This window comes from Celeribacter litoreus (genome assembly GCF_020165855.1).
GTDB classification, from domain to species: Bacteria; Pseudomonadota; Alphaproteobacteria; order Rhodobacterales; family Rhodobacteraceae; genus Celeribacter; species Celeribacter litoreus.
In genome coordinates this window covers 227,165-313,906 of sequence record NZ_JAIUFY010000013.1, presented here as the reverse complement: position 1 = coordinate 313,906, position 86,742 = coordinate 227,165, and the positions used below count along the sequence as shown (strand labels likewise).

Annotated in this window: 83 protein-coding genes and 1 pseudogene (1 of these 84 running past the window's edge); 34 read left to right on the top strand and 50 right to left on the bottom strand. The window is 58.4% G+C overall.

What is annotated here, in order from left to right; translation table 11 throughout:
* Positions 1–641 precede the first annotated feature (641 nt).
* A complete protein-coding gene (locus LA304_RS13585; protein ID WP_224503702.1) occupies positions 642–1,700 on the top strand; it encodes an AbrB family transcriptional regulator in 1,059 nt (352 codons plus the stop codon).
* A 1-nt stretch (position 1,701) separates the two neighbouring features.
* On the opposite strand, the gene LA304_RS13580 is transcribed toward LA304_RS13585, so the two are convergent.
* Entirely contained in the window at positions 1,702–2,784 is a 1,083-nt protein-coding gene (locus LA304_RS13580) for a hypothetical protein (RefSeq protein WP_224503701.1), read from the bottom strand.
* A gap of 279 nt (positions 2,785–3,063) precedes the next feature.
* Between LA304_RS13580 and LA304_RS13575 the strand changes: the two genes are divergently transcribed.
* The 3 genes from LA304_RS13575 (at position 3,064) to LA304_RS13565 (ending at position 7,218) form a co-directional block, all read left to right on the top strand.
* Positions 3,064–4,068 (top strand): glycosyltransferase family 2 protein, encoded by a 1,005-nt coding sequence (locus tag LA304_RS13575; protein ID WP_224503700.1) that lies wholly within the window; start codon positions 3,064–3,066, stop codon positions 4,066–4,068.
* Positions 4,069–4,078: 10 nt separating this feature from the next.
* The gene (locus LA304_RS13570) at positions 4,079–6,307 is read left to right on the top strand and encodes a glycosyltransferase family 2 protein (RefSeq protein ID WP_224503699.1); all 2,229 of its coding nucleotides are present in this window, start codon (positions 4,079–4,081) and stop codon (positions 6,305–6,307) included.
* Between the two features lie 215 nt (positions 6,308–6,522).
* The gene (locus tag LA304_RS13565; RefSeq protein ID WP_224503698.1) at positions 6,523–7,218 is read left to right on the top strand and encodes a hypothetical protein; all 696 of its coding nucleotides are present in this window, start codon (positions 6,523–6,525) and stop codon (positions 7,216–7,218) included.
* A gap of 10 nt (positions 7,219–7,228) precedes the next feature.
* Here LA304_RS13565 and rpe read toward each other — a convergent pair whose 3' ends face one another.
* Positions 7,229–7,927 carry a ribulose-phosphate 3-epimerase gene (rpe, locus tag LA304_RS13560; protein ID WP_224503697.1) on the bottom strand — a complete coding sequence of 233 codons (699 nt, stop codon included), beginning with the start codon at positions 7,925–7,927 and terminating at the stop codon, positions 7,229–7,231.
* Positions 7,928–8,205: 278 nt separating this feature from the next.
* Between rpe and LA304_RS13555 the strand changes: the two genes are divergently transcribed.
* The 3 genes from LA304_RS13555 (at position 8,206) to LA304_RS13545 (ending at position 12,394) form a co-directional block, all read left to right on the top strand.
* Positions 8,206–8,952 carry a helix-turn-helix domain-containing protein gene (locus LA304_RS13555; RefSeq protein ID WP_396022192.1) on the top strand — a complete coding sequence of 249 codons (747 nt, stop codon included), beginning with the start codon at positions 8,206–8,208 and terminating at the stop codon, positions 8,950–8,952.
* 71 nt (positions 8,953–9,023) lie between these two features.
* Entirely contained in the window at positions 9,024–10,037 is a 1,014-nt protein-coding gene (gene deoC / locus LA304_RS13550; RefSeq protein ID WP_224503695.1) for a deoxyribose-phosphate aldolase, read from the top strand.
* A gap of 23 nt (positions 10,038–10,060) precedes the next feature.
* Positions 10,061–12,394: an aldehyde dehydrogenase family protein gene (locus tag LA304_RS13545; protein ID WP_224503694.1), complete on the top strand. Its 2,334-nt coding sequence runs from the start codon at positions 10,061–10,063 to the stop codon at positions 12,392–12,394.
* Positions 12,395–12,419: 25 nt separating this feature from the next.
* Here LA304_RS13545 and LA304_RS13540 read toward each other — a convergent pair whose 3' ends face one another.
* Genes LA304_RS13540 through LA304_RS13530 form a run of 3 tightly spaced genes read right to left on the bottom strand, consistent with a single transcriptional unit; the run spans position 12,420 to position 14,587 of the window.
* A complete protein-coding gene (locus tag LA304_RS13540) occupies positions 12,420–13,055 on the bottom strand; it encodes a DUF1523 family protein (protein ID WP_224503693.1) in 636 nt (211 codons plus the stop codon).
* Between the two features lie 10 nt (positions 13,056–13,065).
* Complete coding sequence (locus LA304_RS13535; protein ID WP_224503692.1) at positions 13,066–13,329, bottom strand: hypothetical protein; 264 nt, start codon at positions 13,327–13,329, stop codon at positions 13,066–13,068.
* A gap of 49 nt (positions 13,330–13,378) precedes the next feature.
* Positions 13,379–14,587, bottom strand: coding sequence for a PLP-dependent aminotransferase family protein (locus tag LA304_RS13530; protein ID WP_396022195.1), 1,209 nt, complete (start codon positions 14,585–14,587; stop codon positions 13,379–13,381).
* Positions 14,588–14,774: 187 nt separating this feature from the next.
* Between LA304_RS13530 and LA304_RS13525 the strand changes: the two genes are divergently transcribed.
* A complete protein-coding gene (locus LA304_RS13525) occupies positions 14,775–16,940 on the top strand; it encodes an esterase-like activity of phytase family protein (RefSeq protein ID WP_224503690.1) in 2,166 nt (721 codons plus the stop codon).
* 77 nt (positions 16,941–17,017) lie between these two features.
* On the opposite strand, the gene LA304_RS13520 is transcribed toward LA304_RS13525, so the two are convergent.
* The 5 genes from LA304_RS13520 to LA304_RS13500 form a co-directional block, all read right to left on the bottom strand.
* A complete protein-coding gene (locus tag LA304_RS13520) occupies positions 17,018–17,497 on the bottom strand; it encodes an Hsp20 family protein (RefSeq protein ID WP_224503689.1) in 480 nt (159 codons plus the stop codon).
* A gap of 130 nt (positions 17,498–17,627) precedes the next feature.
* Complete coding sequence (locus LA304_RS13515; protein WP_224503688.1) at positions 17,628–18,428, bottom strand: trypsin-like serine peptidase; 801 nt, start codon at positions 18,426–18,428, stop codon at positions 17,628–17,630.
* Between the two features lie 54 nt (positions 18,429–18,482).
* On the bottom strand, positions 18,483–19,775 hold the full coding sequence (glcF, locus tag LA304_RS13510) for a glycolate oxidase subunit GlcF (RefSeq protein WP_224503687.1): 1,293 nt from the start codon (positions 19,773–19,775) through the stop codon (positions 18,483–18,485).
* Entirely contained in the window at positions 19,775–20,914 is a 1,140-nt protein-coding gene (locus LA304_RS13505) for an FAD-binding protein (protein ID WP_224503686.1), read from the bottom strand. Before LA304_RS13505 ends, glcF begins: the two co-directional genes overlap by 1 nt.
* Positions 20,911–22,347 (bottom strand): FAD-linked oxidase C-terminal domain-containing protein, encoded by a 1,437-nt coding sequence (locus LA304_RS13500; RefSeq protein WP_224503685.1) that lies wholly within the window; start codon positions 22,345–22,347, stop codon positions 20,911–20,913. Before LA304_RS13500 ends, LA304_RS13505 begins: the two co-directional genes overlap by 4 nt.
* Positions 22,348–22,431: 84 nt before the next feature.
* Here LA304_RS13500 and LA304_RS13495 point away from each other — a divergent pair, with 84 nt between their 5' ends.
* A complete protein-coding gene (locus LA304_RS13495; RefSeq protein ID WP_224503684.1) occupies positions 22,432–23,130 on the top strand; it encodes a DUF599 domain-containing protein in 699 nt (232 codons plus the stop codon).
* A 4-nt stretch (positions 23,131–23,134) separates the two neighbouring features.
* On the opposite strand, the gene LA304_RS13490 is transcribed toward LA304_RS13495, so the two are convergent.
* The 4 genes from LA304_RS13490 to LA304_RS13475 are packed head-to-tail and all read right to left on the bottom strand — an operon-like array spanning position 23,135 to position 29,836.
* The gene (locus LA304_RS13490; RefSeq protein WP_224503683.1) at positions 23,135–25,201 is read right to left on the bottom strand and encodes a hypothetical protein; all 2,067 of its coding nucleotides are present in this window, start codon (positions 25,199–25,201) and stop codon (positions 23,135–23,137) included.
* A complete protein-coding gene (locus LA304_RS13485) occupies positions 25,198–27,954 on the bottom strand; it encodes a DUF4159 domain-containing protein (protein ID WP_224503682.1) in 2,757 nt (918 codons plus the stop codon). The genes LA304_RS13490 and LA304_RS13485 overlap by 4 nt, the downstream gene beginning before the upstream one ends.
* Positions 27,954–28,775, bottom strand: a complete 822-nt coding sequence (locus LA304_RS13480) for a DUF58 domain-containing protein (protein ID WP_224503709.1) — start codon at positions 28,773–28,775, stop codon at positions 27,954–27,956. The genes LA304_RS13485 and LA304_RS13480 overlap by 1 nt, the downstream gene beginning before the upstream one ends.
* Positions 28,776–28,831: 56 nt before the next feature.
* Positions 28,832–29,836, bottom strand: a complete 1,005-nt coding sequence (locus LA304_RS13475) for an AAA family ATPase (protein WP_224503681.1) — start codon at positions 29,834–29,836, stop codon at positions 28,832–28,834.
* Between the two features lie 90 nt (positions 29,837–29,926).
* Between LA304_RS13475 and LA304_RS13470 the strand changes: the two genes are divergently transcribed.
* Both LA304_RS13470 and LA304_RS13465 read left to right on the top strand, forming a co-directional pair.
* Positions 29,927–30,490 carry a DUF1285 domain-containing protein gene (locus tag LA304_RS13470; protein ID WP_224503680.1) on the top strand — a complete coding sequence of 188 codons (564 nt, stop codon included), beginning with the start codon at positions 29,927–29,929 and terminating at the stop codon, positions 30,488–30,490.
* 456 nt (positions 30,491–30,946) lie between these two features.
* Positions 30,947–31,282, top strand: a complete 336-nt coding sequence (locus tag LA304_RS13465) for a hypothetical protein (protein ID WP_224503678.1) — start codon at positions 30,947–30,949, stop codon at positions 31,280–31,282.
* A 108-nt stretch (positions 31,283–31,390) separates the two neighbouring features.
* Here LA304_RS13465 and LA304_RS13460 read toward each other — a convergent pair whose 3' ends face one another.
* On the bottom strand, positions 31,391–32,227 hold the full coding sequence (locus LA304_RS13460) for a cation diffusion facilitator family transporter (protein ID WP_224503679.1): 837 nt from the start codon (positions 32,225–32,227) through the stop codon (positions 31,391–31,393).
* A 428-nt stretch (positions 32,228–32,655) separates the two neighbouring features.
* On the opposite strand from LA304_RS13460, the gene LA304_RS13455 reads away from it, so the two are divergent.
* Positions 32,656–32,991, top strand: coding sequence for a hypothetical protein (locus LA304_RS13455; RefSeq protein ID WP_224503678.1), 336 nt, complete (start codon positions 32,656–32,658; stop codon positions 32,989–32,991).
* A gap of 112 nt (positions 32,992–33,103) precedes the next feature.
* On the opposite strand, the gene LA304_RS13450 is transcribed toward LA304_RS13455, so the two are convergent.
* Positions 33,104–33,922 carry a sulfotransferase family protein gene (locus LA304_RS13450; RefSeq protein WP_224503677.1) on the bottom strand — a complete coding sequence of 273 codons (819 nt, stop codon included), beginning with the start codon at positions 33,920–33,922 and terminating at the stop codon, positions 33,104–33,106.
* A gap of 134 nt (positions 33,923–34,056) precedes the next feature.
* Here LA304_RS13450 and LA304_RS13445 point away from each other — a divergent pair, with 134 nt between their 5' ends.
* Positions 34,057–35,634 carry a DUF5928 domain-containing protein gene (locus LA304_RS13445; RefSeq protein ID WP_224503676.1) on the top strand — a complete coding sequence of 526 codons (1,578 nt, stop codon included), beginning with the start codon at positions 34,057–34,059 and terminating at the stop codon, positions 35,632–35,634.
* A gap of 11 nt (positions 35,635–35,645) precedes the next feature.
* Positions 35,646–36,023, top strand: coding sequence for an HIT domain-containing protein (locus tag LA304_RS13440; protein ID WP_224503675.1), 378 nt, complete (start codon positions 35,646–35,648; stop codon positions 36,021–36,023).
* A 69-nt stretch (positions 36,024–36,092) separates the two neighbouring features.
* Here LA304_RS13440 and LA304_RS13435 read toward each other — a convergent pair whose 3' ends face one another.
* Positions 36,093–37,025, bottom strand: coding sequence for an ABC transporter ATP-binding protein (locus LA304_RS13435; protein WP_224503674.1), 933 nt, complete (start codon positions 37,023–37,025; stop codon positions 36,093–36,095).
* 206 nt (positions 37,026–37,231) lie between these two features.
* On the opposite strand from LA304_RS13435, the gene LA304_RS13430 reads away from it, so the two are divergent.
* Both LA304_RS13430 and polA read left to right on the top strand, forming a co-directional pair.
* Positions 37,232–37,414, top strand: coding sequence for a zinc-finger domain-containing protein (locus LA304_RS13430; RefSeq protein WP_224503673.1), 183 nt, complete (start codon positions 37,232–37,234; stop codon positions 37,412–37,414).
* 184 nt (positions 37,415–37,598) lie between these two features.
* A complete protein-coding gene (gene polA / locus LA304_RS13425; RefSeq protein ID WP_224503672.1) occupies positions 37,599–40,403 on the top strand; it encodes a DNA polymerase I in 2,805 nt (934 codons plus the stop codon).
* A gap of 75 nt (positions 40,404–40,478) precedes the next feature.
* Here the strand turns inward: polA and LA304_RS13420 are convergent, their stop codons facing one another.
* Both LA304_RS13420 and nth read right to left on the bottom strand, forming a co-directional pair.
* The gene (locus LA304_RS13420; RefSeq protein ID WP_224503671.1) at positions 40,479–41,465 is read right to left on the bottom strand and encodes an adenosine kinase; all 987 of its coding nucleotides are present in this window, start codon (positions 41,463–41,465) and stop codon (positions 40,479–40,481) included.
* Positions 41,458–42,105: an endonuclease III gene (nth, locus tag LA304_RS13415; protein WP_224503670.1), complete on the bottom strand. Its 648-nt coding sequence runs from the start codon at positions 42,103–42,105 to the stop codon at positions 41,458–41,460. Before nth ends, LA304_RS13420 begins: the two co-directional genes overlap by 8 nt.
* Before the next feature lie 157 nt (positions 42,106–42,262).
* On the opposite strand from nth, the gene LA304_RS13410 reads away from it, so the two are divergent.
* From LA304_RS13410 to LA304_RS13400, 3 genes are all read left to right on the top strand, one after another.
* A complete protein-coding gene (locus LA304_RS13410; protein WP_224503669.1) occupies positions 42,263–43,111 on the top strand; it encodes a methylated-DNA--[protein]-cysteine S-methyltransferase in 849 nt (282 codons plus the stop codon).
* A gap of 116 nt (positions 43,112–43,227) precedes the next feature.
* Positions 43,228–43,875, top strand: coding sequence for an OmpA family protein (locus LA304_RS13405; protein WP_224503668.1), 648 nt, complete (start codon positions 43,228–43,230; stop codon positions 43,873–43,875).
* A gap of 119 nt (positions 43,876–43,994) precedes the next feature.
* Positions 43,995–44,765, top strand: a complete 771-nt coding sequence (locus tag LA304_RS13400; RefSeq protein WP_224503667.1) for a FadR/GntR family transcriptional regulator — start codon at positions 43,995–43,997, stop codon at positions 44,763–44,765.
* 95 nt (positions 44,766–44,860) lie between these two features.
* Here the strand turns inward: LA304_RS13400 and LA304_RS13395 are convergent, their stop codons facing one another.
* The 5 genes from LA304_RS13395 to LA304_RS13375 all read right to left on the bottom strand — a co-directional run bounded on the left by LA304_RS13395 (position 44,861) and on the right by LA304_RS13375 (position 47,491).
* Positions 44,861–45,418, bottom strand: coding sequence for a F0F1 ATP synthase subunit B (locus LA304_RS13395; protein WP_224503666.1), 558 nt, complete (start codon positions 45,416–45,418; stop codon positions 44,861–44,863).
* A gap of 3 nt (positions 45,419–45,421) precedes the next feature.
* On the bottom strand, positions 45,422–45,958 hold the full coding sequence (locus LA304_RS13390; RefSeq protein ID WP_224503665.1) for a F0F1 ATP synthase subunit B': 537 nt from the start codon (positions 45,956–45,958) through the stop codon (positions 45,422–45,424).
* 111 nt (positions 45,959–46,069) lie between these two features.
* Positions 46,070–46,306 carry a F0F1 ATP synthase subunit C gene (locus LA304_RS13385; protein ID WP_066608699.1) on the bottom strand — a complete coding sequence of 79 codons (237 nt, stop codon included), beginning with the start codon at positions 46,304–46,306 and terminating at the stop codon, positions 46,070–46,072.
* A 61-nt stretch (positions 46,307–46,367) separates the two neighbouring features.
* Complete coding sequence (locus LA304_RS13380) at positions 46,368–47,123, bottom strand: F0F1 ATP synthase subunit A (RefSeq protein ID WP_224503664.1); 756 nt, start codon at positions 47,121–47,123, stop codon at positions 46,368–46,370.
* A 2-nt stretch (positions 47,124–47,125) separates the two neighbouring features.
* Entirely contained in the window at positions 47,126–47,491 is a 366-nt protein-coding gene (locus LA304_RS13375) for an AtpZ/AtpI family protein (RefSeq protein WP_224503663.1), read from the bottom strand.
* A gap of 230 nt (positions 47,492–47,721) precedes the next feature.
* Between LA304_RS13375 and LA304_RS13370 the strand changes: the two genes are divergently transcribed.
* Positions 47,722–48,078 carry an ArsR/SmtB family transcription factor gene (locus tag LA304_RS13370; RefSeq protein ID WP_224503662.1) on the top strand — a complete coding sequence of 119 codons (357 nt, stop codon included), beginning with the start codon at positions 47,722–47,724 and terminating at the stop codon, positions 48,076–48,078.
* 202 nt (positions 48,079–48,280) lie between these two features.
* On the opposite strand, the gene LA304_RS13365 is transcribed toward LA304_RS13370, so the two are convergent.
* The 4 genes from LA304_RS13365 to LA304_RS13350 all read right to left on the bottom strand — a co-directional run bounded on the left by LA304_RS13365 (position 48,281) and on the right by LA304_RS13350 (position 51,564).
* Complete coding sequence (locus tag LA304_RS13365) at positions 48,281–48,694, bottom strand: universal stress protein (RefSeq protein WP_224503661.1); 414 nt, start codon at positions 48,692–48,694, stop codon at positions 48,281–48,283.
* A gap of 83 nt (positions 48,695–48,777) precedes the next feature.
* A complete protein-coding gene (locus LA304_RS13360) occupies positions 48,778–49,677 on the bottom strand; it encodes a DMT family transporter (RefSeq protein ID WP_224503660.1) in 900 nt (299 codons plus the stop codon).
* Between the two features lie 103 nt (positions 49,678–49,780).
* On the bottom strand, positions 49,781–50,689 hold the full coding sequence (locus tag LA304_RS13355; RefSeq protein ID WP_224503659.1) for a LysR family transcriptional regulator: 909 nt from the start codon (positions 50,687–50,689) through the stop codon (positions 49,781–49,783).
* 68 nt (positions 50,690–50,757) lie between these two features.
* Positions 50,758–51,564: a putative nucleotide-diphospho-sugar transferase gene (locus tag LA304_RS13350; RefSeq protein WP_224503658.1), complete on the bottom strand. Its 807-nt coding sequence runs from the start codon at positions 51,562–51,564 to the stop codon at positions 50,758–50,760.
* Between the two features lie 301 nt (positions 51,565–51,865).
* Here LA304_RS13350 and ffh point away from each other — a divergent pair, with 301 nt between their 5' ends.
* The 11 genes from ffh (at position 51,866) to rpmE (ending at position 59,186) form a co-directional block, all read left to right on the top strand.
* A complete protein-coding gene (ffh, locus tag LA304_RS13345) occupies positions 51,866–53,377 on the top strand; it encodes a signal recognition particle protein (protein WP_224503657.1) in 1,512 nt (503 codons plus the stop codon).
* Entirely contained in the window at positions 53,378–53,929 is a 552-nt protein-coding gene (locus LA304_RS13340; protein WP_224503656.1) for a GNAT family N-acetyltransferase, read from the top strand.
* 88 nt (positions 53,930–54,017) lie between these two features.
* Entirely contained in the window at positions 54,018–54,317 is a 300-nt protein-coding gene (locus LA304_RS13335) for a chorismate mutase (protein WP_224503655.1), read from the top strand.
* A gap of 49 nt (positions 54,318–54,366) precedes the next feature.
* Positions 54,367–54,744, top strand: a complete 378-nt coding sequence (rpsP, locus tag LA304_RS13330) for a 30S ribosomal protein S16 (protein WP_224503654.1) — start codon at positions 54,367–54,369, stop codon at positions 54,742–54,744.
* 146 nt (positions 54,745–54,890) lie between these two features.
* Positions 54,891–55,538 carry a 5,6-dimethylbenzimidazole synthase gene (bluB, locus tag LA304_RS13325; RefSeq protein WP_224503653.1) on the top strand — a complete coding sequence of 216 codons (648 nt, stop codon included), beginning with the start codon at positions 54,891–54,893 and terminating at the stop codon, positions 55,536–55,538.
* Positions 55,539–55,574: 36 nt separating this feature from the next.
* On the top strand, positions 55,575–56,084 hold the full coding sequence (gene rimM / locus LA304_RS13320) for a ribosome maturation factor RimM (RefSeq protein ID WP_224503652.1): 510 nt from the start codon (positions 55,575–55,577) through the stop codon (positions 56,082–56,084).
* A complete protein-coding gene (locus LA304_RS13315; RefSeq protein WP_224503651.1) occupies positions 56,081–56,857 on the top strand; it encodes a hypothetical protein in 777 nt (258 codons plus the stop codon). The genes rimM and LA304_RS13315 overlap by 4 nt, the downstream gene beginning before the upstream one ends.
* 39 nt (positions 56,858–56,896) lie before the next feature.
* A complete protein-coding gene (gene trmD / locus LA304_RS13310; RefSeq protein ID WP_224503650.1) occupies positions 56,897–57,745 on the top strand; it encodes a tRNA (guanosine(37)-N1)-methyltransferase TrmD in 849 nt (282 codons plus the stop codon).
* Positions 57,746–57,816: 71 nt separating this feature from the next.
* Positions 57,817–58,308: a hypothetical protein gene (locus LA304_RS13305; protein WP_224503649.1), complete on the top strand. Its 492-nt coding sequence runs from the start codon at positions 57,817–57,819 to the stop codon at positions 58,306–58,308.
* A 264-nt stretch (positions 58,309–58,572) separates the two neighbouring features.
* Complete coding sequence (gene rplS / locus LA304_RS13300) at positions 58,573–58,947, top strand: 50S ribosomal protein L19 (protein ID WP_224503648.1); 375 nt, start codon at positions 58,573–58,575, stop codon at positions 58,945–58,947.
* Between the two features lie 17 nt (positions 58,948–58,964).
* Entirely contained in the window at positions 58,965–59,186 is a 222-nt protein-coding gene (gene rpmE, locus LA304_RS13295; RefSeq protein WP_224503647.1) for a 50S ribosomal protein L31, read from the top strand.
* Between the two features lie 64 nt (positions 59,187–59,250).
* Here the strand turns inward: rpmE and LA304_RS13290 are convergent, their stop codons facing one another.
* Positions 59,251–60,885 carry an OmpA family protein gene (locus tag LA304_RS13290; protein WP_224503646.1) on the bottom strand — a complete coding sequence of 545 codons (1,635 nt, stop codon included), beginning with the start codon at positions 60,883–60,885 and terminating at the stop codon, positions 59,251–59,253.
* A gap of 225 nt (positions 60,886–61,110) precedes the next feature.
* On the opposite strand from LA304_RS13290, the gene LA304_RS13285 reads away from it, so the two are divergent.
* Positions 61,111–61,923 (top strand): division plane positioning ATPase MipZ, encoded by an 813-nt coding sequence (locus tag LA304_RS13285; protein WP_318010696.1) that lies wholly within the window; start codon positions 61,111–61,113, stop codon positions 61,921–61,923.
* A gap of 17 nt (positions 61,924–61,940) precedes the next feature.
* Here LA304_RS13285 and LA304_RS13280 read toward each other — a convergent pair whose 3' ends face one another.
* The 12 genes and pseudogenes from LA304_RS13280 to LA304_RS13225 form a co-directional block, all read right to left on the bottom strand.
* Complete coding sequence (locus LA304_RS13280; RefSeq protein ID WP_224503645.1) at positions 61,941–62,156, bottom strand: hypothetical protein; 216 nt, start codon at positions 62,154–62,156, stop codon at positions 61,941–61,943.
* Positions 62,157–62,336: 180 nt separating this feature from the next.
* Positions 62,337–62,597: a hypothetical protein gene (locus LA304_RS13275; protein ID WP_224503644.1), complete on the bottom strand. Its 261-nt coding sequence runs from the start codon at positions 62,595–62,597 to the stop codon at positions 62,337–62,339.
* A 107-nt stretch (positions 62,598–62,704) separates the two neighbouring features.
* A complete protein-coding gene (locus LA304_RS13270) occupies positions 62,705–63,661 on the bottom strand; it encodes a glycosyl transferase family protein (protein ID WP_224503643.1) in 957 nt (318 codons plus the stop codon).
* Positions 63,658–66,291, bottom strand: a complete 2,634-nt coding sequence (locus LA304_RS13265) for a nitrate reductase (protein ID WP_224503642.1) — start codon at positions 66,289–66,291, stop codon at positions 63,658–63,660. Before LA304_RS13265 ends, LA304_RS13270 begins: the two co-directional genes overlap by 4 nt.
* Before the next feature lie 14 nt (positions 66,292–66,305).
* Positions 66,306–67,568 (bottom strand): annotated as a pseudogene (locus LA304_RS13260) (NAD(P)/FAD-dependent oxidoreductase); the annotation flags it as partial.
* Complete coding sequence (locus LA304_RS13255) at positions 67,568–67,987, bottom strand: globin family protein (RefSeq protein WP_224503641.1); 420 nt, start codon at positions 67,985–67,987, stop codon at positions 67,568–67,570. The gene LA304_RS13255 and the pseudogene LA304_RS13260, both read right to left, overlap by 1 nt.
* A gap of 5 nt (positions 67,988–67,992) precedes the next feature.
* Complete coding sequence (locus LA304_RS13250; protein ID WP_224503640.1) at positions 67,993–69,675, bottom strand: ABC transporter ATP-binding protein; 1,683 nt, start codon at positions 69,673–69,675, stop codon at positions 67,993–67,995.
* 5 nt (positions 69,676–69,680) lie between these two features.
* On the bottom strand, positions 69,681–70,763 hold the full coding sequence (locus tag LA304_RS13245; RefSeq protein WP_224503639.1) for an ABC transporter permease: 1,083 nt from the start codon (positions 70,761–70,763) through the stop codon (positions 69,681–69,683).
* 80 nt (positions 70,764–70,843) lie between these two features.
* On the bottom strand, positions 70,844–72,211 hold the full coding sequence (locus tag LA304_RS13240) for a CmpA/NrtA family ABC transporter substrate-binding protein (protein WP_224503638.1): 1,368 nt from the start codon (positions 72,209–72,211) through the stop codon (positions 70,844–70,846).
* A gap of 254 nt (positions 72,212–72,465) precedes the next feature.
* Positions 72,466–73,641 (bottom strand): CmpA/NrtA family ABC transporter substrate-binding protein, encoded by a 1,176-nt coding sequence (locus LA304_RS13235; protein WP_224503637.1) that lies wholly within the window; start codon positions 73,639–73,641, stop codon positions 72,466–72,468.
* On the bottom strand, positions 73,638–74,222 hold the full coding sequence (locus LA304_RS13230; RefSeq protein ID WP_224503636.1) for an ANTAR domain-containing response regulator: 585 nt from the start codon (positions 74,220–74,222) through the stop codon (positions 73,638–73,640). Before LA304_RS13230 ends, LA304_RS13235 begins: the two co-directional genes overlap by 4 nt.
* A 100-nt stretch (positions 74,223–74,322) precedes the next feature.
* Positions 74,323–74,832 carry a DUF2478 domain-containing protein gene (locus LA304_RS13225; RefSeq protein WP_224503635.1) on the bottom strand — a complete coding sequence of 170 codons (510 nt, stop codon included), beginning with the start codon at positions 74,830–74,832 and terminating at the stop codon, positions 74,323–74,325.
* Positions 74,833–74,914: 82 nt separating this feature from the next.
* On the opposite strand from LA304_RS13225, the gene mobA reads away from it, so the two are divergent.
* A complete protein-coding gene (mobA, locus tag LA304_RS13220; RefSeq protein ID WP_224503634.1) occupies positions 74,915–75,526 on the top strand; it encodes a molybdenum cofactor guanylyltransferase MobA in 612 nt (203 codons plus the stop codon).
* Here the strand turns inward: mobA and LA304_RS13215 are convergent.
* The 9 genes from LA304_RS13215 to LA304_RS13175 form a co-directional block, all read right to left on the bottom strand.
* On the bottom strand, positions 75,523–75,765 hold the full coding sequence (locus tag LA304_RS13215) for a sulfurtransferase TusA family protein (protein ID WP_224503633.1): 243 nt from the start codon (positions 75,763–75,765) through the stop codon (positions 75,523–75,525). The two genes, mobA and LA304_RS13215, sit on opposite strands and share 4 nt — an antisense overlap.
* Positions 75,766–75,809: 44 nt before the next feature.
* On the bottom strand, positions 75,810–76,733 hold the full coding sequence (locus LA304_RS13210) for an isopenicillin N synthase family dioxygenase (protein ID WP_224503632.1): 924 nt from the start codon (positions 76,731–76,733) through the stop codon (positions 75,810–75,812).
* Positions 76,734–76,992: 259 nt separating this feature from the next.
* A complete protein-coding gene (locus tag LA304_RS13205; protein ID WP_224503631.1) occupies positions 76,993–78,003 on the bottom strand; it encodes an ABC transporter ATP-binding protein in 1,011 nt (336 codons plus the stop codon).
* Between the two features lie 5 nt (positions 78,004–78,008).
* The gene (locus LA304_RS13200) at positions 78,009–79,286 is read right to left on the bottom strand and encodes an MGH1-like glycoside hydrolase domain-containing protein (protein ID WP_224503630.1); all 1,278 of its coding nucleotides are present in this window, start codon (positions 79,284–79,286) and stop codon (positions 78,009–78,011) included.
* Positions 79,283–80,494, bottom strand: a complete 1,212-nt coding sequence (locus LA304_RS13195) for a carbohydrate ABC transporter permease (protein ID WP_224503629.1) — start codon at positions 80,492–80,494, stop codon at positions 79,283–79,285. The genes LA304_RS13200 and LA304_RS13195 overlap by 4 nt, the downstream gene beginning before the upstream one ends.
* Positions 80,491–81,738: a carbohydrate ABC transporter permease gene (locus tag LA304_RS13190; RefSeq protein ID WP_224503628.1), complete on the bottom strand. Its 1,248-nt coding sequence runs from the start codon at positions 81,736–81,738 to the stop codon at positions 80,491–80,493. The genes LA304_RS13195 and LA304_RS13190 overlap by 4 nt, the downstream gene beginning before the upstream one ends.
* Before the next feature lie 75 nt (positions 81,739–81,813).
* Positions 81,814–83,163, bottom strand: coding sequence for an ABC transporter substrate-binding protein (locus LA304_RS13185; RefSeq protein ID WP_224503627.1), 1,350 nt, complete (start codon positions 83,161–83,163; stop codon positions 81,814–81,816).
* The gene (locus LA304_RS13180; protein ID WP_224503626.1) at positions 83,160–84,302 is read right to left on the bottom strand and encodes a LacI family DNA-binding transcriptional regulator; all 1,143 of its coding nucleotides are present in this window, start codon (positions 84,300–84,302) and stop codon (positions 83,160–83,162) included. The genes LA304_RS13185 and LA304_RS13180 overlap by 4 nt, the downstream gene beginning before the upstream one ends.
* Before the next feature lie 209 nt (positions 84,303–84,511).
* Positions 84,512–86,278, bottom strand: coding sequence for a PQQ-dependent methanol/ethanol family dehydrogenase (locus tag LA304_RS13175; protein WP_224503625.1), 1,767 nt, complete (start codon positions 86,276–86,278; stop codon positions 84,512–84,514).
* Positions 86,279–86,491: 213 nt separating this feature from the next.
* Between LA304_RS13175 and LA304_RS13170 the strand changes: the two genes are divergently transcribed.
* Positions 86,492–86,742, top strand: partial view of an ABC transporter substrate-binding protein gene (locus tag LA304_RS13170; RefSeq protein WP_224503624.1) — the start only. Its footprint extends 727 nt past the window's final position; the window shows 251 of its 978 coding nt (coding positions 1–251); its start codon is at positions 86,492–86,494; the stop codon falls past the right edge of the window.

The following is an 86,742-nucleotide window of genomic DNA, read 5'->3' as shown; positions in this document are numbered from 1 at the left end:
GCGTTGAAAATCGTCACCTCATACTGATCCGTAACCTCGAACAAATGCTCAAGCAAACGGCCAGGAGCCATCCCGTTACCAACAATAACTAGACGATCTTTGGTCATAGCGGCGCTTCCTCTTCGAATGTGGTTCGATCACAGCGAACACATTGTGTCTTTAGGTGAGAGTGCAGCGCCATTGCCGCGGACCTCTGATCCGAGAGGCCTAAATCTGTATCTCGTCGCGCCTTTGCGACAAGAGAGCCAAAAGCTCATTGGAGATATCGGTTAAGAATATGGAGGCAATAAATCAAGCGAGATATGCGCCACGTCTTGAAGAACGGACCTGCGAACACCCCAGGCGTATTTCGTCGCTCAAAAATTAATCGCTCTCAAGCCGGGCTGGAGCATTTTCCGGCAGTGCGCTTACGGGGCTGCGCCCCCGAGAAAACCGGATTTAACCCTCTTTGAGCAAGCGATCGAAGCCACATGAACCTTCAAAAATGGCTCGATTCGAGAGCGGTCGTCCCCCACTTTGCTCTGGAACCCGTGGCCTGCCCGCAATGCTTCTGTGCAGATTTCCACGTCGCCCTTGCCTTGCGACCAAGAAACGCGGAGATAAAGTGCCGTAACAACGCCTACTAAGTCCGGAAGCATTTTATGCCCCTCTCCATCGACGCATCTAAGCTCCTTCGACCTGGATTGACCCTCGTCGTCGGAACCATCGGAGGGACCACTGCATATCTAATGAAAATGCCGCTGCCTTGGATGCTCGGGCCGATGGTGTTTGTCTTCGCCGCGGTGATGTTCAAAGCGCCGCTCGAAAGCCCGGGCAAACTCCGCCCCTATGTGATCCCGGTCATCGGGGTGATGCTCGGATCGGGCTTTGACACGGACACTTTCGGACATTTGGCGCGTTGGGGCCTCTCGCTGGCAGGGCTTTCCCTCTATCTCGCCTGCGCGGCGGCGCTCGTCGTACCCTTCTATATCAAGATCGGGAAGCTCGATCCGATCACAGCGTTTTTCTCCGCCATGCCCGGTGGCCTCAGTGAGATGACCGTCATCGGCAGTGCAATGGGGGGAGATGAAAAACGGATCATCCTCGCACACGCGGGGCGCATTCTTATTTCCATCGCTTTGATTGCGTTCTGGTTTCGCATTGTCCTCGGCTATGAGGTGACGGGCACCTCTCCGACAGGCAACGGCGAAATTCTGACGCTCAAGGCGGCCGTGATCCTTCTCGGCTGCGCCGTCGCAGGCACCCTCATCGGGGAAAAACTGAAGTTACCGGCGCCCGGGCTATTGGGGCCACTCCTTCTATCCGCCGCCGTTCACATGACGGGACTGACCCATTCGCAGCCCCCTGCGCTCCTGATCATCGCCGCGCAAATCATCCTCGGGGCGACCATGGGATCGCGCTTTCGTGGCGCAGAGGGCAAATTGGTGGCACAAACCCTGCTCCTCACCTTCGGGGGCACCGTTATTACCTTGGCTCTGTCGCTGATCTTCGCGCTCGTCTTTCACGGACTCTTCGCGCAGTCGGTCGAGCAGGTGCTCCTCGCCTATGCTCCGGGGGGCCTGACAGAGATGTCGCTCGTTGCGCTCGCAATGAACGCAGAGGTCGCCTACATCTCGATCCACCACCTCGTGCGTATTGTGCTGATTATCGCGATTGCACCGACCGTTCTGACAAAAATCGCGTCGCGGATCGGCTACTGACTTAGCTGTCGGATTTTCCCGTTTCCGCGAGAAGTTCAGGCGCGAACAGGCTTTCGGAGTTGTCGCGGATGCGGTCACGACAAGCGCGCACGAGCCTCCGGTGCACATTATATTCCTTTGCGATCTGGCCAAAGTTCTTCGCTTCCTTGAGGCCTTCAATCCCGATTTTCGCGAGAAGTTTCGGGTCTCCGCGCAACTCACCAGTCTGCAGATCGTAGGTCGGCACCTCTGGGTCGACCTCCTCTTTCTGCGGCTTGTGTCGCGTCATGATCGGGGCCGAATAGGGATCAATTTCATGTTTACGCAATAGCCCCGCGAGGAAGCTCTTGGGGTGCGGCGCTCCGCCTTCCTTTTCCAACAGACGCATCCGCATCCGGCGGCCATAGAGGTGCACAGAACAGGTTTTATCGGTCACATAAGGCGACACGTCGAAATCGCGTTTGAGCATGAGGCGGCGGTCTTTGAAGGTGAACGGATAGAGCACCTCCTGCGGGAAGGCATATTTGTCTTCGCCCGTTTCATGCAGGAAATGCGTCACCGCATGCGGTCCCCAAACGCCCCACGGCTGCTCGGAGGCATGAACCGGCTCGCCGGCCTTTTTCTTTTCAGTGAGTTCGTTGGCGTAGTCCTCGCCGTAATACGACGGGATCGCGAATTCGTCGGAGGTGAAATCCAACAGCGCCTTAAGCGCATCACTGTCCTTCGGCAGACCGAGCACACCACCATTGATGTGTTTCTCACTCTCCCAGCCGTAATAATGGCCAGTGTCCGTCTCGAACGGGCGCATGCAATAGGCGTCGGTATCCGCCCAGATCGTATTCTCGCTTTTCTCAAGCATCTTGTAGCGGAACAGGTCGGAATGCAGCGCAGGAGAGCCGGTGCGTTCGTGTTGTAGGAAGTTGGTCTGCGGGAGGAACTCGTTCGCATCTCCCATCTCGATCCCCTCGGGCACGCGCTCCACAGGACCATAGTGATACAGAACGACTTTATGCCCAGCGTCGACAAACGACTTCAGGCATAGTTGTTCCAGAAAGCTCAACGGGCCTTCCATCCAGAGCGCGGCAATCACGGGCAACTTCGACATATTCACCTTCCAAAACAACGTGTCATGGCCGCCCCCTCTTAGCGCAGCCACGGGCAGCGACATAGTTGAAAAAGAAGTGCGTTCAGATTTTGCGAGTAAAGAGACGTTTTGATGACCACTCGGGCGCAGATCGGCCCCATGAAAGCCGACACTTGAGTGCTTCCTTGACTCGGCCTAGGGGACATGAGACCAAAAACGACAAGAAAATAAGGCGGTGGCATTCGCGTCGCTGTGTGTTCGAGCGACCGTAAGTGTCAAAACGGTAAAGGTAATCCCAGCGTGACGATACTCGCGATCACATGCATCCGAGACGAGGGGCCATGGCTTCTTGACTGGCTCGCGCATCATCGTGCCGCAGGTTTCACCGATTTTCTCATTGCCTCGCATGACTGCACCGACGGAACAGATGCGTTGTTGAGCGCGCTTGAGGAAAAGGGCGTAGTGACCCACCTGCCCTTCACTCCAGAGGGCGAAAAGTCCGTTCAGTGGCAAGCGATGAAAAAGCTCGGCAAACACGGGCTATATCAAAATGCCGACCTCGCCCTGTTTTTCGACGTCGACGAATATCTCGTTATCGAGGACGGCTCTTATGTGTCGGACCTCCTGCCAGAGGACGCCGCCGCGATGGCGCTGCGATGGCACCTGTTCGGGAACTCGGGGCTCGGCAACTGGGAAGATCGCCCTGTCATCGAACGGTTCCGCTATGCAGCCCCCGATGACATCGGCCTGCCGCTTGCGCATTTCTTCAAGACACTTCACCGGCCCTCTGCATTCAAGGGGTTGGGGGTGCACCGGCCCAAGGGCAAAGAAGCGCGGTGGGTGCAGGCCAACGGACGCCCGCTCCCCAAAGATTTCGCGGCACAACAGGCACGGATCAATCTTTTCGGCATCGACGGCGCAGATGAGCGGGCATGGCTCAATCACTACTCTGTGCGCTCCATCGACGAATTCCTGCTCAAAGCCGTCCGCGGCCTGCCCAACCACATGGATAAAAGGGTCGGTCACGGATATTGGTCAGAGCGCAATTTCAATGTTGTGGAAGACACCCGCATCGACGTGATGCTCGAAAGGGCCCGCGCGGCAAGGGCCGAGTTGTCTGAATTCGACTCGCTACACGAGGAGTGCGTCGCCGTGCATCGCAAGAGATTAACCGAACTCAAATCTCAACGCCGTATCGTCAACCTGATCTGGCATCTCACTCTTTTGGCTGGTTCGACCCCGCCCGGCCCGACCCAGCTCGCCGCCCATCTCAAACGCCTCAAAGCATTGCCGACAGACACCTGATTCATCCCGTATGGCCCATCTAATTCAGCATCATATTACGCTTCAGGCGCTCGGGGCATCGCGCCTCTTCGCCGCCGTCGAAGCCCCGGACGGACGCGCAGACCTCTTTTTCACGCGCCACTCCCGTGTGAGTCCCGCCGTTGCGGCACACCTACTCGATGCCGCAGAGCATCGAACGCTCGGCGAGGCGCCGTGGATCAGCGGGAAAGTCCGACCGGATGGCCTTTCGGCCTATTTCGAGGGCGAGAAGGTGGAGATCGCGCTTACCCCGCGACAGCCGGACATTTTCGCAAATCGCAACGTGGCACTCTCCACGCGGAATGGCGAGAGCGCGGAAACCGTTCTCGAGTGGCTCTCTTTTCATGTAAAGCACCAGGGGCTCACCGGCGCGCTGATCCTCAACCGCGCGAAACCATGGACGGACGAAGACTTCGTCGCACGTCTCGAGGCGGGCCTGTCCGAGTTCAGCGATCTGACCGTGATGCTGGTCGATTTCGACGCACCTCTGGGGGCGCCAGACATGCCTTCCGAACACCATCCCTACTGCACGCCCGGCGCGCCCGGCAAAGACAGGATGGACGTGCCTGATGCTGACCCTTGGTGCTCCCCTCTCTCCGAGGTCATTCTCTATGAGATGATGCATCGGCTGTTTCTGTCTGAGGCACGGGCGGTAGCAAACATCGAAGTTTACGACCTGATCCCCCTTCACCCCAAACTCGGGAGTATCTTCGACCTCGCTCAAACCGCTCGCGGCGGTGTCGTCCAGCTCCTTGGCCAGCAATGTTATCCGTGGCGCATCCGCGAAGAAGGCCGCCCACGGTTCGCGGATCACATCTGCGTTCAGTTCGACGAAAAGAACCGCCGCGGGAGATGGTGCGCCGCCCCCAAACTCCTCGCGGATCACGCCGTGTTTCGCCTCGTCCGGATCGGAGGTGCGGCACCACGGGTCCAGTACCCGTTCTATCGGTTCATGGGGCTGCGACACCTCGCGCCGTCTGTCTCGAAGCTGGTGCCCAAATCCTCCCTGATCGAGCACCAGCCGCTCATCGATTTGTCTGAGTCTGAGTGGGCCTACGACCCGATTCATATGCCTACTGAGACCGTCGCAAAGGCCCCTCGAGGAGACAACTCGGTCGCGATCGTCACCTGTATGAAGAACGAGGGCCCCTTCATCCTCGAGTGGCTCGCCTATCACCGCGCGATCGGGATCGAGGGGTTTCTCGTTTACACCAACGATTGCACCGACGGCACGGACACCTTCCTCGAATTGCTGCAGGCCAAAGGCTATGTTCAGCACCGTGACAACAAGTTTCACGACACCGGCCTCAAACCACAGCACCACGCCCTGAAACAGGCCGAGAAAGAACCAGTGATCACCGAGAGTGATTGGGCGATTTCGATGGACGTGGACGAGTTCATCAACATCAAGGTCGGTGACGGCACAATGAGGGCGCTGTTTGAGGCCGTGCCAGACGCAAACCTCATTTCCTGCACGTGGCGCCTCTTCGGGAACAACGATGTCCATGATTATCAGGACCGGCTTCTGATCGAGCAATTTGACCGCTGCGCCCCCGAATTCGCGAACAAGCCGCATCAGGCGTGGGGGTTTAAGACATTGTTCAAGAATGTCGGCCTCTTCAAAAAACTCGGCGTGCACCGCCCGAAGGGCCTCAAGCCGCAAATCTGGGATAAAATCCGGTGGTATAACGGCTCGGCCAAACCGATGCCTGAAACCGAATTCCGAAACGCATGGCGGTCGAATTCATCCACTTACGGCTACGACGTTGTGCAGCTTAATCACTACGCTGTTCGCTCATCCGAGAGTTTTCTGGTCAAGCGCGACCGCGGCCGCGTGAACCACGTGGATCGTGACCAAGGCCTCGCCTACTGGTTCCGGATGAACAACAACGCCGAAGAAGAACGCTCAATCCAGCGCATGCTGCCGAAGCTGCAGGAGGAATACGACAGGTTGCTCTCCGACCCCGAAATCCGCGCCATGCATGAGGCCTGCGTCGCAGCGCACCGCGCCAAGATCGAAGAACTCAAACAAGGTGATAACTACGCGAAATTCTTTGCGGAGCTTACCGGCCCGCGCATGGAGAAACTTTCCCGACTGCATCGGCACTTTGGCGCAAATGTCTTTCTCAGCGGCCCGGAATCTGTGCCGGACGACATTATCGCGCGCGATCCGGATGAAGACTTCTTCTTCACCGTCGAACGCGGGGAGATCGTCCATTGAGCGATGCCGAAAAGCGGTCTGGGAAAGAGATCACTCTCCACATCGGTCTTCATTTCACCACAAGTCGCTACATGCGACAGGTGATCGATTCCAACAGAGAGACCTTCGCGAGACTTGGCGTGCACACACCGACAGCGCGGCACACATGGATCGTCATGTCGAGAATGTTAAATTTTCTCGATGGTCTACCTCCGATATGGCCAGAAGAGGCGCGCATGCTCACTCGTGTCTTCGGCCGAAACCGGTCGCACAGGGCGCTCCTCGCAGACGATCGGCTGGCGTCGCCCCTGCGCTCTGCCTTCGACGGCTCTTTTCTGTATCCCTCAATAGGTGAACGCGTCAGACAATTCGCAGAACTGTTTTACTCGTCCAAACTCCAAATCAGCCTTTCCCTCCTCAACCCAGCAGCTTTTATTCATTATGCGCTGGTCACGAGTTCGACCTCCAAACACATTGAGAAGTTTCTCGGGCGCGTGCCACCCGAGGCGATCGGTTGGTATGATACGGTCATGTCGCTCAAGGCGGCAAATCCGGATGTGCCAATCGTTCTCTGGGCAGAGGAGGACGCTCCCTTTATTTGGCCTCGCGTCCTAAGAAAGCTAGCCTATCTCCCCGAGGGAACGCCACTCAACGGATATCACGCACCGCTCATCCCTCTTCTCGAAGACGAGGGACTCGCGCGTCTGCAGGACCACCTCAAAAACGCCCCGCCACCATCTGACGAAGCATTCGAAGAGGTCATCTCGGACTACCTCGAGAAATTTGGAATGGTGGAAAAACTGTCTCCGCGTTGCGAAATCCCGGGGTGGGACGATCGCATAATCGCGGATGTGACCGCCCGATATGAGGAAGACCTAGAACGTCTCGCGCAGGAGGATGGGATCGAAGTCATCGCCCCGACCCCGCTCTAATTTTTAGCGCTTAGAGCGCCTGTTCTGCTGCTGCGCGAATATTGCGAATGTTCTCGCCATAGGGCGCAGGGTTGGACACGGAGCCCCCCTTGAACACAGCAGAACCTGCGACGAGCGCATCTGCACCAGCCGCAGCCACGAGCGGCGCGGTGGTCGGATCGACACCGCCGTCAATTTCGAGGTGGATCGGGCGATCACCGATCATCTCGCGCAGCGTCTTCACTTTTTCGATCTGGGAGTGAATGAACTTCTGCCCGCCAAAGCCCGGGTTCACGGTCATCACGCAGATCAGATCGACCATATCCATCAGGTAAGCAATGCTCTCCGCCGGCGTCGCCGGATTGAGCGCCACACCAGCTTTCGCACCGGATGCGCGGATCGCCTGCATGGTGCGGTGAATGTGCGGGCCCGCCTCGACATGGGCCGTGATGTAATCCGCGCCCGCCTCGGCAAAGGCTTCGATATACGGATCAACCGGAGAGATCATGAGGTGAACGTCCATCACCGTCTTGATGTGCGGGCGGATGGCTTTGCACATTGCCGGACCAAAGGTGAGGTTCGGCACGAAATGCCCGTCCATGACGTCAACGTGGATCCAGTCCGCCCCCTGCGCCTCAACGGCTTCGATTTCCTGACCGAAATTTGCGAAATCGGCCGCAAGGATGGACGGTGCAATCTTGATGGAGCGATCGAAGGCGGGCGAAGTCATGGGTGCGATTCCTGTGTCTCATGGGCTCTGGCGCCTGCTCGTACCCATTTTTCGCCCGCCTGTCACCCTTTTCACACGCCTTCTGCTCGCGTTTGCAGCATTGGTTGCCCTAACGTAAAAAAAAGTTGATTCGCCCTAGGAATATTGTGAAATGGTTACGTAAAGAGTGTTAGTTTTTCGTTATGCAAACGACTGTATTGTGCCAAAAAGACATACTCCCGAAGGGAGACGACTTTCATTTTTCCCGGTCCGTACTCGCCCGGACGCGCGCGAAAGCATTGCACGATCAGGACTACTACGAAATCTTCTGGCTCCATAACGGACGTGCCCGTCTCGTGCTCGACGGAACTCGGCTAACGCTCTCAGAAGGCGATCTGATCTTTCTTTCCCCTGAGTTGCCGCATGCACTGCAAGGTCTCGGCGAAGAAAGCCACATCGTTAACATCATCATCCGGCGCAAACGAATCATAGAGCTTCTCGAGCGGCATCCGGAGATGGCGCATTTTTTCCCGGCTCAAAGCACTGCGCCTGTGCACTTCCACCGCGACATTCGTCAGATGTCCAGACTTTCGAGCATGGCCAAGGTGTTGGAAGCGGCCCCGCGCACAACGCTCCATCTTGAAGCCTTCCTTCTCCCGCTCATCGCCGAACTCACGCTCGAGACCCGCAGCCAGTTCGAAGCGATCCCAACATGGCTATCCGAGGCGCTCATTCAGGCCGAAGATCCGAACGTCTTCCGCTACGGCGCGGCGGGTCTTGTTGCCCAATGTGGCAAAGCACACGCACACGTCGCCCGCACGATGCAGGCCTGCCTTGGCCAAACGCCATCCGATTACATAAACGCGCTCCGGATGGACTATGCTGCGCGCAAACTGACGGGCACACCGGACAGTCTCACAGAGATTTCCAGCGAGATCGGCATTCAGAACATGAGCCATTTCCATCGCCTTTTCCGTTCCCGCTATGGAATGACGCCACGACAATACCGTGTGAAGCATCAAAAAGGCGTGGTTCAGCCCGTTTGACCAATTGGTCAACATTGCCAAATCCGCCCGTCCGTGCCAGCTTGCATGCCAAGTGAGAACGGAGCTTGCACATGAGCACACCCGATACGACTGCCGATACATCCCTTACACGGGAACAAACTGCGCATCTGCCGCAGATCCATGAGCCGCGCAATCCAGGCATGGAACTCGACCTCGACATCATCCGCGGGCAGCAGGTGAACACCTCTGCCGTCGAACGCCGCTGCGCGACGCTTCCGGGCCGCCGCTCGGTCAAAAAGGACTATCAGGCCGCGTGGCTTTTAAAGGCGATCACCATGATCGACCTGACGACGCTCGCGGGAGATGACACCGCCGGTCGCGTGAAACGCCTCTGCGCGAAGGCGGCACACCCAGTGCGCGCTGATCTGCTCGACGCCATGGGTATGGGGCCGATCACCACGGGTGCCGTTTGCGTCTATCACGACATGGTCGAGACAGCCGTTGAGGCGCTCGACGGCACGGGCATTCCGGTCGCTGCTGTTTCAACGGGGTTTCCGGCTGGCCTCTCACCCTTCCACCTCCGCGTGAAGGAAATCGAGGAAAGCGTCAAAGCGGGTGCGAAAGAGATCGACATCGTGATCTCGCGCCGCCACGTCCTCACAGGCGATTGGCAGGCGCTCTACGATGAAATGCGCGAGTTCCGCGAAACCTGTGGCGATGCGCATGTGAAGGCCATTCTGGCGACCGGCGAGCTCGGCTCGCTCCGCAACGTCGCCCGCGCCAGTCAGGTCTGCATGATGGCCGGTGCCGACTTCATCAAGACGTCCACTGGCAAGGAGAGCGTCAACGCCACCCTGCCCGTAAGCCTCGTGATGATCCGCGCCATTCGCGATTATTACGCCCGCACCGGATATCGCGTCGGATACAAACCGGCGGGTGGGATTTCAAAGGCCAAAGACGCCCTCGTCTATCTCAGCCTGATCAAGGAAGAACTCGGCAACCACTGGCTCTCGCCGCATCTCTTCCGGTTCGGGGCCTCGTCTCTGCTCGGCGACATCGAACGCCAATTGGAGCATCACGTAACCGGACAGTATTCCGCGAACTGGCGTCACGCCATCGGTTAAGCCCCGCGAGAAGGATCAAAAACATGACCGTAAAAGAGATTTTCGAGAGCATGGACTACGGCACCGCTCCAGAAAGCGCCGCGGAAGCGTTGAAATGGCTGGCAAGCCACGACGAGCAGTTCGGGCATTTCATCAACGGAAAGATGACCGCACCGGAGACGGTTTTCGCCGCCAAGAACCCCGCGACCGGCGACTTCCTCGCACATGTGTCTCAGGCGTCTCAGGCCGATGTGGATGCCGCCGTCGAGGCCGCGCGCAAGGCTCAGGCCAAATGGGCGAAACAGGGTGGAAAGGCGCGGGCGAAAGTGCTCTATGCCATCGCACGTCTCGTCCAGAAACACGCGCGCCTGTTCGCCGTTCTGGAAACCCTCGACAATGGCAAACCGATCCGCGAAAGCCGCGATATCGACGTGGCCCTCGTTGCCCGCCATTTCTACTACCACGCGGGCATGGCGCAGCTCATGGATGAGGAGCTGCCGGAGCGTGAGGCACTCGGCGTTTGCGGGCAGATCATCCCGTGGAACTTCCCGCTCTTGATGCTCGCATGGAAAGTCGCGCCTGCGATTGCGATGGGGAACACGGTCGTCCTGAAGCCTGCGGAATACACGTCGCTGACAGCCCTGCTGTTTGCTCAGATTTGTCAGGAAGCGGGCGTTCCGAAAGGTGTCGTCAACATTGTGACCGGCGACGGTTCGGTCGGCGCAATGATCGTCACCCATCCGGGCGTAGACAAGATCGCCTTCACCGGCTCCACCGCCGTTGGTCGCCGCATTCGCGAAGCGACGGCAGGGTCAGGCAAATCGCTCACGCTCGAACTCGGCGGGAAGTCCCCCTACATCGTGTTTGAGGACGCCGATATCGACAGCGCCATTGAGGGGCTCGTCGATGCGATTTTCTTCAATCAGGGACAGGTCTGCTGTGCGGGCTCCCGTCTCCTCGTTCAGGAGGGCATCGCGGAGGATTTCCACAAACGCCTGATTGATCGCATGTCGAAACTGCGCATCGGCAATCCGTTGGACAAATCCATCGACGTGGGTGCCATCGTCGATCCTGTCCAATTGGAGCGCATTGAAGGGCTGGTGTCCCGAGGCGGCGGCGAAGGCACGGTGCATCAGCCCGTAAAAGCGCCGGAGGGCTGTTTCTACCCGCCCACCCTGATCACTGACCTTTCGCCCTCTTCCATGCTCATGCAGGAGGAAATCTTCGGGCCCGTGCTCGCCTCCACGACCTTCCGCACGCCTGCCGAAGCCATTCAGGTGGCCAACAACACGCGCTACGGGCTGGCTGCTTCGGTCTGGACCGAGAACGTAAACCTCGCGCTCGACATCGCGCCGAAACTAGTCGCCGGTGTTGTTTGGGTCAACGGATCGAACATGTTCGACGCCGCCGCCGGATTTGGCGGTGTGCGCGAGAGCGGCTTTGGCCGCGAAGGCGGATGGGAAGGCCTCATGGCCTACACCAAACCCAAGGGCAAAGCGACGGCTGTGAAGTCCGCGAAGGCCCACGCGAAACCGGACGAGATCGAAGTTCTCGACCTCGACCGCACCGCAAAGCTCTACATCGGCGGTAAACAGGCGCGTCCGGATGGCGGCTATTCGCAGGCGATTTATTCGCCGCGCGGCAAGCTCCTTGGCCATAGCTCCATCGCGTCCCGCAAAGACATCCGGAATGCCGTCGAAGCGGCTCAGGCCGCCAAAGGATGGACAAAAGCCACGGCGCACAACCGCGCTCAGGTGCTCTACTTTATTGGAGAAAACCTCTCCGCCCGCGCGGACGAATTCGCGGCCCGCATTCGAGAACTGACCGGCACGACAGAAGCCAAGGCACAGGCCGAGGTCACGGACGCCATCGACACGCTCTTCACCTTCGCCGCGTGGTGCGACAAGCTCGACGGCGCCGCGAAACCGGTGCCGATGCGTGGGGTTGCGCTCGCCATGAATGAAGCCGTCGGTGTGATCGGCGCGTTCTGTGACGACCGTCCTCTCGGCGGTCTGATCGACGTCATCGCGCCCGCCATTGCCATGGGGAACCGTGTGATTGCAGTCGCGTCAGAAGCCTACCCGCTCGCGGCAACTGACTTCTATCAGGTGCTCGACACATCGGACGTGCCCGCCGGTGTCGTAAGTATCCTCACCGGCCCGCATTCGGAACTGGCGCCGACGATGGCCGGACACCTCGACGTGGAGGCCGTTTGGAGTTTCTCGGCCTCCGACATTTCCGAGGCAATCGAACGCGAGAGCGCAGGAAATCTCAAACGGACGTGGGTAAACAACGGGATGGCCCGGACCTATCCGGTGCGAGATTGGCTCGCGCAGGCGACCGAGGTCAAAACGATCTGGGTGCCATACGGGGAATAAGGAAAGGGGCCGCGAGGCCCCTTTTTCATTTCCGCTTGAACCAGCCCTTCAGCTTATCAATCGCGTTGTCTTTCTTCTCGTCCGCCGCCTCGAGCACGTCCTCAACATCCTCAACGAGCGGATCAATCGTGCGTTGGCGGAATTGCTGCCAGATGCGGTAGAGCGTCACGAGAAAGACGAACAATCCGACGAGGATAATGATATTCACCCACGGGAAGATTTTGACGTCCGGCCCTGCGACGGGCTTGATCCCAACCGCATTCGGGAACACGGACAGGAGTTCTGACCTCCAGCCGTAGTGCGTGACCGATACCCATTCCGGCGCCGCCTTCGTCGAGATTGCATCATTCGCTTCGGTATAGAGGTTCGCCGTGTCGAACTTGAAATACGGCGGCCAGCCCCAGCCCGTGTCCTCGTTACGATAGACAATGGATTTCCCGTTGGGACGAACGGCCTGAATGAACTGAACATCGCGGCTCTGCTGCGCCGCGGTCCCATTGCCCGCCTCCTGCCAGAACATCGTGGTCCAGCCGGAGATATCCTGCCGCTCTTCGTAAGTATTCACGATCCGCACGATGTCATGCTGTGGCAGGGTGTAATGGAAGAACCCGACAACAAAGAGCGTGAGCAGAGAAATCAGGGTCCATTTTACGTAGCGCATCAGAGCCGCCTCAAACAAAATTCGTCACATAGAAGATCACGAGAAACGCGATCAGCGGGAGAATATAGACCAGAAGCAAGAGTTTCGGCCGAAAGGAGTGCTCATACTCGGTGATCCCCTTCTCCACATAGGCATCCCGGTCACCGATGGAACCCTCCTCGGCCCATTCTTCTTCCAATCGCTCTCGGGTTACAGAACGCAAATAGACCTTCAGGAGGAAATAGAACGCCGTGAGCGCAACGAACCCAATGATCAGAAACCGCAGAAAGCCCATAGCATTCCCCAAAACGCGTTTGCAGGAAGCATAGCGGCAAAGGCGCGCCTTACAACGCGCCTTTGATGACCTCGCCGAGGCGGGCAATGCCCTCTTCGATCTTCGCGGCGGGAGACATAGAGAAGTTCAGACGCAGGGTGTTGGCATTGGAGCCGTCCGCGTAGAACGCCCCGCCCGGAACAAACGCGACCCGCGCTTCGAGTGCGGATTTGAGCAATTCCGCCCCGTCCATGCCTTTCGGCAGCGTCACCCAGACGAACATCCCGCCTTCCGGTTTGGTCCATGAGATGCCATCCGGCATATGCGCGTCGAGCGATTTGAGCATCGCCTGCAACCGTGCACCATACACCTCGCGCAGCGTTTCGACGTGAGAGTCGAACACGCTACGCGCCACTTCGGCGACCGCGATTTGGTTGATCGTCGCGGTCTGCAAATCGGCGGCTTGTTTCGTGAGAACGAGCTGGGAAATCACCGGCTTCGCCGCGACGGCCCAGCCGACACGAAGACCCGGTGCGAGCGTCTTAGAGAAGGACCCGAGATAGATCGTCCGGCAGGCGTCAATATCGCCCGTCTCCTGCATTTCAAGCGCGAGGATCGGCGGCACCGATTGGCCGGTGTAGCGCAGCGACTGATAGGCCGCGTCTTCGATGATAGCGCAGTCCATGGCCTTGGCGCGCGAAAGGATGCCGCGACGTTCTTCGACGGAGAGCGTGACGCCCGTCGGGTTGGCGAAGTCGGGCGAAAGGTAAGCGAACTTAACGCGACCACCCGCGGCCTCTGCATCCGCGACGATATCCTCGGGCGACCGGTTGTCCGCCGGATCGAGACGGTCATAGCGCGGCTCATAGGCATTGAACGCCCCGAGCGCCCCGAGATAGGTCGGCCAGCCGACAAGCGCCGTGTCGTCTTTGTCGATGAAAAGCTTGCCGAGATAATCGAGCGCCTGCTGCGATCCTGCGGTAATCAGGACGTTGTCCCGCGTGCAGCGCACGCCTAGCGTCGCCATGTGCTGAACGATCCAGTCGCGCAGCGGGGTATAGCCCTCGGAGGTGGAATATTGCAGAGCAACGGACGCGGCCTGTTCGCTCGTCGCCGTCACCATCGCATCCGCGAAGGCCTGTCGCGGGAAGTAGGCCGGATCAGGAATGCCGCCCGCAAAGGAAATGATGTCTGGCTGATCAAGCAGCTTGAGAAGCTCGCGAATTTCCGACGCTTTCATGCGCTCGGCACGATGGGCAAACAATTGGGGCAGACGCAGAGACTCGGTCATGATCATTTCCTTTTCCAGCGCTTTGATGTGCATCTTCACCGCCAATATGTCAACACAACTGACATAAATCGTGAACCCATTGCTCCACTTCACAAAATCGAAACAAAACTGTCACGCGGGCGAAACAACACATCGTCACACCCCCTCCTCGTATCCAACTTGCGAGAGACACTCCATGAAAAAGAACCTGCTGCTGGCAGCCTCCGCACTCGCACTGACTGCGACCGGCGCTTCTGCCGAGATGACCTTTAACCGCATCGCCTCCTTCGCAACCCCGCTCAACATGGTGGACGGCGAAGACACCATGCGCGAAACCTCCGCTGAGATCATCGCTGCCTCTGAGGACGGCATGACCCTCATCTACACCGACAGCCCGCTCGGCGTCGTTGGCCTCATCGACATCACCGATCCGAAGAACCCGAAGCCCCTCGGCAATATCGAGATGCCGGGTGAGCCGACTTCCGTTGCTGTCGTCGGCAACACGGCCTTCGTCGCGGTGAACACCTCTGAAGATTACGTCAACACCTCCGGTCAGATGGTTGAGATTAACCTCGACACCAAAGAGGTTGTTGAGAGCTGCGCTCTCGAAGGTCAGCCGGATTCCATCGCCCTGTCCAAAGACGGTGGTTTCCTCTCCATCGCCATCGAGAACGAGCGTGACGAAGACCTCGGCGACGGCCGCACCGGCCAAATGCCGGCAGGTTTCCTGACGATGATCCAGATCGCAAAAGGCAAAGCCGATTGCGCGACGACGAAGAACGTCGATCTGACCGGTCTCGCAGAAATCTCTCCTGAAGATCCGGAGCCGGAATTCGTGGACGTGAATAGCCTCGGCGAAACCGTCCTCACGATGCAGGAAAACAACCACCTCGTGATCATCTCCAAGGACGGCGAAATCCTGTCCCACTTCTCTGCAGGCGCAGTTGACCTGACCGAGATTGACACGATTGACGAACGCGGCGCTCTGATCTTCACCGACAGCCAGGAAGGCCGCAAGCGCGAGCCGGATGCTGTGAAATGGATCGACGACAACCACTTCGCCATCGCCAACGAAGGTGACATGGACGGCGGCTCCCGTGGCTGGACGATCTTCAACAAAGACGGCTCTGTCGTTTACGAGAGCGGTGCGTCTTTCGAACACGCCCTGATCCAGATCGGCCACTATCCGGACAAACGTTCCGACGCAAAAGGCGTTGAGCCGGAAAGCATCGAAACGGCCATCTTTGACGGCACGCCGTATGTCTTCGTCGGGTCCGAGCGCGGTTCGGCTGTTGGCGTTTACAACGTTTCCGACATGTCCGCACCGGTTCTCGAACAAGTCCTGCCGTCGGGCATCGGGCCGGAAGGCTACGTCACCATTCCGGAACGCAACCTCCTCATCTCTGCAAACGAAAAAGACCTGATCGAAGACGGCGGCGTTCGCGCGCACGTCATGATCTTCGAACGCGCCGAAGGCGAAGCAGTCTACCCGACCCTCACTTCCGAGGGTGCAGACGAACTCATCGGCTGGGGCGCAATCTCCGGCATGGTCGCAGATGAAAACGGCATGATCTATGCGGTCAACGATAGCTTCTACGGCTACCAGCCGACGATCTTCACCATCGACCCTTCGTCCAAACCGGCCCGCATCATCAGCGCGCTGCCTGTGACCCGCGCCAACGGCGACGCGGCTCAGAAACTCGACATGGAGGGCATCACGCTCGACGATAAAGGCGGGTTCTGGATCGCTTCCGAAGGGCGCACCGACCGCGTCATCCCGCACGCGATCTACAACGTGAACGCCAAAGGCGTGATCAAGAAAGAGATCGGCCTTCCGGCAGAACTCATGGCGGTCGAGAAGCGTTTTGGCTTCGAGGGCATCACCAAAGTCGGCGACACACTCTGGATGGCTGTTCAGCGCGAGTGGGGCGATGACGCGAAAAACACCGTCAAACTCGTGGCCTACAACCTCGAGACCGAAGAGTGGGGCGCTGTGTCCTACCCGAAAGCGGCTCCGAACACTGGCTGGGTTGGTCTCTCCGAGATCGTAGCACATGGTGACTGGTTCTACGTGATCGAGCGTGACAACCAGATCGGCGCAAACGCAGTGACCAAAAAGGTCTACCGCATCCCCGCGTCCGAAATGGTTCCGGCTCCGCTCGGCGGCGAGCTTCCGGTCGTGTCCAAAGAAGAAGTGCGTGACCTGATCCCGGATCTCGCCTCCTTCAACGGCTACATCGTGGACAAGGTCGAAGGTCTCGCAATCACCACCGACGGCGAAATGTTCATCTCCACCGACAACGACGGTGTGGACGACAGCTCCGGCGAGACGTTCTTCTGGTCGGCTGGCTCTGTCGAGTAAGCCTCGCATCACTTGAAAAGACGACGCCCGCCAAATTGGCGGGCGTTTTCATTTGAGTATTTGGATCACGAAAAAGATCAGACCTCTGTGGTCGGTGCACTCTCGATCACTTTGGTGTCGACCTTGTTCGGGCCGGCGATTTCAATGCGGCGCGGTTTGAGAGCCTCGGGCACTTCGCGTTTCAGGTCGATGTGGAGCATGCCGTTCTCATGCGACGCGCCCGTCACGCGCACATGCTCTGCGAGCGTGAAGCGGCGCTCAAACGCGCGGGTGGCGATCCCACGATGGAGATAGGTCTTACCCTTTTCTTCCTCAGTCTCGGCTTTGCGCGCAGACACGACCAGAGCATTTTCACGCTGCTCGATGGCGATGTCTTCGGTCGAGAAACCGGCCACGGCGAGCGAGATGCGCCAAGCGTCTTCTGCGGTTTTCTCTATATTATAGGGTGGGTAGCTGGGCTGGCTGACGTCTTGGGAGATGACGCGGTCCATCAGGTCAGCGATCTGATCGAAGCCGACGGTAGCACGATACAGCGGGGTCAGGTCAAAATTACGCATGGGTTTCCTCCATTGAGCGAATCCAAAGTTGTGCCTTCCGATCCTTCGGACAGGCGGGACTGCGGACCCTGTTCAGGCATCCGACATCATAGATTTGGGTAGCTCTTTAAGAGGTTTCAAGAGGCGGGGATTATTGCCCTGACGCGCCAACAACCGGTTGAACCCGCTCCAAAACATCGCGGCTCGTCGCGTCGACTTTCTGAAACAGGTATCGACCCTGCGATGCGATATCGAGGAGTTCGCTCAGCGCGCCGTCGAGTGAAGTGCCGACCGACACCGGTTCACCACGGAAACTCGCTTTTGCCGAAATCACAGAGACGATGCGCGGCGTGTCGCCGGACAGATCGAAAATCGGCGCACCGGAGGAGCCAAAATCGACATTGCAAGATGTGACGAGAACGCCGCCCTGACGTGCCGTCACGTGGCACACCTCCTGAAGCGCGGGGCTTTCGGCACGATCATGCGCATAGGAGACGACGCCGACTTCCTGGCCAGCTCTCGGGCGGGTCGCTGTCTGAAACGGTTGTACGGACGTCGTCCTGATCGGCATCGCGAGTTCGATGATCGCTATGTCATTCGAAAGTCGGTCATGCAGTTGATCGGCAGAGGATGAAAATTCAGGATGCACATAGATCGCTTTCGCATTGCGGAACGCATCAGCGCGCCCGTTGCGCCAGCCTGCGCGGAACGTGACATCGGAGGGTTTGTGCGGCGCTTTGGTTTCAACGTCGAACATGCAATGCGCCGCCGTCAGGACATAACGCTCGGAGATCAGCGAGCCAGTGCAAAAGCTACGACCCGCAAAATCGAGGCGGCCTACGGCCTCCCATCCACGGTTTTGATCGCCCGTCAGGATCGGCTTCAATTGGCTATCTGCCTGTGCGGCAAATCCGCTCAGAAGCAGAACAACAATCGCCAGTAAGTTCTTCATTCCGATCCTCAAACCCAGTCCAGGTGTGTGGCCTAACCCGACATCAGGGCCTGATTATGACAGATTCGAAATCATTTTCGATGGCTTAGGTCCACCTGTTGCCCAATCGAGAAGTTCGACGGTGTGAACGACCGGCACATCCATCCCTGACCCGATCTGCATGATGCAGCCAATATTCCCTGCGGCCACAACATCTGGTGCCTTGGCGGCGAGCGTCGCGACTTTCCGGGCTTTGAGTTCTTGCGAGATTTCCGGCTGCAGGAGGTTGTAAGTCCCGGCAGAGCCGCAGCAAAGGTGACTGTCCTTAGGCTCCACGACTTCGAAGCCCGCCTTTTTCAGGAGGTCCTTAGGCGCGGTTTTGATTTGTTGACCATGCTGCAACGAACAAGCCGCATGATAGGCAACCCGCAGGGTTTGCTCCGTGCGCGGAATTTCGAGTTGAAGCAGGACTTCGGACACATCTTTGGCGAGGCCTGACACCAGCTTCGCCTCCTTGGCGAGTGGATCATTGCGGAACATGTGCCCATAGTCTTTCACCGTCGTGCCGCAACCAGACGTGTTGATCACGATGGCCTCGAGACCTTCACCCTGCACCTCCGCCATCCACGCGCGAATGTTTTTAGCGGCGGCGCTGTGTGACTCTGCTTCCTTGCCCATGTGATGCGTGAGCGCCCCACAACAGCCTGCCCCTTTTGCCACGACCACGTCACAGCCGAGACGCGTGAGCAAACGGATAGTCGCGTCGTTGATGTCGGTATCGAGCGCCTTTTGCGCGCAGCCGGTCATGAGGGCGACGCGCATCTTGCGCTCCCCCTGCGCCGGAAACACCTGCGCATCGTCACTCCGCGAAACAGGCGGAATGCGTTTCGGAGCCATCTCCAACATCGCCTTCAATCGCGGATCAGGAAGGAGATGCCGGAACGGTTTACCGATCTTCGCACCAAGAAGCGCCACACGGAACCGCCCCGGATACGGAATGATCCGTGCGAGTGTCCAGCGCAGCAGGCGATCCATCAGTGGTCGCTTGTAGGTCTTCTCCACATGCGCGCGCGCGTGGTCGATCAGATGCATGTAATGCACGCCGGACGGGCACGTGGTCATGCAAGCAAGGCATGAGAGACACCGGTCCAGATGCTTGACGATCTTCTCATCTGCGGGTCGGTCGTTTTCCAACATATCCTTGATGAGATAAATACGCCCACGCGGGCTATCGAGCTCATCACCGAGCACCGCGTAGGTCGGACAGGTCGCCGTGCAGAACCCGCAATGGACACAAGCGCGCAGGATCTCATTAGCGCGCGCAATCCCGGGATCGGACAGTTGCTCCGGAGTAAAATTCGTCTGCATCAGCCCATCATCCCACGATTGAATTTTGCATCCGGATCGAACTTCCGACGCAATCCTTCTGACAGTTTGGCGACCCCTTGGCTCTGAGGCGCGAAGACTCCGAGGCGCTGTTTCGTCTCAGCAGACGCGCGGACCAACGTCGCATGCCCGCTCGTGACTTTCGCACGCACATCGGTGCCTGCTTTGGTGATGAGCCAGAGCCGGTTGCCGCCCCAGTCATAAATCACATCCTCCGGCGCGACGGCCTCGACGAGAGCGACCGCCTCTGACGGTTTCACGGACACGCGCCAAACATCATCCGCGGAATGGCAAAAGCGTTCGACATCACGAATGCCTTGCCAAATGGCCGAATTCTTTTCTGCGTGCCACTCGACATCGCTCTCGCCAAACGACTTCAACACAGACTGAAGCTTCGCGATCCGCGCCTTCACAGAGTTCTCAAACCCTTCAAGCCGGATGAACGTCTTCGCCCCTTCGCCGTCGTCAGCCCCACGCAAATGAGCCACACCAGAAACGTCAAAAGGGGTCCCAAGCGCCGCCGACATCGCAGAAATCGCCGCCACTTCCGTCAAGCCTTCGATCACAAGCGTCGCGACACATTCCGGAATGGGCTGGGTCTTCAGACTCACTTCAGTGATCAAACCAAGCGTGCCATTGCTCCCCGCCATGAGCTTCACAAGGTCCAGCCCAGTCACGTTCTTCATCACCCGACCACCGTTCTTCACAACCTCCCCGCGCCCGTCGACAAACTCGACCCCAAGACAGAAATCACGACAGGCCCCGACCGCTACACGGCGCGGCCCGGACAGGTTTCCGGCGACGACACCACCGATCGTCGACGCGCCGTCGCGGTCCAACAAACCCTGCATACGAGGCGGCTCAAAGGCGAGGCGCTGGTTCTCGTCTCTCAGAAACTGCTCGATCACCGCCACCGGCACCCCCGCCGCAACTGTGAGCGTGAGCGCACTCGGATCGTAGTCCCAACCCTCGGTCGGTGCCTTCAACTCAGCACCGAAACAAAGCCCAATCCGGCTCGTCCCGTTGCCGCTTAATGCAAACGGCCCGCCGGACCGAATGGTCTCTGCGAGAGCATCGCGTGCATCGCGAAACTCCGTCTTCTTCTTGGCTAAAATACTCATTCCGCAGCCCTCCGGGAGGCACTGACATCGAGCGGGAAGACCTTGGAGGGGTTCAAAATCCATTTCGGATCAAACACATCCTTCACCCCCATCTGCACATCCAGATCCACGGGCGCAAACTGGTGCCCCATGAGATCTCGCTTTTCGACGCCCACTCCATGCTCTCCTGTGAGACACCCACCGACATCGACGCACAGCTTGAGAATTTCCGCCCCCAACGCCTCTGCACTCTCTAGTTGCCCAGGCTCGTTTGCATTGAACAGGATCAGGGGGTGCATATTGCCATCGCCCGCATGGAACACATTGCCAACCATGTGACCGTATTCCTCTGACAGCTCCCCGATCCGACGTAGCACGGCGGGCAGCTGACCGACCGGAATCGTTCCGTCGAGACAAATGTAATCCCCCCTCTGCCCCATCGCGCCAAATGCTGATTTACGCCCGAGCCAAATCCGCGTGCTTTCCTCAGCACTCTGGCTTTCGCGAATGACGACCGGATCGTGCCGCTTCGCGATCTCGACGATCCGCGCCAATTGGTCCGCCATTTCGTCCTCTGACCCCTCGACCTCAATGATCAGAAGCGCCTCACAGTCCGGATATCCCGCCTTTGCGAAATCCTCCGTCGCGCGGATGATTGGGCGGTCCATGAATTCGATGGCGACAGGCATAAGGCCCGCACGGATGATATCCGCCACACAGGCACCGGCCACCTCGTTGCTATCAAAGCCCATCAGCACAGGCCGCGCGCCCTCCGGTTTCGGGAGAATGCGCAAGGTCGCTTCAGTCACGACCCCGAGCTGCCCCTCGGAGCCACAGATTAGCCCAAGCAGGTCAAGCCCCGCCGCGTCCATCTCTGCACCGCCGATTTCCACGATCTCCCCGTCCGCCATCACCATAGTCACACCAAGGAGGTTGTTCGTTGTCACCCCATACTTGAGACAATGCGCCCCGCCGGAATTCATCGCGATATTGCCAGCAATCGCGCAGGCCAGCTGGCTTGACGGATCGGGCGCGTAGAAGAACCCCTCACCCTCCACCTCAGCAGTCACATTCAGGTTCGTCATTCCGGTCTGGACTCGAATGTAGCGGTCCGGAAAGTTCACCTCCAACGTCTCGCGCAAACGCGCGACCCCGAGAATAACCGCATCCGCTGTCGGCAATGCGCCACCTGCAAGAGACGTCCCAGCGCCACGCGGCACAACAGGCACGCCCATGTTGTGGCAGATTTTCATAACCTCGGAGACTTCTTCCGTCGAGGACGGGAGGACGGCGACGAGCGGCGCACAGCGATAGGCGGTGAGTGCATCACATTCGTAGGCTTTCACCTCCTCAGGCGCGTCAATGACCGCATCATGAGGCAAGACATGCCGCAGACGCGCGACCAGCTCTAGCTTTCGCGCCAAGACAGCGGGATTGGGGACCGGCATCTGCATTTTCATCTCCTCCTCAAATTGGTTATTTTCTATTACCAATTTTTCGACCTGACAAGACAATTGCCTTCGCGTAAGTGTGCGAACATGGATTTGCTCAATGAACTCCGCTATTTCGCCCTGCTGGACGCGATCGCCGTGATCTATTTGATCGGCGCATGGATGGTGCTTGGCTACATCATTGAGAATCCCCCGAAGGGCCGCATCTCCACATCTGTGCTCGTGGCCGACTATCGGCGCGAGTGGATGGTCCACATGATTACCCGAAAACCGCGAATCTTTGATGCCACGATCCTGTCGACCCTGCGCGAAGGCACGAGCTTTCTCGCCTCGGCCTGTCTCATCGCCATCGGCGGCGGCTTGGCCGCCATCTCCAATGCGGAGCGCCTGAGTGGCGTCGCCCGCGACCTCGCGCTCGATACACCCACCGTCATCTGGGAAGTTAAAATCCTTGTCGCGCTGTTTTTCGTCACCAACGCATTCCTGCGCTTCATCTGGTCGAACCGTCTCTTCGGCTACTGCGGCGTCGTGATGGCCTCAACGAGCAATGAAGACACTGACCCGACCGCCTTGCCGCGTGCCCGCAAAGCCGGCGATTTGAACATCACCGCCGCACGCGCCTTTAACGCAGGGCTACGCGGGATTTACTTCGCGCTTGGGGCGCTCGGATGGCTTTTCGGACCGGAGGGTTTGCTCATCGCAACGACGCTGACCGTGATCATCCTTCTACGCCGCGAGTTCTGGTCGAGTTCCCGCGAAATCCTGATGCGGGACGAGACGCTTTAAATCCCTATCTGCGCCCTTCGCGCAACCACGCGTAAACCGTCAGACCCGCAATCATCACCAGCCAGACCCACCCAGGAATAAATGGCGTCAGGCGTGTCGATTGCGTCACGAAAGCATTGCGTGGCGTGATCCCGATCCAACCGCGCCCTGCGGCCACGCGCCCTTCAGAGACGGTTCGAACAGTTGGCAGCCCCTCGGAAACCGCGAACACACCGCCGCCTTGGGCATCAACGACGGGTTCGAGCACCGCTGCAGATGCAATCGTTTCTTCAAACTCGCGCGGCGCAGCGGGGCCGAGTACCGTCACCGCCTCCTGATCACCTTCTGTGAGACGATAGAGCCCCATGTCGCCACCCGCGAACTCCGCTATAAAGCGCCCCGGGCTCACCTCTTCCATCGGAACCTCGGTCACAGAGCCATCTGGGGCCTCAATTGTCACGCTCCGCGCGCCATCCCCTAACGTGCGACGCGTGACGGTGAGAGTTGTCCCCTCCGCAGTCGCGGTCAGGGCCTCTTCCTCAAGTTCCGGTTCCTTCATCATCCAATGTGCGAGACGGCGAAGTAGTTCGAGTTGCGGCCCGCCGCCTTCGACCCCACGCGTCCAGAGCCACGCGTGATCCGATCCAAGAACGGCAACACGCCCCTCCCCGACCCGATCCAGAACGAGCAGCGGACGCTCCCCGACGCCGGACATGACGACTTCGCCAAACCCGTCCGCCTCGAGGTCGATCTGACGGAACCAACGCCCCCAAGGCGGCGTCTCGTCAGACACCTGCAGCCCGCCGAGCCCTTCGGTCACAGGATGGCGCTGCCCCATATCGGTCAGGTCGGGCCGGAACGGCTCCTCGATCACACGACCCGTCGGATAAACAGGAATCACCCGTGACAGGGGCGAGCGGTAGAGACTGTTGGCCGTCGCGAAATCCGGCCCCGTGGCAAAGAGGACAGCACCTCCGTCTTCGACGTAGCGTGCAATATTGTCGAGGTATGACGCGGGGAGAATGCCGCGGAGTTTGTATCGGTCAAAGATGATCAGGTCGAAATCGTCGATCTTTTCCATGAACAATTCGCGGGTCGGAAAAGCGATCAGAGACAACTCCGTTACCGGCACACCGTCCTGTTTCGCGGGCGGGCGTAGAATGGTGAAGTGCACGAGATCTACGGACGGGTCGGATTTCAACAAATTGCGCCATGTGCGTTCGCCGTTATGCGGCTCCCCCGACACAAGCAGCACACGCAGACGATCCCGCACACCGTTGATCGTGACCATCGCGGAATTGTTGCGGTCGGTGAGTTCCCCGTCCTGTTCCGGCAGGGAAAACAGGATCACGTTCTGACCGCCATGCGGCAGTTCAAGCGGCACCTCAATGGACCGCCCAACCGGAATGGTAAACGGCATCGGCTCACCGCCATCAATCGAGACCAGAATAGTCGTCGTCGCCCCGATCGCGGGAGGCACCGCCCCTTGGTCCTCCACGCGTAGACGCAGAACCACATCTTCGCCGATGATGCCAAAGGTCGGTGCACTTTCCATCACCAACCGCCGATCCCAATCCGTCGGTTCGCCGGTCAACAAGAGATGCACGGGCGCGGGAAAGTCGGGCGCAAGGTCCACGTCATGCACCTGCCCGTCGGAGAGCAGCACCGCCCCCGCAATCCGGCCGCGCGGCTCGTTTGCCAACGCATCAGAGAGCGCGGTCATGAGCAATGTGCCGCGATTGTCTGTCGCATCCGCGACCGTGAGCACACGCACTTCCGTGTTCGGTACTCCGCGCAGTCGCGCCTCGATCCCTGCACGCGCCTCCGCGACCTGCGCATCCCTGTCCGAGAGGTTCTGCGACGCACTTTCATCGACGATCAGGAACACGATGTCAGTGAGCGGATCGCGCTGTTCTTCCTTAAGCGACGGTCCAGACAGATACCCGAGAATGGCGAGCGCCGCGATACCGCGCCAGAACCACCCCGCGAGACCACGCCACGCGGCGAAACCGACAATCGCGACAACCAGAGCGGCGCAGACAGTCAGCGCCACCCACGGAAGCATCGGGTTGAAAACGAGGTCTCTGATCATTGGCCCAACCTATCGAGCAGCGCTGGCACGTGCACCTGATCCGATTTGTAGTTTCCGGTGAGAACGTAAATCACGAGATTGACCCCGAACCGGTAGGCCATCTCACGTTGCTGGTCTCCCGAATAGCCGCGCCCGATGGGCAGCAGCGGGAAACCGCGCTCATCCATCGCCCATGCCGACGCCCAATCCCCGCCGCCGATCACCACGGGGGTCACATTGTCATTCAGGTTACGGAAGGGCATGCCCTCGACTTCCTCCGCGTCCGCGGAGGCCTCAACCCAAATCGTGCCACCGGCATGACGACCAGGGAACTCGCGCAAAAGATAGAAACTCCGCGTTAGCACGTGATCCTGTGGGATCTGCTCCAGCGCAGGAACATCGAGCACACGCGCAAGCGCTTCTAGTTTCGCGCTCGTCGGAGTCACAGTTCCGAACCCCGCAACATCCGCGTCGCGTGTGTCAAAGAGGATCATGCCGCCTGTCCGGATATATGTATTGAGCTTGGCATAGGCTTCGGCAGAGGGGATCGCCTGATCCGACGTGATCGGCCAGTAGAGCAGCGGAAAGAAACCGAGCGGGTCTTGCTCCAGATCCACACCAATAGGTTCCGCTGGCTCAACCGAGGTCCGCGCCGTCAGAACACGGGAGAGCCCTGACAGACCCGCCTCAGACACAGAGTCGACATCGGGATTGCCCGTGATGACGTAGGCCAGCGAGAGCTCATCCGTTGCCGCCAAGGCGAAGTCATCGGGGACCTCTTGCGCACGGATATCCTGTGGCATGGCCAGCAGCGCCATCAAGAGAACCGACGCCGCACGCAGTCCAAACAGTCGTCCCGATAGCCAGAGGGAGACAAGGATATCCGCCGCCAAAAGCGCCAATGCGGTGAGAAGCAACCACGGCGCCAAAGGCCGTTCCTGCGCCTGCGTCACTCCGATCAGAGGCACGTCGGCAGGCCAGCGGGCGAGTATCAGCGCATCATCCGGCGCCACAACATTCAGGGCGCGCACCGTCTCACCACTCTGATAAAGACCCGGCGGGGTCGCCGTAGACGCCCGCGCCGCGACAAATTCCGGCCCTGCGACGGGTGCCATGGCAGAAGCTTCTTCGAGACGCCCGAACCCGTCGAGCGCTTGGGTGGGCTGGAAACTCATGCCTTCCAGATCTTCCGCAGACAGCTCGATGGCCTGTGTCGTCACCGAGAGCCGGTCCAGCATGTCAACGAACAGACCGGACAACGGCAACGTGGACCATTCCGCATTCGCTGTGACATGGAAAAGAACGACTTGCCCCTTTCCGACGGGTTTACGTGTCACCAGAGGGGTGCCGTCTTCCAAGGTCGCGATCACGCGGCTCGCCAATTCCGGATCGGGCTGCGCCATAACTTGCGACGAGACCGACACATCCTCGGGCACTGTCAGCCCGTAGAAAGGAGACGTCTCGGAGAACGGGCGGAGACGCTTCGGTTCTCCCCAACTCATCGCACCACCCAAGGTGCGGCCACCCGCACGAAGGCGCACAGGGAGGAGAGGATCGTCCTCTGTCCGCGCAACATCCGATGCTGCGAGACGTGGCCCAGCGAACCGAAGCAACTGCCCTCCCTCCGTCATCCACGCGATCAAGTCCGCACTTTCACTACCGCTGAGTTGCGCGACATCGGCGAGCACGATCACATCGGGATTGGCCATCAACAGATCGGCGAGAGAGCCTTCGATCACATCGGCCCGCCCCGTTAGCGCGGAGCGGAGGTAGTGGAGATGCGACAGGAGTTGCAGCCCTTCACCGGAATCGCGGATCGACATGAGGCCGACCTCCCGCCGCTTGAGGCTGTCATCCGTCAGACGTTTCGCACCGGCGGAGGCGACGCCTTCAATCTCGAAACGGGTCACACGGGCGCGGAGTTCGGGCGGTAAATCAAATTCGACCGTCGCTGCAGCCTCACCCGCAGCGAATTCCGCCGTCTCGGTCGCCAGAACGCGGGCGATACCGGCGGGATCGGTGCCGAAGGCGACGACAGTCACCTCTTCGATCGCGTTGGCATCGGCACTGAGAACAGGCACGCTCGCGCCACCCTCAGTCACCTCGATTGCACCGAGCGCCACAGGCGTCATGCCAGTCTCGAACACGCTCAGCGGCCCAAGCGACTGAAGTGCTTCGGTGACATACTCGCGCCCGTCTCGCTGCAAACCGTCAGAAATCCAGAGCGTTTCAAGCGGTGCGGACAAGTCGGCGACGACGGCCTCCAACACGTCCATATCCGCGGCATACGGCGCTGGCACAAAGCCCGGCAAACGCGATCGCCAATCAGAGGCCGCGCGGAACACGCAGCCTTCTGCGGGCAAATCGGTCGCGGCAAGAATGCACACCGTGCGGTCAGACGCCTGCGCCGCATCAAGAGATTGATTGACCTGCCCCATCCGCACGGCCCAATCCGGCGCGGAGGCCCAACTCGCGTCCAACAGTATAAGGAGAGGCCCCGACCCGCCGCGCTCTGCACGCGGGTTCAGAACGGGACCTGCAAAGGCGAGGATCAGAGCCGCCACGGCCAACATGCGGAGCAGCAAGAGCCACCATGGCGTGCGATCTGTTTCGACCTCTTCATCGGTGAGCCCAAGCAGGAGCGCAACGCCGGGAAAGCGGCGCTTGATTGGCGCAGGCGGCACAGCGCGCAGCAAGAGCCAGAGGATCGGCAGCGCGAGCAGCGCGAGCAAGACCCAAGGGGCCGAGAAACCAATTGGACCGAGAACCCACATCAGCGCGGCCCCTCCAACGCTTCGTATAGCCAGAGGAGCGCGGACAGGTCAGCATGGTCAGTATGATGCGTCGCGAACCGCCACCCCGCGTGATGCGCAATCTTCGCGAGACGGTCTTTGCGTTCGGCCAGACGCTCTTGATACCGCGTTTTCAAATCGGAGGCGCGGAGGGTCTCATGCTGGATGGCTCCGCTCATAGAGGTGAACACAGTGCGCCCCTGATAGGGAAACGCCTCTTCGGCGGGATCGAGAATTTGATAGATCATGCCGGAAATTCCGCGATCGGACGCGGCCGCGACGGCGTTTTCCACGGCTTCAATCGGCCCCAAGAAATCAGACAGGAACACGGCGCGGGCATGCGGGAGAAAGAGTGAGGCATCGGGCGCGCCATAGTCTTCTGGGGCTTTCTGCGACAGGCCCTCTGCGATCCGCCGGGTTTGCAAAGCCCCGATCCGCGGCGGTGTTCCGAGAGAGGCGAGCGCGACCCGTTCCCCACCTTTCATTAGGAGTATAGAGAGCGCCATCGCCAAAAGAGCAGCGCGATCCGACTTTGGCGGGAGGCTCTCTTTGGACGCGAACCCCATCGACGCCGAAAGATCGACCCAGATGTGCACCGATTGCGCCGCTTGCCATTCTTTCTCGCGGACATAATGCCCATCGGAGCGCCCGGACCGGCGCCAGTCAATCGCGCGTCCCGGATCACCGGCCTGCGCGGGACGGTATTGCCAGAACTCATCGCCCATCCCCGACTGGCGGCGCCCATGCCCGCCCATCAGCAACGTCCGCGCAAGCTGTTCGGCCCGCGCAAGGAGTGGCGGCATTGGCGCGCTGAGCGTCTCCGCGCGGGCCCGCAGGCCGGTGTGCGGACGCTGATTTGTCACGCGGCTGTCCGCGTATCCAGTGCACGCCGAGCGACATCATCGATGATCGCGGCGAGATCGTCGCCCCGCGCCCGCGCCGCAAAAGTGAGCGCCATGCGGTGGATCAGAACCGGACGCGCCATGGCGAGGACATCCTCGGGGCTTGGCGCGAGACGTCCGTCGAGCAAAGCCCGAGCACGTGTCGTCATCATAAGAGCCTGCGCCGCACGCGGGCCCGGCCCCCACGCGACAGACGCGTTCACGGCATCTGAGGCTTCGGCCTCATTCGGTCGGCAGGCCCGCACAAGATCGAGGATCATTTCAACAACCTGTTCGCCGACGGGCATCTTGCGGAGCAACGCCTGTGCTGCGATCAGCTCTTCTGCGGTGAAAACTTGATGCGCTTCTCCCTCATCGGCACCCGTGGTGGCCAGAAGGATATCGCGTTCTGTGTCACGATCCGGATATTCGACATCAACTTGCACGAGGAAGCGGTCGAGCTGCGCCTCGGGCAGCGGATAGGTCCCCTCTTGCTCCAGCGGGTTTTGCGTCGCGAGCACATGAAACGGCGCCTCGAGCGCATGCGCCTGTCCGCCAATCGTCACGGATTTCTCCTGCATCGCCTGAAGCAATGCAGATTGCGTGCGCGGGCTGGCGCGGTTGATCTCGTCGGCGAGGAGCAACTGACAGAAAATCGGCCCCTCAATAAAGCGGAACGCGCGTGACCCGTCCGGTGCAGTTTCGAGAACTTCGGAACCGAGAATATCGGCCGGCATCAAATCCGGCGTAAACTGAACCCGTGCACCTTTGAGGCCCATCACGGTCGAAAGCGTATCCACAAGGCGTGTTTTTCCAAGTCCCGGAAGCCCCAAAAGCAACGCGTGCCCGCCGCACAACATAGAGGACAGCACGAGATCCACGACGGTCTCCTGACCGATAAACCGGCGGGTGATCGAGGCCTTCGCCTCAGCGAGCTTGGCACCAAGCGTTTCGATCTCGGCGACGAGGTCGGCTTCAGTCATGTCTTACTCCTCGGGTCGATACATGGCACTATTAGAGACAGGTCCCGTGCAAAGCACAAATGACAAAAGGTTCAGGAGGGAGATTTTTCAATGGCAGTTTCCGCAGAAAGCATTGCAGCAGCAGTAAAAGCCGCAAAAGGCCGCGGCCTGCCACCCGTTGATAAGTGGAACCCGCCCTTCTGTGGCGATCTCGACATGCGCATCGCGCGGGACGGAACATGGTTCTACCTCGGCACCCCCATCGGCCGCGCGCCTTTGGTGCGCCTGTTTTCAACTGTGCTGAAACGTGAGGGCGACAAGTATTTCCTCGTCACTCCCGTCGAAAAGGTGGGAATCACCGTCGACGACGCCCCCTTCCTTGCCGTGGATTTTGAAGTGGAGGACGATGGCGCGGATCAGAAGCTCACGTTCTTCACCTCGGTCGGGGATCAGGTCACCGCAGATTCGGATCACCCGATCCGCGTTACAGAACAAAACGGCGAACCAGCGCCATATGTAGAAGTGCGCGCCGGCCTTGAGGCTCTGATCGATCGAAAGAGCTTTTTCCGACTCGTTGATCTGGGTGTGACAGAGAAAATCGACGGCGAAGATCAGTTCGGCGTCTGGTCCTCCGGAACATTTTTCGAGATTGCGAAAGCCTCCGACCTGGCCTGACAGCATCCAAGGCTCAGCGAGCCCTCATCGAAAACAGACTTTCTGCCACCCGCGCATCCCCTGCGTCGGGGTCAATGTGATGATGGTGGTGATGATGTGCGTGGGACTGGTCATGAGGCATGTAGCCATCATGTGCCATAATATATGGGTTTCCAAGACATCTTACACCCCGAACGCACAGCGGCGGGCCCCTGTGTGTCAGTTCGATGCTCACGCGGCCTCACGTATGTGTGAATGCGCACAAATCGACGGAACTTCCCGATTTAAGGAAAAGTCCCAATAAAAAAAGGACTGCTCGCATTTTTGTTATGTTCATTTTTGCGCAATGCAAGTCGCAAAACAAAACTATTGTTCCCCTTTCAACATCCAAAGCCCAGAGCTATATCAGTCTCATCAGACGGCGCACAGAAACACACACCGCGCCGGGCTATACAAACAAACACAAGGACTAAAACTATGACTACTCTTAAAACTCTCGCTGCTGCCGCTGTTGTTGCTGTTGCTGGTTCCGCTGCTTTCGCTGGCCCGAACTACATCGTTCAGAGCAACCCGCAGAACCTGACCTCCGTCGCTACGCTCGACCTCGTGCGCGCTGAAACCGACGCAACCGTCTCCATCTACGACTTCCACGGCGGCGAGCGCGGCGAACTGCTCGGCACCACCGACGTGACCGCTGGCGCAAACACCAACGTCAAAGTCCGCCTGAAACCGTCCAACTCCGAAGACATCATCGCTGTGCTCTCCAACGGCGCTGGCGAACTCGCTGTCTCCGACGTCAACAACTTCCAATAAGTGTTGGTCCCGTTCTCCCTGTGAGCCAAAAGCTCACAGGGTGGATGGAATTAAAAATGCCGCCCCAAAAGGGCGGCATTTTTTTGTGGGATAGGGCCGTCTGTTTGCTCAAATCGAGTGATATTTTGCAGAGTGCGGCGCGGCACACCCTGCACCAGGCGCCTCGACCTCAAGCGTTGAGTGGGAAATCTCGAATTGCTCGTGCAGAACGGCTTTCACAGCTCGCAATACAGACCCTGCTTCTCCTGTGACGACAACATGCGCTTCGACAGAAGATCGGTGCTCATCTATTTGCCACAAATGCACGTGATGCGCATCTTCGACACCGTCGACTCCCATGATCGCCTCCGCGACAGCCTCCGCATCGGTGCCTTTCGGCGCGCCGAGCATCAAGATGCGGATCACTGGACGCATCTCAACGAAGGCGTGCCATAGAATATAGAGCGCGATCAGAATCGTCAGGATTGGATCGATGTAGCGCCAGTCCCAGATCAGAATCACGATCCCGCCAAAGATCACAGCCACGGATGTCGCCGCATCTGCGAGATTATGGAGAAAGGCCGCGCGAATGTTCAGGCTGTTCTTTGAAAGAGCATATGTGAGCGCGGCCGTCGCAAGGTCGACCGCGAGCGCGACCCCAGCAAGAATCACCACCACCCAGCCCTGAACATCGGGGGGATTGAAGAGACGCGACACCCCTTCTGCGAACAGATAGACAGAGATCACGATGAGCGACACGTAGTTGACCATCGCCGCGACAACCTCCGCACGCCCGTAACCGAATGTCATCTCTCCGTCGCGAGGCTTTCGCGCAATTTTGCGGGCGCCGAACGCGATGACCAGAGCCACAGCATCTGACAAATTGTGAATCGCATCGGCGATGAGTGCCATAGATCCGGAGATCACCCCGCCAACAATCTGGGCGAGCGTCAAAAACAAGTTCACCGCAATCGCGCCCGCAACCCGCGCATCGCCTGCGTCAGGGTCAATGTGATGATGATGGTGGTGATGATGTGAGTGAGACTGGTCATGAGGCATGGGGCCATCATGTGCCATAATACGTGGCTTTCCAAGACATCTTGCGCTCGGAGCGCACAGCGGCACGCCCCTGTGTGTCAGTTCGACGCTCACGCGGCCTCACGTATGTGTGAATGCGCACAAATCGACGGAACTTCCCGATTTAAGAAAAAGTCCCAATAAAAAAAGGACTGCTCGCATTTTTGTTATGTTCATTTTTGCGCAATGCAAGTCGCAAAACAAAACTATTGTTCCCCTTTCAACATCCAAAGCCCAGAGCTATATCAGTCTCATCAGACGGCGCACAGAAACACACACCGCGCCGGGCTATACAAACAAACACAAGGACTAAAACTATGACTACTCTTAAAACTCTCGCTGCTGCCGCTGTTGTTGCTGTTGCTGGTTCCGCTGCTTTCGCTGGCCCGAACTACATCGTTCAGAGCAACCCGCAGAACCTGACCTCCGTCGCTACGCTCGACCTCGTGCGCGCTGAAACCGACGCAACCGTCTCCATCTACGACTTCCACGGCGGCGAGCGCGGCGAACTGCTCGGCACCACCGACGTGACCGCTGGCGCAAACACCAACGTCAAAGTCCGCCTGAAACCGTCCAACTCCGAAGACATCATCGCTGTGCTCTCCAACGGCGCTGGCGAACTCGCTGTCTCCGACGTCAACAACTTCCAATAAGTGTTGGTCCCGTTCTCCCTGTGAGCCAAAAGCTCACAGGGTGGATGGAATTAAAAATGCCGCCCCAAAAGGGCGGCATTTTTTTGTGGGATAGGGCCGGAGAAGATCAGCTTCAGTCGCCAAGCTTCGCGTGCACTTCCGCCAGATCAATCTCGCCAATCGGCATCTTGTTTGCCGGATTCTCAAAATCGTATTTGAAAATCTGGAAATCGCGTTTGTAGATTTCCCACATGAGGTGCATCGACAGATCATCGAAGTAATCCTCGACTGGGTGCAGACGTTTTGGCCCGTGACCTTCCGACTCATTGAACCGTGGAATCGTCGCGAGATCCACCTGATGCGGTGTTTCGATATTGTCGAGGACGCTCTGCATCCCCTCATTGAACTTCTCGGTGAAAAAGATGTTGTCGTAGGTGCCGCCGTTCACGATGAAGGTCGAGACATGCCCCGACATCGCGGACCAATGGATGTCCGGGTCCATCGGCCGACGCCAACGGATGGTGTCGCGCACAAAGAGCAAAAACCTGCGGAATGAGGCAATCTGGTCAAATTCTTCCTTCCCGTCATCCCCGCCGACTTCGATCCCGTATTTCTGGATCAACTGCGGAACGAGGTTGCCGCGATACCGCTTGCCGTTGCGCTGAATGCCGCAAATCTTGTCGAAAAAGGACGACAGTACCCGCGTGTAAGGATTGCGCACACAGGTAAACGCGTAACTTTCGTGGTCCTGCACATTCGCCTGTATCAGAGGCTGGCTCTCCTCTTGGGCCCACTTGTGCATCCGGTCCTTGCTATCATGGATGTCACCATCAAAGAATTCGCCATGATCGGAATAGAACATAATCTGCCCGATCGTCGAACACGCACATTTGGGAACAACGCGATAAACGACGCTCTCGCTTTCGGTCATCCACGTTCCTGGAAAGCCCATCTTTTATTCTTACCCCTACATGCTGTGCTTCGGCACAGCCTTTTTACTTTAAAAGCAAATTGGCCTCGATTATTCAATGATTGGTTAAGCTTAAATGTAAACTCTGCGTCAAAAACGAGGTTCCGGGTCCCGATATGGCACGAATTGCCTACATTCTGCTGTGTCACAAGGATCCCGCCGCAATTGTGGATCAGGCGCGTCGCCTCACCCGTACGGGCGATTACATCGCCATTCATTTTGACGCGCGCGGGGGGAAAGAAAACTTCGCCGCGATCAAGGAAGGTCTCAAGGACAACCCGAACGTCGCCTTTGCGACAAAACGGATCAAGTGCGGCTGGGGTGAATGGAGCCTCGTGCAGGCGACGCTCTACGCAATTGAAGCCGCAGAGAAATCTTTCCCGCGCGCGACACACTTTTACATGCTCTCGGGCGACTGCATGTCGATCAAAACGTCCGAGTATATGCATGACTATCTCGACAGGAACGACGTCGATTACATTGAGAGCTTCGACTTTTTCGAGAGCAACTGGATCAAGACCGGCATCAAGGAAGAGCGCCTGATCTATCGCCACTGGTTCAATGAGCGATCCCACAAATGGCTCTTCTATAGAAGCATGGGGCTCCAGCAGCATCTCGGCCTCGCGCGCGAAGTCCCGAGCGATCTTCAAATCATGATTGGCTCACAGTGGTGGTGCCTTCGTCGCCAGACAATCGAGCGGATTCTCGACTTCACCCGCGAGCGCAAGGACGTCATGCGGTTTTTCAGGACGACGTGGATTCCTGACGAGACCTTTTTCCAGACCCTCGTCCGCCATCTCGTGACGGAAAAAGAAATTCGCAGCCGCACTTTGACCTTCCTGATGTTTACGGACTACGGGATGCCCGTGGTGTTCTATAACGACCACTACGATCTGCTATTGTCGCAGGACTATCTCTTTGCGCGCAAAATCTCGCCTGATGCCAAGGAACTAAAGAAGCGTCTCGGCGATCTCTTTGCCGAAACGGGCCGAGATTTCCAGATTTCGAACGAAGGGCGCTCGCTTTTTCAGTTTATGACAGGCCGCGGGCGTGAAGGGCGACGGTTTTCCCAGAGGTTCTGGGAAGTCGAGAGCACCATCGGGCGCAACCGTGATCTCTTGATGATCGTTTGCAAGAAATGGCACGTCGCCAAGCGACTCGTTTCCCAGATCAAGCAATACACGGATATTCCGTGCCTCGAGTATCTCTTCAACGAAGACAACACCTTCCTGCCGGAGCTCGGCGGGGTCGAGAAGAGCCTAGAGAAACGCGCGCGTCACCGCCGTGCCTGGGTGCGAATGCTGTTCGACTACTACGATCAAGACAGAATGATTTTCTGCATCGATCCAGATGGGCTCGATTTGATCAGCGATTTCTATTCCGACCGGTCCGGCACGCGCCTCCTTGAGATCGAATGCGATTTTTCGGACGACTACCTGATGGGGCACGCCAAGCGGACCGGTCTCGCGGGAGACACCACACCGCAGGACGCATTGGATCGACTACTGCCGACACTCCGCGCGGACATCCGTCACGAAAGCGATCAAATCCGCGACGCCGAATTCGACAATTATTTCCGGATAGCGCAGTCGAAAACACCGGAAGAGAACGCCGCGCCGCTTGCAGCTTTCCTCGGGATTCCCGAAGATAAAGCCCGAGAGATCCTTTCGATCCACTATCTGTTTTCCGACTAAGAGAGGCCCCAATGCCCTACGCCTATGACGACCAGAATATCTTCGCAAAAATTCTGCGTGGCGAAATCCCGTCAACTCCGGTGTTCGAATCCGAGCATACCGTGGCCTTTCCGGACATTAGCCCGCAAAAGAAAACGCATATCCTCGTCATCCCGAAAGGCCCCTACCGCTGCTACGACCATTTCGTACAGGCGGCGACTGCCGAGGAGCAGCTCGACTTTTTCAAATCCGTTGCAAAGGTCGCCGAACAACTCGGCGTCTCCGAATCTGCAGGTGGTGAAGGGTTCCGCCTAATCACCAATTCCGGCGCTCACAGTCTTCAGGAAGTGCCGCACTTCCACGTGCATCTCCTGGGCGGAGAACCAGTCGGTCCACTGACCTGCAAGTAAAACCCCGAAACAACAAAACCCCGCTCAATGCGGGGTTTTTCGTATATTTTTGTGATGTTGCGGGGCTCCTCACTTAGATGAGGTCAGTTCCACAAACACATCTTCAAGATCAGGTTCGAGCGTGCGCACGTCACCGATCGTGATCCCGGCGTTCCTCACAGCATCAAGCAACGCCCCGACAGAGGTTTGTCCTCGCGAAAAATCAAAGGCGAGAGAGCCGTCACGGCGACGCTCCAGCTTGACCCCTTCAGGCAGGTCGAAGCTATCCGGCACGGTTCCTTCAGGTTCGACGAGCAAGGTCTTCGCGTCCATCATGCCCAGCAGGTTCTTCGTTGTGTCGCGCTTGATCAACTCACCGTGGTTGATGATCGCGATCTCGTCACACATCTCCTGCGCTTCTTCGAGGTAGTGCGTGGTCAGAATGACCGTCAAACCGCGCTCCTCATTCAAACGGCGCACGTTTGCCCAGAGCATCTGACGCAATTCGATATCCACACCTGCGGTCGGCTCGTCGAGGACGAGGATTTGCGGATTGTGAACGAGCGCCTTCCCCAGCAGCAAACGGCGGCGCATACCGCCGGAAAGGTTGCGCGCATAGGCATCGGCCTTATCCGTCAAACCAATGATTTCAAGGATTTCGTCCGTGCGGCGGTCTCGTTTCGGGACACCGTACAGACCCGCCTGCACCTCAAGAGCGCCGCGCGGGGTGAAGAAGGGATCGAGGTTCAATTCCTGCGGCATCACACCAATCGCAGCCCGTGACTGGCGCGGGTTCACGTCTTGATCAAAGCCCCAGATGCTCACCTTGCCCGAGGTCTTGATCGTCAACCCTGCAAGAATGTTGATCATCGTGGACTTGCCCGCCCCGTTCGGCCCCAAGAGACCGAAAATCGACCCCTGCGGAATGCTCAGATTCACACCTTTGAGCGCCTCTTTCGGAGGTTGACCGCCGCTGCCTTTGTAAGTCTTGCGCAGGTCTTCGATTTCAATCGCATTTGCCATGAACTGACATTCTCCATCCAAAGGCTTACCAACAGGGCAGAACCATCGTCCCGCACGCCCCACCATCATTCTGGCCTCTGATTTAGGCTTCACACCCTCAAACGGCAACCAATCAGGGCGCGGACCCCCTTGCAAATCACTGCACAGCCAGCCAAAACCAAAAGAACAGCTTTTCCAGACACGCGAGTCGAAAGGACATCTGACAAATGACGATCAAAGCGCCTGAAACCGAAGTGGTCTCCGCATGGAAAGTGGCATGTGACGGCGGTGAGGGTGCTCTCGGTCATCCGCGCGTCTGGCTTTCGATCTCGAAGGAAGAAGGCTACGTCGAGTGCGGCTACTGCGACAAGAAATTCGTCCACGAAAGCGCCAAGCTTTCCGACGCCTGATCTCGCGATCACCCCATCTCTAAATCGCGGTCTTTCCCGTTTCTGAACGGGGAGGGACCTCTCAAGCCATCGTGAGCCGATTGCACGTGGCTTACGCTCCCTTTACCGTCTTTCACCGCTTGCAGTCGCCTCCGTGATCCGTGTTATCAAGGCACAGATCGAGACAGGATAAGGGCGACGGATCATGACTTTCGGCAAGGGCAGCCATCTGCATCTGATTGACGGATCGGCCTTTATTTTTCGGGCGTATCACGCACTCCCGCCGCTGACGCGCAAATCCGACGGTCTGCCCGTTGGAGCCGTGTCCGGTTTCGTGAACATGCTCTATCGCTATATCGAGGCGAACACGGGCAATGACGCGCCGACGCATGCCGCCGTTATCTTTGATTACTCCGGCAAATCGTTCCGCAACGACATCTATCCGGCCTACAAAGCAAACCGTCCGCCCGCGCCCGAGGACCTCGTCCCGCAGTTCCCGCTGACCCGCGACGCGACCCGCGCCTTCAACATCCCCTGCATCGAGATCGAAGGGTTCGAAGCCGATGACATCATCGGCACGCTGTCCTGTCAGGCCCGCGAAGCCGGTGGCCGTGTGACGATCATTTCCTCTGACAAGGACCTCATGCAGCTCGTGGGTGGCGGCGTCGAGATGCTCGACCCGATGAAGAACAAGCGCATCGACCGCGAGGGAGTCGAAGAGAAATTCGGCGTTGGCCCTGAACGCGTGGTCGATGTGCAAGCGCTCGCAGGCGATTCCGTCGACAACGTGCCGGGCGCACCGGGGATCGGGATCAAGACCGCAGCCTTGCTGATCAACGAATATGGCGATCTGGACACGCTTCTGGCCCGCGCCGAAGAGATTAAACAACCCAAGCGCCGCCAGACTCTCATCGAGAAGGCCGACCAAATCCGCACCTCGCGCAAATTGGTGAAACTCGACTGCGATATGGAGCTCGATTTCACGCTCGAAAGCCTTGAGGTGAAGGAACCGGAGATTGATGTTCTCCTGAACTTCCTCTCCGAAATGGAATTCCGAACCATCGTCAAACGCGTCGCAGACCGTTTTGGCGCCGAAGCGCCCGCGATGCCGGAGCCCACCGCACAGCAGTCGAATGGCGCAAGCGAGATAGCGGAACCGGAGGCCGTGCCGTTCGACACCTCAGCCTATGAGAAGGTGTCCACCATGGGCGCGCTGGAGCGGTGGATCGAGGACATCTACGCCCGCGGCTACGTCGCCGTCGATACCGAGACGACCGGCCTCGACGAAATGGTGGCCGATCTAGTGGGTGTCTCACTCTGCGTTGAACCGGGGAAAGCCTGCTACATTCCCGTAGGTCACACGCTCGGAGAGGATGATCTCTTCGGCGGTTCGAACCTCGTCGATGGGCAACTGTCCAAGAACATGGTGATCGACGCGCTGAAGCCGATGCTTGAGGACCCGAGCATCCTCAAAATCGGTCAGAACATGAAATACGATGCGAAGATTTTCGCGCGTCAGGGCATCAAAGTCGCGCCATATGACGACACCATGCTCCTGTCCTACTCCCTCAACGCGGGCATCCACAACCACGGCATGGACGCACTGTCGGAACGGTATTTGAACCACACACCAATCCCGACGAAGGACCTCCTCGGCACCGGCAAATCCGCGATCACCTTTGATAAGGTTGAGATTGCGAAAGCCGTCGAATACGCCGCCGAGGACGCAGATATCACGCTGCGCCTATGGCAGCACCTCAAACCGCGCCTCCACGCGGAGCAGGTGACACGCGTTTACGAAACGCTCGAACGTCCGCTCTCTCCCGTCCTCGCCCAGATGGAAATGGCAGGAATCAAGGTCGACCGCGACGTCCTCTCCCGCATGTCCAACGCCTTTGCGCAGAAGATGGCGGGGCTTGAGGCCGAAATTCACGAGCTCGCAGGCGAGACCTTCAACGTCGGCAGCCCAGCACAACTCGGGGAAATCCTGTTTGAGAAAATGGGCCTCGAAGGCGGCAAAAAGGGCAAGACCGGCAAATACTCCACCCCCGCCGACGTGCTCGAAGACCTTGCGACCGAACACGACCTGCCCGCCCGTGTCCTCGACTGGCGGCAACTGTCGAAACTGAAATCGACCTACACCGACGCGCTCCAGACGTTCATCAATGCAGAAACGGGTCGCGTCCACACGTCCTATGTCCAAACGGGCGCGGTGACGGGCCGTCTCGCGTCCTCTGATCCGAACCTGCAAAACATTCCCGTCCGATCCGAGGAAGGCCGCCGCATCCGTGAGGCATTCATTGCGGAGAAGGGCAAAAAGCTGATTTCCCTCGACTATTCCCAGATCGAATTGCGCATCCTCGCCCATGTCGCTGGGATCGACAGCCTGAAACAAGCCTTCCGCGACGGGTTGGACATCCACGCCATGACCGCGTCCGAGATGTTCAACGTGCCGATCGAAGGCATGGACCCGATGGTCCGTCGTCAGGCCAAAGCGATCAACTTCGGCGTCATCTACGGCATCTCAGGTTTCGGCCTCGCCCGCAATCTGCGCATACCGCGCAAAGAAGCGCAGGAGTTCATCGACCGCTATTTCGAACGCTTCCCCGGCATCCGCTCCTACATGGACGACACCGTGGAATTCGCGAAAGAGCACAAATATGTCCAGACGCTCTTCGGCCGGAAAATCCACACGCCGGAAATCGCCGCCAAAGGTCCGCAGGCCGGTTTCGCCAAGCGCCAAGCCATCAACGCCCCGATCCAAGGCACCGCCGCCGACATCATCCGCCGCGCGATGATCCGTATGCCCGACGCGATCAAGGACCTGCCTGCCACCATGCTCTTGCAGGTGCACGATGAATTGATCTTTGAAGTGGATGAGGACGCCTGCGATCCGGTGATCGAAGTTGTGAAAGACGTCATGGAATCCGCCGCCGAACCCGCCGTCAAACTCGATGTGCCGATTGAGGTGGACGCTGGCATTGGCGACAACTGGGCCGAGGCGCATTAATCGGCGCTCACCCGTTCCAAATAAAAAGGCGCGCCGGATCACCCCGATGCGCCTTTTTCAATTCTGTTTCAATGCTTAGAGCAGACCAGCCTTCGCGAACAGGTCCTTGAGGTCCTTCTCAGGGCGCGGACCAACGTGCGAAATCACTTCCGCCGCCGCGACACAGCCCATGCGCCCACAGGTCGCGAGATCACGCCCCGTCGCATAGCCATAGATAAAGCCTGCCGCAAACTGATCGCCTGCACCCGTCGTATCAACCGGCTGAACGCGGGTCACTGGCACCACGGCCTCTTCATCACCTTGCACCAGCACAACGTCAGAACCAGAGCGCGTGCAGACCACGAGACCCGCCTCGGACGCGGCTTGCTCCAACGCGGCGGAGAGGTCGGTTTGATAGAGGCTTTCCCACTCGTGCTCGTTGCCGATCACGAAATCCATCTCTCTCACAAAGGTGCGGAAGTCGTCGCGGTGACGGTCGACGCAGAACGGGTCAGACAGGGAAATCCCCACCTTGCCGCCCGCCGCCTTCGTGTATTTCGCGGCTTGGTCAAACGCATGTTTCCCCTGCGGCTTGTCGTAGAGATAGCCCTCAAGGAACATGATCTCCGCATCGCCTGCGACGGCCTCGCTCACATCGGCCTCGGAAATCTCGGACGAGATGCCGAGATAGGTGTTCATCGACCGTTCCCCATCCGGCGACACGAAAATCATCGAGCGCGACGTCGGGAGTTCTCCACCCTCGACCGGACGGTTCGGGAACGCAGTGCCGCCCTTTTCCATCTCATCCGCATAAAAGCGGCCAAGCGCATCATTGTGCACACGACCGATAAAGCCGGTCTTGAGGCCGAGCATCCCGAGACCCGCCAAAGTATTGGCAACGGAGCCACCGGGCGTCTGCACACGGTCTTGCATCGCACCATACAGGAACTCACCGCGCTCCTGCTCCACGAGCTGCATGATGCCCTTTTGAATGCCGAGCAGGTCGAGCGTCGTGTCCGCAGAATGCGTGATGACATCCACAATGGCGTTGCCGATCCCGACAACCTGATAGGTCTTAGACAATGTTCTTCTCCTCGTACTCACAGAGGTCGCGTATCAGACAGGTGTTGCACAGCGGTTTACGTGCCTTGCAGACGTAGCGCCCATGCAAAATCATCCAGTGATGCGCATGTTGTTGAAATTCGGCGGGGATGTGATCCTCGATTGCGCGCTCGACAGCCACGACATCTTTGCCGACGGCGACGCCAGAACGGTTCCCGAAGCGGAAGATATGGGTATCGACGGCCTGTGTCGGCACATGCCACCACATGTTCAGGACGACGTTTGCCGTTTTGCGTCCGACACCCGGCAGGCTTTCGAGCGCAGCGCGCGACGACGGCACCTCGCCGCCATACTCGTCCACGAGGATCTGGCTCAGTTTGATGACGTTCTTGGCTTTGTTGCGATAGAGGCCGATGGTCTTGATGTGCTCAATCAGACCCTCTTCGCCCAGATCGAGCATCTTTTGTGGCGTATCCGCGATTTTGAAGAGGTCGGCAGTCGCCTTATTCACACCCTTGTCGGTCGCCTGCGCGGACAGCGCGACGGCCACGACGAGCGTATAGGCGTTCAAGTGATCAAGCTCGCCTTTCGGCTCCGCTTCGACCTCTTGGAATCGACGGAAAATCTCGTAAATCGTTTTGTAATCGAGCTGCTTTGCCATGGGCTTCTCTTGCCCTCTCAGGGGCCGCGAGGCAAGCCGTTCCTGCGCTCGCGCGGCACATAGAGCCGCGCCCGTAACCTTTCACCAAGTTTCGGGTCGGCAATTGCCCATTCGCGCGGTAGCTTTGCCCAAGAGTTCACCGGTTATGGAGGCGGACATGCAGACGAACAACACACAGCTGGAAGACCGCTACCACTATCAGGTGGTCCGCCGCGCCATTGAACTGATCGACGACGCCGAACATGCCCTGAGCCTTGAGGACCTCGCGAGCGCCCTCGGGATGGATGCCTTTCATCTGCAAAAGCTCTTTAGCCAGTGGGCGGGCGTGTCGCCGAAACGGTTTCAGCAATACCTGACCCTCGGCCACGCCAAACGTCTCATGCAAGAGAACCACACCACACTGGACACCGCGCTTGCGACCGGCCTGTCTGGCACCGGACGACTGCACGATCTGTTCATGAGGTGGGAAGCCATGACACCGGGCGAATACGCGCGGCGCGGGGCGGATCTTACTATCTCCTACGGATGGTTTGACACGCCTTTCGGTCCGGGTCTCGCCATGGCAACGGATCGCGGATTATGCGCACTCGGGTTCCTCTCGGATGGCTCACACGAAGAAACCTACCAAGACCTCGCCTCCCGCTGGCCGAACGCAACCTTCGTGGAAGCGCCGGATCAAGTGCGCCCCTATGTCGAGGCCGCGCTCGGCGGGGGCGAAGTGACGCTCCACATGCTCGGCGCGCCGTTCCAGATTAAGGTTTGGGAAGCCCTCCTCTCCATCCCCTCCGGCTCCGTCTCCACTTATTCCGACATCGCGGCGCACATCGGCTCCCCCAAAGCCGTGCGCGCGGTCGGCACCGCCGTCGGTCGCAACCCAGTGAGTTGGCTCATCCCATGTCACCGCGTCCTGCGCAAAACCGGAGAGCTCGGCGGATACCATTGGGGATTGCCCGTCAAACGCGCGCTTTTGGCCTACGAGAGCGTGCGCGCTGCGGAGGAAAGTTGACGTCACGCTTAAGCGAAAAGCCGCCACATTTTCGTGAAGTCACAATATCTTCAATGCCTCTGGAACAAAGCGGGGATAAAAGCGTTTGAAGAGCAGGTTCCCAAGGAGGATACAGAATGAAATCCCCGCTTTTTATCTCCATTCCGCTGATTGCCACCGTCGGCCTGACAGCCTGTATGGACACATATGATTCCTCATCCAACACCGCTCAAGGTGCTGCGCTTGGCGCCGCTTTGGGTGGTATCGCTGCGGCTGCAACCGTTGGTGGCGACGACAAACTGTCCAAAGTGGCCGCTGGCGCAATTGTCGGCGGAGCAATCGGCGGCGCGATCGGCAACCAGCTCGACAAACAAGCGGCCGCGCTCCGTCAGGACCTCGGCAATGGCGACGTGAAAATCGTCAACACCGGTTCGCAGCTCATTGTGACCATGCCGCAAGACATCTTGTTCGCAACTGACAGCGCCGTTGTTGTTCCGTCGCTGCAAAACGATCTGCGCGCGCTCGCAGCGAACCTTCAGGACTACCCGAACACGACGATCCAAGTCATCGGTCATACCGACAACACCGGTTCGGCCAGCTACAATCAGGAACTGTCCACTCGTCGTGCGTCCGCCGTGGCCACCATCCTTACTGCCAATGGTGTCGCGCCCTACCGCGTCCGAGCCTATGGACGCGGAGAGGATCAGCCGGTTGCAACAAACCTGACGCCCGAAGGCCGCGCGATGAACCGCCGCGTTGAGATCATCATCACACCGACCGCTTAATCAGCGGCTTCGATCATTCCAAAGGCCGGGGCTTTCCCGGCCTTTTTTGTTTCAAAAATGCATAGCACCTGAGTTTCCGTGGTCATATAATCTGACCAATACGTCGGAGGACCATGGGCATGCCCTTTCAAAAGATCAATTCAGAGAAAATCAGCGCCTCCGTCGTGCGCCAGATCGAGCTATTGATACTTCGTGGCATTTTGCGCGCGGGCGAACGCCTGCCATCCGAACGAGACCTCGCAGACCGTCTCGGCGTCTCGCGCCCCTCTATCCGTGAGGCGGTCTCAGAACTATCCGAAAAAGGCCTTCTCGAATCCCGCGCTGGCGCCGGCATCTTCGTGGCTGACGTTCTCGGCTCAGCCTTCTCCCCCGCTTTGGTGAAACTCTTCGCAAGCCAAGAGGAGGCCGTCTTTGATTACATCGCGTTCCGCCGCGACATGGAGGGTCTTGCCGCAGAACGCGCTGCGAAACTCGGCTCCGACACTGACCTCAAGGTGATCGACACCATCTTTCACAAAATGGAAGCCGCCCATCCGAAACGGAACCCGTCCGAGGAAGCCCGTCTCGACGCCGAATTCCACCTCTCGATCATTGAGGCGAGCCACAATGTGATCATGCTCCACATGATGCGCTCTATGTTCGAACTTCTAAGCGAAGGGGTTTTTTACAACCGCTCCGTCATGTTCAAACAACGCACGAACCGTGCGCAATTGCTCGATCAGCACCGCGACATCAACAACGCACTACAGGCCCGTGATCCGGAGGCCGCTCGTGCCGCGGTGGTCCGGCATCTCGACTATGTGGAAGAGGCACTCACGGATCAGCAAATCTTTGAGCGAAACGAGGAAATCGCCCGCCTCAGGTTTGAGCACGAACAGGAACGCGGCTGACCCACCCGCACATCAGACAAACAAAAAACCCCGCCGAATTGGCGGGGTTTTCTATAGAGGTCCGTGTGATCCGGTCAGGAGATCAACAGGAAGTCTTAGTGCAGCTTGGTCGCAACGTCGCTGATGGACGCTTCGATCATTGCATTGGCTTCTTCGTCGGTCATCTTCTTGGCGATGACGTCGGCGGCAGCCGCAACAGCAACATTGATCGCGGTGTTGCGAACTTCGCGAACTGCAGCGGCTTCAGCGGCTTCGATCTGCTCTTCAGCAGCAGCGAGGCGGCGAGCGATGGAAGATTTGAGATCTTCTTTTGCTTTCGCAGCAGCAGCTTCAGCGTCTTTTTTCGCTTGCTCGACGATGGCGTCCGCCTGTTCCTGAACTTCACGCTGTTTGCGCTCGTAGGAGGCGAGGATGGACTGGGCTTCGTCGCGCAGGGCGCGGGCTTCGTTCAGCTCGGTTTCAATGCGGGCAGCACGCTCGTCGAGCATTTTGCCGATCATGCCCGGAACTTTTTTCCAGATCAGGATTGCAACGAAAACAAGGAAGCCCAGAAGGACGACGAAGTTGGTGTTCTTCAGCGAGAAGAAAGGACCGGTGGCGGCGAATGCCGGGCTGGCAGCTGTGAGAGCAATGAGGAGCGAGAGCTTCTTCATGTCTTATCCTTTCATCCGCGCAGTTACAGCCGCAGTGACGGTGCGTGCATCGGCGGAGGAGCCGAGAGCAGCCACGATTTCTTTGGCGGTATCTTTGGCGACTTCTTTCACGCTTTCAACAGCGCCTTCGCGGATCTCAGCGATTGCTTTTTCCGACTCGGCAGCTTTCGCGGTGATTTCCGCATCTGCTTTGGCGGTGGCAGCGTCGAGATCAGCCTGGATCGCGGCACGGGTTTCCGTTGCGATCTGCTGTGCCTGAGCTTTCGCTTCGGCGAGCGCTTTGTTGTAGGCCTCTTCGGCCTCTTTCGCCTTGAGCTTCAGCTCTTCGGCGGCAGCGATGTCATTCATGATCGTGCCGGAGCGCTCGGCGAGCACCGTAGAGATGCGCGGCAGGGCGATCTTGGACAGCACGAAATAGATCACGACCAGCGTGACCAGAAGCCAGAAAATCTGGTTGGGGAATGTGGAGAAATCCAGCTGCGGCATGCCGGCTTCTGCGGCGCCGTGTGCGGCTTCTGCCCCGTGTGTTTCGGTTGCCATCTTATCCTCCTGGCTCTGACCTAGTTCTCCCGACGTGTTCGGGAGAGACCCCTGATTTTACGCGAGGGTGGGTCTAGGAGACCCACCCTGCCGTAAGGATGGAGCGTCAGATCAGACGGCGAACATCAGCAGAAGAGCGACGAGGAACGAGAAGATCCCCAGTGCTTCTGCGAAGGCCATGCCGATGAAGAGGGTCGCGGTTTGCGACGCAGCGGCGGACGGGTTGCGAAGAGCGCCGGAGAGGTAGTTACCTGCAACGTTACCCACACCCATAGCAGCGCCGCCCATGCCGATAGCCGTGAGGCCGACGCCGATGTATTTGCCGAGTTCTGCGATATTGCCTTCCATTGTCTTATCTCCTTACGTTGGAATTGGCTTAGATAGAGTTCGAACCTGAATGCAGGCGGTCTTAGTGGACCGGATGCAGCGCGTCTTTCAGATAAACGCAGGTCAGAATGGTGAACACGTAGGCCTGAATGAAGGCCACGAGAATTTCGAGACCGTACATCGCGGTGATCGCGAGGACGGAGACCGGGGAGATCGCAGCGATAGCAGCGAAGCCGGCGAAAACTTTGATCACGGCGTGACCAGCCATCATGTTACCCGCAAGACGAATAGAGTGGCTGACCGGACGCACGAAGTAGGAAATCAACTCGATCACGGCGAGAAGCGGACGCACAGCCATCGGTGCGGAGCTAACCCAGAAGAGAGCGAGGAATTTTGTGCCGTTTTTCGCAAAGCCGAGGATGGTCACGAAGAGGAACACGAGGAGCGCCAGAACACCTGTCACCGCGATGTGGGACGTGGTGGTGAAGGAGAGCGGCAGCAGGCCGAGCATGTTCGAGAAAACGATGAAGATGAAGAGCGTCATCACGTAGGGGAAGTACTTCACAGCATCTTTGCCGGTGACGTCTTCAATCATCTTGTAGACGAAGCCGTAGGTCAGTTCCGCGACGGACTGGCCTTTGGACGGGACCATGGCGCGACCGCGGGAGCCAACAACCAGAAGCAGGATCACACCGACGATGGACAATGCCATCCACAGCGTCACGTTGGTAATTGTGTACCAATGAACCGCGCCGTCACCGAAAAGCGGGGTGACTTTGAACTGGTCCATCGGGTGAAAGACCAGGCTGCTCTCGGAACCATGTGCTTCAGTCGCCACGTTCAATCCCTCTCATCACTTGCGGGTGTCCCCGCGTTCGTCCCATGGGCCGCGCCGTTCGCTTCGGCAATCTGGCCCTTCTCGATCTCTTTGGCAGTTCGCATCATCGTTTTGACGCCCGCCGCAAGACCAAATCCTATAAACAGCACGAGAAACAGCGGGGTCGTCCCCAAGGCCTTGTCCAGCCCGTATCCCATGCCGAAGCCGATCAGAAGTCCGGCTACCAACTCTGTCACCATCCGCCATGCCATATTGGCCTGGGAAAAGTGCTCTTCACCTCGGGAGGTTCTCGGCTCTTGCGCCTTCTTTGCCTTTTCGAGCCGTTCTTCCAAAGCGCGTAAACGCTCGGGATCATGCGGATCGGTCATGGCAAATAGCCCCCTCGGTCACTTGGCGGCAAACTATGTGGGGGGTGCTTCAGAGTCAACGCGGAATTAACGCCCTCGGCGCATATCTAATTTATTGATATTTATGTATTTTATAGATTTCTCAGATTCCGCCGACCGCCCCCAACCACCGCGTTAGCGCAAAACGCTCTCATTTTCGTTATTCAACCAAATGGTTGACCAAACAGCGGGCGCAGCCTATCGGCTTGGACATGTCGCATGATCTCGATCTCATCTTTGCCGCCCTTGCAGACCCTACCCGGCGCAACATCCTCATGATGCTGCTGGAGGATGATATGGCCGTGACAGATGTCGCAGAGCCATTCGAGATGTCACTGGCTGCCGTCTCCAAGCACCTCACGATCCTAACTCGTGCAGGTCTCATCGCGCAGGAAAAACGCGGGCGTGTGAAATGGTGCAAACTGGAACCCGATGCGATGAAGGCCGCGTCGATCTGGATGCAGGGCTTCGGGCAGTTCGAGGAACTGGATCTGGATGGCCTTGAGCGGTTTCTTGAGAAGGAACTGTCCAGCACTTCCGAGGGCGGCCCTTCGGCGACCGCAGACTGAACCCGCCGCAACAAAAAACGCGCCGCGAAAGCAGCGCGTCTTTAGAGAGATGCGTCTCGTGTGTCGCTTAGGCGACAAAATTCAGGATAGCGCCGACCACAACAACGAGACCGACGAGATAGATGATAGAGTTCATAACCCTTCTCCACGTTTGTTCAGTTGCAAAGACAACGCGGAAAAGGGCCAAGGGTTCCGTTGCGCCTTAGCGGACCACGAAGACCGACATCTTGGAATGCGAAGCCAGCGTGCCTGCATTCGAGCCAAAGATATACTCGACGAAGCCCGGCACATGGCTGGCCATCACGACCAAATCAGCGCCCAACTCTTCACTGGCTTTCATCAGAAGCGCATCAAGATCGATCCGCAAGTCAGTTGCAATCACCGGGTGTGGTGACACCGGACGCCCATAGCGATCTGCGAGTTCCTTCGCGAATTTCGCCAGCCGCGCCTCATATTCAGCAGGCGTATGACCCAATTCATGCGGCGTTTCGGGTGCGACCCCCACCACGTGAACGCCGGCATCGTATTGCGAAGCGAGATCGCCCGCGACACTCAAGGCTTTCTCAAGCCGGTCCACATGGCCAAGATCTACCGGAATAACGATTGTTTTAAACATCTCTCCTCCTCCACCCCTGCTTGTGCAGAGTATTTGGAGTATACCACAAACCCGAAGGAGCCGATTTGCGGAAGGTCAAGCCCTCAAGCTTCGTGCTTGAGCAGGAGATAAAGTGCGAGAATGGTGAGCCCGATTCCCCCGAACACGAGCGCCCCCGGCACGCCGTGTCCGAGACCAAACTCCCAAATGATCACCCAAGAGGGGACCAGATAGGTATAGGCCATCACCTTTGCGCTCGCGAGACGCACCGACGCATAGGCCAGCAGTGACGCCGTAATCGTCGTCGCAAAGATCGTAATGTAGCCGATTGCAATCCAGACGATCGCCGGCAGGTTCATCCAATCTGTCTCGAGCACATCTTTCCAGCCAAACAAGACAATCACGATAGACGCCGCCGACAGAACAAAGAACGTAAAGACAAAGGTTCGTTCACCATGGGACAGGCGAGGCACCAGCGGCGTGTAAACGGCATGCGCGATGACGCCGACGAAATATATCGCTTCGCCACGACCAACCTCAAACGCCAGAAGCGCGTGAATATCGCCTTTGAAAATCACCCAGAGCGCACCCACAGCACCGATGGCAAGCGCCGTGGCGATCCGTTTCGTCGTGATTTGACGCATGATAATATAGCCGAACCCCGCCGCGAGCACCGGCGTCAGGGTAAAGATTGCAGCGGTCGACACCGGCTTGGCCGTTTTCAGGCCGAAAAACATCATGACGAAGTAAAAGGCAAAGATGCCCCCGAGGATCGCGTAGCGCCACGGTTGGCGAAACGCCTCTTTCGGAATGCCGCCGGTCGAGGCCGCGATGATGCCGACGATCACGGCCGCCGAAAAGAACCGCACCGCGTTAAGCGCGAGTGGCGTGATGTCGTTCGCCGCCATCGAGCCGAGAGAAAATGATCCCGCGACAAGAAACGAAAACGTCAGCATCGCCATGTGACCATTGCGGCGATCTTTTGGGGAGGCGGGATGTGGCACGGGTAATATCTCGCGAAATGAATATGTCAGATTGCCAGAGATTTACGCCCAGCCGCACCAAAGGTCTACTCTGCGATTTGCACAGCGCCCTGTGGAGCTATGCTCACTCAGTATCGCCGAATTCATTCGGCCACTCTTTGGCCCGCGCTTTTAGGAAAGTCAGGAAGGCCTGAACCTTTGGCGTCCGGTGCAAATCGACGTGGGTCACAAGCCAGTTCTGGCTGTCCCATTCGATCTTCGGCGGGATGAGTTCGATCAGCGCATCGTTCTTTCCTGCCATCCAAGTCGGGAGGAACCCGGCACCAGCCCCCGCCACAACAGCCTCAGCCATCGCTTCAGAATCCGATGTGCGGAAGACGATTTGGCTCGGGGGGACGTTCGCCGTAATCCAGACCATAAAGGGCGCACGAGACGCCGGATCGTCAAGGGTCACAAAACGCAGCCCTTTGATAAGTTCCGCTTCGCCGCCTTTCGGAACGCCGTGACGGTCGAGATAGGATTTGTGCGCGTAGAGACCGTAGCGCTGTTTGTAGAACGGCTGGACGACGTTATCCGGCTCCTGCGGCGGTTTGCCTGCGCGGATCGCTACGTGGGCCTCGCCGTATTCGAGGCGGAACAGACGCTCGCCCGCGAGATAGCGGACGGTCAGGCCGGGATGGTCGATCTGGAAATCGGTGAGGATCGGCGCGAGCAGCGGGGCAAGGCCCGGCAGCGACGTCACGACCAACTCGCCCGCCACCTCTTCGCCGCGACCTTTGATACGGGACACGAGGTGAGAGAGCTGGTCATCTGTGGTCTGCGCGACTTTCAGGAGATCGAGACCAGCCTCCGTCGGCGTGTAGCCGCGCGCGTGGCGCTGGAACAGTTTGACGCCGAGGCGTCCCTCGAGGCTGTCGATATGCCGGATCACGGTGGCGTGGTGCACGCCCAACGCCTGCGCAGCGCCCGAGACGGTGCCCATTTTGGCGACCTGAAAGGCGGTGCGGAATTCATCCCAGTTTTCGACGGACATATACGGCCCCTTGTGCGCAGAAGAACGTTCCTGCGCAACAGTCCATCGAAACGTTTAAATTCGCAAGGTTATTTTACAGAAACCCGCAGATCCGCCCACCTCTGTGCCGCTTCGGGCAGGTCTCCGTCCCATTCTTGAGCAAGTGCCGCACGTTCGACTTTCAGCAGAGCCTCCAGAGACGCGATCCGTTCCGCTCCGCTGCGCATGTGATCCTGAAACCGGTGCGAATGCAGCACGGTCGGCACGGCATCGAGCGGCTCCCACGCGTCTAACATCGTCACACGGCGCAAGTTGAACTCCGGCGGCAACACATAATACCGCAGATCGCTCTCCCAGAGCAGGTCTTTCAGAATGATCTGATCCCGCTCAACCGCATCATCCGCGAAGAACCGCTCCGCCCACTCCTCGAGAAACGCCAGCATCGCCTCGGACTTGCGATAGAGGAACACACCGGAGTTGTGCTGCGGGAAGGCATAGGGCGTCTTGTGGTCCCGCCCCTGCCGGATCAACTCCCAATCACGGCGCACGTCATGGGTCAGCGCACACTCGAACCGGTCTAGAATCCCGAAGAGATCTCCAAGCGGCGCGAGGAACAGTGTGTCCGAGTCCATAAAGAGCGTCCGCTCGAACCGCGAATTCGGCATCGCGCGCAGCTTTTCCCGAGGGTGCATGTCATAACACGCCGTCACCCGATCAAAGAGCCCGCGCGGCAGGTTCTCCGGCAAATCGGTCACAAGGTCGATGGCAATCGTCGGCTCATGCTCTCGCAGGCTCCGTGCGGACTGAATTGCCAGATCAACGTAATCGGGCCCACCAGCCACATACAAAACGCCGTCGCGCGGCGCCGGTTCGGGAAATGCAGACAGATCGTTCATAGCGACCCCTTTGAAAACAGCTTTGCAATCAGGTAGCGGAAACATCGAAAGTCTCCACAATACTTGACTCCTCATACGCACGCGCGTAGAGACCGGATCAAATTTCCCGGAAGTGTGAGTCTTCCGGTCCTCAGGCTACAGGCCAGGATCGCCCCCCGTCAGCGTTGTACGCCCACGGGGGCAAAGGTGCATTTGCACGTTCGGGGTTTCAATTCGCCGCTTCGTCCCCAGATGAAGCACATCGTCAACGGCCTCCGACCTTAGGGGCACCCCGAACGGTCACGACACAGGAGAATGGCCCATGTTTGAAAATCTGTCTGATCGCCTGTCCGGCGTCTTCGACAAGCTCACCAAACAGGGTGCGTTGTCCGAAGACGATGTGAAAACCGCGCTGCGCGAAGTCCGCGTTGCCCTGCTTGAGGCCGACGTCTCGCTTTCTGTGGCCCGCGACTTTGTCAAAGCCGTCTCTGACAAGGCCACCGGCCAAGCCGTCACCAAATCCGTTACCCCCGGCCAGCAGGTCGTCAAGATCGTGCACGACGAACTCGTCCACGTTCTCGCGGGTGATGAGGGTGAGATTGGCTCGCTTAAGGTCGACAACGCCCCCGCACCGATCCTCATGGTCGGTCTTCAGGGTGGTGGTAAAACCACGACCACCGCGAAACTCGCCAAACGTCTGAAAGAGAAACAGGGCAAACGCGTCCTGATGGCCTCTCTCGACATCTACCGTCCGGCGGCTCAGGACCAGCTCAAAGTCCTCGGTGAGCAGATCGGCGTCGACACCCTGCCGATCGTGCCAGGTCAGTCCGCCGCAGACATCGCCCGCCGCGCCAAGCAACAGGCGACGATGGGTGGCTATGACGTTTACATGCTCGACACCGCAGGTCGTCTCTCCATCGACGAAACGCTCATGGCCGAGGTCGAAGAGGTCCGCAACCTCACCTCCCCGCGTGAGACGCTTCTCGTTGTTGACGGTCTGACCGGTCAGGACGCTGTCCACACCGCAGAAAACTTTGACGAACGCATCGGCATCTCCGGCGTGGTCCTCACCCGTATGGATGGTGACGGCCGTGGCGGTGCAGCGCTCTCCATGCGCGCAGTCACCGGCAAGCCGATCAAATTTGTCGGTCTCGGCGAAAAGATGGACGCCCTCGAAGAGTTCCATCCGGAACGCGTCGCTGGCCGCATCCTCGGCATGGGCGACATCGTTGCCCTCGTCGAGAAGGCACAGGAAACCATCGAGGCCGAGCAAGCCGAACGCATGATGAAGCGCTTCCAGAAGGGCCGTTTCAACATGAACGACCTGAAGATGCAGCTCGAGCAGATGCAGAAGATGGGCGGCATGGAAAGCATCATGGGCATGATGCCGGGCATGGGCAAAATGGCGAAACAGGTGCAGGACGCCGGTTTCGACGACAAAATCATCGCGCGCCAGATCGCCCTCGTGAACTCCATGACCAAGAAAGAGCGCGCCAACCCGCAGCTCCTTCAGGCCTCCCGCAAAAAGCGGATCGCCAAAGGCGCCGGTCTCGAAGTCGCCGAACTGAACAAACTTCTCAAAATGCACCGCCAGATGGCCGACATGATGAAGAAGATGGGCAAAATGGGCAAAGGCGGCATGCTGAAACAGGCTGTGAAAGGCATGTTCGGCAAAGGCGGCCCGCAGGGTCTCGAAGATATGGATCCGGCGAAAATGGCCGAAGCGACCAAGCAGCTTCAGGGCGCGATGCCGAAAGGTATGCCCGGTGGTCTGCCGGGTCTCGGCGGCCCGTCCTTGCCGCCCGGTCTCTCCGGTTTCGGGAAAAAGAAATAAATGACCGTCGCACCCACCATAGAAACGCAGCGCCTCCGCCTGCGCGCGCATGTCGAAGGGGACTTTGCCCCCTACGCCGACATGTTCGCGTCCGAGCGGTCGCGCCACATGCATGGCCCGCTCGACCGGCGTCAGGCGTGGTTCGCGTTCTGTGGTGATGTGGCCCAGTGGTCCCTGATGGGTCACGGCGCATGGGCAGTTGAACGTCGCGAAGATCAGGCCCTCATCGGTCAGGTCGCTCTGAACAAACCGCCGCATTTTCCGGAACTGGAATTGGGCTGGGTTCTGTTCGACGGGTTCGAAGGCAAAGGGTATGCGACGGAGGCCGCGATGGCCGCGCGTGACTATGCCTACGCGGAACTCGGTGAAGAAAGCGTCGTGTCTTACGTGACGCCGGACAACACCCGCTCCATCGCTGTCGCGGAACGTCTCGGCGCAATGCGTGACGATGCGGCCCCGCGTCCGGATGGGGAGGGCGCCGATGAGGTTCTCGTATTCCGTCACCCGAGCGCTGACGCCCTCATGGATGGCGGCATGGAGGCCTACGCATGACCTCTGTGTTTTTCACCCAGTGCCCGACACTTTGCCCGACAAAAGTCCGACACTTGTCCGACACCATTCCGACAGGGAGTTTTGCGCAATGAACGAGACCCAAATGCGCGCAGCCGAGATCCTCAAGGAGCACCGCGAAAGCATTGATCGCCTCGACGCGATCCTTGTCTACACCCTCGGGGAACGGTTCAAACACACCCAAGCGGTCGGCAAACTCAAAGCCGCTCACGACCTTCCGCCGTCCGATCCGGCGCGCGAAGAGAAACAGATTGCCCGGCTCGAAGACCTCGCCAAACGCGCGGACCTCGATCCGGAATTCGCTAAAGAGTTCCTGAAATTCATCATTCAGGAAGTCATCCACCATCACGAAAAACACCAGGATTGCTAAGGCCTTACACGGACCTTGGCTCAATAGTCAGACTTAGGAGAAACACATCATGGCTATCAAAATTCGTCTCGCCCGCGGCGGTTCCAAAAAACGCCCGTTCTACCGCATCGTTGCTGCTGACTCCCGCATGCCGCGCGATGGCCGCTTCCTCGAGAAGCTCGGCACCTACAACCCGCTCCTGCCGAAAGACAGCGAAGAGCGCGTGAAAATGGACCTCGAGCGCGTTCAATACTGGCTCGGCCAAGGCGCACAGCCGACCGACCGTATCTCCCGCATGCTCGAAGCTGCTGGCGTCGTTGCGAAAAAAGAGCGCAGCAACCCGAAGAAAGCCGTTCCGGGCAAAAAAGCTCAGGACCGCGCTGAAGAGAAAGCTGCAAAAGCTGCTGAGGCCGCTGAAGCTGCTGCTGAAGCAACCGCAGAAGAGTAATTCTTCTCGGACTGCGATCAGTCGCCTTTCGGGCGCAGGCGCCTTTGCCTGCGCCTTTTTTGACTCTGGCGGGAACTTTGCCGCCAGAGGGTAGTTATGTGTCAGTGTCGTCATCTGCGACGACATTTGAAAAAGGTTCGCCACACATGGAAGACCAACCTCTCTTCGGCCAATTCTCCCAATCTTTCCGCAACGATTTCAACGAACTGCTCCGCTGGCGCCGCGATGTGCGCCGGTTTCGGAGCGATGCCGTTGACCCCGACGCGCTCGAACGCTGCTTGACCGCGTTCTCACTCGCGCCGTCCGTCGGACTGTCCCAACCGTGGCGGATCGTGCGGGTCGAAAGTGATGCGGCACGCGCCAATGCGCTCAAGAACTTCGAAACCGCCAACGCAAATGCACTCGGCGGATATGAGGGGGAGACGGCGCAGAAATACGCCTCTCTCAAACTCACCGGCATGCGCGAAGCACCTGTTCAGATTGCTGTCTTCTGTGATGAGGGCACGGCCACCGGCAAAGGTCTCGGCATTCAGACAATGCCGGAAATGCTCCGCTATTCCGTCGTCTCCGCGATCATGCAGTTCTGGCTCATGCTCCGCGCTGAGGGGATCGGCCTCGGTTGGGTGTCCATTCTAAACCCGAAAAGCCTATCTCAATCCCTCGACATTCCGGAAGACTGGAGCCTCGTCGGCTATCTCTGCATCGGCTATCCGGAGCAAGAAAGCCTAGAGCCAGAGTTGCAGGCCGCAGGTTGGGAAACACGACAGTCTTGCCCCGAGATTCTGGAACGGTAATCTGGGCACAAATCAGAGCCTGAGAGAGAGCCGAACATGGGTGAACCTAGAATTCTCGTCGGAGCCATCGCCGGTTCATTTGGCGTGCATGGCGAAGTGCGGATCAAAAGCTTTTGCGCCGACCCGGAGGCGATCGCGGAGTATTCGCCGCTCACCTCCGAAGACGGGGCGACGCATTACGAGCTCACCCTGACGCGGGTCATCAAGAACGGCTTTGCCGGACGTCTGGAAGGTGTTGAGACCAAGGAAGAGGCGGACGCCCTCAAAGGCGTCACGCTCTTTGCCGAACGTGACCAGCTTCCTTCCCTGCCCGACGACGAATTCTACCACGCAGACCTGATCGGGCTGGATGTTCTCGACACAGGCGGGACCAAGCTTGGCACGGTCCGCAACGTGTTGAACCACGGCGCGGGAGACCTTCTCGAGGTGCACGGCCCAAACCTCAAAACGCCTGCCCTGCTCCCGTTCACGCTCAAGAACGTCCCGACAGTCGACCTCAAATCCGGCCGGATTATTGCTGACCCGCCGGAGGGCCTCTTCGAGTGAGCCGACGGATTGTCATTCATGCCGGTTTCCACAAGACCGGCACGACGACAGTGCAGAATACTCTGGCCCTCAACGCGCCCCTCCTCCTGCCACACGCCGAGATTTACTTGCAGGAAGGGATCAGCCTTCTCGCGCTCCGCAAAGCCGCGCTCGACTTTTCCGGCAATCGCTGCAAGGCGACAAAGGCTGTCATCGTCGAGAAAGCCACTGAGTTTTTTGCCTCGCTCGATAGATCGGACCCACGACCGATTTTGATCAGTAGCGAGAGTCTCTCCGGGCATTTCCCCGGCTCATCCGGTGTCGGGAAATACGGATCGGCGCCGATCATTATCTCACTGCTTTATCAAGCATGGAGAGACGTTACCGGATCTGAGGATACCTTCTGCGCGTATTACTCGACACGACGCGAAGGATGGCTTGCGTCCTGCCACTGGCAGCGGTTGAAGGCGTCCCGGCTCAAGCTTGGCCTCGATGAGTATATCGCGAAATATCACGCTGCGGCGGATCACCCGAAGATCTTGGACGACATCCGCGACCGGATAGGCGATGAGGTGCTGTTCACGGCGACGCTTGAGGATATGGCGCATCCTATAGACCCTCTCCTTGCTCTGCTGAACCTCACGGAACTGCGCGCGAAACTCACCTTTCCGCCTGACGCGAACGTGTTCCCCGGAGAGGATGCGCGCGAGAAACTGCTCTCTCTGAACCGCTCAAAGGTTTGGGGCCCCGAATATGAACGCGAAAAGCTGGCCATTCTGGAAGGCCGCACCTGACCTATTTTCAAGGCTCCCACCGCGCGTTATAGGACACTCATGACTGACGAAAACACGCCTGAGCAGCCAGAAACCAAGTCCACGCAAGCCGCGAAATCGCACGGCCGCCTCGCCGTGCGCCCGACCTTGCGCCCGCGCGAGTTGATGACGAACACGCCGGATATCGTTGGTGTCTGGAAGGCGAAGATCATCACGCTCTTCCCGGATGCTTTCCCCGGCGTCTTGGGCGAAAGCCTCACGGGCAAAGCGCTCCAAGACGGCAAGTGGCAGCTCGAGCAGATCAACCTCCGCGATTTCGGCGTCGGCAAACACAAGAACGTTGATGACACCCCCGCAGGCGGCGGAGCAGGGATGGTGATCCGTCCCGATGTCATGGGTGAGGCCATTGATTTCGCGATGAACGGCCTCCCGCCGAACCGCAATGAATGGCCGCTCGTCTACTTGTCACCTCGCGGGAAACGGTTCGATCAGGCGACGGCGCAGCGGTGGTCCGAGGCGCGTGGCGTCACGATGATCTGCGGACGCTTTGAGGGCGTCGATGATCGCGTGCTGTTTCACTACGGGATCGAAGAAGTGTCGCTTGGCGATTTTGTCATGACAGGCGGTGAGATCGCGGCGCAGGCGATGATTGATGCGACCGTGCGCCTCCTGCCAGACGTGTTGGGCAATGCGGACAGCATCGAAGAAGAGAGCCACTCCAACGGCCTTCTGGAGCACCCGCAATTCACCCGCCCCGCAGAATGGCGCGGCCTGCCGATCCCGCCTGTGCTCATGTCCGGACACCACGGCAAGATCGCGGAATGGCGTCAGAAGATGTCCGAAAAGATCACCAAAGATCGTCGTCCCGATATGTGGGAAGCCTATCAGGCCAAAAATACGAAGGACTAGGCGCCCGAACCCTGATCAAAGCCGCCATGCAAGTTGCGTGGTAGACTGCGAGGATCAGGGAGGGGTTTGCAATGCGCCTATCAGCGAGGTTGATCGTCAACGGCATCTGGATTTCCGGCTTTCTCATTACGGCCATTGTGGGGGTCGTCGCGCGTGAGGTTTTGATCTCGCAGGGGAGAGGTGTCGTCACCATCGAACGCGGCATCGAACTCCTTATCCCGTTTGCGATCTGGTCAAATATCCCGTTCTTCCCGCTCGCATTGATTGTCCGATGGCGCCTCAAGAAGACGCTTGCAACGCGACCGAAAGACTATCTGCGAATAGTCTATATCGCGCTCGGAGCTTGGGCTGGCGCCGCAATCGTGCACGGTTTGTCGTTGTACGGTTCAATGACCTACTCGGGACCTGGTGGGTTTGCGGAGGTCGTCTCCATGATGATTGTGCTGTCGATAATCACCGTGCCAGCAATGATCCTCTATTACGGCGGCGGAGCTGTGGTTGGCGCGCTCGTCGGAGCAGTGGCGCACCGGATCAGTTTTGGCCCACCGGATTGGGAAAACTAATCCATAGAATCCCTCAAACCCCTTGCCACGTTGGGCATATCTGCCTATACACCGCCCGTCTGGCATCGGAATCGATGCGCGGGCCTTTTTGCTATTTGCCGGACGGCTTCTTCTCTGTCCAACACGGCAACGCAGATTGATCAAAGCAAAGACGACCTGAACCCTCCGGCGGGCATCATATGGATGGACCCGATCGAAGACGCGGAGCTCTGAGGCAGTTGAAACCTTCGTGGACAAAACCACGAGCAAATTGGAGTTTAAGCGATGGATCTTATCGCCCAGCTTGAAGCCGAGCAAATCGAAGCTCTCGGCAAAACCATCCCGGACTTTAAAGCCGGTGACACCATCCGCGTCGGTTACAAAGTGACCGAGGGTTCGCGCACCCGTGTGCAGAACTACGAAGGTGTCTGCATCTCCCGTAAGAACGGCAAAGGCATTGCCGGCTCCTTCACGGTTCGCAAAATTTCCTTCGGTGAAGGCGTTGAGCGTGTGTTCCCGCTCTACTCCACCAACATCGAAACCATCGAGGTTGTTCGTCGCGGTAAAGTCCGTCGTTCGAAACTCTACTACCTCCGTTCGCGTCGCGGCAAATCTGCCCGTATCGCAGAAGTCACCAACTACAAGCCGCTCGACGCGTAAGCCAGAGGAACGCTCAGATGAAAAAAGACATCCATCCCGATTACCACTTCATCGACGTCAAAATGACCGACGGCACCGTTGTCAAAATGCGCTCCACCTGGGGTGCAGAAGGCGACCAGCTGGCTCTCGACATCGATCCGTCCGCTCACCCGGCATGGACCGGCGGCAACTCCCGTCTTCTGGACGCTGGTGGCCGTGTGTCCAAATTCAAAAACAAATACGCTGGCCTCGGCTTCTAAGCCTCACACCAGTCGGATACACAAAGGCCCGCCAATTTGGCGGGCCTTTTCTTTTTCAGTAGCCTTACTGGTCAACCGATCCCGTGAGAAGCGGAGTGATCACTCGCACGGCTGCACGGCGGTTTGCACGCTCGGCATCGACAGTCGGAACCTTGAGATAGCGTTCACCATACCCCTGCACGATCATGTTTTCCGGCGGGACATCGAAATACTCAGTCAGGGCGAGCGCAAGACTTTCGGCACGGCGATCAGACAGAGCAAGGTTCATGGTCGCTGCACCGACTGCGTCCGTGTGACCCTCTACGAGAAACACCTCACGAGGGTTCTCGGCAATCGCGTCACGCATCGCACGGCCAAGGGCGGCCAGTTCTTCCGCCTCGGACGGCGTGATCGCGGCAGAGCCAGTGCGGAAGTTCACATTGGTGAGCTCAATCTCCGGCGCCAGCTCACGCACCGCGCGGATCGAGCGGATCTGGCTCAATGAAAAGCGACGGCCAACGGCATCCGATTGCGCTTGGCTCGCCGCCAAGGCTGCGCGCAGAGCGGCATCCTCACCATCCTGCTCATAAGTAACGGTTTTCTGCGTCGTCTCCGGCAGTGCGGCGACATCCACGTCCTCGACCGCTTGCGTGTCGTCAAACAGAACCACACGCGTGCCGTCCACGAGCACACGCTCACGACGCAGCACACGACCATCTGCTGACCGGATTGTAATCACCTGCGCACCGTTCTCACGGTTGAGCGTCGTGCGGGTAGACCCGTCGCTGAACGTCTCGGTCGTCACTTGCGACCCCGGCTGACGCAGAAGCGCGTCATCATTTTTCAACACACGAAGCTGACCGTCACGTTCGACAATCACACGATCGCCCGTGTTGGCCACCACCTCATCGTCAGCGGACAGCACTTCACCGATCACGGCTGCGCCAACCGCACCAATGAGGAACTTCTCCAGATCGGACAATCCGTCATCTTTGGACTTCGGAGACGCGGTGGCTTCGAATTCTTCGCTAGAGGATCGCGCCGTTTCCTCGGTAACGGTCTCGGTCTGAACCTCGACGTCCTCACCCTCGGCCGCCACGTCCGCCTGAGCCGCGACAGCCGACGTCTCGGCCTCCTCTTTTGCGGCAGCATTGGCTTCTTCAATCGCCTGCTGTTGCAAGAGTTCCTCGGTCATCTCGACGGCTTCGGCTTCACCGGGCGCGGGCTCCTCCGCCGCCTCAGTGGTGGACGCCGTTTCCTCGGTCAGCGGCTCCGCTTCAACTCCGGCATCGATCTCTTGAGCAACGATCGTTTCGCTTTCGATCTCCTCTACGTCAGCCGCAGAGGCATCTTCCGCCAACTCCTCCGCGAGGATTTCTTCCTCGACGACTTCTTCGTGCTCGATATCTGCGGCAACTTCTTCGCCCGGGGTTGTCGGCTCAGTGTTGCCTTCTGAGACGGAAGCTTCTCCTTCAATGTCGACATCCGGCGCAGCAATCCCGAGTGCCTCGAGGGCGCGCTCCACCGTCACTTGCCGACCATTCTTCAACAAGATCATACCCTCTGGCGTCAGGCAGGGCGGTTGGGCATCGACACATTCTTCGATCGCCGCTTCAAGCAGACGCTCCCGCTCTGCGTCCTGCGCAACCGCAGGAACGAACGCGCCAAGACCGAACAAACCGAAACTCGTCGCTGCGGTTCCCAAAATTATACGTTTCATGAGTCTTCTCCCATTTCAGCACAGCAGCGTGAGTCCACCCTGCGTTCCGATGATAACGCGCGAACGGACGAAATCGTTTCATCAAGCAGCAGCGCAACAGGACAAGAGTGATCCCGAAAAGGGCGCGAAAGGGCCTTGCACGCCCCGTCAAAAAGTCGTCATACAGAGGGATAAAGAAATGTGATCGCATGGCGCAAAGTGCGACAAATGACGGGAATTCGGGACGTGGCGCATATCATTATCGTCGGAAACGAAAAGGGCGGCGCGGGTAAATCCACCGTCTCCATGCATGTTGCCACGGCGCTTGCGCGGATGGGCCACAAAGTCGGAGCTATTGATCTCGATTTGCGGCAGAAAACCTTCGGCCGCTACCTCGAAAACCGCCAAAGTTTCTGTGAACGTGAGGGCGTCCAACTTCCTGTCCCGGAATACCGTGACCTGCCACAGGTAGATTCTGCTGAATTGGCCGAGGGCGAAAACATCTATGACAGACGTCTTTCGATGGCCGTCACGAGCCTTGAGGCCTCTTGCGACTTCATTCTCATCGACTGCCCCGGTTCGCATACCCGCTTGTCTCAGGTCGCGCATACGCTCGCCGATACGCTGATCACGCCGATGAACGACAGCTTTATCGACTTCGACTTGTTGGCGCGGATTGATCCGGACTCAAATAAAATCCTCGGACCGTCGGTCTACTCGGAGATGGTGTGGAACGCGCGTCAACTCCGTGCGCAAGCGGGCCTCAAGCCGATCGACTGGGTCGTCCTGCGGAACCGCCTCGGGGCGCAGGCGATGCACAACAAGAAGAAAATCGGTGACGCTCTTACCGAACTTTCCAGACGGATCGGTTTTCGCGTGGCGCCCGGGTTCTCCGAACGCGTGATCTTCCGCGAGCTTTTCCCGCGCGGACTCACCCTGCTCGATCTGAAAGATATCGGCGTCAAATCCGCAATGAACATTTCGAACGTCGCCGCGCGACAAGAGCTTCGGGATCTTATGAAAGAGTTGGCGCTGCCGGGCGTCGAGATCGACTTTTAAGCCATCCCGGCCTGGGGTCACTTGATCTTGACGACGGACACAACATCGTCAGATAGCCCCTCAGCCTCCAGGCGGGACGCCAAGTCGCCTTCCACGCCGACTTGAGACGGATCTACGCGGATCGTTTTCGTGTTGAGACGGACGGTCTTTTCGCGTTCATGCCACAGTTTTCGAGGATCGAACTGGGCATACCAAGGCTCACCATTCGAACCTGCGCTGAGATCACCGTCCAAAAGGTCAGACAGGCTGCGCGTTTGGGAGAGCTGAGAAATGTCTCCCGTCTGCGAAGCCTGCCTTAGCGCATCAGAGCTTTTCCATATCATCCCGACCATCAGCAGGGTGAAAAGAAAAAGTTTTAATGCGACTTTGAACATAACAATGACACTCGTACAAATTCCTGGCGGAATTAAGACTTATGCCAGTGTTTCGAGGCGGCGCGTAAAGGCGCAGCCCTTTTTGCGTGCAACGATGTGCCGTTCGCCCGGCACCGTGTAGGCGTCGTCCTGAACCGTGCCGGTCTGATCAGCAGTGGTGTTGGAACGCATCCAGATCAGCGCAGCAACAGCACCAATCATGAAGGAAATGCCTACGGCGAGCATGATCAGGTTTTCGCTAACTGCGAGGCCTGCTTGCCATGCTTCGTAGAAACCCGAAAGCTTCGAGAAAAAACTCATACCAAGTACTCCAAAATAACCCCCGAGCCCCCTATCGCGCAACAAAAGGGCGAAAATCAAGCCGAAATGTAACAGAAATGTTCTCTTTGGTGAATTTTTTGTGAAAATTATATGTCATTCCGCGCGACCCAAAGGTCACGGGCAATCGTTAGCGCATCAATTTTTCTCAATGTTTCCAATGCCAAAGCAGCTGTCGAGACGACAATTTCCTCGCAGAAGGGATCGTTTAGCCGTCCGCGCCACATTTCGGTCAAACGCGAGAGGTCTAGGTCACCGTCGTTCAAGCGGCGCGTTTCCTCATAACTGGGCGCAACAATGTTTTCGAAAGGATTCCCATCGCGCAATCCGAAGACCTGAATGTCTTTAGACGGGTTACATTCGAACTCGCCACCGCCACCCTTGATGACCGAAAGAGCCCCGAGCCCGAGCAGATGTGATGCGTCGGCCTGTAGCTCGCGATAAGGGGGGTGGAAGACACCCTGAACAGACGCATTTGCTCCGCCGGGGTTCAACATGCGTGCGACCGTGTTGAGGCAAGAACGAAGGCCGAAGACCTGCCGGAGTTGTAGAAAATGGAGAAGTTCAGGAGAAAAGTTCTCTAAAGGCAGATAGGCAATGCCTTCCGACGCGAGAACCTCTTCTGCATGCTCCGGAGACGCACAGACGGAAATGCCAGCATACGGCATTCCCTCGCGAACATAGTGGCCACTCTCACCAAGACCATTCCAACCATGGAGCAGAACCTTATAACCCGCCTGCGCGACCAAACGTGCCGACAGCAGAAACCACGGAAGACCCCGCGTCCGGCCGGCCGCGTAGGAAGGCCAATCGAGATCAGGCGTTGGAACGGAGGTGAGGGTATCGCGCAGAGCAGCCGTGAAGCCCGCGATCTCATCCGGCGTTTCGCCCTTCATCCGCATCAGCATCAGCATTGCGCCGACGCTCTCCGGTGCGGCCTCACCACGCAACACGCGGGCCATAGCCTCATGGGCTTCTGCGTATGTCAGAGAACGTGACCGGCCCGGGCCACGGCCCAGAATCCGTACGTATTCAGCAATGCTCATTCAGCGGCTTCTTTTTCCTGCACGCTCTCGATCAATGCCGCGATTTCAGGGCGACAGGAGCCACAGTTCGTACCTGCCTGCAACGCCTCACCAATCGCATCGACACTGAGCAACCCGCGCGTTTCGATTGCCGTGAGGATAGTATTCACACCGACATTGAAGCAAGAGCAGAGCACAGGTCCCGGATCAGGTTGGTCAGCCGGGGATTTACCGGAGAGAACCATAGGTGCGGCCTCACCCGGCAGGTTAGAGAGGTAGTCCCGCATGACCGCAACGGGCTTGCGCGACACGAAAAGGGCCGCTTTTAGTGCCCCATCCACCACGAATGCGATCCGGGCGGTGCCTTTCGCAGGGTCGAACATCGTCTGCACATCGGCGTCTTTGAGGTCGAAAATCTCGCGCGCCTGATAGACCCAATCCTTCGGCGCATTCAGGCCAGCGAGTTCTGCGCGGTAGCCCGCATAGGTCTTGGCAACGGTCCAGTATTCCGATGTCGCCTTGATCGGCGTCTGGGAGACCGCGAAGCCATACCACGCCGCCTCGAAAGGCGCGATTTGCGCGACGGACGCCTTGCTTTCGGGCTGGCCGGAAATCGGATCCGTGACAGGTGGCACGAGCGCATCAACGCGCGCCGCAGAGGAGTTTTCTCCCGTCCAATGCATCGGTGCAAAGACATCGCCTTTTGAAATCCGATCCGTAATCATCGCACGGAAAATCCCGCTGCCTGTTGGTGTTTTGATCTCCACGAGCGAAGTCGGGCCAATGCCTTTTTCCGCCGCGTCATCGGGATGGATTTCGACGAAGGGTTCTCCGAGGTGAGCGGACAATCGCGGCGAGAGCGCGGTTCGCGTCATGGTATGCCACTGATCGCGGATACGACCGGTGTTGAGGCGGAACGGATAGCGCGGTTCGGTTTTGGCTGCAGGCGGCTTCCACGAAACGGGGAGCATGCGGCCCTTGCCATCCGGCGTGAAGAATTTGCCATCCGCGAAGAAACGCCCGCCCTGCTTGCCGTCAGAGATTGGCCAGCGGGCAGGCGCCATCGCGTCGTATTCGCTATCGGTGACGTTCTTGAGGCCGGAGATATCGAAGTCCTTGCCAAACCCGCCCGAAATGCCGGAGAGCGCGGCGTATTCGCGGAAAATCTCTGCTGGGCCTTCGTAGTCGAAGGCATCTTTGAAGCCCATGCGGCGGCCAACTTCGGCGAGTTGCTTCCAATCCGGCATACAGTCGCCCGGCGCGGTCACAACCGCGCGCTGACGCGAGATGATCCGGTCGGAGTTCGTGACAGTCCCGCTCTTTTCGCCCCACGCGGTCGCGGGCAAAAGGACGTGCGCGAGGCGCGCGGTGTCGGTCGCTTCGGTGATGTCGGAGACAACGACGAAGTCGCATCCGGCGATTGCGGCCTTGACCTTGTCCGCGTCCGGCATGGACACGGCCGGATTGGTGTGGAGCACCCAGAGCGCCTTGATCTTGCCCTCGCCGATGGCTTTGAACATGTCCACGGCCTTGAGACCCGGCGCCTCCGGCAGATCGCCAGAGCACCAGAAACTCTTAACAGCGTTGCGATGGTCACCATTTTCCAAATCAAGGTGACAGGCCAGCATATTGGCGAGGCCACCAACCTCACGGCCTCCCATAGCATTCGGCTGACCGGTGACAGAAAACGGCCCCATTCCGACGCGCCCGATCCGGCCAGTTGCAAGGTGGCAATTGGTGATCGAGTTCACTTTGTCCGTTCCGGAAGACGACTGGTTCACACCTTGGGAGAAGATCGTGACGACCTTCTCGGACGAGCACCAGAGATCGTAGAATGCCGTGAGTTGCTCGTCCGTGAGCCCTGTCACAGAGAGATCGGCGCTCTCTGCGCACGCGACAGCGTCCTCGAGTCCATTCACATTCTGGACGAAGGCCTCATCGACAAGACCGCGTTTTGCGATCTCTGCAAGCAGCCCGTTGAACAGCGCGACGTCTGATCCTGATTTGAGCGGCAGATGAAGGTCGGCGAGATCGCACGAAGCGGTCCGACGCGGGTCGATCACAACAAGCTTCTGGTCCGGTCGCTTCTTCCGCGTTGCGAGGATGCGTTGGTAGAGAACCGGGTGACACCATGCGAGGTTCGAACCTGTGAGAACGATGACATCGGCGGAGTCCAGATCCTCATACGTGCCGGGAACAGTATCCGTGCCAAAGGCGCGTTTGTGACCCGCGACCGTCGATGCCATGCAAAGACGCGAGTTGGTGTCGATGTTCGCGGTGCCCATGAAGCCTTTGATGAGCTTGTTCGCGACGTAGTAATCTTCGGTCAAAAGCTGACCGGAGACGTAGAAGGCAACCGAGTCCGGACCATGTTCGGCAATCGTGTCCGAGAAGGTTTTGGCGACGAGATCGAGCGCGCTGTCCCAATCCGTGTCTTTGCCATGGACGCGGGGCTTCAGCAGGCGTGTTTCGTGTCCGACGGTTTCGCCAAGCGCAGAGCCTTTGGAACACAGACGCCCTTCATTCGCGGGGTGATCGGAATCGCCACGTACATCAATCCCGCCTTCAGCATTCGGCTTCAGCAGCACACCGCACCCAACGCCACAATACGGGCACGTCGAACGGACAGAACACTTGGACGTGTCGCTCATCTGCTCAAGCTTCATGCAGATACCTCAGCCAATACGGGAGTGGGGGTCGATACGACGTTGGCGGGCGCGAGATCTTGGTAGGCTGGGCCGAAAATCAGCATTTCGCGCATGTCAGAGACATCCACGCCATCGCGGATCAGATTGAAGAACCAGCCGCCATCGTTGGTGTCGCCATACATGACAGCTCCGATCAGACGGTCGTTCTCGATCACGAGCCGCTTGTATACGGCAGAGAACGGATCGGAGTAGGTGATGCACTCACGCCCTTCCCCGTCGAGGAAGTCACCAGCCGAGAACAGGTCACAGCCGGTCACCTTGAGTTTCGTGGACACCTCTTTGTTCACGTACTGTGCCGGCTGCCCGAGAAGGCTCTTTGCAAGAACTTTCGCCTGATCAAAAAGCGGCGCGACCAATCCGAAGAGGGCGCCATCGTGCTCGACGCATTCACCGAGCGCGAAAATGGACGGGTCAGAGGTCAGCAATTGATCATTCACGATCACACCGCGCCCCGTCGAAAGACCAGACTGTTGGGCGAGTTTGGCCGACGGGCGAATGCCCACGGCCATCACCAGAAGGTCACAGGGCAGTTCACGGCCATCATCGAGCAGAAGTGCGCGTGCTCGGCCGTCTTCGCCTGCGAGAATTTCTTTGGAGTTCGCGCTGCAAATGATCTCGATCCCGCGCGCTTCCAAGGTTTCTTGCAAAAGACCAGCTGCAACGTTGTCGAGTTGCCGCTCCATCAGGTGCCCAGCAATATGGACAACTGTAACCTTCGTCCCTCGCGCGGCCATACCTGCAGCAGCTTCGAGGCCGAGAAGACCGCCCCCGATGACGACAGCGCGCGCATCATGCTTTTCGCCAAGGCGCATCATCTCTTCGGTGTCTTCGAGATCGCGATAGGCAATCACCCCCGGCAGGTCATGTCCGGGGAGCGGAATGATGAAGGGCGACGATCCGGTGGCGATCACGAGCTTGTCGTAAGCCACTTCGCCATTTTGGCCGAACACGACTTTGCGGTCACGATCAATCCCTTCGACCCGTTCCCCAAAACGACAGGTCACCCCGTTCCGTTCGTACCATGCATCATCATGGGTCACGATCTCGGGGTAGCCCATTTCTCCGGCCAGAACCGGAGAGAGCATAAGTCGGTTATAGGTTCCGCGCGGCTCGGCATTGAACAGGGTGATATCAAAGGCATTGGGAGCCTCCTCGATCAAATGATCGAGCAAACGTCCCGCAGCCATACCAGCCCCGATTATGACGAGCCGTTCGGCCATTAAGCGTTACCTTCGCCGTAAGCTGCGGCCACCATCACGGAGGACAGGGTGCCATAAGCAGTGACCCAGGCTTCACGTACTTCCGGCGTAAAGTCCTGCCCGAGACCCTGATCGAGCGTGCGCAGGAGGGATGCACCGACTTTGTCGTAGTCCTCGGCCTTTACGCCGTAATCGACGTGCTTGATGGCGAGTTGTTGGGCAACCGGCACAATGGCGTCGAGGTCACGAAGACCATTCACAACCACGGCGAGCGTCCCCATGAGCTTCATGCCCTGCTCGGACATGTCACCTTTGAACAGCGGGCGCACTTCCGGAGCGGAGGTGAAAAGGTCTGCATAAAAGATTTCGGCAGCGGTCTCAGCGATCGGCTTTACCTTGGCAAAGCTGTCCTGAACCAGAGAGATCGTCTTGTCGTCCATATTAATTACTCCGCAGCTACGGGTTTCGGCGCAGCTTTTGCTTTTGGTTTTGCGCCATGTTCATACTCCTCGAGGAAATCGAGGACTTCTTGCCTGTACTTGTAGTAATCGGGGTGCTCCAAAAGCGCCTTGCGTGAGCGTGGTCGCGGGAGATCTACTTCGGTGATTTTGCCGATGGTGGCCTGAGGGCCGTTCGTCATCATGACAACGCGGTCGGCGAGGAGGATGGCTTCGTCCACGTCGTGGGTCACACAGATCGCGGTCACTTTGGTCCGTTCCCAGACCTCCATGAGCACTTCCTGCAATTCCCAGCGCGTCAAACTGTCGAGCATCCCGAAGGGCTCGTCGAGCAGCAACAGTTTGGGAGACAGAGCAAAGGCGCGGGCGATGCCCACACGTTGCTTCATGCCGTTGGACATGGAGGACGCGGGTTTGTCCATAGAATCAGCGAGGCCGACCCTTTCAAGATAATATTCAACGACATCCTGCCGTTCGGCTTGGGACGCCCCGGGGTAAACTCTGTCGACACCAATGGAGACGTTCTCCTTCGCTGTAAGCCACGGGAAGAGGTTGGGCGACTGAAACACCACCGCGCGTTCCGGATCGGCACCGCGCACCTCGAAACCGTCGAGCTTGATAACACCTTTGGAAATATCGTTCAGACCGGCCGCCATGGTCAGAACCGTGGACTTGCCGCAGCCGGAGTGCCCGATCAGGGAGATAAATTCGCCACGGTTGAGCTTGAGGTTGAAGTCCTCAACAACGGTGAGCGGACCTTTCGGCGTCGGGTAAATCTTGTGCAAACCTTCGAACGTCAGGAAGCGGTTCTCGATCAGACCTTCTTGCGCCTTTGCAACAGCTTTCGGGACTTGGTGGATCGCGGTGACATTCGGGAGCAGTTTGGTTCCCTCAGCCTTCGCTTCGATCCCAACGTCCATGAGGTAGTTGGTGACTTCCGCACGCAGACGATGGAAGGTTTCGTCGTTGTTCATCGCGCCACGATCACGCGGACGCGGGATAGCGACTTTGAACTCCTCACCGAGGGTTCCGTCCGGATTGAGTGCGATGATGCGGTCAGCGAGCAGGATTGCCTCGTCCACATCGTTGGTGATGAGGACACAGGTTTTCTTGTCCGCCTCCCAGATGTGTTCGATCTCATCCGCAAGGTTTGCACGGGTCAGTGCGTCGAGTGCGGAGAGCGGCTCGTCCAGCAGCAGAACCTCAGGATTCATTGCCAGCGCACGCGCCACATTCACACGCTGGCGCATACCACCGGAGAGTTCCGCCGGACGGCGTGTCTTCGCGTGGGAGAGGCCAACCATTTTGACGTAGTGGTCAACTTTCTCCTGCTTCTCTGCCTTCGGCATGTTCGGGAAGATGGTGTCCACTGCGATCATCACGTTCGCATCTACCGTTAGCCACGGCATGAGCGAGTAGTTCTGGAAAATCACACCACGCTCCGGACCAGGGCCCGTCACCGGCTTGCCTTTGAACTTCACTTCACCGCTGGTGGGCTTTTCCAACCCAGCCATCAGGTTGATCAGTGTCGTCTTGCCGGTTCCGGAGAACCCGAGAAGGACGAGGAACTCGCCCTCCTCGACAGAAAGGTTGATGTTTTTGAGAACATCGGTCCGATGGGTGCCCTCACCGAAGGACTTCGAGACGTTTTGGAAATCCAGAAAGCTCATGTCGATCACCGGTTGTTGGAGAAGGTGAAGAGGGACTGCAGGGCGTACATCACACGGTCTAGCAGGAAGCCGATGATACCGATGGTGAGCACTGCCACGATGATTTTGGCGAGGGACTGGGAGGAGCCATTCTGGAATTCATCCCAGACGAATTTGCCGAGACCCGGGTTCTGGGCGAGCATTTCAGCCGCAATCAGAACCATCCAGCCCACACCGAGGGAGAGACGCAGACCGGTGAAGATCAGCGGCAGAGCGGACGGCAGAACCAGTTTGGTGATTTTCTGATACGTGCCCATTTTCAAAACTTTGGACACAGACACGAGATCTTTGTCGATGGATGCGACACCGAGAGACGTGTTGATGAGCGTCGGCCAGAGCGAACAGAGCGTCACGGTGATCGCGGACACGAGGAAGGATTTGGCAAAGAGGCCATCATTCGTCGTGTAGAGCGCAGAGACGACCATCGTCACAATCGGAAGCCACGCGAGCGGGGATACCGGCTTGAAGATCTGGACGAGCGGGTTAATCGCGGCGTTCGCATAGGGCGACAGACCAGCGAGGATGCCAAGCGGGATCGCAATAGCCGAACCGATCAGGAAGCCGAAGAATACGGTTTTGATCGAGGTCCAGATTTGCTCGTAGTAAGACGGCGAACCCGTGTAAGGAATGTCCTTCACTTTTTCCGGCTGGCCATTCGCAATGAAGCGTTCATTGCGCGCCTCAACACGCTCTTCGAAAGCCGCTTTCTTCTCAGCCTTGGCAATCGCATCCTCATGGAGATTCACCGCTTCTTCCCACACAGCCGCAGGGCCGGGGATCGCGCCGAGGGAGGTTTGAACTTTCGGAGCAAGCGTGCCCCACAGGAGCAGGAAGCCGATGATGGCGAGAACCGGAACACCGAGAAGTTTCCAGATTTCTTTGGCTTGGGCCTTTGGGTTGTCACCGGCGGCGGCCTTGAGCACGGGGGTCATCCAGCTCAGGCCAAGAACTTGGAACCACGCGTCGGCTTTGTTGATGCGGGTGAAAAGCTGTGCGCGACGTGCCGCTTTGGTCTCGTCAGCCAGCTGATGGGGATCGATAGCAGTCATTGCGGCGTCCTCGCGGGAAAATCTTTTGGAGTGTCACGGGCGCACCTGGGGGGAGGCGCGCCCGTACGGGGGGGGGTAGTTTAACCTTTGACTTCGGTGCCTTCGACGACTTGCTCGCCTTTCAGGCCGATCGGCAGGCTGTCGAGGTAAGCGTTCGGTGCTTTACCGTCGTAGGCGATGCCGTCGATGATGTCTTCAGAAGGGGTCGGGGCCTTGTAGCCGTCGCTATCCCATGGGAAGTCTTCTTCGTTTGCGAGACCTTCGTCGACGAGAAGGCGAGCCGCTTCGAGGTAGATTTCCGGTTTGTAGACGGATTTAGCGACTTCGTCGTACCAGCTATCCGGCTTCGCCTCTGCGATCTGGCCCCAACGGCGCATCTGGGTCAGGTACCACACAGCGTCGGAGTAGAACGGGTAGGTCGCATTGTAACGGAAGAACACGTTGAAGTCAGGAACCTCACGCTTGTCGCCTTTTTCGTACTCGAACGTGCCGGTCATAGAGTTCGCGATCACGTCATAGTCAGCGCCCACGTAGTCAGGACGGGAGAGGATTTCCACAGCTTCCGGACGGTTGGCGTTGTCGTTCTCGTCGAGCCACATTGCAGCGCGGATCAGAGCCTTCACGACAGCTTTGGTGGTGTTCGGGTATTCTTCAGCGAATTCTGCGGTGATGCCGAACACTTTCTCCGGGTTGTTTTTCCAGAGTTCGTAGTCGGTGATGACCGGAACGCCGATGCCTTTGAACACAGCCTGCTGGTTCCACGGCTCACCCACACAGTAACCGTAGATGGTGCCTGCTTCGAGAGTTGCCGGCATCTGCGGCGGAGGAGTCACGGAGAGGAAAACGTCTGCGCCGATCTGACCGGAGATGTTCTCCGGGGAGTAGTAACCCGGGTGCAGGCCGCCAGCTGCGAGCCAGTAACGCAGTTCGTAGTTGTGCGTGGACACAGGGAAAACCATGCCCATGTTGAAGGGCTTGCCTTCGGATTTGTATTTCTCGACGACCGGAGCCAGAGCTTCAGCGGAAATCGGGTGCTGGACTTTGCCGTCTGCATCCGTCGGGATGTTCGGCTTCATTTCTTCCCAAACTTCGTTGGAAACGGTGATGCCGTTGCCGTTGAGGTCCATGGAGAACGGGGTGATGATGTGAGCCTCGGTACCGAAACCGATGGTTGCTGCGAGCGGCTGACCTGCGAGCATATGCGCGCCGTCGAGGGTGCCGTCGATCACGCCGTCTAGGAGCACTTTCCAGTTTGCCTGTGCTTCGAGGGTGACGAAGAGACCTTCGTCATCGAAGAAACCTTGTTCATAAGCCACGGCCAGCGGGGCCATGTCGGTCAGCTTGATGAAGCCGAAAGTCAGTTCATCTTTTTCCAGATCGAGCATTTCTGCCCATGCACCCGAAGCGAGTGCGGTTGTGGCTGCGAGGCCGAGAAGAAGTTTTTTCATCTTTATGTCCCTGTGTTCCCTGTCGGAGAAAAAACAAAAAAAGCCGCCGATAGACTGCCTGGGAGGAGGAGAGGCAACCTATCGAGCGGCTTTGCTCGAATGTCTCATTCATTGAGACGTATTTCGCGCCAGAAGGCTCCGTCGCCTTCCGCTGTAATCTTTATGCCGAGAATCACGCTGCGATTGCAAAGCCGTTGTCGCGCTGCGGCATACACTCTCCGCTCAAAACCTACACCGCGCATATATTTTAAGCATCAATCCTTGAGCGGCTCAAAAATTCGACCATCGAAAAACTGATTTCGACCCAGAATCAAGCGACCCGAGGGAGACGACACGGGAGTTGGCACCTCAAGAGCACCTTCCAGCTTCGATGAAGCCCCCGGCAAATCCGCAGACGTCGAGGCCAGAGCCTGTCGATACAAATCGGACCGAAAGACCGCCCGTGAGGCTTTGCGCGCAGCATCCCGATCGAGGCCTGTGCGTGCGGCGAGTTGCGCGCCAATCCACTCGGCCTGCGACCGCCACGGGAACGTCGCGGCACCGTGGAAAAATTCGACGAAGCCCTCGACGTGTCGCTGCGCGCCAGCCGGCGAAATGACAAGGTTTCCCGTCAAGGCATGGTCGAGGATCTCAGACGGCAGGTTCAGATATTCGGGGCGGCTCAGCAGCTCCGAGGCAAGCGTGCGACTATCGGGATTACCGAGCCAACGCCCTGCTCGCCACAAGGAACGGATGAGCCGCCCGGTTAAAGAGCTCTCATGTTCGACCCAGTCAGATCGCACGGCGAGCACTTTTTCAGGAGCCGCTGACCAGATTGCGCTACAGGGCAGCAAAAGCTCGCCGACGCCGTTGTCGACAGCCTGTGAGCCCCAAGGTTCACCCACACAGAAGGCATCAATCTCGCCCGCCTCAATCGCCGCAGCCATCAATGGCGGCGGAACGGTGCGGATATCAACCGACTGCGGAGCTGGAAGCCCGAGAGCGGACAGCCAGTAATAGAGCAACTCCGCGTGCATCGAGAACGGAAAGGGCACACCGATGCGCAGACGCTCTGTTTTTGCTTCGATCAGCGCCCGTCCTGCTTTGAAAGCATCAGAGAACCCAAAATCGTGCCCAACACCACGCAGTCGCGCGGCGAGTTCCGACGACACACCGATCACGTTGCCGTTCATTGACAGAACAGAGATCGCGGAAAACTTTGCGCCGGCCCCGCCCAGCCCGAGAGCCGTCGCAACGGGCACGGGAGACAGCATGTGGGCCGCGTCAACCTGTCCGAAGGCGAGCATGTCGCGCACGGAGGACCAGGACGGCGCGCGACGAAGATCGAGCGACAGCCCCTCTTCCGAAGCAAATCCCATTTCTTGCGCCACGATCAAAGGTGCCGCGTCTACGAGCGGAATGTATCCGATAGAAACTGACGCGAGGCTCATGACAGCAACCCCGCAGCCGTGACGAGGGCCTGGGCGACATCAGCGACGCGCTTGCCCTGATCCATCGCCGTCTTGCGCAACAGCGCATAAGCTTCGTCTTCACTGATCCCGCGCGCGCGCATCATCATGCCCTTGGCGCGGTCGATTACTTTGCGCTCTTCGAGTGCCTTTTTCGTCTCGGCAAGTTCCGTGCGCATCCGTTGGAACATGCGGAAACGTGCAATTGCCGCATCGATAATCGGCTTCACGCGCTGGGACTGAAGACCATCGACAATATAGGCAGAAACACCTGCCTCGATCGCAGCCGAAGAAAGCCCCTCATCAGAGCGGTCCACAAACATCGCAACGGGGCGATCAAGCGGTCCAGAAGCGAGCGCGAGCTCTTCCATCGTATCACGCGACGGATTTTCGATATCGATAAGGACCACATCCGGATTGCGCGCCTGGATTTGTCGGGCGAGCCCAGTCGGATCAGAAATCACGGAAATATCGAACGCCCCTGCGTCCTTCAGGCTGTCGACAATCAACTGTGCACGTGTGCGGTCTGTTTCGACGATAATGATCGAGAGAGGTGTAGTCATAGGTCCAAGTCGCTCTGGCTTGCACAAAATGTAAACGATTCCTGTGCGCAATCTATTGCACGAATGTCCGAGGGGTGCATTTTGCAGTGAATTTGGTGATTTATTGTGCGTCGCATGCCTGGTCTTCAAACCACGATGTGAGCGCCTCGAGAGTGGCTGTGACCTCTTCTGCCATGCCCTCGGCGAACTGCTCGAAAGCAGGAAGGTTCTTTTTGTTGAGCCCGCAGATCACAGGAATATTCTGGCTTAACGCTACCCCGATGAGGTTGCGGAACCCGCCACCCTCGGCCTCTTGTTTCCCGAATTTGTTGACCAGAAAGAGATCGGCACCACGCTCCAATCCGTTCTGCACGGCCTGAACCGCCGCCGCGAACCCATCGGGATCCAACCGACACCCAATGGCGCCGTCCCCCAAATCCTGGGAGATGTCGATAAGTTGGCCTGTTGGCAGCACTTCGAGCCGCATCGCGCATTTGGCTCTGTCAGCGATTTCGATGTTGTGCTGAACCGTCCCGACAACATGCCGTCCGTCCGCCTCGAACCCCGTCGCGAATGTGCGCAAAAGCGCATCGATTTCACCGCGCCCATCTCTCATCACGTATCCGAGCATATCTTGCCCCTTGATTTGCTAACCACCGGACATACAGAATGGCCCGCGTGGGGGGAAGCCCTTAGCCGAAGGAGGCAGTGACATGACACTCTATCCCGGATTGATCCTCGCCGGAGGGGACGGCACCCGACTTGGCGGCGTCGACAAAGGAATGGTCGAATTGGCCGGCCTACGGTTGATGGAGCGCGTCATTGACCGGCTTGCCCCGCAATGCGCCACCTTGGCCATTAGCGCGAATGGCGATCCTAAGCGGTACTCCGAATTCGGGTATCCGATCCTGCCCGACGGGGCTTCGGAGTCCCAAGGGCCTCTCGCGGGGGTGCTCGCTGGGCTCGACTGGGCCGCAGCAAAAGGTTTCAAGGCCATCGTCACCGTTGCGACAGATACGCCGTTTCTGCCCGAGAATTTGGTAACGCGCCTCGCCACTGTGTCGCAGCCGGAGGGTTTCGGGATCGCTGTGACCGAGGAGGAAGGTGAACAAAGATGGCATCCGACATTCGGTCTCTGGCCGGTCACGGTGCGTGATGACCTGCGCGCCGCGCTCGCCCGTCACCAGCGTCGAATGCAGCAGTTCGCGGAGAGCAAAGGCGCCGTGCCAGTCCTTTTCGATGGTCCGGGGGCAGACACAGCCTTCTTCAACATCAACACAGCGGAAGATCTCGCCAAGGCAGAGAGCCTTCTCGTCGAGGCCTAACCTCGCCGGATATAATAGACTTGATGGCCGCCCTCGTCCTGCATGTCGATCAGATCGTGTCCGGCCTCGTGACAGAAGTGGGGCACATCGATCACTGCAGCCGGGTCAGACGCAAGCAACCGCAGGACAGCCCCCTGCGGCATACCGAGCAGAAGTTTCCGCGCCTTGAGAACCGGCATCGGGCAGATCAGGCCGATGCCGTCGAACTCCACGTCCCACTTTTGTTCAGAATGCGTCATACGACCCGATTAGGCCGCTCCGCGCGTTCTGTCCAGACTGTCTCTTACGCCGTGGTCCGATAGGTTTCTCCGAGCCGGGTCCGGAGAAACTCGCCTGCACGCATAGGTGCGTGGCGCGGTGCTCCGGTCGTCGGCAAAGGCGCGATCATGCTCTCCGAGTTCGGGTAGAGATAGAACGCTGCGAGATGCCTGATCTTTGACTGGTGCGACATGCGGTGAGGCACAGAGCGATACTGATCATTCGTCCAATGCATCAGAACGTCCCCGACCATGACGATCAGATCACCCGGATCGTGGGGCAACTCTCGCCAAGTTCCGTCTCTCGACTGGAATTGAATGCCCTCCGCCTGATCCGTTAGTACAAGCGTCAGCGCCCCGTAATCGTATGTCGCCCCACCCGCAACTGCAGGTTCCGTCTGGGATCCTCTTGCGGGATAGTGCGAGAGCCGCAGCGTCGCCATCGGTTCTGAAAAATGCGGCTGAAAGAACCCATAGGGCAGTTCGAGATCGCGCTCGACTGCGTGCATGAGCCCACGCCCCAACCCAAGAACTTCTTTATAAAAGTCCCTCATCACATCGCGAAAACGATCACATTCGGGCCAGATGTTCGGCGGATTGAATGCATCGCCGAGATCAAAATCCGCCTTTTGTGAGGGAAGGTCCATCCCCATGCTGAAGCTCTCTTTCTGTGGAGGGCACCCGTCCGCACCCCCGACAACTTCAACACCCTCAGCGGCCCGCCCTCTGTTCGCCCATCCACTTTGCATGGAGACCCGCGACTTCTGATCTTCGGGTTGCGAGAAAAACTCATCGCTGACTTCGAGAACTTCGCGCAGCAAACCGCGCGGAATTCCATGTTCTTTTAAAAGAAAGACGCCGTCGCGACGGCACGCTTCCCCCAATGCATCCGCAAAGCCTCCCGGGTCCTTTCCGGAGGCCTGAAGCCGGAAATCCAAAATAGGTATCATCAATTTTCCTTCATTCGCCTGCTCCTCCTCCCACCTCGATCCGCAGGCTGATCATGAGGTAGAGACAGGTTACGTTGCGGAAGGAAAACGGGGACGATTAAATCGAAATCTGGGCAGACTGTTCTGGCTAATTGATCAATCTATGAGCACGTTTCATCATTGTAGAACACTTTAAATGCGAAAATTCGGCACTTTCAAATTAGAAAGCCGCCCCCGTCATCAAACGGGGACGGCTCATAAATCACCGTTAAGGGGCGCGTTATCGGATCGCCAACCCCTCTTCATCGAAGAGATGCGTCCGGCCCTCACCGAACTTGAGGCCCACTTTTTGCCCCGGCTCGTGCGGCGCATCGCCGAGGTCGCGGACGGTCATCTGACCCGCGCCATTCTCCGCATCCACAATCACGTAGGTATCGGCACCTAGATATTCGACCACATCAACAGTGCCATCGAGATCGCCCTCACCGGCAGGCACGATGGAGATGTGTTCCGGCCTGATCCCGAGATCTTTGCCTTTTTCTCCGAGCCCCACAGACATCGCCGGGATCACGTTCATCTTCGGCGACCCGATGAACTGCGCCACGAACAGGTTGCCGGGACGCTCATACAGTTCCTTCGGCGTGCCGAACTGCGCGATCTTACCGGCTTCGAGAACCACGATGCGGTCCGCGAGGGTCATCGCCTCAACCTGATCGTGCGTCACGTAGATCATGGTCGATTTCAGAGACCGGTGGAGCTTTGCCAGTTCGTAACGCATTTCGACCCGCAGCGCAGCGTCGAGGTTGGACAGCGGCTCATCGAAGAGAAACGCAGTGGGGTCGCGCACGATCGAGCGTCCGATCGCGACACGCTGACGCTGACCACCGGAGAGGTCCTTCGGACGGCGGTCCATGTAGTCGGTAAGCTTGAGAACGCGCGCGGCCTCATCGACCTTTTTGGAGATCTCTTCTTTCGGCTCACCGGCAGCCTTCAACGCAAAGCCGACATTGTCGCGCACGGACATGTGGGGGTAGAGCGCGTAGCTCTGAAACACCATCGCGAGACCACGCTTCGAGGGTGGCTCCGCGGTTGCGTCGCGTTCGCCCACAAAAATCTTTCCGCGAGAGGTCTCTTCGAGGCCCGCGATCATCCGTAGCAACGTGGACTTCCCGCAACCGGACGGACCAACGAAGATGATGAACTCACCCTCTTCAATCTTCAGATCCACACCTTTGATCACTTGCACACTGCCGAACCATTTCTCGACGGCTTGTAGCTCGATACTCGACATATGAATTACTCCTTCCCTGCCGGTTGCGTGGCGCGTCCAATTCCGCACCACGTCAGCCAGACGGCGGCCGTCCAGCCAAAGGATGCTCCGCCACACGGCGTCCCATCCATCGGATCATAATATTCCCAGAACCCACCCTTCTCGATGAGCTCGGCGGTTTCGTTTCTCAATCTGGCTTCTGCTTGCGTGCGCCCCATGTCCTTGAGACCCATGGCGATCAGCGAGTTGACCACTGGCCATGTCGGCCCGCGCCAGTAGCGCCGCGGCTCGAACCGCTCACTCTCCGGATCGGCGGAGGGGATGCCAAACGCAACCTTGTCCCAAACCCGCGCAAAATGAGCGTCCAGAGCGGGACGCGACACACCCGCGAGATAGGCGAGGAACGCACCCGACCCCAAGACATTGGCGTATTGCCCCGTCCGAACATCGTAGGCGTCGAACCAACCCCTTTCCTCGTTCCAGAGCTTATCCAAGCCGTCCCGCAACTGCGCCTGCTGCGCCTCAACGGTCGTCGTGTCCTCATCAAGGAGGCGAGCCAATTCGAGGAGGTCCGCAAAGGCCCGCAACAGAACGAAAGTGATGCCGGGATCGGCCATGAGGAACGGTCCGTTCTCGACCATCTCTCGATCTTCCCAATTCACTTTGCGCCCGAACGCGAGGATGGCGAGATAGCGGTCGTAGTCCCATTTGAGCGGACGCTCGGCCTCTTTCACATGGCTGGTATCGCGGCGGGTGTAGGGGTCTTTTTCGTCAATGGCGACGCCTTCCATCCCGATGTCCCAATCAGGACAGTTGTCGCGTCCGGACTCCCACGGGTGGATAATCGCAACCGGACCGTCCTTGCACCGCTCCCTGATCCACCAATCATGCCAAGCGACGAGCTTTGGATAGAGCGCCTTCACCCGCTCGAACCCGACCTCGGGATCCATCTCGTAAATCTTGCGGATCAGTGTCGCGGCGACTGGCGGCTGCGAGATGCCGGAGGTCGGCGGTTCATGCGTCGCGCCCCAGACTTTCGGCCCCGGGAAATAATCGGGGTCCACCTTGTGAAAGATAATGTGCGGCACCATTCCAGTGTCCCATTGGGACGCAAAGAGGAGATCGACCTCCCGCCATGCGCGCCCGATGTCGAAGGTCGCATAGCCCCACGCAGAGAACATACTGTCCCAGTTCCACTGGTAGGGATAGAGGCGCGCCGTCGGGATCGTATAGCCGCCGCGATCATTCCCCATGAGGACACCGCGGGCAGCCTGATCATTCGGTTTTATCGCAGACTGTGTCATCCCTTCACACTCCCCGCCGTGAGCCCTTTGGTCATGAATTTCTCAAGACCGAGGAACAGCGCCATGATGGGAACCGTCGCGATGACCGAGCCCGCCATAAGGTGTTGTCGCGGAATCTCCGACGAGTTGAGCGAAGCAATCCCGCGTGTGAGTGTGAATTTCGACGGGTCATCAAGCAGCATGAAGGCGAGCAGGAACTCGTTCCATGCGATCATAAAGACATAGAGCGAGACCGACGCCAACGCCGGCAGTGAGAGCGGCAATGTGATTTTCCAGATCACCTGCAAACGGGAGAGACCGTCCATCAGGCCGGCTTCCTCAACCTCGCTCGGCAGGCCGCGGAAATAGCCCTGTAGCATGTAGAGCGCGACAGGGATGGTCGTCACAGGATAGATCATCACGATGCCCGTGATCGAGTTCCGCAGTCCCATCATCGAGAACGCGATGTAGATCGGAAGCGCGAGCACGATCATCGGCACCATGTAGATGAGCAGGATGGAGCGCGAGAACGCCGCCTGCCCACGGAAGCGCAAGCGTGCAACGGCGTAGGCCCCGGGGATTGCGAAGAGGAGCGTGATGAAAACTGTGAGCACGGAGATGTAGAACGAGGTCCACATGTAGGAACCGAAGTTGAAGTCGCGCACCAGTTCGACATAGGACCGGAACAGCCCCCAGCCCTGAGACAGGTCGATGGAGAAATCCAACGGGTTCTGCATGAGCTGCGACTGGTTCTTCAGGCTGGTCATCACCATCACGTAGAAAGGGATCACCACAATCGCCGTAAAGAAGATGTAGCCGAACCCTTTGAGCGTGCGGATGACGGCTTCTTCAAATTCGTGGCGTGTCAGCGCGCCGAGAGTGAGTTCCTCAACGAAGACCTTGAGCGGCCAGCCAATGCCGAGGCCGAGAACGGCGGCGGCAAAGACTTGGGACACGAGAGAGACGTCCCCAGACAAGACCGGCCCGACGCCGGCGAGGAGCGAGATGAGGTAGACGACACCCAACACAGCAGACGCGATCCAGATCGTCCCTCCCCACACGAGCGCGAGGCCCGTCGGGATGCCGAAGATAATTGACCAGATCAGCGAGGGTTTGAATGCCTGCCCAGTCGCGAAACTCATCGCGACACTTACGGTCACGGCAATGATGAAGGTCCAGATCAGGCCCAACAGCGGGCCGGTGATGTAACCGAAACGGAGATGTTTCATAGTCCCTCCTCCTTCGACATGAATTTGAAGAAGAACACGGAGAACAGCAGCAAACAGGCAAAGATCACCACCGCCACCGCCGCACCTGCGCCAATGTTCGACACGGCGAAGGCCTGTTCATACACGTTCACAGTCAGTACCCGCGTCCCCGCGTTGCCGCCGGTGAGCAGGAAGATGTCGTCGAACTTGTTGAACGTCCAAATGAAGCGCAGCAGGAACAGGACCGACAGAATGCCGAGAAGCTGCGGCAGGCTCAGATACCAGAACTGCTGGAACGGAGAGGCGCCATCCATGTCGGCGGCCTCGTACATATCCGTCGGGATCGACTGCATCCGCGCCAGGATGAAGAGGAAGGACAGCGGGAAGTAGCGCCAAATCTCGAACAACGTCACCATGATGAGGGCCAAAGGCCGCTCACCAAAGAAGTTGATCGCCTGATTGGTCACGCCCATCTGGATCAACAGCGCATTGGCGGAGCCGGAGAAGGGGTCAAACAGCAGGATCCACGCAAAGGCCACCGCGATCACGGGGGCCACATAGGGGAACAGGTAAAGGCCCCGCAGGATGCCTTGCCCTTTGAAAGAGTGGTTGAGCAGCATGGAGGCAAACAGCCCCATGATCATCGCCCCGAGCGTGCCGAAGACCGTGTAGAATAGCGTCACGCCAAGAACGCCCCAGAACTCGCCGCCATCAAAAACGGAGACAAAGTTCTTAAAGGTGAATTCGGCGTTCGTGAGCACGAAGGACGCTTTGCCGTCCACCTTGACCGGCTCAGCCTCGACATCGCCCTCAGTATCGAACCACGCCTGCTCGGTGATAACTGGAATATTCAGCGTCTCGCGGAAGCCGCCTTCCCAATCCCCGAGATTACAGGAAAGCATCCCTTCCGCGATCTCGCACCGCGGATCGAGATCACCTGCGAGCGTGAGCCCATCGGGCCATGTGTCCTCAAGGGTCACGCCGGAAATTTGAGAGGTCGGAGAGGAATTCCGAAGCCGGTATCTGAGCGTCGCCTCGTCGCCCGCTTCCGCAGGGCGCCCACGCAAGTCCTCGCGCACGACAGCTTCAGGGGCGCGGAGGTCAGAAAGTGAAACGGGTTTGACCGAAATCCAGAAAATTGCGAGCAGCGGCAGTAGCACCACAAGCGAGACGGCAAGAATAGTTGGGGTCAATAGCCCCCAGGCAAGCCGCGCTTCTGAACGGGCCAGTGGCCCTGTCCCGCGCGGGGGTCCGATGTCCGACATGGAAAGCTCCCTGTCCGATGTTAGGAAAAGAAAGGGGCGCGACAGATGCCGCACCCCAGAATTGCAAGCGCGCGATTACTCGATTGCGCCGAGCTCTTCGTTCATCTCGGCGACGGCGGTTGCCGCGTCGATTTCACCGTCGATGAACTCACGCACGACGCGGTTGATCGCTTGGGAGTTGATCATCTTGGAGGCCAGAGTGAGCTGTCCTTCTTTGACACCCCAACGCTGGGCCACGTCCAGACCGCCAACGATTTCGTCAATCATGTCAGCCGCGTAGAGATCGCCGAGTGGAGCCTTGCGGTCCACACCAACCGGAAGCTCAGCCCATGCTTTGGAGAAGGCTGCCGGATCTTCCGCGTTGCCGCGGCGAACCGGGAATTTGCCTTCCGGTGCGATGGAGAGCGTCTGCGTGTAGCCCTCATCCATTGAGAACATCACGAACTCCTCTGCTGCATCGGTGTCCGCATCGGTCGTGATGCCGAAATAACGGATGTCACCCCAAGCTGCGCCATCCGGATTGGACGGACCGGAGAAGGTCGTCACGATACCAGTCTTAGAAGCAAGTTCGCCAGAGGTCGGATCGTCGTTGATGGTCGGCGGAGCGCTGTCACGCAGACCGGCCAGTTCGTCGAGGATGAACGGCGACCAGATGATCATTGCCGCGTTGCCCGAGAAGTAGAGCGTTCGGGACTGATCCCAATACAGATCACCCGGAGGGGAGGCTTCCGCGATGGCTTTGTAGAAGTTCAGGACCTCGGTGGTTTTTGCTTCGTCCAGCGGCATAAAACCGTCTTCACCGACCGGGCTTACGCCGTTGGCGAGGAACACGTGCTCAAGCACCTGAGACATGAAGTTTTCGTCCACTTTGGTCGCAGCGACGAAACCATACATTTCCGGCGGGTTGTGCAGAGCTTCGAGAGCGGCTTCCACTGCGGCATAGGAGGTCGGAGCCTCAAGGCCAGCGGCGTCAAAGAGGTCTTTGCGGTAGACGATCATCTGCGTCCAACCGTCAACAGGAACGGAGGCAAAACCGTCGTCCATCGCCGCCATGTTCAGAGCGCCCGGCGCAAAGGTATCTTCGCCAAGCTCTTCGATCACGTCGGTCGCGGCATCGGTATCGAGGATACCGGCTTCGGCCCACGGCAGAGCGTATTGCAGCGTGTGATAGATCACATCCGGCAAATCGCCCGCAGCGAACGCAGCGGTTGCGCGCGTGCCGAGTTCAGACTCGGTAACAGGAATAACTTCGACTTCGGTGCCGGTCTTTTCTTCAAAAGCCTTCGCCATTTCTTCTTGCTTGGCAAGACGGTCCGGCTGCTCCTCAGTCGTCCAGAAGCGCAACGTGTCTGCACTCGCTGCGAAACTGGTAAGCGCGAGCGCCGTCGCGGCGCTGGCCATCAGAAATTGCTTTTTCAATGTCATCTCTCTCTCCCTGAGTTTTGATGAGAATGGATTAGTTGACCCTGAAACGGGGCCAAACGATGCGCGAGCTGCTCCGGCGACAAAACCGGTGCACCCGTGGACCCAGCCCGACACAGATGTGACTGGAGCAGGGTTTGAACCACAGGCGCGTCAGGCTCGCGAATTCGGTCAATGAACATGGTTCCCAAGGCGACGCCCGCCTTGCGATTATCGATAGAAAAGGTCGACAGATGCGGCCACATGGCCGAGGCCTCGGGCGAGCCGTCATACCCGATGACGGAAATCTCCGAGCCAATTTTGAGGCCAATCTGATTTGCAACTTCATAAACGCCTCGCGCGAGAGTATCGGTCGCGCAAAGGACGGCGGTGGGCGGCTCATCGAGCGCAAGCAAACCGCGGGTCGCCTCGGCGGCGTCCTCAGCGCTCACGACGCCTTCTTTGATAAGAAAAGGATCGGGCACCAAACCTGCCTCATTCATTCCGCGCAGATATCCGTCGCGGCGATGGTGAGAGAAGGCATAATGCGTGGCTGACCCGATGTAAGCGATCTGTTGATGCCCGAGATCGACAAAATGCTGAACCGCTTCTCGCATCGAGAGCTCACTCTCGATATCAAAATAGGATAGATTTTCGTAATTTTTTGGACGCCCGTAACAAATAAACGGGATTTTTTCGGCCGACAGCAGGGCGATACGCGGGTCTTGCCAGAGCACACGCGGAAGGATGAACCCGTCCGCCTTTTGCTGTTGCACCAAACTGCGCATGATCTTGAGCGTGTCGGCTTCTGTTTCGGACGTCGCGACGGTCAGGGTCCAGCCCTCGTATGAGGCGGCCTGCGTGAGACCTGCGAGAAATTCTGCGAGGAAGGGGCGATGCGCGTCCTTTTGGGACAGTTCCACGACGAACCCAATGGACCGGCTCCGACCCGTTTTGATCGCCTGCGCGTGTGTGAGAGGGCGATACCCCATGGCCTGCGCGGCACGCACGACACGAAGGCGCGTCGCTTCCGAAATGTCAGGGTAACCATTGAGGGCGCGAGACACAGTTCCCTTGGTCAGACAAAGTGCCTGAGAAAGATCAGTGATCGTAACCCGCGCGTTGTTGCGGGAGCGTCGATCCAGTTTCGTATCTGACCGCAATGATTCTCCTCCTGGCGCCAACACTTAGGACCGAAACCGGTTTCGGCAACAAAGTTTTTACCAGACGGCCAGAAAAATTGAAGAAACCCAGCAGTGCGTAAATGCGCAGGCGCAATGCTGCGTCGCAGAAAAGTGTGAAAAAATGCAGGATATACAAAAACACCCCGCAAAAGAGCGGGGTGTTCAAATCTTTCAGTGCTTTTCGAAACTTAGTTGGCGGAGGCCAGTTGCTTCGGCAGTTTGAAGGTCCAAACAGTGCCACCTTGGTTCAGGTAGTTCACTTTCTTGGCCACTTCGCCACCCCAGAGCGGAACAGCGCCACCCCAGCCGGATACGACAGAGACGTACTGCTCACCGTTTTGTTCCCAGGTCACAGGCTGACCAACGATGCCGGAGCCGGTCTGGAAGGACCACAGTTTCTCACCGGTTTCGTCGTCGAGGGCAATGAACTCACCTTCAGGTGTGCCAAAGAACACGAGGCCGCCAGCGGTGGTCATCACGCCACCCCAGAGAGGCGCATCGTTCTTGAAGTTCCACTTGATCTCGCCGGTATCCGGATCGATCGCTTTCAGAGAACCAATGTGATCTTCGAAGATCGGTTTGATGGTGAAGCCAGCGCCGAGGTACGCAGCACCTTTTTTGTAGGCGATCGGCTCGTTCCAGATGTCCATGCCCCATTCGTTGGACGGCACATAGAAGTTACCGGTGCGCTGGGAGAACGCCATCGGCATCCAGTTCTTACCACCGAGGAAGGACGGCACGGAGAAGACCATCTCGCCTTTTTCAGCTTCGAGCGGGTTCCCCGGACGGTTTTCTTCGTTGTAGATCGGGCGACCGTTTTCATCGATGCCTTCGGCCCAGGAGATATCTGACACGAACGGGGCGGCAGAAACAAATGCGCCATCTTCACGGTTCAGGACGTAGAAGAAGCCGTTGCGGTCGGCCGTGCCGTAGCGCTTATTGCCATCACGGTCGGTGTAGGCCACCACTTCGTTCACACCGTCAAAGTCCCAGCCTTCGCGCGGTGTGGTCTGGAAGTGCCATTTGATCTCGCCGGTGGCCGGATCGATGCCGAGACGGGAGGCTGCGTAAAGGTTGTCGCCGGTGTTGCCCTCTTTCGGGGTGCCCGCGTCACGGAGGTGCGAGTTCCACGGCGCAGGGTTGCCGGTGCCGAAGATCAAAGTGTCGGTGTCGGCGTCATAAGAACCGCCGAGCCACGTTGCGCCACCGCCGGTTTTCCACATGTCGCCCGGCCAGGTTGCGTTCAGCGTGCCGGTCATCGTGGACTCTTCGCCGTTGAGCGTGCCCATGTGACCTTCGATCACCGGACGGGTCCAAACCAGATCACCGGTTTCAGCGTCACGGGCCTGAACTTCGCCAACGATACCGAATTCACCGCCGGAGTTACCAGTCACGACGAGGCCGTCAACAATCAGCGGAGCTGCCGTGTAGGAGTAACCTTCTTTGTAGTTGGCGATCTTCTTGTTCCATTTCACGTCGCCGGTTTTGAGGTCCAGCGCCACGATGCGTGCGTCGAGCGTGCCGAAATAGATGTTGTCGCCGTAGATCGCGCCGCCGCGGTTGATCACGTCACAGCAGGGAAGGATGCCTTCGGGAAGGCGGGCGTCGTATTGCCAGATTTCCTTGCCGGTCTCGACGTCGATGGCATAGAGGCGCGAATAGGAGCCCGTCACATACATGATGCCATCATGGATGAGCGGCTGGGTTTCCTGACCGCGCTGCTTTTCACCACCGAACGAGAAGGCCCACGCAGGAACGAGGTTTTGCACGTTGTCTTTATTCAGAGTGTCCATCGGGGAGTAGCGCTGCAGATCGCGGCCCATCCCGTTGGTGAGAACGTCGCCCGTGGTGCTGGCGTCATTCAACAGATCTTCTTCAGTCACGGCCGCGAAGGACGCGGTCGCTGTGCCAACACAGAGCACAGCCGCCAAACTGGCGGATACGAACTTTTTCATGAGTCTTCCTCCCTTTGATCTGCCCTTGGCACCTCTTGAAGCGAGTCTTCACCATCGGCAGCACTGTGTCGTATCGTGGGTCACGAGGGCGTGAGCTTTAAATTGGCCATTGGTCGTAAATCCGCTACGACCCACCCCTTTTCGGCCCGTGCTTTGGTCGTATTTCCACCGAGACCTCTCCCTCCTACTCTCGAAATTCAGGGAGGACTCACCATGACCAAATTCATCAAAGGGCTATCTATCCTCACGGCCGCCGCAGTTATCGCCGGCTCCGCGAAAGCAGAAGACACACCGACCCTCAAAGCCGCTCTCTACATGTCCGGGACCGTGGCGTGGGAGGTCGACACTATCCAACACAACGGGTTCGACTCCGCGAACGGCTTTACCCTTGAGGCAATGGATGTCGCTGGTGGCCCCGCGTCTCGCGTTGCCCTTGCGGCAGGCGAAGTGGACATGATTGTTGC

Coding starts and splice junctions, on each gene's coding strand:
- trmD (WP_224503650.1), top strand. CDS start 56,897: ATGACTGACGAAAACACGCCTGAGCAGCCAGAAACCAAGTCCACGCAA.
- nth (WP_224503670.1), bottom strand. CDS start 42,105: ATGGCAAAGCAGCTCGATTACAAAACGATTTACGAGATTTTCCGTCGA.
- LA304_RS13545 (WP_224503694.1), top strand. CDS start 10,061: ATGACCGTAAAAGAGATTTTCGAGAGCATGGACTACGGCACCGCTCCA.
- LA304_RS13480 (WP_224503709.1), bottom strand. CDS start 28,775: ATGCCGCCACTCCTTGCGCGGGCCGAACAGCTTGCGCGGACGTTGCTG.
- LA304_RS13245 (WP_224503639.1), bottom strand. CDS start 70,763: ATGACTGCTATCGATCCCCATCAGCTGGCTGACGAGACCAAAGCGGCA.
- LA304_RS13540 (WP_224503693.1), bottom strand. CDS start 13,055: ATGCGCTACGTAAAATGGACCCTGATTTCTCTGCTCACGCTCTTTGTT.
- LA304_RS13525 (WP_224503690.1), top strand. CDS start 14,775: ATGAAAAAGAACCTGCTGCTGGCAGCCTCCGCACTCGCACTGACTGCG.
- LA304_RS13200 (WP_224503630.1), bottom strand. CDS start 79,286: ATGACACAGTCTGCGATAAAACCGAATGATCAGGCTGCCCGCGGTGTC.
- LA304_RS13470 (WP_224503680.1), top strand. CDS start 29,927: ATGGCAGTTTCCGCAGAAAGCATTGCAGCAGCAGTAAAAGCCGCAAAA.
- LA304_RS13475 (WP_224503681.1), bottom strand. CDS start 29,836: ATGACTGAAGCCGACCTCGTCGCCGAGATCGAAACGCTTGGTGCCAAG.
- LA304_RS13520 (WP_224503689.1), bottom strand. CDS start 17,497: ATGCGTAATTTTGACCTGACCCCGCTGTATCGTGCTACCGTCGGCTTC.
- LA304_RS13405 (WP_224503668.1), top strand. CDS start 43,228: ATGAAATCCCCGCTTTTTATCTCCATTCCGCTGATTGCCACCGTCGGC.
- LA304_RS13175 (WP_224503625.1), bottom strand. CDS start 86,278: ATGAAAAAGTTCGTATCCGCCAGTTTGGCGGCTGTGCTCTGTGTTGGC.
- LA304_RS13290 (WP_224503646.1), bottom strand. CDS start 60,885: ATGAAACGTATAATTTTGGGAACCGCAGCGACGAGTTTCGGTTTGTTC.
- LA304_RS13205 (WP_224503631.1), bottom strand. CDS start 78,003: ATGTCGAGTATCGAGCTACAAGCCGTCGAGAAATGGTTCGGCAGTGTG.
- LA304_RS13500 (WP_224503685.1), bottom strand. CDS start 22,347: ATGCAGATGCCGGTCCCCAATCCCGCTGTCTTGGCGCGAAAGCTAGAG.
- LA304_RS13305 (WP_224503649.1), top strand. CDS start 57,817: ATGCGCCTATCAGCGAGGTTGATCGTCAACGGCATCTGGATTTCCGGC.
- glcF (WP_224503687.1), bottom strand. CDS start 19,775: ATGCAGACGAATTTTACTCCGGAGCAACTGTCCGATCCCGGGATTGCG.
- rpmE (WP_224503647.1), top strand. CDS start 58,965: ATGAAAAAAGACATCCATCCCGATTACCACTTCATCGACGTCAAAATG.
- LA304_RS13375 (WP_224503663.1), bottom strand. CDS start 47,491: ATGACCGATCCGCATGATCCCGAGCGTTTACGCGCTTTGGAAGAACGG.
- LA304_RS13570 (WP_224503699.1), top strand. CDS start 4,079: ATGGCCCATCTAATTCAGCATCATATTACGCTTCAGGCGCTCGGGGCA.
- LA304_RS13275 (WP_224503644.1), bottom strand. CDS start 62,597: ATGAGTTTTTTCTCGAAGCTTTCGGGTTTCTACGAAGCATGGCAAGCA.
- LA304_RS13580 (WP_224503701.1), bottom strand. CDS start 2,784: ATGTCGAAGTTGCCCGTGATTGCCGCGCTCTGGATGGAAGGCCCGTTG.
- LA304_RS13410 (WP_224503669.1), top strand. CDS start 42,263: ATGCAGACGAACAACACACAGCTGGAAGACCGCTACCACTATCAGGTG.
- LA304_RS13185 (WP_224503627.1), bottom strand. CDS start 83,163: ATGACATTGAAAAAGCAATTTCTGATGGCCAGCGCCGCGACGGCGCTC.
- ffh (WP_224503657.1), top strand. CDS start 51,866: ATGTTTGAAAATCTGTCTGATCGCCTGTCCGGCGTCTTCGACAAGCTC.
- LA304_RS13250 (WP_224503640.1), bottom strand. CDS start 69,675: ATGAGCTTTCTGGATTTCCAAAACGTCTCGAAGTCCTTCGGTGAGGGC.
- LA304_RS13495 (WP_224503684.1), top strand. CDS start 22,432: ATGGATTTGCTCAATGAACTCCGCTATTTCGCCCTGCTGGACGCGATC.
- LA304_RS13395 (WP_224503666.1), bottom strand. CDS start 45,418: ATGAAGAAGCTCTCGCTCCTCATTGCTCTCACAGCTGCCAGCCCGGCA.
- LA304_RS13240 (WP_224503638.1), bottom strand. CDS start 72,211: ATGAAAAAACTTCTTCTCGGCCTCGCAGCCACAACCGCACTCGCTTCG.
- LA304_RS13235 (WP_224503637.1), bottom strand. CDS start 73,641: ATGAGCCTCGCGTCAGTTTCTATCGGATACATTCCGCTCGTAGACGCG.
- rpsP (WP_224503654.1), top strand. CDS start 54,367: ATGGCTATCAAAATTCGTCTCGCCCGCGGCGGTTCCAAAAAACGCCCG.
- LA304_RS13400 (WP_224503667.1), top strand. CDS start 43,995: ATGCCCTTTCAAAAGATCAATTCAGAGAAAATCAGCGCCTCCGTCGTG.
- mobA (WP_224503634.1), top strand. CDS start 74,915: ATGACACTCTATCCCGGATTGATCCTCGCCGGAGGGGACGGCACCCGA.
- LA304_RS13390 (WP_224503665.1), bottom strand. CDS start 45,958: ATGGCAACCGAAACACACGGGGCAGAAGCCGCACACGGCGCCGCAGAA.
- LA304_RS13225 (WP_224503635.1), bottom strand. CDS start 74,832: ATGCTCGGATACGTGATGAGAGATGGGCGCGGTGAAATCGATGCGCTT.
- LA304_RS13455 (WP_224503678.1), top strand. CDS start 32,656: ATGACTACTCTTAAAACTCTCGCTGCTGCCGCTGTTGTTGCTGTTGCT.
- LA304_RS13365 (WP_224503661.1), bottom strand. CDS start 48,694: ATGTTTAAAACAATCGTTATTCCGGTAGATCTTGGCCATGTGGACCGG.
- LA304_RS13340 (WP_224503656.1), top strand. CDS start 53,378: ATGACCGTCGCACCCACCATAGAAACGCAGCGCCTCCGCCTGCGCGCG.
- LA304_RS13445 (WP_224503676.1), top strand. CDS start 34,057: ATGGCACGAATTGCCTACATTCTGCTGTGTCACAAGGATCCCGCCGCA.
- LA304_RS13435 (WP_224503674.1), bottom strand. CDS start 37,025: ATGGCAAATGCGATTGAAATCGAAGACCTGCGCAAGACTTACAAAGGC.
- LA304_RS13535 (WP_224503692.1), bottom strand. CDS start 13,329: ATGGGCTTTCTGCGGTTTCTGATCATTGGGTTCGTTGCGCTCACGGCG.
- LA304_RS13505 (WP_224503686.1), bottom strand. CDS start 20,914: ATGAGTATTTTAGCCAAGAAGAAGACGGAGTTTCGCGATGCACGCGAT.
- LA304_RS13335 (WP_224503655.1), top strand. CDS start 54,018: ATGAACGAGACCCAAATGCGCGCAGCCGAGATCCTCAAGGAGCACCGC.
- LA304_RS13515 (WP_224503688.1), bottom strand. CDS start 18,428: ATGAAGAACTTACTGGCGATTGTTGTTCTGCTTCTGAGCGGATTTGCC.
- LA304_RS13215 (WP_224503633.1), bottom strand. CDS start 75,765: ATGACGCATTCTGAACAAAAGTGGGACGTGGAGTTCGACGGCATCGGC.
- rplS (WP_224503648.1), top strand. CDS start 58,573: ATGGATCTTATCGCCCAGCTTGAAGCCGAGCAAATCGAAGCTCTCGGC.
- LA304_RS13270 (WP_224503643.1), bottom strand. CDS start 63,661: ATGAGCATTGCTGAATACGTACGGATTCTGGGCCGTGGCCCGGGCCGG.
- LA304_RS13485 (WP_224503682.1), bottom strand. CDS start 27,954: ATGTGGGTTCTCGGTCCAATTGGTTTCTCGGCCCCTTGGGTCTTGCTC.
- LA304_RS13440 (WP_224503675.1), top strand. CDS start 35,646: ATGCCCTACGCCTATGACGACCAGAATATCTTCGCAAAAATTCTGCGT.
- LA304_RS13370 (WP_224503662.1), top strand. CDS start 47,722: ATGTCGCATGATCTCGATCTCATCTTTGCCGCCCTTGCAGACCCTACC.
- rpe (WP_224503697.1), bottom strand. CDS start 7,927: ATGACTTCGCCCGCCTTCGATCGCTCCATCAAGATTGCACCGTCCATC.
- LA304_RS13465 (WP_224503678.1), top strand. CDS start 30,947: ATGACTACTCTTAAAACTCTCGCTGCTGCCGCTGTTGTTGCTGTTGCT.
- LA304_RS13450 (WP_224503677.1), bottom strand. CDS start 33,922: ATGGGCTTTCCAGGAACGTGGATGACCGAAAGCGAGAGCGTCGTTTAT.
- LA304_RS13210 (WP_224503632.1), bottom strand. CDS start 76,733: ATGATACCTATTTTGGATTTCCGGCTTCAGGCCTCCGGAAAGGACCCG.
- LA304_RS13230 (WP_224503636.1), bottom strand. CDS start 74,222: ATGACTACACCTCTCTCGATCATTATCGTCGAAACAGACCGCACACGT.
- bluB (WP_224503653.1), top strand. CDS start 54,891: ATGGAAGACCAACCTCTCTTCGGCCAATTCTCCCAATCTTTCCGCAAC.
- LA304_RS13565 (WP_224503698.1), top strand. CDS start 6,523: ATGCTCACTCGTGTCTTCGGCCGAAACCGGTCGCACAGGGCGCTCCTC.
- LA304_RS13195 (WP_224503629.1), bottom strand. CDS start 80,494: ATGAAACATCTCCGTTTCGGTTACATCACCGGCCCGCTGTTGGGCCTG.
- LA304_RS13265 (WP_224503642.1), bottom strand. CDS start 66,291: ATGAGCGACACGTCCAAGTGTTCTGTCCGTTCGACGTGCCCGTATTGT.
- deoC (WP_224503695.1), top strand. CDS start 9,024: ATGAGCACACCCGATACGACTGCCGATACATCCCTTACACGGGAACAA.
- LA304_RS13490 (WP_224503683.1), bottom strand. CDS start 25,201: ATGATCAGAGACCTCGTTTTCAACCCGATGCTTCCGTGGGTGGCGCTG.
- LA304_RS13190 (WP_224503628.1), bottom strand. CDS start 81,738: ATGTCGGACATCGGACCCCCGCGCGGGACAGGGCCACTGGCCCGTTCA.
- LA304_RS13255 (WP_224503641.1), bottom strand. CDS start 67,987: ATGGACGACAAGACGATCTCTCTGGTTCAGGACAGCTTTGCCAAGGTA.
- LA304_RS13585 (WP_224503702.1), top strand. CDS start 642: ATGCCCCTCTCCATCGACGCATCTAAGCTCCTTCGACCTGGATTGACC.
- rimM (WP_224503652.1), top strand. CDS start 55,575: ATGGGTGAACCTAGAATTCTCGTCGGAGCCATCGCCGGTTCATTTGGC.
- LA304_RS13350 (WP_224503658.1), bottom strand. CDS start 51,564: ATGAACGATCTGTCTGCATTTCCCGAACCGGCGCCGCGCGACGGCGTT.
- LA304_RS13430 (WP_224503673.1), top strand. CDS start 37,232: ATGACGATCAAAGCGCCTGAAACCGAAGTGGTCTCCGCATGGAAAGTG.
- LA304_RS13355 (WP_224503659.1), bottom strand. CDS start 50,689: ATGTCCGTCGAAAACTGGGATGAATTCCGCACCGCCTTTCAGGTCGCC.
- polA (WP_224503672.1), top strand. CDS start 37,599: ATGACTTTCGGCAAGGGCAGCCATCTGCATCTGATTGACGGATCGGCC.
- LA304_RS13385 (WP_066608699.1), bottom strand. CDS start 46,306: ATGGAAGGCAATATCGCAGAACTCGGCAAATACATCGGCGTCGGCCTC.